We start from the raw sequence: 105,655 nt of genomic DNA, 5'->3' as shown, positions 1-105,655 counted from the left end.
CCCGCTGTCGAACCCCAGTCGGGGGTTCTCATCCCCCTTGTCCGGGGGACATAAAAGAAAAAAGCCCGTACTTTCGTACAGGCTCTCATCTTGAATAATGGCGGTGAGGGGGGGATTCGAACCCCCGATACGTTGCCGTATACACACTTTCCAGGCGTGCTCCTTCAGCCACTCGGACACCTCACCACATTGTATTGTCACCCGCCATACAGGAGGGCAACGGGGCGCTACTATAGGGAGTTGCGCTGAAGCGGTCAAGCAGATTTTCAACCGAGAGAATTGTTCGCTTAAGGTGTGAGCAACGGCATGGATTAGCGGTGGAAATGCCGGGATTTGCAGGGATAAAAATGCCGGATGGCACTCACGCTTATCCGGCCTGTGAAACGGAGCGGGTTTGATAATCGGGAAGGGGGAAACACGTAGGCCTGATAAGGCGAAGCCGCCATCAGGCACTGGCTCCGCTGCCGATGTGTGCACCGGGGGATATAAAAGAAAAAAGCCCGTACTTTCGTACAGGCTCTCATCTTGAATAATGGCGGTGAGAGGGGGATTGACTCGTTCTGCTCGCCCTGCGGGCAGCCCACTCGCTGCGCTCGTGGTCTGTCCAGCGGGCTGTCGCCCGCTGTCGACCCCCGGTCGAGGGTTCTCATCCCCCCTGGCGCGGAGGTACATGCGAAAAAAGCCCGCATTTTCACGCGAGCTCTTCTTCGAATAATGGCGGTGAGGGGGGGATTGACTCGCTCTGCTCGCCCTGCGGGCAGCCCACTCGCTGCGCTCATGGTCTGTCCAGCGGGCTGTCGAACCCGGTCGGGGGTGCTCATCCCCCCTGGCGCGGAGGTACATGCGAAAAAAAAGCCCGCATTTTCACGCGAGCTCTTCTTCGAATAATGGCGGTGAGAGGGGATTGACTCGCTCTGCTCGCCCTGCGGGCAGCCCACTCGCTGCGCTCATGGTCTGTCCAGCGGGCTGTCGCCCGCTGTCGAACCCCGGTCGGGGGTTCTCATCCCCCCTGACGCGGAAGTACATGCGAAAAAAAAGCCCGCATTTTCACGCGAGCTCTTCTTCGAATAATGGCGGTGAGGGGGGGATTCGAACCCCCGATACGTTGCCGTATACACACTTTCCAGGCGTGCTCCTTCAGCCACTCGGACACCTCACCACATTGTTGCCCCGATGTCGTCGGGACGGGCGCTAATGTAGGGAAAACCCGTAACCGCGTCAATCTTCTTTTGCAATAAATTAGTGCGTTTAGACAAACTTCAAACAACCTGCTTCTTAAACGTTCTGAAAACGCTTTTTTTCTCGCCTTAGTACTTTACCCACGCGCTGGAGAGGATATTTGTTATGCTTATCAGCCGCATAAAAATGCTTCAACAACAACAGAGACCGGAGTGCCGATGGAGATCCTCTTTTATCACCCCTCATTTGATAGCGCTTTTTGGGTGAATGCCCTGCGCGACGCGCTGCCGGATGCCAACATCCGCGTCTGGACACCGGGCGATAGCGCTCCCGCCGATTACGCGCTGGTGTGGCATCCGCCCGTGGAGATGCTTGAAGGCCGCAAATTGAAGGCTGTGTTTGCCCTCGGTGCAGGTGTCGATGCGATCCTCGGTCAACTCAAGGCCCATCCGCAGATGCTCGACGCCTCGGTGCCACTGTTTCGCCTTGAAGACACCGGCATGGCGCAGCAGATGCAGGAGTATGCCGTCAGCCAGGTGCTGCACTGGTTCCGCCGTTTCGATGATTACCAGGCGCTAAAAGGCGAGGCGAAGTGGCAACCGCTCGCGGAGTATGCGCATAAAGATTTCACCGTTGGCATTCTTGGCGCTGGCGTGCTGGGCGCAAAAGTCGCTGCAGCGCTCCTTCAATGGGGATTCCCGCTGCGCTGCTGGAGCCGCAGCCGAAAAGATCTGCCGGGCATCACCAGTTTTGCCGGCGTGCAAGAGCTTGGAGAGTTCCTGCAGGGTACGCGGGTGTTGATCAACCTGCTTCCCAACACGCCGGAGACCGCAGGCATCATCGATCGCTCCCTGCTGGCGCAGCTGGAGGAGGGGAGCTACCTGCTGAATCTCGCACGCGGCGTGCATCTCGTGGAAGCGGATCTGTTGCAGGCTCTTGAGAGTGGCAAAGTTAAGGGCGCAATGCTCGATGTCTTCCGCGAAGAGCCGTTGCCCGCCGGGCACCCGCTGTGGGCGCACCCGCGCGTCGCCATTACGCCGCATATTGCCGCCGTGACCCGTCCGCATGAGGCGATCGCGTATATTCGCCACACTATTTGCCAGCTTGAGCGGGGTGAAGCGGTGAGCGGTCGCGTTGACCGGGCGAGAGGATATTGAGTAAGCCCGGCCGCGCCGGGTTTTCATTAAACTGCATAACAATAGCTGCTATTCTTGCGCAATTGACTACAGGAGTGAGCCATGTACCCCGTTGACCTGCATATGCACACCGTCGCCAGCACCCACGCTTACAGCACGCTGCATGACTATATTGCCGAGGCGAAACGCAAAGGCGTTAAGCTCTTCGCTATTACCGATCATGGCCCGGACATGGCCGATGCCCCTCACCACTGGCACTTTATCAATATGCGTATCTGGCCGCGGCTGGTCGACGGCATCGGTATTCTGCGCGGTATAGAAGCGAATATAAAAAACCGCGCGGGTGAGATCGACTGCACCGGGCCGATGCTCGACGCGCTCGATCTGATTGTTGCCGGTTTCCATGAGCCGGTCTTCCCGCCGCAGGATAAAGCGAGCCATACCGAGGCGATGATCGCCACCATTGCCAGCGGCAACGTGCATATTATTAGCCACCCTGGTAACCCTAAATTTGAGATTGATATCCCGGCGGTGGCCGCCGCCGCCGCGAAGTATGATGTGGCGCTGGAGATTAACAACTCCTCCTTTATTCACTCGCGCAAGGGTAGTGAGGTGAACTGCCGCGCCATTGCCGCTGCCGTGCGCGACGCGGGAGGCTGGGTGGCGCTCGGCTCCGACTCGCACACCGCCTTTACGCTGGGTGACTTTGCAGAGTGCCGCAAAGTGCTGGATGAGGTCGGCTTCCCGGAAGAGCGCATCCTGAACGTATCACCGCGCCGCATGCTGAGTTTCCTTGAGTCACGCGGCATGGCGCCGATTGATGAATTTGCTGAACTTTAATACTGACTGGAACAACTGAATGAACGAATTTTCTATCCTCTGCCGCGTGTTGGGCTCGCTCTTTTACCGCCAGCCGCAGGATCCGCTGTTGGTGCCGCTCTACACGATGATCCGCGAAGGAAAGCTGGCAGAGAGCTGGCCGCTTGAGCAGGATGCGCTGCTGGAGCGGCTGCAAAAAAGCTGCGATGCCCAGACGCTGTCCGCCGATTACAATGCGCTGTTTGTCGGCGAAGAGTGTCGCGTCTCGCCGCTGCGCAGCGCCTGGGTTGAAGGGGCGAGCGAAGCGGAGGTGCGCGAGTTTCTCTCCAGCCGCGGCATGCCGCTGAGCGCCGCGCCTGCCGATCATATTGGTACGCTGCTGCTGGCAGCCTCATGGCTTGAAGATCAGTCAGCGGAAGATGAGAGCGAAGCGCTGGAAACCCTCTTCGCAGAGTACCTGCTGCCGTGGTGCGGGACGTTCTTTGGCAAAGTGGAAGCCCACTCGACTACACCTTTCTGGCGCACGCTAGCCGAACTTTCCCGTGACGCGATTGCCGCCATGTGGGAGGAGTTGCAGGAAGAGAGAGAGAGCGAAGAGTGATCTAAATCACAAATAATTTGCAACGATGATTTCGTTGTTTAAATTTATGTGGTGAATGTCACTTTGCAGCGGCGCGCATCTGCTATGATGCGCGCCATGAACAGACTCTTCGCACTTGCATTGACGACAGGTATCCTCTCCGGCCTCTGGGGCTGGGTTGCCGTCTCCTCAGGGCTTTTAAGCTGGGCCGGTTTTCTCGGCTGTACGGCCTATTTTGCCTGTCCGCAGGGCGGGCTGAAGGGGCTGGCGATCGCTGCCTGCACGGTAATGAGCGGCGTCATCTGGGCGCTGGTGATTATGTATGGCAGTGCGCTGGCTCCCCATCTTGAGATGGTGGGCTACCTGATGACCGGCGTGGTGGCTGTTCTCATGTGCCTGCAGGCCAAAAACGTGCTGCTCTCCTTTGTTCCCGGCACCTTTATCGGCGCCTGCGCCACCTTTGCCGGGCAGGGCGACTGGAGAGTCGTTGCCCCTTCGCTGGCGCTGGGTCTGCTGTTTGGCTATGCCATGAAAAATAGCGGCCTGTGGCTCGCTTCGCGGCGTAGTTTATCCCGCGCGGCGGCAGCGAAAAAAGCGTAATCCGGCGCTCGTTTTCCCTCTCTTGCAGACAATATTTCCAGCCGGTTGGCTTGCGGCTCCACCATTTCCGTTGCGCCAGGATACACTTAGTGCATGTTCTCGGTATTGCGCCGACAAGGGAGCCATAATGGAATCACGTATGCAGGTTATTCAGGGGGATATTACGACCCTTGAGGTGGATGTTATTGTTAATGCCGCCAACGCGTCTTTACTCGGCGGCGGCGGTGTTGATGGCGCGATCCATCGCGCAGCCGGTCCGGCACTGCTTGAGGCGTGCAAACAGGTTCGCCAGCAGCAGGGCGAATGCCCGCCGGGCCATGCGGTAATCACCGCCGCGGGTAACCTCAACGCTAAAGCGGTGATCCATGCGGTCGGGCCGGTCTGGCGCGGCGGAAATGATAACGAAGCCCATCTGCTTGAAGATGCCTATCGCAACAGCCTGAAACTGGCGGATGCCAACGGCTACGCCTCTATTGCATTTCCTGCTATCAGTACCGGCGTCTATGGTTACCCGAAAGCGGCCGCGGCAGAGATCGCCATTAACACCGTTTCGGATTATCTAACCCGCTATTCTCTGTTACGGCAGATATACTTTGTCTGCTATGACGATGAAACTCTGCGACTCTATCAACGCTTACTCACCCAACACGGTGCCGACCCTGCACACTGATTCCCGGCTTGGGCGCGCCGTCGCACCCGTTTGTGAAGCGCACCCCGGTCTTTGCGGTCTGCATATTCTCGATGACAGTATGGACGCTTTTGTCGCCCGCTACCGATTAGCGGAGCTGGCAGAGCGCACGCTCGATGTGCAGTACTACATCTGGGAAGATGACACCTCCGGCCGCTTGTTGATGCTGGCGCTGCTTGCCGCTGCCGATCGCGGCGTGAAGGTGCGTCTGCTACTGGATGACAATAACACCCTCGGCATGGATGGCGTGCTGCGCCAGCTCGATAACCATCCCAATATCGAGGTGCGGCTCTTTAACCCTTTCTCTTTTCGCTCCCTGCGTGCGCTCGGCTACTTAACGGATTTCGCGCGCCTCAACCGGCGGATGCACAATAAAAGTTTCACCGTCGATGGCGTGGTGACACTGGTTGGCGGGCGCAATATCGGCGATGCCTATTTTGGTATTGGCGAAGAGCCGCTGTTTACCGATCTTGATGTGATGGCGGTCGGCACGGTGGTGAAAGAGGTTGAGCGGGATTTTCTCCGCTACTGGAACTCGGCGTCGGTCTCATCGCTGCGCAGCGTGCTCTCCCTGTCGCCGGAGGAGATTGCCGAGCGCATTCGCCTGCCGGAGAGCTGGCGGGAAGATATCACCGCGGTGCGCTACCAAGAGAGACTCGCTTCTACCCATTTCGCCGCACACCTTGAAAACGGCACGCTACCGCTGTTATGGGCGAAAACGCGTCTGTTGAGCGACGACCCGCGTAAAGGGGAGGGCAAAGCGCGTGAGCATACATTACTGCCACAGCGGCTACTGAATGTGATGGGTAAACCGGACCGGCAGATCGACATTATCTCGGCCTACTTTGTGCCGGGGCGCGCGGGCGTTGCCCTGCTGTTACAGCTGGCGCGTAAAGGGGTGAAGATCGCTATTCTGACCAACTCCCTTGCCGCCAATGATGTCACGGTGGTGCATGCAGGCTATGCGCGCTGGCGCAAAAAGCTGCTGCGCCACGGCATTGAGCTCTATGAACTGAAACCGACGCGCGGAGAAGCCCCCATTCACCCGGTGCATGACCGCGGTTTAACCGGTAACTCTGGCTCCAGCCTGCATGCGAAAACCTTCAGTATCGATGGTGAAAAAGTCTTTATCGGCTCGTTTAATTTCGACCCGCGTTCCGCGGTGCTGAATACCGAGATGGGTTTTGTCATCGACAGTGAAACACTGGCAAAACAGATCCATCACCGTTTTCTGCGCAGCCAGAGAGATATCACCTGGCAACTACGCCTCGATCGATTTGGTCGTATCAACTGGATTGAGCAGCAGGATGGCGAGGAGATTGTGCTGAAAAAGGAGCCGCAAACGCGCCTGTGGCAGCGCATCCTTGTGCGTCTGGTCTACTGGTTGCCGGTGGAGTGGCTGCTCTGAGGAGAGAGCAGCCGTGTGGTTTACCCTGCCTGCACCGGTGATTTCGCCGCTTTCTCCTGCGGTTTGCCGGAGAAGAGGAAACGCAGCAGCGGAATACGCAGGTGGATCTCATAGAGCACGATGGCGATGCCAATCACAAACACCAGCCCGGTGAAAAAGCCCACTACGTTCGACTGAATATGCGGCGTGATCCACGCGCCGAACAGCAGCGTCAGCGGGTGGTGCACCAGGTAGATAAAGAGCGAGGCATTAACAAAGTAGCTGACGCGCGCGGACTGGAAATTAAGCAGCCGGTGGCCAAGCGAAAAGACCACATTCACCATCCAGAAGCCCATCAGCATGGTAATCACAGCCTCGGTTTCATACATCCACCCTTCGCCGCTGCCGTAGCGCTGATTGAGCAGGTAAGCGATAAAGGCCAGCGCTGAACCCACCATGCACCAGGGCGAGGGTGTGACAAAGAGGCTTTTCAGGCGCGGGCTGATAAAAGTTAGTGCGCCAAGCAGGAAGAAGGGGATATAAAAGAGCGTCTGCATAACGGTGAAATTAAACAGCGCGTCGCGCAATATTTCCGGATAGAAGAGGAAAACGCCGCGGCGAAATGCCGCCCAGGCGAGGCCCAATAGCAGGAACCAGATCGAAAGCTTGCCGAGAGAAATGTCGTTGAGCAGGCGATCGGCGTTGTTTTTGATCGCGCGGAATAACCACAAGCTGATCGTCGTTAATATAACCAGCACTAACAGGAACCATAAATGGGAGATCAATTCCCATGACAGCGTATTAAATTTGTCATAAGTGGAGAGGGTGTGCCAGTTAGCGGTGTTCTCCTTAACATGTTGCAACATAATAAATTGCGGCAACGTCAGCAGCGGAATAGCCGTCAACATGGGAATGCCTACGCGTTCGACGCGCACTTTCCACCAGCGTTTCAGCGGATAACGCAGGTAGAGCATATAGGAGAAGTAACCCGAAATGACGAAAAAGACCTGCATGCGAAAGGCGTGAATGAAGTCGTTAAACAGCGTCAGCCACCATGAGGGGTAGGCGCTGTTCACATGCCACATATGGCTCGAGTAAATGAGGGAAATGTGGAACGGGATCCCAAGCAGCATTAACCACGCGCGGATGGAATCAAGGAAATATTCACGTTGTGCGGGGGATTTAGACATATATCTCCGTGCATTCTCAGACTTTTCGTCTTATCCATAAGACAAATAATGATTACATTCCAAACCAACCCTACACTATGTCAGATAACCTGTCTCCAGGATAAGACTGCAAAAGGAAATGGGTGGCCGGATGCATTTGTTTAATCAATGAACGGTACCTGAGAACAAAGCAGGGATTCGGTTGTCGGATTGCCAGAGTTTCCATTAAAATGGATCGGATCGATTTAAGCACACAAAGGGGGAAGTGCTTAGTTATTATGAAACCTAAATTACGAATGATGAAAATGCATTGGGTAGGGGCAGCAGTACTGTTGTCACTTTATACGTCATCAGGCTGGGCCTTTTCTATCGACGATGTCGCAAAACAGGCGCAATCCCTGGCTGGCAAGAGCTATGAAGCACCCAAAAGCAATCTGCCCTCACTGTTCCGCGACATGAAGTATGCGGACTATCAACAAATTCAGTTCAACCATGATAAAGCTTACTGGAACAAGACCAACACACCGTTCAAGCTTGAGTTCTATCATCAGGGGATGTACTTCGACACGCCGGTCACTATCAATGAAGTCACCGCGACCGCCGTGCACCAGATTAAGTACAGCCCGGACTACTTCAACTTCGGCAACATTCAGCACGACAAAGATACCGTTAAGGATCTCGGCTTTGCCGGTTTCAAAGTGCTTTACCCCATCAATAGCAAAGATAAAAACGACGAAATCGTCAGCATGCTGGGCGCGAGCTACTTCCGCGTGATTGGCGCAGGCCAGGTCTATGGTCTCTCCGCGCGCGGGCTGGCGATCGATACGGCGCTGCCCTCCGGCGAAGAGTTCCCGCGCTTTAAAGAGTTCTGGATCGAGCGTCCGAAGCCGACCGACAAGCGTCTGACCATCTACGCGCTGCTCGACTCCCCACGTGCTACCGGCGCCTACCGTTTTGTCATTATTCCGGGCCGCGACAGCGTGGTTGATGTGCAGTCCAAAGTCTACCTGCGTGACAAAGTGGGCAAACTGGGCGTTGCGCCGCTGACCAGTATGTTCCTGTTTGGCCCGTCCCAGCCCTCTCCGGCGGTCAACTACCGTCCTGAGCTGCATGACTCTAACGGTCTGTCGATGCTGGCTGGCAACGGCGAGTGGATCTGGCGTCCGCTGAACAACCCGAAACACCTGGCCGTCAGCAGCTACGCGATGGAAAACCCGCAGGGCTTCGGTCTGCTGCAGCGTGGCCGTGAGTTCTCCCGTTTCGAAGATATCGATGACCGCTACGACCAGCGCCCGAGCGCGTGGGTTACGCCGAAAGGCGAGTGGGGCAAAGGGAAAGTCGAGCTGGTAGAGATCCCGACCAACGACGAAACCAACGATAACATCGTTGCCTACTGGACGCCGGATCAGCTGCCGGAGCCGGGCAAAGAGATGAACTTCAAGTACACCATCACCTTTAGCCGTGACGAAGATAAGCTGCACGCGCCGGATAATGCCTGGGTTATGCAGACGCGTCGCTCTACGGGCGATGTGAAGCAGTCCAACCTTATCCGCCAGCCGGACGGTACTATCGCCTTCGTGATCGACTTCACCGGCCAGGATATGAAAAAACTGCCGCAGGATACGCCGGTAACGGCGCAGGCGAGCATTGGCGATAACGGTGAGATCGTTGAAAACGCCGTTCGCTATAATCCAGTGACCCAAGGTTGGCGTTTGACGCTGCGCGTGAAGGTCAAAGATCCGAAGAAAACCACGGATATGCGCGCGGCGCTGGTCAACGCCGATCAGCCCCTGAGTGAAACCTGGAGCTATCAGCTACCTGCCAATGAATAAGATAACTGAGTATATCGACGCGCTGCCGCTCCCTGCGGAGCAGAAAGCAGCGCTGCCGACGGATTCGATTCGCGGCGTGCATGAAGCGCTGGACGCGGAGCACAAGGACTGGAAGCGTGAAGATGACACGCCGCTGGGTTCGGTGACCGCGCGGCTGGAAAACAGCTGGCCGGAGTCGCTGGCACAAGGGCAACTGATCAAGGATGACGAAGGACGCGCGCAGCTGCAGGCCATGCCGAAAGCGAAACGCTCCTCCATGTTCCCGGATCCCTGGCGCACCAACCCCCTTGGTCGTTTCTGGGATCGCCTGCGCGGCCGTGAGGTTCTGCCGCGCTATATGGCGCGCCTGACCAAAGAGGAGCAGGTGCAGGAAGAGAAGTGGCGTACGGTCGGATCGATTCGTCGCTACATCTTGCTGCTGCTGACGCTGGCGCAGACCGTCGTGGCGACCTGGTACATGAAAACCATCCTGCCTTACCAGGGCTGGGCGCTGATCAACCCTGTCGATATGGCGGGCCAGGATCTGTGGGTCTCCTTTATGCAGCTGCTGCCTTATGTGTTGCAGACCGGGATCCTGATCCTCTTCGCTGTCCTCTTCTGCTGGGTCTCGGCCGGCTTCTGGACGGCGTTGATGGGCTTCCTGCAGCTGCTGATCGGGCGTGATAAATACAGTATTTCCGCCTCGACGGTGGGCGATGAACCGCTTAACCCGGAGCATCGTACCGCGCTGATCATGCCTATCTGTAACGAAGACGTCGATCGCGTCTTCGCTGGCCTGCGCGCTACCTGGGAGTCGGTGAAAGCTACCGGCCAGGAGAAGCACTTCGACGTCTACATCCTGAGCGATAGCTACAATCCGGATATCTGCGTCGCAGAGCAAAAAGCCTGGATGGAGCTGATTGCGGAAGTGCAGGGGGAAGGGCAGATCTTCTACCGCCGCCGCCGCCGTCGCGTTAAACGCAAAAGCGGTAACATCGATGACTTCTGCCGTCGCTGGGGCAGCCAGTACAGCTACATGGTGGTGCTGGATGCGGACTCAGTGATGACCGGTGATTGCCTGACCGGGCTGGTTCGCCTGATGGAAGCCAATCCGAACGCCGGCATTATCCAGTCTTCACCGCGCGCGTCCGGTATGGATACGCTCTATGCGCGCTGCCAGCAGTTTGCTACCCGTGTATATGGGCCGCTCTTTACTGCTGGTCTGCACTTCTGGCAGCTGGGGGAGTCCCACTACTGGGGGCATAACGCGATTATCCGCGTGCAGCCCTTTATCGAGCACTGCGCGCTGGCACCGCTGCCGGGTGAAGGCTCGTTTGCAGGCTCCATTCTCTCCCATGACTTTGTCGAAGCTGCGCTGATGCGCCGCGCCGGCTGGGGCGTGTGGATTGCCTACGATCTGCCAGGCTCTTATGAAGAGCTGCCGCCGAACCTGCTTGATGAGCTGAAACGCGACCGCCGCTGGTGTCACGGGAACCTGATGAACTTCCGTCTGTTCCTGGTAAAAGGGATGCACCCGGTTCACCGTGCAGTGTTCCTGACCGGCGTGATGTCCTATCTCTCGGCGCCGCTGTGGTTTATGTTCCTTGCGCTCTCGACGGCACTGCAGGTGGTGCATGCGCTGACCGAGCCGCAGTACTTCCTGCAGCCGCGCCAGCTCTTCCCGGTCTGGCCGCAGTGGCGTCCGGAACTGGCTATCGCGCTCTTTGCCTCGACCATGGTGCTGCTCTTCCTGCCGAAGCTGCTGAGTATCATCCTTGTCTGGTGCAAAGGGCCGAAAGAGTATGGTGGTTTCTTCCGCGTCACGCTGTCGCTGCTGCTGGAAGTGCTCTTCTCCGTGCTGCTGGCGCCGGTACGTATGCTGTTCCATACGGTGTTCGTGGTCAGCGCGTTCCTCGGCTGGGAAGTGGTGTGGAACTCGCCGCAGCGTGATGATGACTCCACGCCGTGGGGTGAAGCCTTTATGCGTCACGGCTCGCAGCTGCTGCTGGGTCTGGTCTGGGCCGTGGGGATGGCGTGGCTGGATCTGCGCTTCCTCTTCTGGCTGGCACCGATCGTCTTCTCGCTGATCCTCTCGCCGTTTGTGTCGGTGATCTCGAGCCGCTCAACGGTCGGGCTGCGTACCAAACGCTGGAAGCTGTTCCTGATCCCGGAAGAGTACTCTCCGCCGCAGGTGCTGGTTGATACCGATCGCTATCTGGAGCTGAACCGCTCCCGCTCGCTGGAAGATGGGTTTATGCACGCCGTGTTTAACCCCTCCTTCAACGCGCTGGCGACGGCGATGGCGACCGCGCGTCACCGCGCCAGCCATGTGCTGGAGATTGCCCGCGACCGTCATGTTGAGCAGGCGCTGAATGAAACGCCTGAGAAACTCAACCGCGATCGTCGTCTGGTGCTGTTAAGTGACCCGGTTACGCTCTCACGTCTGCACTATCGCGTCTGGGAGTCACCTGAGCGCTATTTGTCCTGGGTGAAGCATTACGAAACGTTGTCGCTTAATCCACTGGCGCTGAAGGCAAAATAAGCCATCATTAAGAAAATACCGGCATTAGCCGGTATTTTTTTATCTGCTTAATCAGAAGGGGGAACGCGGTGAGAGTGATGCTGGTGCTGGTCATGGTGTGCGTGTTAAGCGGCTGCGGCAGCATTGTCAGCCGGACGATCCCAGGCCAGGGCCATGGGAATCAGTACTATCCCGGCGTGCAGTGGGACGTACGTGACTCCTCATGGCGCTTCCTGACCGTGCTGGATCTGCCGCTGTCGCTGGTGTTTGACACCCTGCTGCTGCCGATAGACGCCCAGCATGGCCCCTACGAGTAATTAACGCTCGTCCCACTCATCTGCCGCCGCGTGACCCTCTTCGGTGTCCAGCGGCGGCTCGAGCTGAAATTCGCCCTCATCCCACTCGTGCAGGGTGTTCTCTTCTAACCACTCCTGACGGATCTCAATCTCGTCAAAGTCGCCATCAAAGACGCTCTGTGCTGCTTCGCCGCTGTACATCGGCAGGCATTCGCCCGGCTGCTCTTCGTCGGCAAAAAATTCTGCCTGCCAGACGATATCGCCATCCTGCAGCACATACTTCTGGACATTGAACTGTTGCACATTGAGGTCATCTTCATCGACATCGGGGTTATTAGCGATAAACGCTTCGCGCGCCGCGTCAATGGCTTCGGCCAGGGTTGTGTAATAGTTCAGTTCAGAATCAGCCATGTAAAACGCTCCTTGATAACGGTTCAGGTCATGCAGAAATCTATAGTCGCTGGTGATGCCAGCGTCAAACTTCCGCCTCACTTTTATCGCGTTGCTCCTCTGCCATGCTCGCTGCCACAGCGGCGTTATGACGCTGCAAATGTTCCGGTGTTTTACAGGGCGGCTGCTTCATCACAAAGGCCGTACGGCGTGAGGAGAAGTGCAGATCGTCCGCAAAGAAGTTGCCTCTCATCCTGCCAAGCTCCTCCCGGCGATACTCATCAAGCGGTCGTCCATCGCGCATCTCCTCCTGCGCGCGCGCTTTTGCCTTGAGCGTATCGGGCAGGGCGGCAGGCGCAATAAGCGCACTGATTTGGCTTACTACCGTCTCAAGAAACGCCTCGCGTGAGACATCGAGTACCGAGTCGACAAGACCGAGTGCCGCCGCCTGCCTGGCGCTGACTGGCAGGCAATTCTCACTCAGTGCCACCGCCGCCTCAGCATCCGCGCGCCACGGTAGCGTTAAGGTCCAGAACTCCGACCCGTGCAACCCCATGGTTTTGTAATGCGGATTAATCACTACGCCCGCCCGCATAAAGACCCGATCGGCCGCCAGCATCAGCATCGCGCCGCCCGCGCCGGCATTGGCATTGACCGCGCTTACCACCAGCTTGCCACGACAGGTGAGGATCGCTTCGGCAAAGTCATCGATCGCATTGATCGACGCCCACCCCTCTTCGGCAGGGTTTTCGGCCACATGAATGGAATTAAGCTCAATACCGTTTGACCAGAAATCATCCCCACCGGCCAGCACAATGGCGTCCACGTTGCGTTCGGCTGCGGCACGTGTAAAGAGCGTGGTGAGGCGCTGCGAGTCGTGGACGGTAAACGCGCCGTTGAGCAGCGGGAAATGCAGAATGGCGACACGCCCGCGTATCTCAAGCCGCGGCTTGTTAGAGTGCTGCGCATCGAGCAGCGGTAGTGAGGAGCGTGCCGCAAGTTCGTCGCGCAGGGCGACGGCGGCGGGTAGTTTAACCTGCGCAGTGGCATGATTGTCACTACGGCGCAGGTGACCTACCCACAGCGCGCCATCCAGTGTTGCCACACAGAGCGCATCGCCGTCGCGGGCGAAAATCTCCCCCGCACGCCCGCGCTGGCTGGCGACTTCAGCCTCTGCCAGCCAGGCATTAAACACCCGCACCGGCACGCCAGCCAGCTGTGCCGGTGCGCCGGGCAGGCTGTCGCTGGCGCGGATTTTGCGCAGCAGCAGGTCGGTAGGGTCGCACTGCCAGTCGAGTATGCGCGCGCTCATCGGGAGTGCGGCTCTCTCCCGGCCCCGCGTCGTGGCGCGGGCATAATCAAGCGGGTCGCCATGCTGCTGGCCGCGCTGCAACCTGGCGATCAGTTCCCGTAAGCAGGCAACGGCAGCATCGGTAACCTGATGGCGATAAATCTGGCTTTTCGCCATCGGCGGGAGGGGGAAGGTACGGGTCGCCCAGATGTCGCCCGCATCCATCACCGCATTGGCTTCCAGCAGGGTCACCCCCCATTCGTGCCACCCTTCGAGGATCGCCCAGTCAAGGGAGCTGGGCCCGCGGTCGCCGACAATGCCGGGGTGCAGAATAAAACATCGGTAGTCTTGCCAGACGCGTTCGGGGATCGCCCGTTTCAGAAACGGGGCGATGATAATATCAGGCCGGCTCGCCTCAAGCCGCTGTTCAAGCGCCTCATCACCGGTAAACACCTCTACGGTGACCTGATGGCCGGCATCGACGAGTTCGACAAAAAAACGTTGTGACAGGCCATTAAAGGCGCTGCAAAGCAGAAGTATATGCATGGCGTTCCATCCTGGAAAAGAGGTTGTTCCGCAAGGAGATTACTCACCACTATTCTTTTTCACGGCAGGGGATAAAACAAGCAGAGCGGTGGCGAGAATGGCTGGCAACTTCTCACACCGAAGTGAAAATTCTTAATTTGACCCGGTCTGTCGACCTTCTCACGCGAAGCAGGCTCCGCGTGAGAAGCGAGGCGGATTACGATTTTTTCTGCGCGCTATCGTAGACCTTCTCTCCGGCGAACCATGTCTCGGCAATCTTCCAGTTACGGATATCCTGCGGCACCGGATCGTTGATTTTGCCATCGACTATGGCGAAATCAGCCCACTTACCGACAGTAATCGAGCCAATCTCTTTATCCCAGCCGCTGATTTTTGCCGGCGCCATGGTGTAGGCATACAGCGCTTCGTCGAAGGTGAGGGCGTTTTCGCCATACCACACTTTGCCATCTTTAAGGCGTAACACGGCATCGCCAAGCTGCGTCATCGGGTTCTCTTTTGCCGTCGGCCAGTCGCTACCGAACACCAGGTGCCCACCCGCGGTCAGCAGCGATTGCCAGGCGTAACCGCGCTTCAGGCGCTCGTTACCCAGACGCGTCTCAAGGAAGTTAGGCGCGATGGCATGGTCAGGCTGCATCGACGGCACAATACCGTTCTGCGCAAACTTCTCGATGTTGGCGTACTTTGTCAGCTCAATATGTTCGATACGGTTAATTTTATCCCTGCCCTGCGGGCTGTTGCGATACGCCTCCAGCGCCATGGTCACGGCGTTATCGCCAATGGCGTGAACGGCAACCGGGAAGCCATATTGATGGGAGCGCTGCACCATCTCATTCATCTTCTCCTGGGTGTAGAGCGGGGTGCCGAAGTAGTGATCGTGACGATCGGAGTAGTGCTCATGCAGGGCGGCGGTGTGGTTCATCAGGGTGCCATCCATAAAATATTTATGGTAGCCATAGCGGAACTGCGGCCCTTTACCGATCGCTTTCTCTTTGTCGGCGGCAAAAGCATTCATCTCTTTTTGCTTATCGGCCTGCGTTTTCCACGCCTCTTCACCGCTGTTTTTCTCACCGGTATCAACCATGTAGCCGTACCAGATGCGCATCGGGAAGCCGCCTTTTTTCAGCATATCGGTATAGATGTCGCCCGAGTTGGTCCACATATCATGGGCACCGGTGACCCCAAGGCTGTTGAAGTGCGCCATCACTTTGCGCAACCCCTCGGCCTTATCCCCCTGGGCGGCAATCACTTTTGGTGAGCGGTTGTAGATATCAAGGGCGTTCTCCAGCAGGATGCCGGTCGCTTTACCGTTTTTATCGCGCTGGATGGTTCCGCCGACCGGGTCGGGTGTCTTATCGGTGATCTCCAGCTCTGCCAGCGCTTTACTGTTCAGCCACATGGTGTGGTAGTCGACGTCAACCAGCGCGACCGGGTTATCAGGCGCGACTTTGTCGAGGTCGGCCGCAGTGGGTAGCGTTTTTTCCTCGGTTAAAGTGGCGTCCCAGCGGCCGCCGAAGATCCAACTGCCTTTCGGCTGCGCATCCACTTTTTCCTTGATCATCTTCAGCCACGTCTGTTTGTTACTGACGCCAAAGAGATCGACGCCGTTGATCAGGTCGATCCCGGCAATCAGGTGCGTGTGGGCGTCAATCAACCCCGGGATCACCGTTTTACCCTTGGCATCGATCACTTTCGTCTTATCGCTTTGCAGCAGCTTAATATAGTGCGGGCTGCCCACCGCGATAAACTTGCCATCCTTAATCGCCAGCGCCTGAGCGCGCGGTTTGGCGGCATCGGAGGTGCGGATATCTGCATTCATAACAATGATATCGGCAGGCGTCGGCCGGTCATTGGGATCGTTAGGCACATCTTTTGCCGCCGTAGCGTTAAGTGAGGTGCTAATTAATGCCGATAACAGACTCACTTTGATAATTTTCTGTAGCGTACCCGTAGGCTTAAATAAACCCATATGGCGTTCTCCATTTAAAAGGCGGGGATAATAACGTTCACGGCGATAATAAGCAGAAGCGAATAACGATACAAATGGGCTGCCGGGAAAATAACGGCGAAAATGGGGCGTTGTGGCAATAATAAAACTTTCCTCCCTGCGCAAAGTTCCATTTATGCAACAGGTGACATTTATGCAAAGGTAAATCATGAGTTCTTTCTTAAACTGTTATTTGTTTGCTTATCAGTTGAAGCTTAATAAATGCGTTTTATTGACAATAAATAACGTCTTTTGACGTTATTTGGCTATGTCCTTTTCATTTTGTAATTATCTTTATTACCATGTAACAGTGCCTCTGGAATAGTCTGGCAGAGCGGGTTAAAAATGACCCACATCAATGTGTTGCAATAATAAAGTCCTTAAACCTGTTGTTGCAGGATGCGTAGCGGACGCCAGGCGTCAGGCTCAGCGCAATAATGAAAAGAAGTAAGGACGTAAAAGCATGAAAAAAACCGATCTGGTTATTGAAAATAAAGCACTCTGCGCATTTGTCGCCGCTGCAGAAACAGGAAGTTTTGTGCAGGCGGGGCAACGAATGAATCGCTCGAAATCAACAATTAGCCGCTGGATAAAAGAGCTGGAGGGTATTCTCGGCTATACCCTATTTCACACACGCGGCAATGGATCGGTGGTCAAAATTAACAGCAACGGCAAACGACTGCTGCCGAAAGCAAAATCAATGGTGAACAGCTGGCAGCGGCTGGAGGCTTTTTCCTTATCGTTACAAACACGCCGTGAACCGGAAATAGTCCGGCTGGCCTTTAATGAACTTATCCCGGCAGAGGTGGTGGCCGATATTTTGCTTAGCGTGAAGGTGGCTTACCCGCAGGTACAGCTCAACGTTATCCATACCGATGTATATGACACCGAAGCGAATTTACGCGCTAAGCGCGTCGACTATGTGCTGGGGCTGCATTTACCGGTTATGCCTTGCGGGTTGCAGGGCTGTGTAGTGGGCGATCTGCAAACCATGCTTATTGCTCATCCGCAGCACTGGCTGGCGCAGCAGAGCCAAATTGATGCCTTTCAACTGGATGGCGAGACGCTGATTTATCCCGCCTTTCCGGATGAAAACAATGACCATCGCTATCCGCTGCACGCCCCGGCAGAGGCGATGCTGGTGACGGATTACACATTAAGCGTGATGCTGGCGAAAAAGGGGCTCGGTATTGCCTGCGTACCGGATCATATTGCGCGGCCTGAGCTGTTGGCGAAGCGGGTAGTCGCACTTGATGTCAACAATGATGAATTTAATAACCTGCACTCGCTGATGTTATTCTGGCGCGAAAACGAGGATGACGCCGCGCTTCGTTCGCTGATTGTGAGCAATTTAAAAGAGTGGTTTGGTTATCGCTAAGCGTGCAGGGGCTACTCTGCCGTCAGGCAGATGATTCTGCACGAAAGCGCATTCTGCTTATGAGATTTGCCTGACGTTTATGCAAAAAAACGGAAATGTAACGTCAACGTTATATTTTATGGCGCAGCAGTTTATAATCACCGCGTGCAAAAGTTGCACCTATTCTGAGTAGAGTGTACCGCACGCGTCGTTAGCGCAGTATTTATCTAAAAGATGGAGAGAAGGTGTCAGTGATGATGATTTCGCGCGCAGGAGCATGGCTGTGAAAGGGATCGCAAAATCTTTGCGCGGGGCTGCGCTCATACCCTGCTGCTTACTCCCTGGCTGCGCCTTGCCGCCCGCTATCCCTGTGCTTGGCGCCTCATTTCCCGCCTGGTTCTTCTGTTTTCTCGCCGCGGCGCTGCTACTCATTCCGTGCCATTTGCTTATTGTGCGTAAAGGCTGGCAGGCGCGTTTTTCGCCGCTGGTTATAAGCTATCTGGCTCTGCTGTTTCTCTTTGCCGCGCTTTTCTGGTTCCTGTTTTTTTAGATATGAAGGCCTATGACTGATTCCAGCTCAACGTTGTTACGGAAAAAGTGGCCGTTGCTGCTCATCGTGATTGGCGCTATCGTGGCGCTGATTGCGGTGATCTGGCATCTGCAGACTTCTCCGCAAACCAACGATGCCTATGTTTACACCGATACGATTGACGTCGTCCCGGAAGTGACTGGCCGCATCGTCGAGATGCCCGTGCGCGACAACCAGCGGGTGAAAAAAGGCGATCTGCTGTTCCGTATCGATCCGCGCCCTTACCAGGCGATGCTGGCGGATGCGAAATCCCGGCTGGCGGCGCTCGACGCGCAAATCACCCTGACCGGGCGCACCATTAAAGCGCAGGAGTATAACGCGCAGTCTGTTGCCGCCGCGGTGGCGCGCTCGCAGGCGCTGGTCGATCAGACTCGCTCGACGCGCAGCCGCCTGGAGCCGCTGGTACCGCAAGGGTTTGCTTCGCAGGAGGAGCTGGATCAGGCGCGCACGGCGGAGAAAGCCGCCCGCTCCGAGCTGGCCGCGATCCAACTTCAGGCCAGCCAGGCCGCTTCAGCCGTGCTCGGCGTCGACGCGATGGTGGCTCAGCGGGAAGGGGTGCTGGCGCAGATTGCGCTGGCGGAGCTGCATCTGGAGTTTACGGAGGTGCGCGCGCCCTTTAACGGTGTGGTAGTGGCGCTGAAAACCACGGTTGGCCAGTACGCCTCGGCATTAAAACCGGTCTTTACGCTGATGGATGACGACCGCTGGTATGTGGTGGCCAATTTCCGCGAAACCGATCTGCAGGGCATCCGCGCCGGCACTCCGGCTGAGATCACCGTGATGACCGACCACAGCCAGCGCTTTAGCGGTCGGGTCGAGTCGATCGGATTTGGCGTGCTGCCGGAGGGCGGAACGGTGATTGGCGGCTTACCGATCGTGCCGAAAAGTATTAACTGGGTGCATGTTTCGCAGCGCTTCCCGGTGAAAATCGCCGTTGAGCACCCCGATCCGGCGCTGTTCCGTATGGGTGCCTCCGCAAGCGTTACCCTCAAGCCGCAGTGAGCATGGCGATGGAGAGCGCCTGGAGCTATCTGCAAAAAGAGCTGCGCGCCACGCCGGGGCGGGGGAATTACACTCTGCGCATGACAATCAGCTGCGCGATCCTGATTGCGCTGTTTATGAGCCTGCAGATCCCCTTTCTGGCGATAGCCCTGATTGTGGTCTTCTATGTCAGCCAGCCCAACGTGGTGATGGTCTCTCTGGTCAGCGTCGCTTTTTTCCTGGTGGTGACGCTGGTGCTGGGCGGCGTGCTGCTGATTATCAAGTGGACCTATGACTATCCGCTGGTGCGTCTTGTCGCCTCGGTGCTGCTCTTCTCCCTCGCCGTCTATCTGATGCGCATTATGGGCAAGCTGGGGCTGGCCTTTTTTGTCGTGGCGCTGGCGGTGATCTATGCGCAAACTTTTCCCTCGATGACCGGGCAGAGCGAGATCCTCGTGCGCCTGCTGCTGTGGCTGTGGGTGGCCATCAACAGCGCCATCGTGGTGACACTGTTGGTTAATGCCTGTTTCGCGCAGGCTTTTCCCGGCTGGCAGTTCAAAAGCGCGCTCGCCGCGATGCTGCGCCAGACAGCGGCCTGCCTGACGCAAACCGATGCTGACGCCCTCGAAAAGAACCGCCCCACCTTCAGCACCATTGCCCGCCAGGTTGCGCAGCTGCACACGCTCTTTAAGCTGGCGCGGCTCTCCAGCACGGCGATAGCTGAGAAGCAGCAGAAGTGGCAGAGTGTGATGGCGTTTACGCTGCGCAGCTATCAACTCATTGCGCTGCTACAACCCGGTGGCCCCGATGTGGCGCGACGACCACTTGCCGATGCGCTGCTCGCGCTGGCACAGCAGGTGGAGCAGGGCAAACTGCCGCCTGTGCAGCCGGTCTCCGTGTCCATCGAGCGTGAGCAGGGTGTGGTTGTGCGCGAGATCGCTGCGCTGCTGGCCTCGCTTCAGCGCGGAGAAACCGTTGCCCTACCGCCCGGCGAGGGAGAGAGGAGTGCATTAATGCCGCCGGATGCCTGGAGTAACCCGGCCTATCTGCACTTCACCCTGAAAACCGTGCTGGTCACGCTGCTCTGCTACGTCTTTTATACCGCGACGGACTGGCAGGGTATTCACACCATTATGCTGAGCTGCGTGATTGTGGCGCAGCCCGGGCTCGGCGCGACGATGCAGAAGATCGCGCTGCGTATTGGCGGCGCGCTGCTGGCGACCCTGCTGGCGCTGCTGCTGATTCTCTTTATTCAACCCTGGACGGAGTCGCTGGTCGGCCTGCTGGCGATGGCGCTGCCGGTAATGGCGCTGGCCGCCTGGCTGGCGGGTGGGTCAGAGCGCATTGCCTATGCCGGTATTCAGCTGGGTTTTACCTTTGCGCTGGCCTTTTTAAGCTGGTTTGGCCCGCTGACCAACTTAACCGAGCTTCGCGATCGGGTGATTGGCATTCTGCTCGGCGTGCTGGTCTCGTCGCTTGTCCATCTCTATTTATGGCCGGACAGCGAAGCGCCGCAACTTAAAGCCAGTCTCGCGCGCCTCTACCGGCGCATTGCCGGGCTGCTGCGGGCAAAAGATCGGGATTCCAGCATCCCGGCGCTCTTTGCCAGCCTGACCGAGAGTGATGCACTGCTCAACCGCGTTGCCGCCGAGCCGCTCAACACCTGGGCGCATCCCCATGCAGAAGCGAAAAGCTGGCCGCGCGGCGAGACGTTTGCCAGCGCGCAGGAGCTTGTGCGCCTGAGTGAAGGTTATCGGTTGTATGCTGCGGTGGACGATCCCTTTTTGCCCCGCTGCGCCGAGTATATTGAGGCCTACGCTACGGCTATCGACCAGGCGCAGCCGAAACCGACCCTGGTGGCACTTCGCGCCGATGCGGCAAACCCCTACGGCCCGCCGCTGATGCAGGCGCTCACCAGCCTGCCGGCATGGCCGTCCCCCTTTTCACTGAGTTCGCGACAGGCAGAGTAAAGTATGCGCGCAAAAATGATCTCTTCGCGTTTTCGCTGCAGTACGCTGGCCGCATTTGGCCTGCTGCTGTTATCCGGCTGCGCCCTGGTGCAGGACGATCCGGGGCAGGTGACGATCGTCAACCCGCAGAAGGCGCAGCTGGCGCAGGCGATCCACCTGGTGAACAGCGGCTGGCCCGCGGCGCGCTGGTGGGAAAACTATCACGATCGCCAGCTTTCGATGCTCGTCAATCGCGCGTTGCAAAACTCGCCCACCATGCAGGCTGCGCGGCTGCGTGTCGGCCAGTCGCAGTCAACGGTGGCGCTGGCGCAGTCGGCAATGGGCGTACAGGCAGGCGCCGTTGCCGCGCAAAACTACATGCGCGTGTCGGACAGGGAAGCGAAAGCGACCTGGCCCTACGCCTACTCGCTGCCTGTTGATAAACAGGGCCCGTGGTACACGCTGAATACGGTGGGGGTTGGCGCGTCGCTCAATATCGATCTCTGGGGATCGGATCGCGCGCGCGTGGCGGCCGCGATTGGCGAGCAGAATGCGAGGCTTGCCGAAACTGCGGCGATTGAGCTGGATATCGCCAGCAGCGTCGCTCAGCTCTACTTTGCCATGCAGGCGACCTTTGCGCGCATCGCGCTGCTCAATGAGCAGCAGGAGATTGCCCGCTTCTCCGAGCAGGCGCACCAGCAGCGTGCGGCGCGCGGGCTGGAGGATAGCGTCGATCTGGCCGGGGCGCAGGCTGAACGGCTGGCCGCGCAGCAACAGCTGGTGGAGGCGAACGGCGCGTTAACCCGCTACCGCGAGACCCTGCGGGCGCTGATGGGTGCCGACGCGCAGAGCATGCCCGTGATTCATCCGGTGGCGCTGCCGCAACTTCAGCAAACGCTGCCCGCCTCGCTCTCATTCGAACTGCTGGCACGCCGCCCCGATCTCCAGGCGCTGCGCGGGTACGTTACCGCCACCATGAGCCAGGTGGACTCAGCGAAGGCGGCGTTTTACCCGCACTTCGATATCAAGGCTTTCTGGGGTTACAACGCCTTTGATGTCGGCGATCTCTTCCGCTACTCCTTCCAGCAGCTCAATATTTTGCCTGCGCTCACGTTGCCGCTGTTTGACGGCGGGCGGTTAAATGCACACCTGAAGTCAGTGCGTACCGCCAGCAATATTCTGATCAAACAGTACAACCAGGCGGTGCTCGATGCGGTGCGTGATGTGGCGATCACCTCCAGCCAGCTTAACGATCTCAACCAGATGGTGGCGATGCAGCAGGAGAAAGTGCGCGCGGCGATGACGGCAACCAATAGCGCTGCCGCCCATTACCAGCGCGGCCTGCTGAGCCGCTTCAGGGCGCAGGAGGCGCGCCGCCTGGCGCTGGCGCAACAGCTTCTGCTGCTGGATATGCAGGCGCAGCAGCTCAGTACTGATATCACGCTGATAAAAGCGCTGGGCGGCGGTTACCGCAATGAAAACGAAAAGCGTGAAGAGAAGCAGTAAGAGAGGCCGCTCCGCCCGTGGTTTACAGGCGGAGCGGGGCAGTTAGTAGCGGGAGGGCACCCCTTCCGGGCGGGTTTTAAAGCGGCGGTGCAGCCACATATATTGCTCGGGCGCCATCATAATGCAGCGCTCCACCACTTTGTTCATCCACGCGGCGGTGGTTTCAGCATCGTCCAGCGGCGGTGAGCACTCCGGCTCAAGCATAATCAGCTCATACCCTTTACCGCCGGGTTTGCGGCGCGGCACAAAGGGCACCACGCAGGCTTGCGACATGCGCGCCAGCATCCAGGTGCCGGAGGTGGAGGCAGCCTGCTCGACGGCAAAGAAGGGAACAAAGACGCTGGCGCGCGGGCCGTAGTCATGATCCGGCGCGTACCAGACCACTTCACCCGCTTTCAGTGCGCGGATCATCCCCTTGAGATCTTTACGGTCAATCATGCTCTTATTGGAGCGCATGCGTCCCCAGGTTTGCAGCAGATCGATAACCGGGTTGTCGTTCGGACGGTAGACGCCGATGCCCGGCTCATTAAGACCAAACATCCGCGCGCCAATCTCCAGCGTCAGGAAGTGTACGCCAATCAGCAGAATGCCGCGGCCCTGTGCCTGTACGTTACGGACATGTTCGAAATGGGAGACATCCATCCAGCGGCGCATGCGGCGATCGGACCAGAACCAGGCCATGCCGGTTTCAATCAGCCCCATGCCGACGGATTCAAAATTCTTCGCCACCATTTTCTGCCGCTCCTCCTCGCTCATCTGCGGGAAGCAGAGCGTCAGGTTGCGGTGCGCAATGTGCGCGCGGCGCTTCATCAGGCGCTGTGCAAGGTGGCCGAGCGCGCAGCCTAAGCGGTAAAGGAGCGGGTAGGGGAGTTGAACCACTAACCACAGCACGCCGATGCCAAACCAGGTTGCCCAATAGCGTGGGTGCAGCAGCGATGCCGAAAATTTGGGTAAATGCGTCATGACTGTCCTGTGTATAGCTACAATGGCCTGTATTCTCGCATTTTTTTTGTCATTCGCAAAAACAAGGTCGTGCAGCCGCGTTCCATAAGCGCAACGCGCATTACAGTGTGAAATGAATGGGTGGAAATGTAGCGCAAAATGTGGGGATGTAAATTAACACTATTTGCTTTATGATGCCGCCCGTTTTTCACTCTCCACTCTGCAGGATACGTACACCATGCCAGTGTTACACAACCGCATCTCCAATGATGAACTCAAAGCCCGCATGCTCGCCGAAACCGAGCCGCGCGTCACCGTCTCGTTTTACAAATACTTCTCGATCGTTAACCCGCAGGCGACGCGCGATGCGCTCTACCAGACCCTGTCGCAGCTGAGCGTGTTTGGGCGCATCTACCTCGCCCATGAAGGGATCAACGCGCAGATCAGCGTGCCGCAAAGCAAATTCGAGGCGTTTCGCGAAGCGCTCTATACCTTTGATCCGGCTCTTGATGGGCTGCGCCTGAATATCGCCATTGATGATGATGGTAAATCCTTCTGGGTGCTGCGCATGAAGGTGCGTGACCGCATTGTGGCAGACGGCATCGAGGATGAGAGTTTTGATGCCAGCAACGTCGGGGATTACCTGAAAGCGGCGGAAGTGAACGCCATGCTTGACGATCCCGACGCGGTGTTTATCGATATGCGCAACCACTATGAATATGAAGTGGGCCACTTCGATGGCGCGATGGAGATCCCGGCCGACACCTTCCGCGAGCAGCTGCCAAAAGCGGTCGAGATGATGCAGGAACACAAAGATAAAAAGATTGTGATGTACTGCACTGGCGGGATTCGCTGCGAGAAAGCGAGCGCCTGGATGAAACATAACGGCTTCAACAAAGTGTGGCATATCGAAGGCGGCATTATCGAGTATGCCCGCCGCGCCCGCGAGCAGGGGCTGCCGGTGCGCTTTATCGGCAAAAACTTTGTCTTCGACGAGCGTATGGGCGAGCGTATCTCTGACGATGTCATTGCGCACTGTCACCAGTGCGGCACGCCGTGCGATGCCCACACCAACTGCCTGAACGATGGCTGTCACCTGCTGTTTATTCAATGCCCGAGTTGTGCCGAGAAGTTCGACGGCTGCTGTAGTGAATTGTGCAAAGAGGAGCGCGCCCTGCCGGAAGAGGAGCAGCGTAAACGCCGCGCCGGGCGGGAGAATGGCAATAAGATCTTTAATAAATCGCGTGGTCGCCTGAACACCAAACTGGGTATTCCTGACCCGGAATAAAAAGAAGGAGAGGGGAAACCCTCTCCTTTTTCATGCCTGCTTACTTCTGACGCACACCTTCAACCGAAATAATCAGCTCAACATCCTGCGATGCCGGACCGAGGTCGGTGGTGATGTTAAAGTCTTTCAGCTTGATCTTGCCGGAGGCTTCAAAGCCTGCGCGCACGCCGCCCCACGGGTCATTGCCCTGGCCCAGCAGCTTCGCTTCCAGCTCAACCGGCTTGGTCACGCCGTTCAAGGTCAGGTTGCCGGTAATATCCAGCTCATCGCCATCCTTTTTCACCGAGGTCGAGGTGAAGGTCGCTTTCGGGAACTTCGCTACGTTGAGGAACTCTGCGCTGCGCAGGTGTTTGTCACGCTCAGCATGGTTGGTGTCAACACTGTTGGTATTGATGGTGACATTCACTTTGTCAGCCGCCGGATTGGCTTCATCAAAGGTAAAGCTACCGTCGAAGTCCTTAAACGTACCGTATAACCAGCTGTAACCGAGGTGCTGGATACGGAAGTTAACGAAGGCGTGCTGGCCCTCTTTATCGATCTTGTAGTCTGCCGCAACGGCAGAACCGGTGGTGAACAGCAGCGAGGCGAGAGCGAGTCCCGGCAGGATCTTCTTCATACTTATGCTCCAGAGTCAGGTGACGATTTTCCCAGCATCCGCTTGAGAGTGGCGTCTTTATCAATGAAATGGTGTTTAAAGGCAGCAAGGCCGTGCAGCACGGAGAGAACCACTACGCTCCAGGCCAGCCACAGGTGGATCGTTCCGGCGAGGTCCGCCTGCGAACCGGCATCGGCAAGTGTGGCAGGGATCTCAAACAGGCCAAAGACGTTAATCGGTTTACCATCGGCGGTGGAGATCAGATAGCCGCTAAAGACGATGCCAAACAGCAGCAGGTAGAGAACGATATGGGCAACAACCGCGGCGATGCGCGTGGCGGTGGAGTAGCTTTTCAAAGGGGGTGGCGGCGGGGAGATAAAACGCCACAGCAGGCGGATAACCAGCCCAAACATCAGCAGAATGCCGATGCTTTTATGGATCTCGGGTGCCTGATGATACCAGCCATCGTAATAGCTGAGCGTGACCATCCATAACCCTAAGGCGAACATGCCATACACCACTATGGCGACCAGCCAGTGAAGCGTTACGGAAATAAAACCGTAGCGCGCCGGAGAGTTGCGAAATTGCATAACGGGTCATCACTGTTAACCAAAAGTTAATTTAAAATGGCGTCAGTGAGAAAATATTGCAACTCAAAAATAACGAATTGGATTGTTATTTTTTTTATAACATAATTTTTGAATAAGTTTACCGGTTTATATTCAGGCTATTAGAAGGTTGAAACGTTTAAGGCAGGTTCAGCAGGGGGTTAGGCGGGCTGTCATCAGAGTGAAGCATTCAAAAATATTGTCTGTAAAAGGCGGGTCAGGCGCTGGGTGTCAGCTTTTGTAAGCATTTTAGTGCCGCTAACTTTACGCTGAATTAATTGAAAACCCACCCCTGAGAATATATGCCACCACATTTTCACGCAGGTGATTACTTTATTCTGCGCAAAGAGATGCGGCCCCGAAATAGGGCCGCCATCAACTTAACCTGTAAAGCGGGCAAGGGAGAAGGGCTGTAAATTGAACTCCAGCGTTTTCTGCTGGGCAAACGCAGTGGCGATCTCGCCCAGCACCGGGGCAAATTTAAAGCCGTGACCGCTCAGGCCGGTGATCACCAGCGTGTTCGGCTCGCCTGGCAGGGTATCGATAATAAAATCTTCATCGGGCGAGTTGTCATAGGTGCAGGATGCGCCATACAGGCAGCCGCCGATGCCCGGCAGATGCTGGCGTAAAAAGGAGAAGCACTCCGAGCCGTCGCCTGCTTCTGCGCCAAACGGCGTGCGCTCGTCGGCCGCATTAATCACTTGGCCGCCGTTATGGCGACCAATCTTTAACTCATTCTCGACTGCCGGGAAGCCGTAGTAGTGCTCGCCATTTGGCATCTCGCCGGTAAAGGCCGGGAAGTTGTTTTTCACGCTGTAACGGCCATCCGCCTGGAACCAGGCAAACACTTTGCGTACCGGTTGAACCGGCAGGTCCGGCAGCAGCGTCTTCGCCCAGGTCCCGGCGCTTACCAGCGCTTTTTTGCCGGAGAAACTCCCTTCCGGGGTATCAATAGTGACGCCATCAGAATGATGGTGCAGTGCGGTGACCGGGCAGTTGAAGAGCTGCGCGCAGCCCGCCTGTTCAGCCAGCTGGATCCAACTTTTGATCGCCAGTTCGCTGTGCAGCACGCCGGAGTCGGCTTCGTAGAGAGCGATGTAATCATCCGGAACGCGGATTTCCGGCCAGCGCGCCATCAGCGAGGCGGCATCAAGCTTTTCCAGCGTCAGCTTCCACTGCGCGGCGCTGTCGGCGACGTTGGCGAGGAACGGGGAGGTGGCCGGGCCAAAATTGACTACGCCGGTGCGCTCGAACACCGCTTCGCCGGTGAGCGTGTTCAGCTCATCCCATAACTGCTGGGCGCGCAGCACCAGCGGAACATATTTCTCACCCTCGCCATAAGCGTGGCGGATCAGGCGCGTATTGCCGTGATGGCTGCCTTCATTGTGCGGCGGCATATGCGCATCGGTCATCAGCACCTTCAGCCCGGCGCGCGTGGCGTAGTAGCCCGCAGCTGCGCCAACGGATCCGCTGCCAATAATAATCAGGTCGTATGTCATGGTTCTCTCCAGGCAAATGCGTGTTCAGGAGGGTAAATAACCTGGGGGGCTTATACAAGGGCAGAAAAAAGAAAGGCACCGCGAGGGTGCCTGGGAGTGAGTATACGCAGCGGATGTTAATGCCTTTTATACTCGTCTTTTTCGTAATCGCCTGATTCAATCTTGGCAATACCCGCTTCCAGAATCGAAATAAACTGGCGGGCAACATCGGTTGTTAACCATAACGTCTGACCGATTTCAGTCCCTTCCTGAGCGGCTCTGTTCGGGGTCTGGTAGTGCAACCGGAGCATCAGTGCGTCATAGCTGTCTACGGTGCTGATGTCCCATCCGACCAGTGGATGGGTCTGGATGACTTCATTATTCTTTACCATCATAACCCCCTGTTTGGCGTGTTTTAATTAGACAACGACGTTCGAGGTTCAATGCGTGTTTTAATTTGAAGCCTTTTCAGTATATCAACAACCCGACCCCGTGATCGAAAAAATAAACACTCTGCAACATCTTTTTTGTAGTCATAGATTTTTCTTAAGAGAGTGGCGAAAAGATAAACAACTCATTTTGCTGAGAAAATCCGATGTTACGGTTTTGCTTAAAATTGAAGTAAAAAAAGCCGGGGCGACCCGGCAATAACTTCAACTTCAGAGGGAAATTAATCGGTGATAAACCAATCGTCAGCGCTTTCCCAGGTCTCTTGCAGAATTTCGCTAACGCGGTCTTTATCTTCTTTCGCGCCGCCAAGGACGGAGAGATTATTTGCCGCCGCATAACGGACAGAAATTTTATTTTCGCGATCGGGATAGTGGTCATTCAGACGGCGGGATAACTCACCTGCCAGCGCGTCGATAGCGCCTGCGGGTAAAGATGTGGTTCTGGCAATCGTCACTTCAATGCGCATAACAGCCCCCTGTGTAAGATACTGTATGTTTATACAGTTAATCAAAACACATTACAACAGGGAGCGTAAGAATTTTTAGCGCTTCACCTGCCAGCGCACGGTTTCACCGGCGAGGAACGGCACCAGCGTATCGTCCGCCAGCGCGATCGACTCCGGCACCACGCACTCTTCACGCACCAGTTCAATGAACGCCTCATTCACCGGCAGGCCATAGAAGCGCGGCCCGTTAAGGGAGCAGAAGGCTTCGAAGTGCTGCAGGGCATTCATCTCTTCAAACACCGTGGCGTAACTTGCCAGTGCCGTTGGCGCATTAAAACAGCCTGCACAGCCGCAGCTCGCCTCTTTGCGATGGCGGGCGTGCGGGGCGGAATCGGTGCCGAGGAAGACGCGATCGAACCCGCTGGCGACCAGTTCGCGCAGCGCCTGCTGGTGGATATTACGCTTGAGGATCGGTAAACAGTAGAGGTGTGGACGTACGCCGCCCACCAGCATATGGTTGCGGTTAAAGAGCAAATGCTGCGGGGTGATGGTCGCGGCCAGCCGCTCGTTGCCGTCGCGCACATAGTCAGCGGCATCTTTAGTGGTGATGTGCTCAAACACCACTTTCAGCTCTGGCAGGCGCTTACGCAGCGGCTCCATCACCGTTTCAATAAAGCGCGCTTCACGATCGAAAATATCGATTTCGGCGTGGGTCACTTCGCCATGCACCAGCAGCGGCATGCCGAGCTTCTCCATGCGTTCAAGCACCGGCATGATGGCATCAATGCTGGTGACGCCGTGGCTGGAGTTGGTGGTAGCGTTTGCCGGGTAGAGCTTCGCCGCGGTAAAGACCTTTTCCGCAAAGCCGCGTTCGATCTCGTCGGGAGCGAGGCTGTCAGTCAGGTAACAGGTCATCAGTGGTTCGAAATGGTGACCGGCAGGCACCGCGTCAAGGATGCGCTGGCGATAGGCGATAGCGGCCTCAACGGTGGTCACAGGCGGAGCCAGGTTCGGCATCACAATGGCGCGGGCGTAGGTTTCGCTGGTCCATGGCACCACGGTTTTCAACATATCGCCGTCGCGCAGATGGAGGTGCCAGTCGTCAGGACGGCGGATTTTCAAAACCTGAGGTTGTGTCATTGGAGGGCTCCGGCTAAGTGAGAGAGGGCTGTTTTTGCCGGAGACCAAGCATAAGGGGAAACGTTTTCGTTTGCATCCTTTTCCTGAAAAAAAGGGCGCCAGGCGCCCAATGAATCAGTCGGTGAGGGGGATGACAATCTCGCCCGGCTTCACTTCGATGCCTTTGGCATATTTCTTCGCCAGCGCTTCGCCTTTGGTACTGTCTTCTTTCAGCACGTAGGCCGGGCGCTGGTTAAAGTAGTTGCGCAGAGACTGGTTGAGGTAGGGCATCACGGTTTGCAGCACGGTCTGCATCTTTTCCGGCGTTACCGTCGCGTCCACCACCTCCATCTCGTGCAGGTAAATTGCTCCCTGATCCTTATCAAAGGTTGGCAGCGCTTTCAGCTTCAGCTTGATAACCGCTTTTTGATTGCCGAACAGTGAGGTCATATCCAGATTAGCGTCGCCCGTTAAGGTGATTTTATTCGGCTCTTCACGACCAATTGCGCTGGCGAGATTGCTGAGAACAATATGCGCATCAGCTACGCCCGGCACGCCAATATCTTTGGCGAAGTTATTCCGTTTCTCCAGGGCCTGGTTAATCTCCTGCTCGCTGATTGTGTATTGGGTCAGCTGATTGCAGCCCACCAGCACGCCGCTCAGCATAAATGCCGCGGCCAAAATCATCTTCTTCATGAATTCCTCAACGTGGTCCTGATGCCTCGATCGAGGTGTAGCATGCGCGACGCCCGGCGCAAAGGCCAGCAGAAAATACTTAAAGGCGGGGCGGAAGCCGGACGCTTCCGCCATGAACGGCTTAGATAGCCATGGAGGAGAGAAGGTTAACCTGGGTCTGTTTCGCCATGTTGTCGCGGTAGTCTGCGACGCGGGTTGGCCACGTGATGCCGCTGACAATCGTCAGGTTACGCAGCAGCGGGAAGAGATGAATATCATCTTCCGACAGCTCGCCGTTGACGGCGTTCGGCTGCACGATGAGCTTCTCCAGCGCGCGCAGATCGTCGCTGATATTCTTCACCAGCCCGGCAGAGTGGGCGAGATGATCGGCAAAGTCGCCAATCGCCGCCTCTTTTTTGGTGGTGAACCAGTTGCGTGCCTGTGGAGTGGAAAACTCGTCAAACGGGGCCTGTGCGAAGCGCGGGATTAGCAGCTTATTAACGTAGCCATTTACCTTACGCAGCCACTCCTCGATCTTCGGATTGCGTGAGCCGGTCAGCAGGGGTTGACCGTCGAGCTTATCGACGTAGTGAACAATATCGAGGCTTTCGGGCAGGTAGCGGCTGTCATCTTTTTGCAGGATCGGCGCCATCTTCTGACCAATCATTCTGGTCGGCGTCGCTTCGTCATCGCTTTGCAGGACATGGAGTTCAACAGGGAGATTCTTAAGGCCGAAAATCATGCGGGCTTTTACACAGAAAGGGCAGTGATCGTAAATGTAGAGTTTCACGTTTCTCCTCCATACGGGTTTATCCATCACTACCAGTATGGAAGAGAGGCAGAGGCGGCGCAAATCAGGCGCCGGGTTCGAGCATCGGCGGCTGAACGCGGCGGGGGGCAAACTGCCACAGCAAGGCAAGGGAGGTAATAAGCCCAATCACCCCGAGCATCATCCACGGCAGCTCCGGCTGGCGAAAGGCTTTCCCGGCGTCAAACAGCCAGCCGCCGCCGGCATAGCCAAGCGCGCCGCCAAAAGCCAGACCTAAACGGCTAAAGCCCATATAGCTGCCGCGCGCCCGTGCATCAGCCAGCTGCGCGCTCAGGGTTTCCCGTGCCGGTTCGGCGATAATTGAGCCGATATAGAAGGTGCAGATAAGTGTAAAAAGCTGTTGCAGTGAGCCAACCATGCCCATCGGAAAGAGGCTGAAGGACATCACCAGCAGGCCAAACATCAGGCGCTGTTCAAGGCGAAAGCGCTTTTCGCTCCAGCGGGCAATCGGGTAGAGCAGGGTCAGCGACAGGCAGGCCTCAATGGCGTACATCCATTTTACCGGTGTCGGCGAGCCGGCAACGTCGTTGACCATAATCGGCAGCATCAACATCACCTGCACCGCCAGCATGTAGTAGCCGCTGAGGGTTAACACATAGGTGACGAACTTTTTGTCACGCAGCACGCGCGCTAAGCCTTCACGCACCGGCGTCTTCACCGTTGAGAGCTTCCACGCAGGCAGCAGCCAGGCGTTAAAGCCGGCGCAGAGGATAAACATCAGCGCCCCGGCGGCGCACACCAGACGGAAATCATATTGCAGCAGCCAGCTGCCGAGCAGCGCGCCGATAACGGCCCCGGCGCTATCCTGCATCATCAGCAGCGAGAAGAAGCGACCGCGCTGGCGTGGGCGCACCAGCTTGACCACCAGCGCCGAACGCGGCGGGTCAAACAGCGTGCCGCCAAGCCCTGAAAGGATACAGGAGAGCCACAGCACCCACGGCTCGTGCGCCATCCCCATCGCCGCAAACCCTGCGGCGCGCATCAGCATGCCGGTGACAATCAGCGGTTTTGCGCCAAATCGGTCGGCGATCGCGCCGCCAAACATGCCTAGCCCCTGCTGAATAAACTGACGCAGGCCGAGCGCGATCCCGACCATCAGCGCGGCCCAGCCAAGTTGATCAACGAAACGAATGGAAATCAGGGGGAAGACAACAAAAAAACCGAGCACCACCAAAAAATTATCGACCAGCAGGAAATATTTACCCAGGCTCCTTGCCTGCGAGATGCGCGCCATTTCCCCTCCGGGAAATTAGAAAAAGGTGACGCTTCTATTCTGCGGCTTCGGCAACCGTTTTCACACATTCACAGCGACAATATTTTTTTATCAAGGCGGGCGTTTGATTGAGACTTTTCATCGAAAAGGGGGCGCGGCGCAGAAAATGCCATGTTGCTGTTTTCACAGAGTCGCAGAGCAAAGGTATAGTAAAGAGAAGGGGTAAAAAAAGCCGCGAAACGAAGGAGTGGTAAACATGTTTGGCTATCGCAGTAATGTGCCGAAAGTACGCTTGGTAACAGACAGATTAGTGGTGCGCCTGGTTCACGAGCGCGATGCGTGGCGGCTTGCGGATTATTACGCGGAAAATCGCCAGTTTTTAAAACCCTGGGAGCCCGTTCGCGACGAAAGCCACTGTTACCCTTCCGGCTGGCAGGCGCGTCTGGGAATGATCAATGAGTTCCATAAACAAGGCTCCGCCTTTTACTTCGCCCTGCTCGATCCCGAAGAGAAAGAGATTGTAGGCGTTGCCAACTTTTCCAACGTGGTGCGCGGCTCGTTTCACGCCTGTTATCTTGGTTACTCCATCGGCCAGAAGTGGCAGGGGCAGGGCTTGATGTTTGAAGCCCTCACCTCCGCCATTCGCTATATGCAGCGCACGCAACATATGCACCGCATAATGGCCAACTATATGCCGCACAATAAACGCAGCGGTGACTTACTGGCGCGGCTCGGGTTTGAAAAAGAGGGCTATGCCAAATCCTATTTATTGATTGACGGGCAGTGGCGCGACCACGTCCTTACCGCATTAACCGCCCAGGAGTGGACTCCGGGACGCTAAGGAGCAGAGATGAAGTATCAACTCACCGCCACTGAGGCGCGGGTGATAGGCTGTTTGCTGGAGAAGCAGGTCACCACGCCGGAGCAGTATCCGCTGTCCATCAACGGCGTGGTGACAGCCTGTAATCAGAAAACCAATCGCGAGCCGGTGATGAATTTGAGCGAGCTGGAGGTCCAGCAGGTGCTTGATGAACTGGTGAAGCGCCACTACCTGCGCACCGTCAGCGGTTTCGGTAACCGGGTGACCAAATATGAGCAGCGCTTCTGCAACTCTGAATTTGGCGATCTGAAGTTAAGCCCGGCAGAGGTGGCGCTTATCGCCACGCTGTTGCTGCGCGGGCCGCAAACGCCGGGCGAATTGCGTGGGCGCGCGGAGCGGATGCATCGTTTTGCCGATATGGCCGAGGTGGAAAACGCCCTTGAGCAGTTGGCCAGCCGCGACGATGGTCCGTATGTTGTGCGCCTGCCGCGCGAGCCGGGCAAGCGTGAAAGCCGGTATATGCACCTCTTCAGTGGCGATATGCAGACGATGATCAATGTGGTTGAAGCCGTCGCGCCGACGGAGCAGAGCCTTGAGGCGCGCGTGGAGGCGCTGGAGAATGAGGTGGCGGAACTGAAGCAGCGTCTCGATTCGCTGCTGGCACATTTAGGGGAGTAAACGTGACGACATTACGGATTGGTGTAGTAGGGCTGGGCGGGATCGCGCAGAAAGCGTGGTTACCGGTGCTGGGGGCGGCAACGGAGTGGATGCTGGCGGCGGCCTGGTCACCGACGCGGGAGAAAGCCCTTCGCGTGTGTGAAACCTGGCGCATCCCCTGTGCGGATTCGCTGGCGTCGCTGGCGGCGCAGTGCGATGCGGTGTTTGTTCACACCTCAACTGCCTCGCACTATGCGGTGGTGAGCGAACTGCTCAACCTTGGCGTGCATGTCTGCGTCGATAAGCCGCTGGCGGAAAACCTGAAAGATGCCGAGCGCTTAGTCGATCTTGCGGCGCGCAAAAAGCTGACGCTGATGGTCGGTTTTAACCGCCGCTTCTCGCCCCTTTACCGCGAGTTGAAACAGCAGATGGCGCAGGCGGCTTCGCTGCGCATGGATAAACACCGTGCCGACAGTGTCGGGCCGCACGACCTGCGCTTTACGCTGCTTGATGACTATCTCCATGTGGTCGACACCGCGCTATGGCTGGCGGGCGGCCGTGCGCAGATCCAGAGCGGCACGCTGCAAACCACCGACGACGGCGCAATGCTCTATGCCGAGCACCACTTCAGTGCCGACAATTTGCAGGTAACCACCAGTATGCACCGGCGGGCGGGCAGCCAGCGTGAGTGGGTGCAGGCGGTGACCGACGGTGGTCTGGTGGACATTACCGATATGCGCGAGTGGCGCGAAGAGCGCGGGCAGGGCGTGATAGCACGGCCGATCCCCGGCTGGCAGAGCGTGCTGGAGCAGCGCGGCTTTGCCGGCTGCGCGCGCCACTTTATCACCTGTGTGCAAAATCAGACGGTTCCGGAAACGGCAGGTGAGCAGGCAATCCTCGCGCAGCGCGTGGTGGAGAAGCTCTGGCGCGAGGCAATGAGTGAATAAGGCGGCGCTACGCGGGCGATAGTAATTCGCTTTTTTCCCTGTAGACTAAGCGCTTCGCTGTATCCCAACGCCTGCATTGCAGGCGTTGTGTCTTATGGAAACCAGAATGAACCTACTCAAATCGCTGGCGGCAGTCAGCTCCATGACGATGTTTTCCCGCGTGCTGGGCTTTGCGCGCGACGCCATTGTGGCACGAGTGTTTGGCGCAGGGATGGCGACGGACGCCTTCTTTGTCGCGTTTAAACTGCCCAATCTGTTACGGCGTATTTTTGCCGAGGGCGCGTTTTCCCAGGCCTTTGTGCCGATCCTCGCCGAGTACAAAAGCAAACAGGGCGAAGATGCCACCCGCGTCTTTGTCGCCTACGTTTCAGGCTTGCTGACCCTTGCGCTGGCGATAGTTACCGTTGCCGGTATGCTGGCCGCACCGTGGGTGATCCTCGTTACCGCGCCGGGGTTTGCCGATACGGCGGATAAATTCAACCTCACCTCGCAGCTGCTGCGCATTACTTTTCCCTATATTCTGCTGATCTCGCTGGCGTCACTGGCGGGGGCGATCCTCAACACCTGGAACCGCTTTTCGGTGCCGGCCTTCGCGCCCACCTTTCTCAATATCAGCATGATTGGTTTTGCGCTCTTTGCCGCGCCTTACTTCCATCCACCGGTGCTGGCGCTGGCCTGGGCGGTGACCGTGGGTGGCGTGTTGCAGCTGGTCTATCAACTGCCGCATCTGAAGAAGATCGGCATGCTGGTGCTGCCGCGCATCAACCTGCGCGATGCGGGCGCGATGCGGGTGGTAAAACAGATGGGGCCAGCGATCCTCGGCGTCTCCGTTAGCCAGATCTCGCTTATCATCAACACCATTTTCGCCTCGTTTCTCGTCTCCGGCTCCGTGTCGTGGATGTATTACGCTGACCGCTTAATGGAGTTCCCCTCCGGCGTGTTGGGGGTGGCGCTCGGGACTATTCTGCTGCCGTCGCTGTCGAAAAGTTTCTCCAGCGGTAATCAGGAGGAGTATTGCCGGTTGATGGACTGGGGCCTGCGCCTCTGTTTCCTGCTGGCACTGCCAAGTGCTGTGGCGCTGGGGATTCTTGCTAAACCGTTGACCGTTTCGCTGTTCCAGTACGGCAAATTCACCGCCTTTGATGCGGCTATGACGCAGCGTGCGCTGATCGCTTACTCGGTTGGCCTGATGGGCTTGATTGTGGTGAAGGTGCTGGCGCCGGGCTTCTATTCTCGCCAGGACATTAAAACGCCGGTCAAAATTGCCATTGTGACGCTGCTGATGACTCAGGTGATGAACCTGGCCTTTATTGGCCCGCTGAAGCACGCCGGGCTGTCGCTGTCGATTGGCCTGGCGGCCTGTCTGAATGCCAGCCTGCTCTACTGGCAACTGCGCAAGCAGAAGATCTTCACCCCGGAGCCGGGCTGGAGCCATTTCCTGCTGCGTCTGGTGATTGCCGTCGTGGTGATGGCCGCCGCGCTGGTGGGGATGCTCTATGTGATGCCGGACTGGGCGACCGGAACAATGCCGTACCGCTTGCTGCGCCTGATGGTGGTGGTCGGGGTCGGTGTGGTGGCTTACTTCGCTACCCTTGCACTGCTCGGGTTTAAGGTGAAAGCGTTCGCGCGCCGGACGGTATAAAAAAGCAACGCAAAAAGCCAGGGGAGACCCTGGCCTGTTTACGACGGCGTGCTCACACGGTCGTCGAACTAAATCGCGATCTTCTTACCGCCGCGATGCGCGGATGAGGCATAGCCATTCGCACCGTAGAGGCTGGGTTCCTGATGCGGTTTCAGGACTTCCAGCGCCTGCTGGTTGCGCGCAATTTGCCCCTCCAGTAACCAGCCGTTGTGCTGGTTGAGGTCGCGTAAATGCTGCGTTTTCTGCGTGATGATCTGCCAGCGATTAGCAACATCGCCGTGGGCGTTTTGTTGCGTTTTCTGTTCGGCACGACGCTGCTGCTCAAGGTAGTCCAGCGTCGCGAGCAAGGAGCTTTTCTCCTCCGTAATGCGCTGTAGCGCGCTGCCATTGATATGGCCAACGGAAAGCTGTTTTTGCTCAGTATCCATCACGTCTTTCAGAGCGCTCAGGATAACTGTCATTTGATCAAGAATATCTGACAGTCGATTCATAGGGTTATTTACTCTGTAAGTAACTCTTCGCTTCGTTAATCAGGGCATCGGCAATTTTGCCGGTGTCCATTTTCAGTTCACCATTACGAATCGCGGTTTTCAGTTTTTCAACGCGTTCCATATTGATATCGTTAGCGCCCGCCTGCATCAGCTTGGTTTGCGAACCGCTGAGCGTGACGTTGGTGCTGTTTGCCGTCGCGGCAGTTTCCTGGCGCGCTTTCTGCGTCTGGGTTTCGTTAGTCTCACGCTGTTGAACGGTGTTAACCGGCTTCACAGAAGAGGTACGATCGATGCTCATAGTGTTTCCTCATTGAGGTTCGCGGCGTTTCGGGCCAGATTTCTTCAGTCTTACTAACTTATCGGCAGATAGCATTAGTTCTTTAAGCAATTTATAGGTTAATAAGAATATTCCCATCAGAATTAACCGTACCGCTGACTATCTGCCCTGAAGCCATGCGCACACGCGCACTCTGCGCCACTGCCGCATTGTTCATCGCCTGACCTTCGCTGTTGACACTAAAACCCTCTCCTGACGCCACGACCTGTACGCGCTGACCGGCTTTAATTCGCCAGGCCTGACGTACCATCGAAAGTTGAATCGCCTGTCCCGGCGCCAGATCGCGCAGACTCACCGCGTCCTGAGCCATGTTGATGTCGAGCATGGTTCTCGGCGGCAGTTGGTCAAGCCGGCCACGTTGTAACGCCACGCTGCCGGGCTGCAATGTCGCGCCGCGCGCAACAGGCTGCACCGCCACAACATAGTTGCCGGTCGCCTGGACTTCGACCTGCACAAAGCGTTTCGTCCCCGCGCAGTTCGCCATCACATTCATATTGCCCCACAGCTTTGCGCCGCCCACCACGCTGAGGGTGGGCTGGTCACACGTCGGTAACTGACCCTGCGGGGTGCGAATATTGACCACCACCTCATCGCTAAAGCCAGCAAGACGCTGGGCGAAAAGCGACGTCAGCTGCGCCTGCAGATCTGCTGCCTGAGAAAAGGGGCTTAATAACAATAAGATTGCGGCTACACCGCCTTTCAACGTGTTCATCGCAAAATGGGCCTGTTGAATCAGATGGGGAGATATTAACCGCTTTGCAAATCTATCAACGCAAAAAATAGCGACGCATTTTGCCCTTATTCCAACGATAAGTTTGCAAGGGGGGATTTAAGCTGTTGGCTAAATAATTGTCATCAGTGAGGGAGCCATGCTCGATAAACTTGATGCCGCACTGCGCTTTCAACAGGAAGCGCTGAACCTGAGCGCCCAGCGCCAGGAGATTCTGGCAGCAAATATTGCTAACGCCGACACCCCAGGGTTTCAGGCGCGCGATATCGATTTTTCCAGTGAATTAAAAAAAGTGATGGAGCGCGGTCGGGCTGAAGGCAGCGGTGTATCGCTGGCGCTCACCTCTTCGCGCCACATTCCGGCGCAGGCGATGACCGGTCCGTCTACCGATCTGCTTTACCGTATTCCCGATCAACCATCGTTGGATGGCAACACCGTCGATATGGATCGTGAACGTACCCAGTTCGCTGACAACAGCGTCAAATACCAGACCGGCTTGACCGTGCTGGGTGGGCAGATCAAAAGCATGATGAGTGTTCTGCAACAGGGGAACTAATTAAATGGCATTACTGAATATCTTTGATGTCGCAGGCTCCGCGCTGACCGCCCAGTCCAAACGTATGAACGTCGCCGCCAGTAACCTGGCGAACGCCGACAGCGTAACCGGACCCGATGGTCAGCCGTATCGCGCTAAACAGGTTGTCTTTCAGGTCGACGCAGCACCGGGCCAGGCAACGGGCGGCGTAAAAGTGGCGGATGTGATTGAAAGCCAGGCGCCGGACAAACTGGTGTATGAACCCGGTAACCCGCTGGCAGATGCAAGCGGCTACGTAAAAATGCCTAACGTTGATGTCGTGGGCGAAATGGTCAACAGCATGTCCGCGTCGCGCAGCTACCAGGCGAACGTTGAAGTGCTGAATACCGTGAAGAGCATGATGCTCAAAACGCTCACTCTCGGTCAGTAAAGGGGCCCCGTATGTCTATCAGCGTGAATATTAACGACCCGATTAACAACGGCGTCTCGACGACCAGTAAAACGTCCGGTACGTCGACCACCGGCACCAACAGCGCATCTGACCTTCAGGGCAGCTTTTTGACGCTGCTGGTGGCGCAGTTAAAGAACCAGGATCCCACCAACCCGTTGCAGAACAACGAGCTGACCACGCAACTGGCGCAGATCAGCACCGTAAGCGGGATTGAGAAACTGAATACCACCCTCGGCTCCATCTCCGGACAGCTGGATAACAATCAGTCGCTGCAGGCGAGCACGCTGATTGGTCACGGCGTCATGATCCCGGGACAGACCGTGCTGGTGGGCAAAGGCACCTCCACGCCGTTTGGCGTAGAACTGACGCAGACTGCCGACAAAGTGACCGCCATCGTGAGCGATAAGAGCGGTGCGCCGGTGCGGACGATTGATCTCGGCGGTCTGAAAGCTGGCGTCCACACCTTCAGTTGGGACGGCAAAATGACAGATGGCAGCGTAGCACCGGATGGTTCATATACGGTCTCTATCGCGGCCAGCTCAGGCGCAACTCAGCTGGTTGCACAACCGCTGCAGTTTGCGCTGGTACAGGGTGTGACCCGCGGCGACAAGGGAAGCACACTGGATTTAGGTACTTATGGAAGTACCACACTCGACGAAGTACGACAGATTATTTAAAGCCTTCATACTTATCAGGAGTAAGTCATGGCCTTTTCACAAGCGGTCAGCGGCCTGAATGCTGCGGCCACCAACCTCGATGTCATTGGTAACAACATTGCCAACTCCGCCACCTATGGCTTTAAATCCGGATCTGCGTCCTTCGCCGATATGTTTGCCGGTTCTAAAGTGGGTCTGGGCGTTAAAGTGGCAGGCATTACCCAGGACTTCGCTGACGGCACCACCACCAACACCGGTCGTGGCCTCGACGTCGCGCTGAGCGGCAACGGTTTCTTCCGTGTGACCGACAGCAACGGTTCTGTTTACTACAGCCGTAACGGTCAGTTCAAACTCGACGAAAACCGCAACCTGGTCAACATGCAGGGTATGCAGGTGACCGGTTTCCCGGTAGCCGGCACACCGCCTGCGGTGCAGAGCGGCGCGAACCCGACGGCAATCACCATCCCGAACACCCTGATGGCGGCGAAAGCCACCACCACGGCGGCGATGCAGATGAACCTGAACTCAACGGACGCCACCCCGACCGTTAGCCCGTTCGATCCGACGAACTCAGACTCCTACAACAAAAAAGGCACCGTCACCACCTATGACAGCCTGGGTAACTCCCACGCCATTGACGTTTACTACGTTAAAAACAGCGCCAACAAATGGGATGTCTACACCCAGGACTCCAGCGTAGCGGGTTCAACTTACCAGAAAGCCGCGCAGATGACCTTTACCAGCAATGGTACGCTCTCGGCGGTTAACAACTACACCGAAGTGCAGCCAGCGACCAATCCGCGCACCTGGAACCTGTCGGCGACTGCTAACGCTCAGCCGCAGATCAACATCGGCCTGGCCAGTCTGAACGGCTCCGCCGCCAGCACCTTTAGCCTGAGCTTCCTGAACTCAATGCAGCAGAACACCGGCACCAGCGGTGTGGTCGCTATCAACCAGAACGGCTACGCGCCGGGTTCTCTGGTGAGCTATGCCATCAACGATGACGGCACCGTTGTCGGTAGCTACTCCAACGAACAGACTCAGCTGCTGGGTCAGATCGTGCTGGCGAACTTCGCCAACAACGAAGGCCTGCAGTCTCAGGGTGACAACGTCTGGTCCGCTACCAACTCCTCCGGTGTTGCGCTGCTCGGCACCGCCGGCACCGGTAACTTTGGCAAGCTGACTAACGGCGCGCTGGAAGCGTCAAACGTGGATCTGAGTAAAGAACTGGTCAACATGATCGTCGCGCAGCGTAACTATCAGTCGAACGCGCAGACCATCAAAACCCAGGATCAGATCCTTAACACGCTGGTTAACCTGCGTTAATCGACTGACGGGACGGCTTAATGGATCACGCAATATATACCGCGATGGGCGCAGCCAGCCAGACGCTGAATCAGCAGGCTGTCACCGCCAGCAACCTCGCGAACGCTTCCACACCAGGCTTTCGTGCCCAGTTCAACGCGCTGCGCGCGGTGCCGGTAGAAGGGCTTTCCCTGCCTACCCGTACGCTGGTGGTGGCTTCCACGCCCGGCGCCGATATGACGCCGGGTCAACTGGACTACACCTCACGCCCGCTTGACGTGGCGTTGCAGCAGGATGGTTGGCTGGCAGTGCAAACGGCGGACGGCTCGGAAGGGTACACCCGTAACGGCAATATCCAGGTGAGCCCGACCGGTCAGTTGACGATTCAGGGCCATCCAGTGATTGGCGAAGGCGGTCCGATCGCCGTACCGGAAGGGGCGCAGGTCACTATCGCCGCTGACGGGACGATTTCGGCGCTCAACCCCGGCGACGCGGCGAATACCATCGCGCCTGTCGGCAAGCTGAAGCTGGTTAAAGCCGAAGCGCGCGAAGTCGTGCGCGGTGATGACGGTCTTTTCCGTCTGAGCCAGAGCGCACAGGCGACCCGTGGCGCAACGTTGCAGCCTGACCCCTCCATTCGCGTGCAGTCTGGCGTACTGGAAGGCAGTAACGTGAAACCGGTCGAATCGATGACCGACATGATCGCCAGCGCGCGCCGTTTCGAAATGCAGATGAAGATCATCAGCAGCGTCGATGAAAACGAGCAGCGTGCCAACCAATTGCTGTCAATGAGCTAATAAACAGGACTACATATGATCAGTTCATTATGGATCGCAAAAACCGGCCTCGATGCCCAACAAACCAATATGGATGTCATCGCCAACAACCTGGCGAACGTCAGCACCAATGGTTTTAAGCGTCAGCGTGCGGTATTTGAAGATTTGATGTACCAGACGATCCGCCAGCCAGGCGCGCAATCTTCTGAACAGACGACGCTGCCTTCCGGTCTGCAGATCGGGACCGGTGTACGTCCGGTCGCTACCGAGCGACTGCACAGCCAGGGCAACCTCTCTCAGACCAACAACAGTAAAGATGTCGCCATTAAAGGCCAGGGCTTCTTTGAAGTTCTGCTGCCGGACGGCACCTCTGCTTACACCCGCGACGGCTCTTTCCAGGTGGATCAGAATGGCCAGCTGGTAACCGCGGGCGGTTTCCAGGTTCAACCGGCTATCACCATCCCGGCGAACAGCCTCGGCATCACCATCGGTCGCGATGGCGTGGTGAGCGTGACGCAGCAGGGCGCGGCAGCGCCGGTGCAGGTTGGTCAGTTAAACCTCACCACCTTTATGAACGACACCGGTCTGGAGAGCATTGGTGAGAACCTCTATACCGAAACGCAGTCCTCTGGCGCGCCAAACGGCACCACGCCTGGCCTGAACGGTGCAGGTTTGCTCTACCAGGGATTTGTGGAAACTTCAAACGTAAACGTCGCCGAAGAGCTGGTGAATATGATCCAGGTTCAGCGCGCATACGAAATTAACAGTAAAGCAGTATCGACCACCGATCAGATGCTGCAAAAACTGACGCAACTCTAAGGCGTTATCCGGTGCGGTAACCGCCGCACCGGAACCCTGATCTCGAAGATGAATGCAATGCAAAAATACGCCGTCCGCAGCTACCCGATAATGGCTTTAGTGGCATTAACCCTGACCGGGTGTGCCTGGGTTCCTTCTACACCGCTGGTGCAGGGGGCAACGACAGCTCAACCGATGCCCGGCCCCGTTCCGGTCGTCAATGGTTCGATCTACCAGACCGCGCAGCCAATTAACTACGGCTATCAGCCGCTGTTTGAAGATCGTCGTCCGCGCAACATTGGCGATACGCTGACTATCGTACTGCAGGAGAACGTGAGCGCCAGTAAGAGCTCGTCGGCCAACGCCAGTCGTGATGGTAAAGCCAGTTTTGGCGTAGACACCACACCGCGTTATCTCGAAGGTCTGTTTGGCAACGCTCGTGCCGATCTGGGTGCATCCGGCAGCAACTCCTTCGGGGGCAAAGGCGGCGCCAACGCCAGTAACACCTTTAGCGGCACACTGACTGTGACCGTCGATCAGGTGCTGATCAATGGCAATTTACATGTTGTGGGTGAAAAACAGATCGCCATCAACCAGGGCACTGAGTTCATCCGCTTCTCTGGTGTCGTGAACCCACGCACCATCAGCGGCAGCAACAGCGTTCCCTCCACCCAGGTGGCGGACGCGCGCATCGAGTACGTCGGCAACGGCTACATCAACGAAGCGCAGAATATGGGCTGGCTGCAGCGTTTCTTCCTTAACTTATCGCCGATGTAACCGGGGTGACCTATGTTTAAATATCTGACTGGTATCGTGTTAGTGCTGGCGGCGAGCTTCGCCCAGGCTGACCGTATCCGGGATCTCACCAGTGTACAGGGCGTACGTGAAAACTCCTTAATTGGCTACGGTCTGGTGGTTGGCCTGGATGGTACGGGCGACCAGACCACCCAGACGCCGTTTACCACCCAGACGCTGAATAACATGCTGTCGCAGATGGGCATTACCGTCCCACAGGGCACCAACATGCAGCTGAAAAACGTCGCTGCCGTAATGGTAACGGCGCAGCTCCCGCCCTTTGGCCGTCAGGGGCAGACCATCGACGTGGTGGTCTCCTCTATGGGTAACGCCAAAAGCCTGCGTGGCGGTACGCTGCTGATGACCCCGCTCAAGGGTGTCGACAGCCAGGTCTATGCGCTGGCGCAGGGCAACATTCTTGTTGGCGGCGCGGGCGCGTCAGCCGGCGGCAGCAGCGTGCAGGTGAACCAGCTTAACGGTGGCCGCATCAGCGGCGGCGCGGTGATTGAACGTGAGTTGCCAAGCCAGTTTGGTGCCAGCAACACCATCAACCTGCAGCTGAATCAGGAAGACTTCACCATGGCGCAGCAGATTGCGGACACCATCAACCGCGGACGCGGTTATGGCAGCGCCACCGCGCTTGATGGCCGTACCGTTCAGGTTCGCGTCTCCTCCGGCGGCAGCTCTCAGGTTCGTGCACTGGCGGATATCCAGAATATGGAGGTCGGCACCACGCAGCAGGACGCAAAAGTTATTGTTAACTCACGCACCGGCTCGGTGGTGATGAACCGCGAAGTGTCGCTGGATAGCTGCGCCATTGCGCAGGGTAACCTCTCGGTCACCGTCAACCAGCAGAACAACGTCAGCCAGCCGAATACGCCATTTGGCGGCGGTCAGACCGTGGTGACACCGCAAACGCAGATTGACCTGCGCCAGAGCGGCGGCTCGCTGCAGAGCGTACGCTCCAGCGCCAACCTCAACAGCGTGGTGCGTGCGCTTAACGCCCTGGGCGCCTCGCCAATGGAGCTGATGTCAATTCTGCAGGCGATGCAGAGCGCCGGTTGCCTGCGTGCGAAATTGGAGATCATCTAATGTTGACTGACAGCCGAATGTTGACCAGCGCGGCATGGGACGCGCAATCGCTGAATGAACTGAAGTCGAAAGCCGGACAGGATCCGGCTGCCAACCTGCGCCCGGTGGCGCGTCAGGTGGAGGGGATGTTCGTGCAGATGATGCTGAAAAGTATGCGCGAAGCGTTGCCAAAAGACGGGATTTTCAGCAGTGATTCAACGCGGCTGTATACCAGCATGTATGACCAGCAGATCGCCCAGCAGATGACCGCCGGCAAAGGCCTCGGTCTCGCCGATATGATGGTGAAACAGATGACCGGCGATCGCGCGCCGGTCGATCCGGCAGATCAGATGCAGCAGGTGCCGATGAAGTTTCCGCTGGAGACCGTCAATACCTATCAAAACCAGGCACTGACGCAGCTGGTGCGCAAAGCGATACCCAAAGTCCCGGAAGCATCTGAAGTTGCCGAAGCGGGCAGTGGGCAGGCGCTCTCCGGTGACAGCAAAGACTTCCTTGCCCAGCTTTCGCTCCCGGCGCGGCTGGCAAGCCAGCAGAGCGGTGTGCCGCACCACCTGATCCTGGCGCAGGCTGCGCTGGAGTCCGGCTGGGGCCAGCGGCAGATCCCGCGTGAGAATGGCGAGCCGAGCTACAACATTTTTGGTGTTAAAGCGACCGCAAGCTGGAAAGGGCCGACCACTGAAATCACCACCACCGAATATGAAAACGGCGAGGCGGTGAAGATCAAAGCCAAGTTCCGTGTTTATAGCTCCTACCTTGAAGCGCTCTCCGACTATGTCGGCATGTTGACGCGCAACAAACGCTACGCGGCGGTAACAACCGCGGCCACGGCGGAGCAGGGCGCGCAGGCGCTGCAGAGCGCAGGTTACGCAACCGATCCGCACTATGCCCGTAAGCTGACCTCGATGATCCAGCAGCTTAAATCGATGGGTGAAAAAGTGAGCAAGGCTTACAGCACAGATACACAAAATCTGTTCTAAAACGCCTCAAGTTTCACCCTGGGTTGCCGATAATCTTCAACAGGACTCATGTCTGAAAGTGTATAAGGAACCTCCATGTCCAGTTTGATTAACAGCGCAATGAGCGGGCTTAGCGCAGCCCAGGCCGCGCTCAATACCGCCAGTAATAACATTGCGAGTTATAACGTCGCGGGCTATACCCGTCAGACGACGGTGTTAACCAGTTCGAACAGCACGCTGACCGGTAGCGGCTACGTGGGCAATGGTGTCACCGTGACTGGCGTTCAGCGTGAGTATGACGCCTTTATTACCAACCAGCTGCGCGCGGCGCAAAACCAGAACAGCGGGTTAACCACGCGTTATGAGCAGATGTCAAAAATTGACGATGTGCTGTCGGATACCACCAACTCCCTGTCGAGCAGCCTGCAGAGCTTCTTCTCCAGCATGCAGACGCTGGTGAGTAACGCCTCCGATCCGTCGTCGCGCCAGGCGCTGCTCGGCAAAGCTGACGGTCTGGTAAACCAGTTTAAAGTGGCCGATCAGTATCTGCGTGACCAGGATAAACAGGTCAACTTATCTATCGCCACCAGCGTTGACCAGATCAACAACTACGCGAAGCAGATCGCCAACCTGAACCAGCAGATCTCTAAACTGACTGCGGTAGGCGCTGGCTCGTCGCCAAACGACCTGCTCGATCAGCGCGATCAGCTGGTCAGCGAATTGAACAAAGTCGTGGGTGTAGAAGTCAGCACCCAGGATGGCAGCTATAACGTCAGCATGGGTAACGGCATTACCCTGGTGCAGGGTAAAGAGGCGCGCCAACTGGCGGCGGTGCCTTCCAGCGCCGATCCGGCACGTACCACGCTGGCGTATGTCGATAAGGTGGCCGGCAATGTAGAGATCCCGGAAAAGCAGGTGACTACCGGTACGCTCGGCGGTCTGCTCTCATTCCGTACGCAGGATCTGGACCAGGCCCGTAATACGCTGGGCCAGCTGGCGCTCTCTTTCGCTGACTCCTTTAACCAGCAGCATGTTAAAGGCTTTGATGCGAATGGCGACCAGGGTGAAAAATTCTTCAATATTGGTCAGCCTTCCACCACGTCGAACAGCAAAAACAGCGGCGATGCCACGCTGAGCGCGGCGGTAAGCAACAGCTCTGCGGTGCAGGCGACTGACTATAAAGTTGCGTTTGATGGCACCCAGTGGAACGTCACGCGTCTCTCCAATAACACCACCATCGCGGTAACCCCGGATGCGACAGACGGTACGCTCAATTTTGATGGTCTGAAAGTCTCCATCAATAACGGCTCTACCGGCGCGAAAAAGGATGACAGCTTCACCATCCGTCCGGTGAGCAACGCGATTGTGAATATGAGCGTGGCGGTGACCGATGAGTCAAAAATCGCCATGGCGGGCGCGACCGGTAACGGTGCAAGCGACAACCGCAACGGTCAGGATCTGTTAAAGCTGCAGAGTGCGAAAGTGGTCGGCGGCAACAAAACCTTTAACGATGCCTATGCCACGCTGGTGAGTGATGTCGGGAATAAAACCTCGACGCTGAAAACCAGCAGCGCGACGCAGACTAACGTTGTGACCCAGTTGAGTAACCAGCAGCAATCTATCTCCGGGGTTAACCTCGATGAAGAGTACGGCAACCTGCAGCGTTTTCAGCAATATTACCTGGCTAACGCCCAAGTGCTGCAGACCGCAAGCACGTTGTTTGATGCCCTGCTGGCCATTCGTTAAGTAAGAGGTGAGTCATGCGTATTAGCACGCAAATGATGTACGAACAAAATATGCGCGGCGTAACCAATGCTCAGGGCAAATGGTTAGGGTACGGCGAGCAGATGACAACCGGTCAGCGCGTTAACCGCCCGTCTGATGATCCGATCGCCGCCTCGCAGGCGGTGGTCATCTCCCAGGCGCAGGCGCAAAATGCGCAGTACGCCACGGCGCGCACCTTCGCGACACAAAAAGTCTCTCTTGAAGAGAGCGTGCTGCAGCAGGTGACGACTGCCATCACTGGCGCGCAGAGCAGCATCGTGAAGGCGGGCAACGGCTCGCTGAGTGACGATGACCGCGCCTCTGTTGCCGCCGAGCTGCAGGGCTTTCGCGATCAGTTATTGAACCTTGCGAACAGCACCGACGGTAACGGACGCTATATTTTTGCCGGTTACCGCACCGAAAGTAAGCCGTACGATGCCAATGGCACATACAGCGGCGGTAATGATGCGATCACCCAGCAGGTTGATGCTGCACGTTCGATGGTGATTGCCCATACCGGTGACCAGGTGTTTAACTCCGTTACCAGTAATGCGACCAAAGAGCCTGTCGATCCGGCAACCGGCGTTGCGCCTGCACCTGAGACAGATCTGTTCAAGATGCTGGATACGGCAATTGCTGCGCTGAAGACACCGGTCGCAGGTGACGAGACGGCGAAAGCCGCAGCGCAGGCGGTGGTGGATAAGACCAGCCGTGGTCTGGGCAACTCCCTTAACAACGTGCTGAGCGTGCGCGCTGAACTGGGTACCCAGCTCAATGAGTTGGGCACGCTGGACTCCCTTGGCGACGATCGTGAGCTGTCGTTGAAGCAGCAGAAGAGTGACCTGATCGATGTTGACTGGAACTCGGTGATCTCCTCTTACACCATGCAACAAGCGGCGCTGCAGGCTTCTTATAAAGCCTTCACCGATATGCAGGGCATGTCGCTGTTCCAGATGAATCGTTAATAACCTTTTCACTTTGGGCATATTCGGAAACTGGGATATGTCTGCTATGCCCGCTCTGTCTCTCCAGAGCGGGCCTTTTTTTATCTAAGCGCTCTGCTTAGCCTGCTCAAGCTTGCGGGCATCGAAGAGACGGATCAGTAGCGCGATAAGCCCCGCAACGCTTGCCAGGACGACCACGCCCTGCCATGAGGCGATGGCATAGAGCTTACTTCCCAGCGCGGAACCCAGCGCCATACCGATAAACACCCCCGTAAAGAGCAGCGCATTGAGTCGGCCCCGCGCCTGCGGCTCCAGGCTATAAACCAGATTTTGATGGGCGACGAGGCTTGATTGCAGACCCAGATCAAACCCGACCGCGGAGAGGGCAATCAGCGCCAGCTGGCCATGGGGCGGCAGGGCAGGCAGCAGGAACATCAGCGCGAAAGAGACCGTTACCAGCCCGGCACCGAGCTGGGTTACGCGTTCTGCGCCTACTTTATCCGCCAGCCCACCCGCCAGCGGCGCGGCTAACGCGCCTGCGGCACCGGCAATACCAAATGTCCCGGCAACGGCGCTGCCTAACTGATAGTGCTCAAGCAGCATCAGCGCCAGCGTCGACCAGAAGGCGCTGAAAGCGATAGACAGAAAGCCCTGCGCCATTGCCGCGCGGCGCAGCGTCGGGTAGCGCTGCCAGAGGTGCGCCATCGAGCGCATCAGCGCCGGATAGCTCAGCGTGGAGTGGGTGGCGAAACGCGGCAATACCGACCACATTAAGAGCCCTATCAGGGCGATGCTGACTGCCGCGAGCTGGTACATCACACGCCAGCCAAACGCCGCGCCGACAAAGCCGCTAACCGTACGCGAAAGTAAAATCCCCAGCAGCAGACCGGTCATCACCGTGCCGACCATTTTTCCCTGTTTTCCCTCAGGGGCGAGGATCGCCGCTGCCGGCACAATGTCCTGCGCCATGGTTGCCGCCATGCCAATCAACAGGCTGACAATAAGCAGTGACGGCAGATGGCTGGTCAGGCTACAGGCCAGTAGTAATACCGCCAGGGCTGCGCTTTTCACCACAATTAAGCGACGGCGATCGTGACGGTCGCCCAGCGGTAACAGAAAGAGGATGCCCAGCGCGTAACCGGCCTGGGTGAGTGTCGGTACCAGGCCCATACCGTTGATGGTCAGATGCAGATCGCTACCCATTAACGGCAGCAGTGGCTGCGAGTAGTAGATAGCCGCGACACTGAAGCCCGCGCCGAGTGCCAGCGCAAAAAAGATGCCGTTTGCCATACGGGCAGAGAGCGAGTGATGGTTCATAGGGTGTCCCCGAAAAGATAAAGCGGTGGATGCGTAGTCAGGCTACGGTGTGGGGCCATTTTTACTCACAGCGATGTGGCGCGGTAGCCAGCGCAGTGGTAAAACGGTTATACGTGAAACGTATAGGCATGAAGATTATGAGGCGACAAGAGCGTATAGACCGGGTGGACTTAATGCGAACCTTCATCCGCATTGTTGAAGCAGGCTCACTGTCGGCGGCGGCCCGCCAGCTGGAGACTACGCAGGCGACCGTCAGCCGCCGATTGCAGTCGCTGGAGACGCTACTCGGGGTAAAGCTGCTGTTGCGTACCACCCATGCAATGAAGCTCACCGATGACGGCGAGCGCTGTTACCAGCATGCCAAACGGGTGGCGGACGCCTGGGTGGCGCTGGAGGATGATCTCAGCCAGTCCGACGACGAGCCGGTCGGTATGCTGCGGGTACGCGCACCGCATGCCTTTGGTCAGCAGCAGCTGCTGGTGCCGCTGACGCAGTTTCTCGACCGTCATCCGCAGCTGACGGTGGAGTGGATGCTGAATGATAAAACCGTCGACTTTCTCAGCGCCAATATCGATTGCGCTATCCGCGTCGGGGCCGAGGTCGATCCGGCTACTGTATCGGTACTTCTGGCAGAGGTGCCGCGCAGCCTTGTGGCGTCGCCGGCGCTACTGGAACGCTTCCCTGCTATCGAGACGCCGCAACAGTTGAGCCACTTACCGTGGGTCGCGCTGAGTACCTTCTACCAGCACCAAATTGCGCTTTACGCACAGGACGATGACCGTGCCGTGCAGGTGGCTATCTCTCCGCGCTTATTTACCGACAGCCTTTACGCGGCGCGCAATACGGCACTCGCCGGGCTGGGAGTGACGTTAATTTCCAGCTGGGCAGTGGAAGAGGATCTGCGTAGCGGCAAGCTGGTGACGCTGCTGCCGCAGTGGCAGGCGGCACCGTTACCGGTTCATCTTGTCTATCCGTGGGCGCGCTACTATCCGGCGCGGCTGCGTAAATTTTTGCAGCTGATGCGGGAAGTGATGCCAGGGCTGAGCGGGATGCGCCAGCCCGAAATGGGGGCATAAAAAAAGCCGACCCGGAGGTCGGCTTTTCGCAGCGTGTACCTTACTCGACTGCCGGCGGTTTGGTTGCCGGTGCGGTGGCGGTATGCGTGGCGCTGTGACCGCCCGCAGAACCTTTACCGTCGAAGTTGAACGCCGGGCGAACCCAGTCGCTGTGGCGCGGCGCTTCCTGCACATACGCAGGAGCAGGCGCTTTGGTCATCGGTGCGGTTGCATGGCTGTGAACGGCCACCGGCGTCCCGGCTTTCACCGGCGCAGGCGCTGCTTCAGGTTTCACCTCCGCAGGGGCTGCTTCCGTTTTTACCGGAGCCGGGGCTTCAGTTTGCACTGGCGCATCCACTTTCGCCGGAGCAACCTCTTCAACAACCGGAGCTGGCGCAGGCTCTTCCTGCACCGGCTCTGCCTCTTCAGCAATCTGCTGCGCGACAGGACGATCTTCCTCAGCAATCAGCTGCGGCTGCTCGTCTACCGGGGCAGAAATCGCTTCCGGATGCGTTGTCTCAACGTCAACCGGAGCAGGCTCAGCCACCGCTTCCTGCGGTTCAACCACTGCCGGCTGCTCGCTGACAGGTGCGGTTTCAACCGGAGCCTGCGGCTCGACAACGTCAGCCTGTGCGGCGGTGACCAGTTGCGCTTCCGCTACGGCTGGTGCCACTTCCTGCTCAGGTGCATGCTGCTGCTCAGTTTCCAGCGCGGTGTTGTGCTGGATCTCCTGCTGCTCTTCCTGCGCACGCGGCACCGGATAGCGAACCCACACTTTACCGGAAGCCATCTCCGGTGAGGCGCAGGCAATGGTCAGCGGCATCGCGGACTGTACCGGGTAGCGCTCGTCACGGTAGCGGCGGCGGCGCTGACCGCTGACGCGCAGGTGACGAGGGGAGCGGCGTGAGCGGCGCGGCATGGTGTTTTCGCGCGCTTCACCGTTTTCTTCCTGCTCCTGGACCGGGGCGGCTTCAGCCACCGCTGGCAAATCAAGTTTAGCGACCTGGGTATGCTGCTGCTCCGGCGCGGTCTCAACGACGGTTTCGTCGACAACCGCTTCAGCACGGTTATCATCGATGCGCACTTTCTGGTTCAGCTGGCGCTGTTTGCGGCGCGGCATCACCTGAACACGCTCTTCCTGTTCCGCTTCCTGAGCCGGCAGCTCTTCGCGATTCAGCTCTTTAACTTCCTGCTGCGCCTGACGCTTGTCATCGCCGCGGCGACGGTTGCGTTCACGGCGTGACGGCTGCTGCTCGTCGCGGCTTTTCGCTTTCTCCGACTCGTCGACGACGGTGTTCTGGCGTGGTTCGCGATTTTCCGCGTTCTGCTGCGGTTTTTCGCGACGGTTGCGGCGGTTATCTTCGCGACCTTCACGGCTCTCACGACCCTCGCGGTTATCACGATTGTCGCGATTGTCACGCCCTTCACGCGCCTCGTTGCCTTCGCTACGGGAGTCACGGCGATCGTTACGGTCGCGGCGGTTGTTTTGACGCGGTTTGCGGCGCTCTTGCGTACGCTCTGGTTTCGCCTCTTTCTTCTCTTCCTTCACTTCAACCGGCGCAGGCGCTTCTTCGCCAGCAAACAGGTTTTTCAGGGCAGAGACGATGCGGCCAAACAGACCTGGTGTTGCGGCTGAGGCGGCGGCAGACTTTGCCTGCGCTGCGGGTGCAGGCTCCTGGGCTTGCGGCACAGGCGGCACGTCCGGCATAACGAAGGTGGCGAGAGCAGGCTGCTCAGGCAGTTTACGCTCGGCATACTCCTCTTCGGACGGCAGCGCCATCTCCTCTTCATGCAGCTTCGGCAGCATGTAGCTGAGGGTCGAGGTCTCTTCGCCTTTACGGACGCGCAGCACCGAGTAGTGTGGCGTTTCCATCTGATCGTTCGGCACGATGACGCAACGCACGCCGCCCTGACGGGCTTCAATCGCGCTGACAGCGGCACGTTTTTCGTTCAGCAGGTAAGAGGCGACAGGCACGGGCACAATCGCGTGCACTTCCTGGGTGTTCTCTTTCAGTGCCTCTTCTTCAATCAGACGCAGAATGGAGAGCGACAGGGACTCGTTATCACGGATGGTACCCGTACCGCTACAGCGCGGGCAGACGTGATGGCTCGATTCACCCAGCGACGGGCTCAAACGCTGGCGGGACATCTCCAGCAGGCCGAAGCGGGAGATATGGCTAATCTGAATACGTGCACGATCCTGGCGCACCGCTTCACGCAGACGGTTTTCAACCGCACGCTGGTGGCGAACCGGAGTCATATCGATAAAGTCGATAACGATCAGGCCGCCGAGGTCGCGCAGACGCAGCTGACGGGCAATCTCATCTGCCGCTTCGAGGTTGGTGTTGAACGCCGTCTCTTCAATGTCGCCGCCACGGGTTGCGCGCGCGGAGTTGATGTCGATGGCGGTCAGCGCTTCGGTGCTGTCGATAACAATCGAGCCGCCGGACGGCAGACGCACTTCACGCTGGAAGGCGGACTCAATTTGCGACTCAATCTGATAGTGGCTGAACAGCGGGATTTCACCGGTGTAGAGCTTAATTTTGCTGCTGAAATCCGGACGGCCCAGTGCGGCGATATGCTGGCGAGCCAGCTCCAGCACTTTCGGGTTATCAATCAGGATTTCGCCAATGTCCTGGCGCAGGTAGTCGCGGAAAGCGCGAACGATAACGTTGCTCTCCTGATGAATCAGGAAGGGAGCCGGGCGGCTCTCTGCGGCTTTCTGGATCGCTTCCCAGTGTTTCAGGCGGAAGCTAAGATCCCACTGCAGCGCTTCGGCAGATTTGCCGACGCCCGCGGTACGCACGATAAGGCCCATGCCGTCCGGCAGTTCGAGGCTCGACAGCGCCTCTTTCAGCTCGGTGCGATCGTCGCCTTCGATACGGCGAGAGATGCCGCCCGCGCGCGGGTTGTTTGGCATCAGGACGAGGTAGCTACCGGCGAGGCTGATAAACGTTGTCAGCGCCGCGCCTTTGTTGCCGCGCTCTTCTTTGTCGATCTGGACGATAACTTCTTGGCCTTCACGCAGCACATCTTTGATGTTCGGACGGCCATGCGCGTTGTAGTTGGCGGGGAAGTATTCGCGAGCGATCTCTTTGAGGGGGAGGAAACCGTGACGTTCAGCGCCGTAGTCAACGAAGGCAGCTTCAAGGCTCGGTTCAATGCGGGTGATTTTACCTTTGTAGATATTGGCTTTTTTCTGTTCATGCCCGGGGCTTTCGATATCCAGGTCGTACAGACGTTGCCCATCAACAAGTGCGACACGCAACTCTTCTTGCTGAGTTGCGTTAATTAACATTCTTTTCATCGTAACTTACTCATTATTCTTACATTGACGACTAAGCTGCGGGCAAGATTTTGCCTTTCCGGGGAGAACCGATGGCCTCGAGTCTATTCCGCGTCGCCAACCTCACGGTTGTCGCTCGCTTAAGAGGCGCAGTGTGTCGGTTGCCTGCATTTCCTGTGGAAAATACAGCGCAATTATCAGGGGAACAGTCTGGGAAAAACTCTCCAGAGAAAATTCCATCTACCGGTAAGGACTGCAACCCGCAGCCCGCTAACTGCCTGAAAGCTCAATACGTCTTACGCCATTGCTGCGTGTATGATCGGACAGGCAAAACTGGTCATTCCGCTCATTTACTTGTTTTAGCAAAATTCAACACGGAAAACGGCAACATTATTCCCTGCGAACCCTGTTATAGCAAGCTGACTTTTACCATTTATCACCCGGTTACTCACAGTTTCTTCACCTTTGCGCGGCGATTGGTTTAATAACCACCGAATCAACGGCCTGAAACGCTGTTTACCGAATGTAATAGTCAATATAAGCATATAAAAATGAGTGGCGCTATCCGGCGTGGATATTTAGAATCGCCTCCCATGAAAACTGAGACATTAGCCGTAAAATTTGTTGCTATCACCGCAGACGAAGCGGGGCAGCGCATTGATAACTTTTTGCGTACGCAGCTGAAGGGCGTACCGAAGAGCATGATCTACCGTATTTTGCGTAAAGGCGAAGTACGGGTGAACAAAAAGCGCGTAAAACCAGAATATAAACTGGAAGATGGCGATGAAATTCGTATCCCGCCGGTGCGCGTGACCGAAAAAGAAGAGGAGGCGGTTTCCCCGCATCTGCAGAAGGTCGCCCAGCTCAACGACGTCATCCTCTACGAAGATGATCATATTCTGGTGCTGAATAAACCCTCGGGCACGGCGGTACATGGCGGTAGCGGCCTCAGTTTTGGCGTGATCGAAGGGCTGCGTGCGTTGCGCCCGGAAGCACGCTTCCTCGAACTGGTGCATCGCCTCGATCGTGATACCTCCGGCGTGCTGCTGGTGGCGAAAAAACGCTCGGCGTTGCGCTCGCTCCACGAGCAGCTGCGCGGTAAAGAGATGCAGAAAGATTACCTGGCGCTGGTGCGTGGTCAGTGGCAATCCCATGTGAAAACCGTACAGGCACCGCTGCTGAAAAATATTCTACAGAGCGGCGAGCGCATCGTGCGGGTTAACAGCGAGGGCAAGCCGTCGGAAACACGCTTCAAGGTGGAGGAGCGCTACGCTTTTGCCACGCTGGTGCGTTGCAGCCCGGTCACGGGGCGTACGCATCAGATCCGCGTGCATACTCAGCATGCGGGGCATCCGATCGCCTTTGACGATCGCTACGGCGACCGCGAGTTTGATAAACAACTTGCTTCAACCGGCCTGTCACGCCTCTTCCTGCACGCGGCGGCGCTGAAGTTTACCCACCCGGCAACCGGCGAGACGCTGCGCATCGAAGCGCCGCTCGACAATGCCCTTAAGCACTGCCTGACGACGCTGCGTAACGCAAAATAACCTCTCTCCCCTCCGTCGCGGAGGGGATCGCTTACGGCTTCAGCCATCTGTCCAGCCACGGAAAGACCTCATCCTGCTGCTGTTGATAAAAGACATGGCCCAGCTCAGGCCAGCTTTTGGTCACCAGTTTTTCATCGGCATGCTGTGAGGCCCAGACGCGGTGCACTTTCTTAAAGGCCTCTTCTACCGCTTGCGGCGGGAAGAGCTTATCTTTGCCGCCGCTGAAGATGAGCATCGGCTTTGGTGCGGCGAGACTGGCGATATCGGGAATATCCATCAATGCCGGCATACCAGGGTGCAACATATAAAAGGCCGACTGCCCGCGCAGCACATTATTACCAGGCTGCATCAGGCCACTGTAAGTGCCAAACCATGAAATCACCGCTGTTGCAGCCACCTTATCGTTAAGGGCGGCCAGTTGCCAGGCGCGGAACCCGCCCATTGAGAAGCCCAGCACGCCGACACGTTTGCTGTCGACCCCCGCATGCGCGGCGATAAAATCGACGGTGCGCATATCTTCATACGCCACTTCACCGGCAAGGGAACGGCCCAGATTGAAGTAGTTGCTGGCCAGCGCCTGCTGCTGCTCATAGACCATCGGTCCGCGATCGCCCCAGCCGGGGCTGTCGATGGCGATAACTGCATATCCGCGCTGCGCCAGCTCATCGCCAATAAATTTCCCGCTGAAGAACTTATCCGCCCAGGCCTGCGCACTGGCGAGCTTTTTGACGTCATTCCACGGTCGGATTAATTTCTCTTTGCCGATGTCGAATTTTGAACCGTGATCGTGCAGCAGCACTACCGCCGGATGGGGGCCGGGCGTTTTCGGCATCAGCAGCAGGGCCGAAATGCGGTTGTCGTCGGTGATGTTAAGCGCCAGCTTTTCGGCGGTGTAGCTGCCGCGATCCTCTTTATTTATGGTTTCAGGGGCGAATATTTTTGTGGCATCGGGTGTGAGCAGGGCGGCACGGAAGCGTTGGCGGCTCTCTGTTTGCCACTGAGTAAAATCGGCGTAATGCCCGGAGAGCCAGGAGTCAGGGTAGAGCATTTGCGCTTTCAGCGCGGGCCAGCTTGCCGGGAGATTGCCTTCGACAACCCCCTCGGTTTGCCACGTCTCTTGCGCGCTGGCAGCAGCAGAAATCAATAACGCGGCAGCCAGCGCCACTTTGCACGACATCCTCATTATTACCCCTCAAATTAAAACGACGTTTTAATATTGACGGTGACTCTACAGGGTGCGTGCTCAACAATCTGTGATCGCTTAAGCATTAGCTTAACAACGGGTTGCGCTCCTCACGGCGCAGCATCTGGCACAGCGCAATGAGCGGCAGGCCAACCAGCGTATTGGGGTCGCGCCCTTCAAGGCGTTCAAACAGCGCAATGCCCAGCCCTTCGCTTTTAAAACTGCCGGCACAATTAAGCGGGCGCTCTTTGCGCACGTAGTCGTCAATCTCCTGCTCATTTAAATGGCGGAAATGGACGTCAAAGGGTTCGCACTCTGTTTGCAGATGCCCGGTCGCCGAATTATAGAGCGCCAGGCCCGTATAGAACGTGACAATATTTCCGCTCGCTTTCAGCAATTGCTGGCGTGCATTCTCTTCCGTATGCGGTTTGCCGTTAATTTCGCCATTCAGTACGCACACCTGATCGGAGCCAATTATCAGGTGATGTGGATATTTCTCTGCCAGTGACTGCGCTTTTTGCTGAGCAAGGCGCAGCACGAGGTGGCGCGGTGTTTCACCGGGATGCGGCGTTTCGTCGGTTTGCGGCGCTGCGCACTCGAAGGGAAGGCCGAGTTTTTCCAGCAGGGCGCGTCGATAGGGTGAAGTTGAGGCAAGAATAAGAGGAGACATATTTTTTTCCACCAAATATGGCTTAACGATGAGAGGCAAATTAAACTGTAGGCCGCAATGTGTGCGAATAATTGGCAAAAGGCAACCGCAGGCTGCCTTTTTCTTTGACTCTATGACGTTACAAAGTTAATATGCGCGCCCTATGCAAAAGGTAAAATTACCCCTGACTCTTGATCCGGTTCGTACCGCTCAAAAACGCCTTGATTATGAGGGTGTCTACACTCTCGATCAGGTCGAGCGCGTCGCCGATTCTGTTGTCAGCGTAGAAAGTGATGTGGAGTGCTCCATGTCGTTTGCTATCGATAACCAGCGTCTGGCGGTGTTAACCGGCGATGCGAAGGTTACGGTAGCGCTCGAGTGCCAGCGCTGCGGGAAACCGTTCACCCATCATGTCTACACAACGTATTGTTTTAGTCCTGTGCGTTCAGACGAACAGGCTGAAGCACTCCCGGAAGCGTATGAGCCGATTGAGGTTAACGAATTCGGCGAAATCGATCTGCGGGCGTTGGTTGAGGATGAAATCATCCTCGCCTTGCCTGTAGTTCCGGTGCATGATTCTGAACACTGTGAAGTGTCCGAGGCGGACATGGTCTTTGGGGAGTTGCCTGATGAAGCGCAAAAACCCAATCCATTTGCCGTATTAGCCAGCTTAAAGCGTAAGTAATTGAGGAGTAAGGTCCATGGCCGTACAACAGAATAAACCAACCCGTTCCAAACGTGGCATGCGTCGTTCCCATGACGCGCTGACCGCAGTCACCAGCCTGTCTGTAGACAAAACTTCTGGTGAGACCCACCTGCGTCACCACATGACCGCTGACGGTTTCTACCGCGGTCGCAAGGTTATCACTAAGTAATCACGCGTAAGCGTGATGAAGCTTAGTGAGGCTTTCCCCGCTCAGGCGGGGATAAACCGAACCAGGCTCTGACGATACCTTGACACGTCTAACCCTGGCGTTAGATGTCATGGGGGGCGATTTTGGCCCCTCCGTGACAGTGCCTGCAGCTTTGCAGGCACTGAATTCTAATTCGCAACTCACTCTCCTGTTAGTCGGCGATCCCGACGCAATCACGCCATTACTTGCCAAAGCTGATTTCGAGCAGCGCTCTCGCCTGCTTGTTGTTCCTGCACAGTCAGTTATTGCCAGTGATGCGCGCGCGGCGCAGGCGATCCGAAACAGCCGCGGTACGTCAATGCGTATCGCGCTGGAGCTGGTGAAAGAGGGGCGCGCGCAGGCCTGCGTCAGCGCCGGTAACACCGGGGCGCTAATGGGGCTGGCGAAATTATTGCTTAAACCCATCGATGGTATTGAGCGCCCGGCGCTGGTGACAGTACTGCCGCATCAGCAAAAGGGCAGAACTGTGGTGCTCGATCTGGGTGCCAATGTCGATTGCGACAGCACGATGCTGGCACAATTCGCCGTCATGGGGGCCGTTATGGCAGAGGAGATCCTTGAGATCGCCAACCCGCGGGTTGCTCTGCTCAATATCGGTGAAGAAGAGAGCAAAGGGCATGACAATATTCGCGAAGCAGCCGCGTTGTTACGCGAAGCGTCCTCCATCAACTACATTGGTTACCTGGAAGCGAACGAATTATTAACCGGCAAGACGGATGTGCTGGTGTGTGACGGTTTCACCGGAAACGTCACGCTAAAAACCATGGAGGGGGTTGTCAGAATGTTTCTTTCGCTGCTGAAATCGCAGGGCGAGGGGAAAAAAAGGGCGTGGTGGCTCATCTTACTCAAACGTTGGTTACAAAAAAGTCTGATAAGTCGATTCAGCCACCTCAACCCCGACCAGTATAATGGTGCCTGTCTGTTAGGATTGCGCGGCACAGTGATCAAAAGTCACGGCGCAGCCAATCAGCGCGCGTTTTGCGTTGCGATTGAACAGGCAGTGCAGGCGGTGCAGCGGCAAGTCCCACAACGGATTGCCGCTCGCCTGGAATCTGTGTACATCGCGTCGGCTTCGTCTGCACTGGGCGACGAAAGCTGAAACGTATGTATATTATCCAAGAGTGACTGAGCGCACATGTATACAAAGATTATTGGTACCGGCAGCTATCTGCCAGAACAGGTTCGAACAAACGCCGATTTAGAAAAAATGGTCGATACCTCCGACGAGTGGATTGTCACGCGCACGGGTATTCGTGAGCGTCGTATCGCTGCGGCAAACGAGACTGTATCGACTATGGGCTTTGAGGCCGCTAAACGCGCGCTTGAGATGGCCGGCATCGATAACGATCAGATTGGCTTAATCATTGTCGCAACTACCTCCGCGACCCACGCTTTTCCAAGCGCTGCCTGCCAGATCCAGAACATGCTGGAAATTAAAGGCTGCCCGGCGTTTGACGTTGCCGCTGCTTGCGCAGGCTTTACCTATGCCCTGAGCATTGCCGATCAGTACATTAAATCCGGCGCGGTAAAATATGCGCTGGTGATCGGCTCCGATGCGCTGGCGCGCACGCTCGATCCGGAAGACCGCGGCACGATTATCCTCTTTGGTGACGCCGCGGGTGCTGCTGTACTGGGCGCATCCGAAGAGCCGGGTATCATCTCCACGCATATGCATGCTGACGGAAGCTATGGCGAACTGCTGACGCTGCCGAATCTCGATCGCGTAAACCCAGAAAATCCAACCTATTTAACGATGGCGGGTAACGAAGTCTTCAAAGTTGCCGTCACCGAACTGGCGCATATTGTTGACGAAACACTGGCTGCCAACAACCTTGAGCGCAGCGAGCTGGACTGGCTGGTACCGCACCAGGCGAACCTGCGCATTATCAGCGCGACGGCGAAGAAACTTGGCATGTCGATGGATAATGTGGTGGTTACACTGGATCGTCACGGCAACACCTCTGCCGCGTCCGTGCCTTGTGCTCTGGATGAAGCGGTGCGCGACGGGCGCATCAAAGCTGGTCAGCTGATCCTGCTTGAAGCCTTTGGCGGCGGGTTCACCTGGGGCTCTGCGCTGGTACGTTTCTGAGTATAAGGACTAAAAAATGACGCAATTCGCATTTGTGTTTCCGGGTCAGGGTTCCCAGGCTGTCGGCATGCTGGCCGATATGGCTGCAACCTGGCCGGTTATCGAAGAGACCTTCCAGGAAGCTTCAGCGGTGCTGGGCTACGATCTCTGGGCGCTGGTACAGCAAGGCCCGTCTGAAGAACTGAACAAAACCTGGCAGACACAGCCGGCGCTATTAACGGCTTCCGTTGCGCTGTGGCGCGTATGGCAGCAGCAGGGCGGTAAAGCACCTGCGCTGATGGCAGGGCATAGCCTTGGCGAATACTCTGCGCTGGTCTGCGCGGGCGTAATTTCATTTGCTGACGCGGTTCGTCTGGTCGAACTGCGCGGTAAATTTATGCAGGATGCCGTTCCGGCGGGTACCGGTGCGATGTCGGCGATTATCGGTCTTGATGACGCTGCAATTGCAGAAGCGTGTGAAGCCTCTGCCGAAGGGCAGGTGGTATCACCAGTTAACTATAACTCGCCGGGTCAGGTAGTGATTGCGGGTCATAAAGAAGCCGTTGAACGTGCAGGAGCTGCCTGTAAAGCCGCTGGTGCAAAACGTGCGCTGCCGCTGCCAGTAAGCGTGCCTTCCCACTGCGCGTTAATGAAACCTGCGGCAGAGAAACTGGCTGCTGAGCTTAGCAACATCACATTTAATGCGCCGCAGATCCCGGTCGTGAATAACGTCGACGTGGCGTGTGAAACCACACCGGAAGCGATTCGCGATGCGTTGATACGTCAGCTCTACAGTCCGGTTCAGTGGACGAAAAGCGTTGAGTTTATGGCGGCGCAGGGCATTGAGCACCTGTATGAAGTGGGCCCGGGTAAAGTCCTCACCGGCCTGACTAAACGTATTGTTGATACCCTGACAGCCTCGGCGCTGAATGAGCCGGCGGCCATGTCAGAGGCACTTGCGCAATAAAAGAGGAAGACCATGAGTTTTGAAGGAAAAATCGCGCTGGTTACCGGTGCAAGCCGCGGTATTGGCCGCGCAATCGCCGAAAGCCTCGTTGCCCGCGGCGCGAAGGTGATCGGTACTGCGACCAGCGAAAGCGGCGCGCAGGCCATCAGCGATTATCTGGGTGCGAATGGCAAAGGTCTGCAGTTAAATGTGACCGACCCTGCATCCATCGAATCTGTGCTGGAAAACATTCGCGCTGAGTTTGGCGAGGTCGATATTCTGGTAAATAACGCCGGGATTACTCGTGACAATCTGCTGATGCGCATGAAAGATGATGAGTGGAACGATATTATCGAGACCAACCTTTCATCTGTTTTCCGCCTGTCAAAAGCGGTAATGCGAGCTATGATGAAAAAGCGTCATGGGCGTATTATCACTATCGGTTCTGTGGTTGGTACCATGGGAAATGCCGGTCAGGCCAACTACGCTGCGGCGAAAGCGGGTCTTATCGGTTTTAGTAAATCGCTGGCGCGTGAAGTTGCGTCCCGCGGTATTACGGTAAACGTTGTTGCTCCGGGTTTTATTGAAACGGACATGACGCGTGCGCTATCTGACGATCAGCGTGCGGGTATCCTGGCGCAAGTGCCTGCAGGCCGTCTCGGCGGTGCGCAGGAAATCGCCAGCGCGGTTGCATTTTTAGCCTCTGACGAGGCAGGTTACATCACTGGTGAAACCCTGCACGTCAATGGCGGAATGTATATGGTTTAACCACGATGAAATTTATTTGCGTTATTGGGGTGAAAAGCCTCAAAATAGCGTAAAATCGTGGTACGAACTGCCGGGATTTAGTTGCAAATTTTTCAACATTTTATACACTACGAAAACCATCGCGAAAGCGAGTTTTGATAGGAAATTTAAGAGTATGAGCACTATCGAAGAACGCGTTAAGAAGATTATCGGCGAACAGCTGGGCGTTAAGCAGGAAGAAGTTACCAACAATGCTTCCTTCGTTGAGGACCTGGGCGCTGATTCTCTTGACACCGTTGAGCTGGTAATGGCTCTGGAAGAAGAGTTTGATACTGAGATTCCGGACGAAGAAGCTGAGAAGATCACTACCGTTCAGGCTGCCATTGATTACATCAACGGTCACCAGGCGTAAGTGAACATCTCCAGGCGGTCATTCGACCGCCTGAGTTTTATCTAAGCAATCCCACGAATCTCTTTTTTTATCCCTCCCTGGAGGACAAACGTGTCTAAGCGTCGTGTAGTTGTGACCGGACTTGGCATGTTGTCTCCTGTCGGCAATACCGTAGAGTCCACTTGGAAAGCTCTCCTTGCCGGTCAGAGTGGCATCAGCCTGATCGACCATTTCGATACTAGCGCCTATGCAACCAAATTTGCTGGCTTAGTAAAGGATTTTAATTGTGAAGAGTTCATCTCGCGCAAAGAACAGCGCAAAATGGACGACTTTATTCAATATGGAATTGTCGCTGGTATTCAGGCCATGCAGGATTCCGGCCTGGAAGTAACAGAAGAAAACGCCTCGCGTATTGGCGCAGCGATTGGTTCTGGCATTGGTGGTCTCGGCCTGATCGAAGAAAACCACAGCTCCCTCGTCAAGGGTGGGCCGCGTAAAATCAGCCCGTTCTTCGTTCCATCGACCATTGTGAATATGGTGGCTGGCCATTTGACCATTATGTTTGGTCTGCAAGGCCCCAGCATTTCAATTGCGACTGCCTGTACCTCTGGCGTGCACAACATTGGCCATGCGGCGCGTATCATTGCCTATGGCGATGCCGATGCGATGCTGGCGGGTGGCGCGGAAAAAGCGAGTACGCCGCTCGGCGTCGGTGGCTTTGGCGCAGCGCGCGCGCTCTCCACGCGTAACGATAATCCGCAGGCCGCAAGCCGTCCGTGGGATAAAGACCGTGATGGTTTTGTTCTTGGCGATGGTGCAGGCATTATCATGCTGGAAGAGTACGAACACGCGAAGAAGCGCGGTGCGAAAATTTATGCAGAAATCGTCGGTTTCGGCATGAGCAGCGATGCTTACCACATGACTTCTCCGCCGGAAAACGGCGCGGGTGCGGCGAAAGCGATGATTCATGCGCTTCGCGACGCAGGCGTTGAGCCGTCTCAGATTGGCTACGTGAACGCACACGGCACCTCCACTCCTGCCGGCGATAAAGCTGAAGCGCAGGCAGTGAAATCGGTATTCGGTGACGCGGCTTACAACGTGATGGTCAGCTCGACCAAATCGATGACCGGCCACCTGCTCGGTGCTGCGGGTGCGGTAGAATCCATCTACTCTATCCTTGCACTGCGCGATCAGGCTGTACCGCCAACCATCAACCTGGATAACCCGGATGAAGGTTGCGACCTCGATTTTGTACCGCACGAGGCGCGTCAGGTCAGCGGTCTGGAGTACACCCTGTGTAACTCCTTCGGCTTTGGTGGTACCAACGGCTCGCTGATCTTCAAAAAAGTGTGATCAACCTGCCGTATAAAGGCCCGCTTGCGGGCCTTTTCTGTTCTGATATCTCCCCCTTGTCCTCGGCTTTTCATCCTGCCAAACTGTCACACCATGCATACAAGGAGTCGCTATGTTCTTGATTAATGGCACAGAGCAGACCTCGCTTGCGGCCAATGACCGTGCGACGCAGTTTGGCGACGGGTGTTTTACCACCGCGCGCATTATCGACGGGCAGATCCAGTTTGCTGACGCTCACCAGCAGCGTCTGCGGCAGGGGTGTGAGCGCTTAGCGATCCCTTTTACCGAGTGGTCTGCGCTTGCGCATGAGATGGCTGCGTTGGCGAAAGAGCATGATGAAGGCGTCATTAAAGCGGTGATCACGCGCGGCGCGGGCGGGCGGGGCTACAGCCCGGCTAACGCCTCTTCGCCGACACGTATTGTCTCATTTGCACCCAGGCCCGCGCACTATGCGCGCTGGCAGCAGGAGGGGGTCTCTCTTGCGCTCAGTGAGATCCGTCTGGGCCGCAATCCTGCGCTTGCCGGTATCAAACACCTTAACCGTCTGGAACAGGTGCTCATTCGCCTCGGGCTTGAACAAACCGATGCCGATGATGCGCTGGTGCTCGACAGCGACGGCTGGATCACTGAGTGCAGTGCGGGAAATCTCTTCTGGCGACAGGGTAAAACAGTGTTCACGCCCAGGCTCGATCAGGCGGGTGTTGATGGTGTAATGCGGCAATATTGCCTGCGGCAGCTGGCATCTTCTGCGTTTGACATTGTCGAAGTGAACGCCGGGCCTGATGCGCTGGCGCTGGCAGACGAAGCCATTATTTGTAACGCGCTGATGCCGGTTGTGCCGGTTCGCCAGTGGGCGGAAAGGCAGTGGCAGGCGCGCGAGTTATACCATTTTTTAGCCCCTCTTTGTGAGCGCATAAATCCATTATGAAAAAACTTTTTGGCGTTGTACTCATTCTGCTCGCGGTACTGGTTATTGCCGCAGGCGCCGGTGCCTGGAAAGTGCGGCAGCTGGCCGACAGCAAAATATTGATCAAAGACGAAACCATCTTTACCTTGCCGGCAGGTACCGGGCGCACGACGCTTGGTGAGCTGCTCTATCGCGAAAAGGTGATTAATCGTCCGCGCGTGTTCCAGTGGTTACTGCGCCTGGAGCCCGATCTTTCCCATTTTAAAGCCGGAACTTACCGCTTCACACCCAATATGACCGTGCGCGAGATGATGCAGCTGCTGGAGAGCGGCAAAGAGGCGCAGTTCCCGCTACGTTTCGTTGAGGGGATGCGTTTAAGCGACTACCTGAAACAGCTGCGCGACGCGCCATACATCAAACACACGCTGAAAGATGATGACTACGCCACCGTAGCGCAGGCGATAAAAATGGCGCATCCGGAGTGGGTCGAAGGGTGGTTCTGGCCTGATACATGGATGTACACCGCTAATACCTCCGACGTTGCGCTGCTAAAACGCGCGCATCAAAAAATGGTGCAGGCCGTTGCCCGTGCCTGGGAAGGGCGTGCCGAAGGTCTGCCCTATAAAGATGAAAATCAGCTGGTGACCATGGCCTCTATTATTGAGAAAGAGACCGCCGTCGCCGGTGAGCGCGACCGGGTCGCCTCGGTGTTTATTAACCGGTTACGCATCGGGATGCGCCTGCAGACCGATCCGACGGTAATCTACGGGATGGGGGCGCGATATAGTGGTAAGCTGTCGCGCGCCGATCTGGAGGCACCGACCGATTACAATACCTATGTGATTAACGGTCTGCCGCCGGGGCCGATTGCCACGCCGGGTGAAGCCTCCCTGAAGGCCGCGGCGCATCCGGCCAAAACGCCTTATCTCTATTTTGTCGCCGACGGCAAAGGCGGGCATACGTTTAACACCAATCTCGCCAGTCATAACCGATCGGTGCAGGAGTACCTGAAAGTACTTAAGGAAAAAAATGGGCAGTAAATACATCGTCATTGAAGGGCTGGAAGGCGCGGGTAAAACGACCGCGCGGGATATCATTGTCGACACGCTGAAGACGCTTGGCGTCGGCGACATGGTCTTCACCCGCGAGCCGGGCGGCACGTTGCTGGCAGAAAAACTGCGCAGCCTGGTGCTGGATATCCGCTCCGTCGGTGACGAAGCGATCACTGATAAAGCCGAAGTACTGATGTTTTACGCCGCCCGCGTCCAACTGGTGGAGACGGTCATCAAACCTGCGCTGGCGCGCGGAAGCTGGGTGATTGGCGATCGTCACGATCTCTCCACCCAGGCCTACCAGGGCGGGGGACGCGGCATTGATCAAAGCCTGCTGGCCACGCTGCGCGATGCGGTGCTTGGCGATTTCCGCCCCGATTTAACAATCTATCTTGATGTAACGCCGGAAGTGGGCCTTAAGCGCGCGCGCGCGCGCGGCGAGCTTGACCGCATCGAGCAGGAGTCACTCGATTTCTTCAACCGTACGCGCGCCCGCTACCTTGAGCTGGCAGAACAGGATCCGCGTATTCGCACCATCGACGCCACCCGCTCGCTGGAAGAGGTTGTGGCAGATATTCGCCGCACTGTTACTGCATGGGTGGAGGAGCAGGGCGCATGAAATGGTATCCGTGGCTACGGCCGGACTTTGAACAACTGGTCGCCAGTTATCAGAGCGGGCGCGGGCACCACGCGTTACTGATCCACGCCCTCGAAGGGATGGGCGAGGATGCGCTGATCTACGCCATCAACCGCCTGCTGCTCTGCCAGAGGCCGCAAGGAAATAAAAGCTGTGGTCATTGCCGCGGCTGCGAATTGATGCAGGCGGGTACGCACCCCGATTATTACGTACTTGCGCCGGAGAAGGGGAAATCGACGCTGGGCATCGATGCGGTGCGCGAAGTGAACGAAAAGCTCTATGAGCACGCCCGGCTTGGCGGCGCAAAAGTCGTCTGCCTGCCGGATGCCACGCAGCTCAGCGACGCTGCCGCCAATGCATTGCTCAAAACGCTTGAAGAGCCGCCCGCGCAGACTTGGTTTTTTCTTGCCTGTCGCGAGCCTGTGCGGCTACTGCCCACCCTGCGCAGCCGCTGCCGTATGCACCACTTAGCGCCACCCGCAGAACATTACGCCTGCACATGGCTTTCGCGAGAAGTGACAACGTCACAAGAAGCGATCCTCACCGCGCTGCGCTTGTCGGCCGGCTCGCCGGGTGCCGCTCAGACATTGCTACAGGATGATAAGTGGAGACAGCGCCAGGCGCTGTGTGACGCAGCAAATACAGCGCTCTCCAGTAACGACTGGCTGGCGATGCTGCCCACCCTCAATCATGACAATGGCCCCGAACGCCTGCAGTGGCTTGCTTCGTTGATTCTCGACGCGCTGAAACTGCAGCAAGGCGCAACGCTCATCACCAACGTCGATGCTCAGGCGCTGGTGCAGGGTTTCGCCCGCCAGTGGCGCAGCGACACGCTGCATGCGCTTTTGCATGCGCTATTCACCTGTCGTGAGCAGCTATTAAGCGTCGTTGGGGTCAATCGCGAACTGCTGCTGACCGATTTATTGTTAAATGTGGAGCGTTACCTCCAGTCGGGCGTGACGCTTCCTGTATCCCATCTATAAGAGAGACATTATGTTTTTAGTCGACTCGCACTGCCATCTTGATGGCCTTAACTATGAAACGCTGCATAAAGATGTGGATGATGTGCTGGCGAAAGCCGCCGCGCGGGATGTGAAGTTCTGCCTCGCGGTCGCCACGACGCTGCCCGGATATCGGTCCATGCGGGCATTAGTTGGCGAGCGTGAGAATGTGGTCTTCTCCTGCGGCGTACATCCGCTCAATCAGGATGAACCATACGAGGTGGAAACCCTGCGCCAGCTGGCCGCGGAAGAGGGTGTCGTGGCCATGGGGGAAACCGGCCTCGACTACTTCTATACCCCGGAAACCAAACCGCGCCAGCAGGACTCCTTTCGCAACCATATCCGCATTGGGCGCGAACTGAATAAACCGGTGATTGTGCATACGCGTGACGCGCGCGCCGATACGCTGGCGATTTTACAAGAAGAGAAAGTGCAGGATTGCGGTGGCGTACTACACTGCTTTACCGAGGATCGTGAAACGGCGGGTAAGCTGCTGGATATGGGCTTCTATATCTCTTTCTCTGGCATCGTCACGTTCCGCAACGCCGAGCAGCTACGCGACGCCGCGCGCTATGTGCCACTCGATCGCCTGCTGGTAGAGACCGATTCACCTTATCTGGCTCCGGTGCCGCACCGCGGAAAAGAAAACCAGCCCGCCATGACGCGCGATGTTGCCGAGTATATGGCGGTGCTGAAGGGGGTCTCCATTGAAGAGCTTGCACAGCAGACGACGCAAAATTTTGCCCGGCTGTTCCATATCGCCCCGTCTCGTCTGCGCTCAGCCTGAAAAGCAGCTTATTTTAGTACTCGTAATTAATAACCGATAAGAGTAAAGTTCACCGCCATAAAATGGGCGGTGACGGTTACAATTTGACCTAAACAGAGCGGCAAATGTAAGGCAATGTGAGTTTTATTGTCGGCGCTGGCTGAAACGTGATAGCGGTCAAACAAACCTGAAACGATTTATTTTACTCTGTGTAATAAATAAAGGGCGCTTAGATGCCCTTCCCACGGCGCGGTTCTCCCCCCGTGCCAATGCGCGAAAGCGTAGAAAAAAGCACTAATACTCAGGAGCACTCTCAATTATGTTTAAGAATGCATTTGCTAACCTGCAGAAGGTCGGTAAATCGCTGATGCTGCCAGTATCCGTACTGCCTATCGCAGGTATCCTGCTGGGCGTCGGTTCTGCAAACTTCAGCTGGCTGCCAGAAGTGGTTTCCCATGTTATGGCCGAAGCGGGCGGTTCCGTTTTCGCCAACATGCCGCTGATCTTCGCGATCGGTGTGGCCCTTGGCTTCACCAATAACGACGGCGTTTCAGCGCTTGCCGCCGTTGTCGCTTACGGCATTATGGTTAAAACCATGGCGGTGGTTGCGCCGCTGGTTCTGCATTTACCTGCTGAAGAGATCGCGGCGAAACACCTGGCAGACACCGGTGTGCTCGGCGGGATCATCTCTGGTGCGATTGCAGCGTATATGTTTAACCGCTTCTACCGTATCAAGCTGCCTGAGTATCTGGGCTTCTTCGCGGGTAAACGCTTTGTGCCGATCATCTCTGGTCTGGCGGCAATCTTCACCGGCGTGATCCTCTCCTTCATTTGGCCGCCGATTGGTACTGCTATCCAGACCTTCTCTCAGTGGGCTGCTTACCAGAACCCGGTTGTTGCGTTCGGTATCTATGGCTTCATCGAGCGCTGCCTGGTGCCGTTTGGTCTGCACCATATCTGGAACGTACCTTTCCAGATGCAGATTGGTGAATTCACCAACGCCGCAGGTCAGGTGTTCCACGGCGATATCCCGCGCTACATGGCAGGCGACCCGACCGCAGGTAAACTCTCCGGTGGCTTCCTGTTCAAAATGTACGGTCTGCCGGCTGCCGCGATTGCTATCTGGCACTCTGCGAAACCGGAAAACCGCGCGAAAGTGGGCGGTATCATGATCTCCGCCGCGCTGACCTCGTTCCTGACCGGTATCACCGAGCCGATCGAGTTCTCCTTCATGTTCGTGGCGCCGATTCTGTACATTATCCACGCGGTTCTGGCAGGCCTGGCCTTCCCGATCTGTATCCTGCTGGGTATGCGTGACGGTACGTCCTTCTCTCACGGTCTGATCGACTTCATCGTGCTGAGCGGCAACAGCAGCAAGCTGTGGCTCTTCCCGGTCATCGGTATCTGCTATGCGGTGGTTTACTACACCGTCTTCCGCGTGCTGATTAAAGCGCTGGATCTGAAGACCCCGGGTCGTGAAGAGACTACCGAAGAGAGCAAAGCTGGCGCGACCAGCGAAATGGCTCCGGCTCTGGTCTCCGCGTTTGGTGGCAAAGAGAACATCACCAACCTTGATGCGTGTATCACGCGTCTGCGTGTCAGCGTTGCTGACGTAGCGAAAGTGGATCAGGCAGGCCTGAAGAAACTGGGCGCTGCGGGTGTGGTTGTTGCCGGTTCCGGCGTTCAGGCGATTTTCGGTACCAAATCCGATAACCTGAAAACCGAGATGGATGAGTACATCCGCAACAGCTAAGCCATTGTCTGGGGAGACTGAGGGAGCCTGATGGCTCCCTTTTTTATTGCCTGCATTTGCATTTGTCGGCCGGATAAGCGTAAGCGCCATCCGTTTTGCCGGATGGCGGCGTTAACTGATCTGGCCTACGGTCGGCCCATAAAAAAAGGAGCCCGCAGGCTCCTTCTGTTTTTTGGTGCGAAATCAGAAGCGATAATTGGCGCTTACTGAGAAGTTACGCGGCTCGCCGAACACATAGGAGCGGCTGTCGACGTTGGTGTCATATTTCTTATCGAAGAGGTTATCAATGTTCGCCTGCACCGAGAGCTGTTTCGTGACCTGATAACGGGCAAACAGATCGACCAGCGCATAGCTGCCCTGCTCAGAGCGGACATTACCGTTGGCGGTGCTGACATTTGCCCAGGTGCTGTTCTGCCAGTTAACGCCGCCGCCTACGGTGAGCGCCTGCAGCATCGGCAGGCGATAGCTGGTGAAGGCTTTCACCGACGTACGTGGTAAGTTCGGGTTCACCGCATTGCCATCTTTATCATCTGCGACGTAGCGCGTGGCGCCGAAAGTCATCTGCCAGTTGTCCGTCAGCGCGCCGTTAACTTCCAGCTCAACGCCTCGACTCACCGCGCCATCAACCGCTTCATAAGCGCTTTCGCCGCTGGTGCCCGGCACCACGCCACCGGTGGTTTGCCCCAGGTTATCCTGCTCGATACGGAACACGGCGAGCGAAGCGGTTAAACGGCTGTTCATCCAGTCAGATTTCACACCCAGTTCGTAGTTTTTCCCTGTTACCGGCGAGAGATATTTCCCCTGCGCGTCACGGTACTCTTGTGGTTTAAAGATGGAGGTGTAGCTGGCATAGGTTGACCAGGTATCGTTGATGTCGAAGATCAGGCCCGCATAGGGCGAGAGGTTGTTCTTCTCCAGATCCTGCGTCAGCGTCTCAAGCTTATATTTGGTATAACGCGCGCCCGCAATCAGATGCAACGGATCGGCAAGAGAGATGCGCGTCGCCAGGTAGGCTGACTGCTGGCGGATGGTATCTTCCTGCGCCAGGCTTAGCGGTGCCCACTGGGTTTCCGGGTAGTTGCCGTTGAAGTTACTGTAGTTACCGAGTGACGTATCGAGGATATTCTCCCACGAGCTGAAGTAACGGTTATTTTGCTTACTCAGATTACCGCCGACCATCAGCTCATGCTGGCGGCCAAACAGCTCATACGATCCGTTAGCAAAGGTATCCAGCGCGTCGACTTTGCGCATGCCGGTGTTATACCCGGTGCCGCCAACATAGGGGTAGGAAGCGCCGTAGGGGCTGACCATCAGGCCCGTTGTTTTATCGACCGTACCGTCGACATAGAGCGCTTTACTGTCGAGTTGCGTCTCGGTATGGGTGCCGTTGACCGTCAGCAGCCAGTCGTTACTGAGGCTCTGTTTCAGCGTCGCGAAAGTACGTTTAGAGACTTTATTGTTGTAGGCCCAATCCGGCGCGGTGCTGTCACTGCGGCTCGGGTGCGTTTTCGTGCCATCGGTATACCAGCGCGGCAAGCCGCCCCACGTTGGGCTGTCAACGTCGGTCTCCTGATAGTCATAACCGACGGAGAAGGCGGTCGAGGCAGTCAAATCGACATCCAGCACGCCGTAGAAGAACTTCTTCTCCTGGCTGTAGCGGTCCAGCCAGCTGTCATTATGCTGGTAACCGGCCACCGCACGGCCACGGATCCTGCCATCTTCCGTCAGCGGGGTGGAGACATCCGCCACGTAACGCTGTTTATTCCAGCTGCCATACTCTGCCGAGACATTTGAGGTAAATTCGCGGCTGTCGGCGTGCTTGCGCACCATATTCACGGAAGCGGATGGGTTGCCCGCCCCGGTCATTAGCCCGGTTGCGCCGCGCACCACTTCAATGCGCTCATACATGGCGGTGTCGGAGAGCGCATCGCCCAGGTTCCAGCGGGTTTCAAAAATGGTCGGGATGCCATCGACCATGTAGTTATCAATCAGGAACCCACGCGAGTAGTAGGTGCTGCGATCGGAGTCTGCCGCGCTCTCGAACACGCCGGTGGTGTTTTTCAGCACGTCGCCCAGCGTTTGCAGTTGCTGATCCTTCATTCGCTGTTGAGTGGTGATGCTGATTGACTGAGGAATGTCGCGCTGTACCAGCGTCATTTTGGTGCCTGCCGCGGTGGTCTGCGTATTGTAATCCTGTTCGGTCAGGGCACGGGTGTCAGCAGCGCTGCTGCCTTCAACCACCACAGTCTCTTCGTTACCGGCGGCAAAACCGCTGGTCGGGGTGAGCGCAAAAGCAATAGCAACAGCCAGCAGGGAAGGGGCGACCGTACAGGCGCGAGCGCCGTAGCGATCATTCTGCGGGAAAGACATGATGAACCCTTAATGGTGTGTGAGCAAAACCCGCAGCCAATACGTTGTCGGCAGCGGGAAGAAAAAGCGTTAGCGCGAAGCGCGCATGGAAATGCAAATGCGAAATATACGCATTCACTACTCTGGTGTAAACAGATGTAATTATCGATTATGAAATGCGATTTCATCTGCTTCGGGCGGCGTCTGTGCCTGCCACAATCAGGCCGGGCGTAAAAGGGGAAAGAAAAACAGCGTTATAGTTGAAAGAACAAGAGAATCTCGATCATACTCTAGGGCACATAATTGACGACGACAGCGGCATGGCCCGCATTCAGAAAAGGAAAACGTCATGGCCGAAGAGACCATTTTCAGCAAAATCATTCGTCGCGAAATTCCGGCGGACATCGTTTACCAGGATGAACTGGTTACCGCCTTCCGCGATATCTCTCCGCAAGCGCCGACACATGTGCTGATCGTGCCGAACCTGCTTATCCCAACCGTTAATGATGTGACTCAGGCCCATGAGCAGGCGCTGGGGCGCATGATGACGGTCGCCGCGAAAATTGCCCGTGATGAGGGGATTGCCGAAGATGGCTATCGCCTGATCATGAACTGCAATCGTCACGGCGGGCAGGAGGTTTACCATATTCATATGCACCTGCTGGGCGGGCGCGTGCTGGGGCCGATGCTGGCTCATAAAGGTCTTTAAGATGAGCGTCGCGCGTGTTGCGTTACTGCTGACGGCGTTAGCGCTTGTCGGTTGCGGCTCCCGGCCCGCAATTCCGGTCGCCAGCGATCAAACGCTGGTGATGGAGTCCAGCATCCTCGCCGCAGGCATTATCGCGCAGCCGCCGACCATGAGCCGGGAGGCGCTTCAGCCCTCCGCCTCCTCAAAGATCTATAACGAACGCCAGCAGCCCGTCACGCTGCACTATCGCTTTTACTGGTATGACGCCAGAGGTCTGGAGATGCATCCGCTGGAAGCGCCGCGTAGCGTAACGGTTCCTGGTAATGCCACCATGACTCTCTATGGCAGCGCTAACTATCTCGGCGCGCACAGCGTCAGACTCTATCTCTATCTCTAAGAGGTGACACTTGATTAAGACCATTGGACGCTACGCGTTACTGACCACCCTTGCCATGCTGCTTGCAGGCTGTATTACCGACCAGCAACCGGCTCCGGTTGAGCAGGCTGGCGGCGGCGCGACGCAACCGGCGCAACCTCAACAGCCACAGCAGCCGGTTCCGGGAGTACCTTCCGTGCCAACGCTGCCGCAGCAACCTGGCCCGATTGAACATCCGGATCAGAACGGCCAGCCAACGCCGCGCGAACGCCATTACGACTGGAACGGCGCGGTACAGCCGATGGTGGGCAAAATGTTGCAGGCCAGCGGGGTGAATGCCGGCAGCGTTCTGCTGGTGGATAGCGTAAACAACCGCACCAACGGCTCGATTAACACCGGCGAAGCAACGGAAGTGGTGCGTAACGCGCTGGCGAATAACGGTAAATTCACGCTGATTACCGCCCAGCAGCTGGCGGTTGCCAAGCAGCAGCTCGGCCTGTCGCCGCAGGACAGCCTTGGCACGCGCAGCAAAGCGATCGGCATTGCGCGCAACGTCGGGGCGCAATATGTGCTCTACTCCAGCGCAACCGGTAATGCCAATGCGCCTTCGCTGCAAATGCAGTTAATGCTGGTGCAGACCGGCGAGATTATCTGGTCAGGTAAAGGTGCCGTTCAGCAGCAGTAATCTGACGCGTGACGCCATCCTGTCACGCTATTTTCCGCACTACGCTCCCGTCGCCAGCCAGCATGTTGGGCTGAGCGGCGGGAGCTGTCTGATCAGCGACGGGCAGCAAACGCTGGTGCTTCGCCAGCAGCATGATGCCGCCTCATCACCCTTTCTGCGCCAGTATCGTCTGTTGCGCCATCTTCCCGCTACGGTTGCGCCACAGCCCCTTTTTTTCGCGGCTGGCTGGATGGCGATCGCCTATATCCCCGGCACGATTGATACCGCGCTGCCGCAGGCCGACGCGCTGGCGAGATTGCTGTATGATCTGCACCGGCAGAGATGCTTCGGCTGGCGCATAACGCTGTTACCGCTGCTGGAGCGGGACTGGCAGTGCAGCGCGCCCGCACGACGTACGCCCTTCTGGCTGCGGCAGCTAAAAAGGCTGCGGCGTCAAGGTGAACCACTGCCGCTGCGCCTTGCGCCGCTGCATATGGATGTCCATGCCGGGAATATTGTGCATGGCGATACGGGGTTGCGGCTCATCGACTGGGAGTATGCCGGTGACGGCGATGTCGCGCTGGAACTGGCCGGTATCTGGTGTGAAAACGAGGCGCAGCGTGCTGATATTACCGCGCACTATGCAAAGCAGGGGAGTATCGATCCGCCCCTGCTCTGGCGGCAGGTCAGGCGCTGGCGGCCATGGGTGTTAATGCTAATGGTCGGCTGGTATGAACGCCGCTGGCTGCAAACCGGCGATCAACAATTTATTATGCTGGCGAATGAAATATGGCGTCAGCTTCAGTCTGAAGGATAAGAGAGGTGAGTGTGGGTCCAGTGATGTTGGATGTGGAAGGGTACGAACTGGATGCGGAGGAGCGCGAGATCCTGGCGCATCCGCTGGTTGGCGGCTTGATCCTCTTTACCCGGAATTACCACGATCCCGAGCAGCTGCGCGAGCTGGTGCGCCAAATTCGCGCCGCTTCCCGCCATCGGCTGGTGGTGGCGGTCGATCAGGAAGGCGGGCGCGTGCAGCGTTTTCGCGACGGCTTTACCCGCCTGCCGGCGGCGCAATCTTTCGCTGCACTGCTCGGTATGGAGGAGGGCGGCCGGCTGGCGCAGGAGGCGGGCTGGCTGATGGCGAGCGAAATGATCGCCATGGATATTGATATCAGCTTCGCGCCGGTACTTGATGTTGGGCACATCAGCGCGGCTATCGGCGAGCGTTCATACCATGCAGATGTGCAGAAAGCATTAACGCTGGCCACCCGTGTGATTGACGGCATGCACAGCGCCGGCATGAAAAGCACCGGTAAACACTTCCCGGGTCACGGCGCAGTCACCGCCGATTCGCACAAAGAGACGCCGTTCGACTCGCGCCCGCTGGCGGAGATCCGCGCAAAAGATATGTCTGTGTTTAAGACGCTGATTGAGCAGCAGAAGCTGGATGCGATTATGCCAGCGCACGTCATCTACACCGATGCCGATCCGCGCCCGGCCAGCGGCTCACCCTGGTGGCTGAAAACCGTGCTGCGTGGCGAGCTGGGTTACGATGGCGTGATCTTCTCGGACGATCTCTCGATGGAGGGCGCGGCGATTATGGGCAGCTACGCTGAACGCGGGCAGGCATCGCTGGATGCCGGTTGCGATATGATCCTGGTCTGTAATAATCGTAAAGGTGCCGTTGAGGTACTGGATAACCTGTCACCGATCAATGCAGAGCGTGTTACACATTTGTATCATAAAGGTTCATTTTCTCGTCAGGAGTTGATGAGTTCGGCGCGCTGGAAAGCGGCTCACAGCGAGCTGGAACAGCTGCACGAACGCTGGCAGGCGCATAAAGCTGCGCATTAACCCTGCGGACAAACCGTCGAAGTGGTGAGGATACCATGATTATCTATTTACACGGTTTTGACTCGAACAGCCCCGGCAACCATGAAAAGGTGCTGCAACTGCAGTTTATCGATCCCGATGTCCGGCTCATTAGCTACAGTACGCGGCATCCGAAACATGATATGCAGCATCTGCTGAAAGAGGTGGATAAGATGCTGCAGCTCAATATCGATGAGCGTCCGCTGATCTGCGGTGTAGGGCTGGGCGGTTACTGGGCGGAGCGCATTGGTTTCCTCTGCGATATCCGCCAGGTGATCTTCAATCCCAATCTCTTTCCTTACGAAAATATGGAAGGAAAAATTGATCGGCCGGAAGAGTACCGGGATATCGCCACCAAGTGCGTGACCAACTTTCGTGAAAAGAACCGCGACCGCTGCCTTGTGATCCTCTCCCGCCAGGATGAGGCGCTCGACAGCCAGCGTACAGCCGGTGAACTCCATCCCTACTATGAGATTGTCTGGGACGAAGAGCAGACCCATAAATTCAAAAACATCTCACCGCATCTGCAACGCATTAAGGCATTCAAAACCCTCGGTTAATCACCTCTTTGCGGCAGGTAAGCACCTGCCGCGTCACCTTTTTTCCGCCTCTTTACCGCTTCATTTGCGCCAGCACGTCTACACTTGCTCATCTTTGCGGCAGCAAAACTTGATGCACATCAATTTTGGTATGACCATTGAACCGTTCGTGATATTCTCGTGGTCACTGCTCGGTTACCAGCTCGTAAACCATTGTTAATTAAGGGCTATTTTCATAACTTTTAGTTAACAATTGGTTAATATTTTAGGGGGTCACTTTGACTACACCATTGAAAAAAATCGTGATTGTAGGCGGTGGTGCTGGCGGACTTGAGCTGGCAACGCAGTTAGGCAAGAAGCTGGGGCGCGGTAAAAAAGCGAAAATCACCCTGGTTGATCGCAATCACAGCCATTTATGGAAGCCCCTGCTGCATGAAGTGGCGACCGGCTCCCTTGATGAAGGCGTTGATGCCCTCAGCTACCTGGCGCACGCGCGTAATCACCATTTCCAGTTCCAGCTCGGTTCCGTTATCGACATTAACCGCGAAAGTAAAACGCTGACGCTGGCAGAACTGCGCGATGAGAAGGGCGATCTGCTGGTGCCAGAGCGCAAGCTGGCCTACGACACGCTGGTGATGGCGCTGGGCAGCACCTCGAACGACTTCAACACCCCGGGCGTAAAAGAGCACTGTATCTTCCTCGACAACCCGCATCAGGCGCGTCGTTTCCACCAGGAGATGCTCAATCTGTTCCTGAAATACTCCGCAAACCTCGGCGCAAACGGCAAAGTGAATATCGCTATTGTCGGCGGTGGGGCGACGGGCGTGGAGCTTTCGGCTGAACTGCACAACGCGGTCAAACAGCTCCACAGCTACGGTTACAAAGGGCTGACCAATGAAGCGTTGAACGTGACGCTGGTGGAAGCGGGTGAGCGCATTCTGCCTGCGCTGCCGCCGCGTATTTCGGGTGCTGCCCACAACGAGCTGACCAAAATGGGCGTGCGCGTGCTTACCCAGACAATGGTCACCAGCGCTGATGAGGGCGGTCTGCATACCAAAGAGGGTGAGTATATTCAGGCCGATCTGATGGTGTGGGCCGCAGGCATCAAAGCGCCGGACTTTATGAAAGAGATTGGCGGCCTTGAGACCAACCGCATCAACCAGTTAGTGGTGGAGCAGACGCTGCAAACCACGCGTGACCCGGATATCTATGCGATCGGCGACTGCGCCTCCTGCGCGCGTCCTGAAGGCGGTTTTGTGCCGCCGCGCGCTCAGGCTGCGCACCAGATGGCAAGCCTGGCGCTGCATAACATCCTCGCACAGATTAAAGGCAAGCCACTGAAGGATTACGTCTATAAAGATCACGGCTCGCTGGTGTCGCTCTCCAACTTCTCCACGGTCGGTAGCCTGATGGGTAACCTGATGCGCGGCTCGATGATGGTCGAAGGGCGTATTGCCCGCTTCGTCTACATCTCGCTCTATCGTATGCACCAGGTTGCGCTACACGGATACTTCAAAACCGGGTTGATGATGTTAGTTGGCAGTATCAACCGCGTGATCCGCCCGCGTCTTAAGCTCCACTGATCCTTCTGCTGCTCTCCGCCTTTTGGCGCGAGAGCAGCATATCCCTCTGCCTGATGTGCCTTTATTGCTCAGACAACTCTGAATAACTGCGCTTTCACCTGTCGAACCCCTATTTTTGCGTGATTTCTGATTGGCTGCCCTCTTGCACCATTGCAAAATTGTTACCAATAGCCAACCAGGGAGAGAATCCTGTGAATAAATCAATGTTAGCGGGTATCGGTATTGGCGTGGCCGCTGCACTGGGCGTTGCCGCAGTCGCCAGCCTCAATGTTTTTGATCGCGGGCCGCAATATGCGCAGGTGGTATCGGCCACGCCGATCAAGGAGACAGTGAAAACGCCGCGAGAGGCGTGTCGTAATGTCACGGTAACGCATCGTCGTCCGGTGCAGGATGAGAACCGTATTACCGGCTCCGTGCTGGGCGCGGTAGCGGGCGGCGTGCTTGGCCATCAGTTTGGCGGCGGGCGCGGGCGTGATGTGGCGACCGTGGTCGGCGCGTTAGGTGGCGGCTATGCCGGCAACCAGATTCAGGGCGGGATGCAGGAGAGGGACACCTACACGACCACCCAGCAACGCTGCAGCACGGTGTATGACAAATCGGAAAAAATGCTCGGTTATGACGTGACCTATAAAATCGGCGATCAGCAGGGGAAAATCCGCATGGATAAAGATCCTGGTACGCAGATCCCGTTGGATAGCAACGGTCAGCTGATCCTGAATAACAAAGCATAAAAAAGCAGTACTCTGCATATTGGCTCCTCATCGCTCAGGCTGAGGAGCCTTTTTTTGCCACAAAAAAGCCTCGCATAACGCGAGGCTTTTTCGTTGTTAAATAAAGTCTTGTTGGCGAACAACCAGCAATCCGGTAATGAGGACAGAGACAAATGCAAACAGTACGGAGCCACCCAGCAAGACCCACAGACCAAATAACAATGTAATTACTATTAACACTTTGATGAATGGTAATAGCAAAATCATTTCCATTTTCCTTCTGCATGTGATTAGTCAGTAAAAGACCCTTTATCCTCATATAAAAGCGATCGATATTATGCGTAGAGTGAGAGCAAGGGAAATAGTGACGCCTGTAATAACATACTTATTGTTTTATATTGCCGCCGACAATGATTAGCGAGGCAATAATCACAATTAAGCATAGCAAAGACGGGGAAATGGCTGATAGTTTTTACCTATTGTTGAATTACGTAATCACTATCACAGAAGGGGATGAGACGGCATGCCGTCTCATTTTTTTATGACGCTTTGATTAGATCTGGCCACAGGCGCAGGGTGGTGCGGGTAATTTGCAGTAACTTCTCAACGCAGGCACCTTCACGGGCGCTGATGGACATGCCCTGCAAAATGCAGCCGAGGAATTGCGCGAGGGCGGCGATATCAACGCCCGCCGGAATCTCGCCTTTCGCCTGACGCTGCGCGAGGAAGTGCTGCAATGTCTCCTCCTGACGGGCATGACGCGTTTTAATCGTCTTCGCAATCTCCTGCGACGACGCGGCAAGCGTTGCGGAGGTGTTAATCATAAAACAGCCTGCGGGCGTATCGGTGCTGGTAAAGCACCTGGCGACGGCGGAGAAATAGTCCAGCAGCGCCTCTTCTACGGGCTTCTCTTCGCACTCCAGCAACGCTTCATGCTGCCTGGCGAACCGGGCGATATAGCGATCGAGGACCGCGCGAAACAGCCCCTCTTTATTGGTGAACTCTGCGTAGAGCGTCGGTGCTTTCGCCCCGGTCGCTTCTACCAGATCGGAGAGTGATGTGGCTTCATAGCCATGCTGCCAGAACAGCGTCATGGCTTTATCGAGCGCCGCTTCCCTGTCGAACACTTTTGGTCGGCCACGGCTTTTTTTCGTACAACTGCTGACTTCACTGGTCATAGAGCCGCTTCTTTGTTGGTTTGTTGAATACCCATTATAAAAATAATCCTGGTGAATGACCAGCCGCAAAACCGCACATATTAATAAATCATATGTTTATGAAAATTAAGCACTAATTAAATTAATTAATGACCATTATAAAAAATTGTTGACGGGTGATATTGATCACACTTATGATTTACCTATCGATCGTTAACTAAATGCTAACGACCTCCGTTCATCTGCATCAGGAAAACCATTATGAAAACCATCACTACGCTGTTTACCGCCGCTGTTTTAAGCACGCTCTCATTTGCCAGCTTTGCCGCTGTTGAGGTGCAGTCTGCCCCGGCAGGTCAGCAGGAGCTGACCGCTATTGGCGTGACTGGCAGCACCAACCTCGCATCCGTAGAGAAAAAAGTGGCTGAGAAAGCCGAACAACTGGGCGCCTCCTCTTACCGCATTACCTCCGTGACCGGCTCCGATCGCCTGCACGGCACCGCAGTGCTCTACAAATAAGTTCACCACCCTCGAATTTTGCCACTGCCATAAAAAAGGCCCTGCACACCGTGCAGGGCCTTTTTGTCTGGGCGGGCGTTACATCGCCTGCACACTCTGTTGCAGATGTTGAGTGACATCTACCGGCATTCCCGAGCGCAGCTCAATGGCCTGCGCCATCACCGCCGCATCGCTTTGGGCATCGGCCTGAAACGCCTTCATCGCCGCGTTGAGCGGGATCGGCAGCGTTTTCGGATCGTCATCGATCGATTCGGAGAGCGGCTGATGCACCTCCACCAGCCGCGTGCCGTCTGGCTCGATCGAGGCTTTGATCGGCGTATTGATGATATTGACCGGCGTACCGGGGCTGACCGCAGCAAACAGCGCGGCAATGTCGCTATCGCGCAGGCGAATACACCCGGAGCTGACGCGCATACCGATACCAAAATCGGCGTTGGTGCCGTGCAGCAGGTAGACGCCGCCGAAAGCGGCCAGCCGAATCGCATGATGACCCATCGGGTTATCCGGCCCGGCTGGCATCACCGGCGGTAAATCAATCCCGCGCGCTTTGTAGCGGGCGCGGATATTGGCAGTCGGCGTCCAGGTCGGGTTGGCCCGTTTATCGGAAACCGTGGTGACCATCGTCGGCGTCAGCGTATCGCCGCCCAGTTGGCCAATGCCGATCGGGTAGATAGAGACCTCATTTTTTCCGGGAGGGTAGTAGTAAAGACGCAGCTCGGCGAGGTTGATCACAATCCCTCTGCGCGGCACATCCGGCAGCAGCGTTTGCAGCGGGATGGTGACGACGCTGCCCGCGCGCGGGACAAAGGGGTCGATACCGGGGTTGGCCTGTAACAGCGCAAGGAAACCCACGCCATACTTTTTGGCGATCGCCTCCAGCGAACCGCCATCGTTCTCAACAATATGGAAACGGTTTTCGCCCACCAGCTTGCTGCCCGCAGGCGGCAGCGGCCAGGTATTGGCGCGGGCGGACAGGGCGAAGATAAGCGTAGCGGCGACGGCGAACAGCGTCATCCAGTGAGCGAAGCGCGACATTTTGGGCATGATCATAATCCATGTAAATCATAAGGTTATATCTATAAGACTACTCAATAGGATTATGCTCACCGGGTTCGTCGGGAAACCCTGGTTATTGCAAAGTATTTGTAAATATTACAAAAAGGCACACGAATGCCGGAAAAAAGCATCCGAACCGTAGGCCGGATAAGGCGGTACGTCGCCATCTGGCATAAAGCGGGCAGGGGATTAACATTGGTGACCGGAAAAATGCCTGATGGCGCTGCGCTTATCAGGCCTACGAAAGAATGCATCCCGTAGGCCGGATAAGGCGGTACGCCGCCATCCGGCATAAAGCGGGCAGGGGATTGACATTGGTGACCGGAAAAATGCCTGATGGCGCTGCGCTTATCAGGCCTACGAAAGAGTGCATCCCGTAGACCGGATAAGGCACCGCCGCCATCGGCAAAAAAGTGGACAGGGGAGTAACGTTGGAATCCCGAATGATGCCTGATGGCGCTGCGCTTATCAGGCCTACGAAAGAATGCACTCCGTAGACCGGATAAGGCACCGCCGCCATCGGGCAAAAGCGGGCAGAGGCGTCAAACCGCCGTCAGGCGACGGCGTTCTCCGCCAGCTGCTGCATAAAGTTGCGCACCCACTCCATGCGCGTTTTCCGCTCGCTCAGCTCCTGGAAAAACTTCAGCCGCGTCGGGCCATCAAGGCGGAAATGCTGCGGCTGCTTCTGCAACAACCCAATCAACCACGCCGGGTTAACGTGATTCTTCTCATTAAACTCGATCAGGCCGCCTTTATCATTCCCCTCCAGCTTGCGGATCCCCAGCTTCTGCGCCTGCTGGCGCAACATGGCGATATCAAGCAGATTGCGCGCGGCATCCGGCAGCAGGCCAAAGCGGTCAATCAGCTCCACTTTGATCTCCTCCAGCGCATTCTCATCTTTCGCGCTGGCGATGCGCTTATAGAACGACAGTCGCGTATTAACATCAGGAATGAAATCATCCGGCAGCAGGGCAGGCATGCGCAGCTCCACCTCGGTTTGCTGGCTGGTGAGATCCTCCAGCGACGGCTCGCGACCCGCTTTCAGGGCGTCAACGGCATTCTCCAGCAGCTCCATATAGAGCGAGAAACCGATGGTCTCCATCTGCCCGCTCTGATCCTCGCCGAGCAGTTCGCCGGCGCCGCGGATCTCCAGATCGTGGGTCGCCAGCGCAAAGCCAGCGCCCAGATCCTCCAGTGAAGCAATCGCCTCAAGGCGTTTTTGCGCATCGGTGGTCATCGCCTTCGGATGCGGTGTCAGCAGCCAGGCGTAAGCCTGGTGGTGCGAACGCCCAACGCGACCGCGCAGCTGGTGTAGCTGCGCCAGGCCAAAGTGGTCTGCGCGCTCGATGATGATCGTGTTAGCGGTCGGAATATCGATCCCGGTTTCGATAATGGTGGTGCAGACCAGGACGTTAAAGCGCTGATGGTGGAAATCATTCATCACCCGCTCAAGCTCGCGCTCGCGCATCTGTCCGTGACCGATGGCGATACGCGCTTCCGGCACCAGCTCCGCCAGCCGGTCGGCCGCTTTCTGAATGTTCTCCACATCGTTGTAAAGGTAGTAAACCTGGCCGCCACGCAGCACTTCACGCAGGATCGCCTCGCGCACCACCAGGTTGTCATACTCGCGAACAAAGGTTTTCACCGCCAGACGGCGCGCGGGAGGCGTCGCAATAATCGACAGATCGCGCATGCCGCTCATCGCCATATTCAGCGTGCGCGGGATCGGTGTGGCAGTCAGCGTCAGGATATCAACATCGGCGCGCATCGCTTTAATGCGCTCCTTATGACGAACACCGAAACGGTGCTCCTCATCGACGATCAGCAGCCCCAAATCTTTCAGTTTCACATCGCTTTGCAGCAATTTATGTGTGCCGATGAGAATGTCGATCTTTCCGTCGGCGGCCTGCTCAAGGATCTGCGTCTGCTCTTTGGCGCTGCGAAAACGCGACAGCATCTCGATGCGTACCGGCCAGTTGGCAAAGCGGTCGCGGAAATTATCGAAATGCTGCTGGGCAAGCAGGGTGGTTGGCACCAGCACCGCCACTTGCTTATTGTTCTCAATGGCGAGGAAGGCGGCGCGCATCGCCACTTCGGTTTTACCGAAGCCGACATCGCCGCACACCAGCCGATCCATCGCCAGTGGCTGGCACATATCGCTCAGCACAGCATTGATGGCCTGGGCCTGATCCGGGGTGGTTTCGAAGGGGAAACCGTCGCAAAAGAGCTGATATTGTTCACGATCGTGCTTGAAGGCGAAGCCCGATTTTGCCGCGCGCTGGGCGTAGATATCCAGCAACTCTGCCGCCACGTCCCGCACCTTCTCCGCCGCTTTTTGCCGCGCGCGCGTCCAGGCATCGCTGCCCAGTTTATGCAGCGGCGCACTCTCCTCCGCGCCGCCCGCATAGCGGCTGATGAGATGGAGCGATGAAACCGGAACGTAGAGTTTGGCGTCATTGGCATAGGTCAGCATCAGGTACTCTGCGGTGATGCCGCCCGCCTCCAGCGTCGTCATCCCGGCATAGCGTCCGACGCCGTGCTCAAAGTGCACCACCGGCTGGCCATCATGCAGCTCTGCCAGGTTGCGGATAAGCGTATCCGGGTTGATGGTGCGGCGCGTATCCTGGCGGCGGCGCGCAACGCGCTCGCCGAGCAGATCGCCTTCGCAAATCAGCGCCCGGTTACGCAGCGTATCAATAAACCCGCGCTCGGCAGCGCCGATCATCAACCATGCACCCGGCGCGCTGGCATCATCCAGACGCAGAGCGCGTTTTGGCGCAACTTTGATGCGCGCCAGCAGTTCGAGCAGCGCCTCGCGGCGGCCCTCACTCTCCACGGAGAAGACCACCGGGCCGCTGAAGGACTCAAGGAATTTACGCAGATTATCCAGCGGCGACTTCTGCTGCGCCTGCACCGAAAGATCCGGCAAGTTCTGGTAACCGAGGTTTATCTGGCCCGCTTTATCCGCCACCTGCCCGGTTTTAAGCTGAATGCGCGGCCATTTCTTCAGCTCGCTGAACAGCAGATCAACCCGCAGCCACAGCGCGTCGGGTGGCAGGAGCGGGCGCATTGGATCAACGCCGCGGTTCTCATAGCGCGCCTGCGCATCCTGCTGAAAACGCTCGGCGCTGGTTTCCAGATCGCCGGTGCTGACCAGCAGCGTGTTTGCCGGGAAGTAGCTGAAGAGCGGTGGCAGCGGCTCGCTGAAAAAGAGCGGCTGCCAGTATTCGATCCCGGCAGGCAGGGTGCCTTTGCTCACCTGCTGATAGATATGCTCCGCGTCGCGCTTTACCTCAAACTTATCGCGCCACTGGCTGCGGAAAAGCTCAATGGCGGTCTTATCGGTTGGAAACTCATGGGCCGGAAGCAGGTTAATCGCCTCCACCTCTTCAAGCGTGCGCTGGGTATCGGCATCAAACAGGCGCAGGCTGTCGATCTCATCATCGAAAAAGTCAAGGCGGTAAGGCTGACTGCTGCCCATCGGGAAGAGGTCGAGCAGCGCGCCGCGTGTCGCATATTCACCATGCTCCATCACCTGATCGACATGGCGATAACCGGCGCTATCAAGCTGCGTACGCAGCTGATCGCGCGACAGGCGCTGACCCTTTTTCATCACCAGCGCGTGACCGTGCAGGTAGCTGTGCGGGCAGACACGCTGCATCAGCGTATTGACTGAAACTATCAGCACACCGCGCTGCATCGCTGGCAGCTGGTAAAGGGTGGAGAGACGGGAGGAGACAATCTCCTGGTGCGGCGAAAAGCTGTCGTAGGGAAGTGTTTCCCAGTCCGCGAGGTTCATCACCAGGCGATCGGTAAACTGGCTGATCTCATCATGTAAACGCAGCGCGTTTTGCATATCCGGGGCGATAAGCACAACCGGACCGGCGTGTCGTTCAATGATTTCTGCCACTTCGGTGGCGCAGGCCGCGCCGGTAAGCTCGCCAAACTGGCGCTGGTCACCCGCTTTTGACGGCAGGGAATAACGGTATTGTTCAGGCATGGGGATATGAAGATCTCATTATGGATATACCCCCGTTATGGGGGCATATCCTTGATACGCAATACGAGGATTATGTGTGATTACGTGAGTTTAGCCAAGAAATCGCCCTGTCAGCGTGCCGTAAGGGCTGAAAGGTGCTTTGTTGGCGGGGTGAAAAAGAGATCGCCAAACAGCGTGGAGGAGAGTTTGCGCACCATCAGCCCGACCAGCGTACAGATCAGCAGTACCGCCGCCGGATAGACAATCAGCACCACCAGTTCCACTGCGGGCGGCCAGAGACCGGCGTTAAGCGGTTTGATCAGCGCCAGGCTAAAGCCCTCGACCAGAATTCGGTGCGTGGTGTAGATCGCCAGCGTATTGGAGCCGACGACATTGAGCAGGCTCTTCTCGCTCGGCGGGAAGCGCTTCTCCATCTCCTGGAAAAGACGCATGATGCCGACAATCGACAGCAGGCAGAGCGGCAGCGGCATATTAAACATCCACAGCCCAAACGCTACCACCACGGCGACGGCAAAGAGCAGGGCGTAGCGGCGCAGAGAAACGGTTTTGACCCACTCCATCACCTGCGTACCGTACCAGGCGCCGAGGCTGTAGAAGATCATATTCCGCACGACGCTGTTCATCCCCCACCACGGCAGCGGCAGGTAGTTAATCGCCAGGCTTGCCAAAATCATCAGTGCCAGCATCGGCACTTTCCAGCGGCTGAGCAGTTTACACAGCGTGAAGTAGACCACTAATGCGTAGAGGTACCAGAGGCTGGTGGTGGCGGTCAGCATGCCGTGTATAAAACCTTGCCAGCTGTCGGCGTAAGCGGCGTTAGACGAGTTGCTAAGATCGCGCTCCGGTGCCAGCCAGTCGTTAAGATGGCTCAGGCCCACCCACTGCAGCACGCCCCACAGCGCCAGCACATAGACAATGCTCCAGATGCGTTTATCAACAGCATCTTTCCACGGCACATCATCGATATAGCGGCGGATCAGAAAGCCGGAGATAAAAAAGAAGACCGGCATACGGAACGGCGCGAGATAGAGGTTGAAGTAGATCCAGCACTTGGAGAGCGTTTGCGACCAGGGATGCTGGAAGACCGAGAGATGTGGATAAAAAGTTATAACCGAGTGGTAAATCACCACCAGGCAAATGCAAAGTCCTTTTATTTGGTTTATCCATAATGTTTTCTGTTTCATTCGTTTTGTGCCTGTTATTGCCATAATCCCGGCAACAGATACTGGCCATGCAAACGCTGAATGTAACGGGAAAGAGTCTGGATATATTCATTTTCGGAATAAGTGGATGTTGAAAGATTAGCAGCTTGCTAATTTAGGCACCTCTGTATGGGCTATGGCGAGAGTAGCAATTTGATTTTGCGAATTTTTTTGTCATAAATCCGATGAATTCTTACGGTATCACGCATTTACGCTCTCACCTTTCGCTTATATACTCCTGACTCTGCTCACAGCAACCAGACGGATTTCATGTATCAGCCTGTCACTCTCTTCATAGGTCTACGCTACATGCGTGGACGCGCAGCGGACCGCTTTGGCCGCTTTGTCTCCTGGCTGTCAACCATTGGCATCACCCTGGGCGTTATGGCGCTGGTGACGGTGTTATCAGTGATGAACGGCTTCGAACGCGAACTGCAAAATAACATCCTCGGGCTGATGCCTCAGGCTACGCTGACCACCCAGAAAGGCTCGCTCAACCCGCAGCAGTTTCCGGCCAGCAGCGTCAAACTGCAGGGAGTGTCGCGCATTGCCCCCCTGACCACTGGCGATGTGGTGCTGCAGAGCGCGCGCAGCGTGGCGGTTGGCGTGATGCTGGGTATCGATCCGGCGCAGAAAGATCCGCTGACGCCGTTCCTGGTCAACGTGCAGCAAAACCAGCTGCAGGCGGGCAAATACAACATTATTCTCGGCGAGCAGTTGGCCAGCCAACTGGGCGTTAACCGCGGCGACCAAATTCGCGTGATGGTGCCCTCTGCCAGCCAGTTCACGCCGATGGGGCGTCTGCCGAGCCAGCGCCTCTTCACGGTGGCTGGCACCTTCGCCGCTAACAGCGAAGTGGACGAGTACCAGATGCTGGTCAATATCGACGACGCGTCGCGCCTGATGCGCTACCCGGCGGGCAATATCACCGGCTGGCGCTTGTGGCTCAATGAGCCGCTGAAAGTCGATGTTCTCAGCCAGCAAACGCTGCCGGAAGGCACCCAGTGGCATGACTGGCGCGATCGCAAAGGCGAACTCTTCCAGGCCGTGCGCATGGAGAAGAATATGATGGGTCTCCTGCTGAGCCTGATCGTTGCCGTCGCCGCCTTTAACATCATCACCTCGCTTGGCCTGATGGTGATGGAGAAGCAGGGCGAGGTCGCCATTCTGCAAACCCAGGGCTTAACGCCGCGTCAGATCATGGCGGTATTTATGGTGCAGGGGGCCAGTGCCGGGATTATCGGCGCGCTGCTCGGTGCCGGGCTGGGCGCGCTGCTGGCCAGCCAGTTAAACAATTTGATGCCGATTATCGGCGCGCTGCTCGACGGCGCGGCGCTACCGGTGGCGATCGATCCACTGCAGGTCGTTGGCATTGCGCTGGTGGCGATGGCCATTGCGCTACTTTCCACGCTTTACCCTTCCTGGCGCGCTGCCGCCACTCAACCCGCTGAGGCTTTACGTTATGAATAAGATCCTGTTGCAATGCGACAACCTGTGCAAACGCTATCAGGAAGGCAGCGTGCAGACCGATGTGCTGCACAATGTCAGCTTCAGCATGGCGGAAGGGGAGCTGATGGCAATTGTCGGCAGCTCCGGCTCGGGTAAAAGTACACTTCTGCATCTGCTTGGCGGGCTGGATACACCCACCTCCGGCGACGTCATCTTTGGCGATCGCCCGATGAGCAAACTCTCCTCATCGGCGAAGGCCGAACTGCGCAACCGCGAGCTGGGATTTATCTACCAGTTCCACCATCTGCTGCCGGACTTTACCGCGCTGGAAAACGTGGCGATGCCGCTGCTGATCGGCAAGAAAAAGCCGGCCGAGATCGACACCCGCGCCCGCGAGATGCTGCGCGCCGTCGGCCTTGAGCACCGCGCCAGCCATCGCCCGTCTGAACTCTCCGGCGGCGAGCGTCAGCGCGTTGCCATTGCCCGCGCGCTGGTTAATAACCCGCGTCTGGTGCTGGCGGATGAGCCGACCGGCAACCTTGATGCCCGCAACGCCGACAGCATCTTTGAACTGCTCGGCGAGCTGAACCGCGCCCAAGGCACCGCCTTCCTGGTGGTAACCCACGATCTGCAACTGGCGAAGCGCATGAACCGCCAGCTGGAGATGCGCGACGGCCATCTTAAAACCGACCTGACCCTGATGGGGGCTGAGTAATGGCATCCCCGCTGTCATTATTAATCGGCCTGCGCTTTAGCCGCGGGCGTCGCCGTAGCGGCATGGTGTCGCTAATCTCTGTTATCTCCACCGTCGGCATTGCGCTCGGCGTAGCGGTGCTGATTGTCGGCCTTAGCGCAATGAACGGCTTCGAACGTGAGCTGAACAACCGCATTCTGGCGGTGGTACCGCACGGCGAAATCGAGCCGGTCAATCAGCCGTGGAACGGCTGGGAGACGGTGCTGGGCAAAGTGCAAAAAGTGCAGGGTATCGCCGCCGCCGCGCCTTACATCAACTTTACCGGGCTGGTAGAGAGCGGGGCGAACCTGCGCGCCATTCAGGTTAAAGGCGTTAATCCTGCGCAGGAGATGCAGCTCAGCGCGCTGCCGAAGTTTGTGCAGGGCGATGCATGGAAAGGCTTTAGCGCGGGTTCCCAGCAGATCATCCTCGGCAAAGGGGTGGCCGACGCGCTGAAAGTGAAACAGGGCGATTGGGTCTCGATCATGATCCCCAACTCCGACGATGCGCATAAATTGTTGCAGCCGAAACGCGTGCGTCTGCATGTCACTGGTATTCTGCAACTGAGCGGCCAGCTCGATCACAACTACGCGATGATCCCGCTGGCGGATGCGCAGCACTATCTTGATATGGGCAGCAGCGTCACCGGTATCGCCATTAAAGTGAACGACGTGTTCAACGCCCAAAAGCTGGTGCATGACGCGGGTGAAGTGACCAACAGCTATGTCTATATCAAAAGCTGGATCGGCAAATATGGCTACATGTACCGCGATATCCAGATGATCCGCGCCATTATGTATCTGGCGATGGTGCTGGTGATTGGCGTCGCCTGCTTCAATATCGTTTCGACGCTGGTGATGGCGGTGAAAGATAAGAGCGGCGATATCGCCGTGCTGCGCACCCTCGGTGCGAAAGATGGCTTGATCCGGGCGATTTTCGTCTGGTACGGTCTGCTGGCGGGGCTGTTTGGCAGCCTCTGCGGTGCGGTGATTGGCGTCATTGTTTCGTTACAGTTGACACCGATTATCAACGGTATTGAGAAGCTGATCGGCCATCAGTTCCTGTCGGGGGATATCTACTTTATCGACTTCCTGCCGTCAGAACTGCATCCGCTGGATGTGGTGTACGTGCTGGTGACGGCGTTGCTGTTGAGCCTGCTGGCGAGCTGGTATCCGGCGCGTCGCGCAAGCAACATCGATCCGGCAAGGGTGCTGAGCGGGCAGTAATCCCACGGGTAACGGCGCCACAACGAAGGAGTGGCAATGCACTACGGGTTTGATATTGGCGGCAGTAAAATCGCGCTCGGCCTCTTTGACGCCGGGCGGCGGTTACAGTGGGAAACGCGTATTGCCACGCCCCATGAAAGCTACGACGCCTTTCTACAGGCTATCGCCGCGCTGGTGGCGGAAGCTGACCGCCGTAGCGGCGTGAAGGGCAGCGTTGGCATCGGTATTCCGGGAGTGCCGGAAACCGCCGATGGCTCGCTCTACGCCGCCAATCTGCCCGCCGCCAGCGGGCAGGCGCTGCGCCGCGATCTCAGTAATCTGCTCGATCGCGAGGTGCGTATCGACAACGATGCCAACTGTTTTACTCTTTCAGAGGCCTGGGATGAGGCGTTTCGCCGCTATCCGCTGGTGATGGGGCTGATCCTCGGCACCGGCGTCGGCGGTGGGCTGGTGTTTAACGGTAAGCCGATCCCCGGTCGGCGCTTTATCACCGGCGAATTTGGTCATATCCGTCTGCCTGTCGATGCACTCTCCCTGATGGGTTTTGATTTCCCGCTTCTGCGCTGCGGCTGCGGCAACCTCGGCTGTATTGAGAACTATCTCTCCGGCCGCGGTTTTGCGTGGCTCTACCAACACTTCTATCATCAGACATTGACAGCGCCGGAAATTATCGCGCGTTGGGAGCAGGGCGAGGCAAACGCGCGGGCGCACGTTGAGCGCTATGTCGATTTGCTGGCGGTCTGCCTGGGGAATATTTTGACGATGATCGACCCGGATCTGCTGGTGATTGGCGGCGGATTATCCAACTTCAGCGCGTTGACGCAGCTGCTGCCGTCGCGCATCGCGCCGCACCTTTTACCGGCCGGCGACGTTCCCCGTATCGAACGCGCGCGCCACGGCGACGCGGGCGGTATGCGCGGCGCGGCCTTCCTTCACCTTGCAGACCACTCCTGAGAGGATGCCCATGCAATCGCGACGTTCACATCGTCTCAGCCGTTTTCGCCGCAACAAGCGCCGCCTGCGCGAGCGCTTGCGCCAGCGAATCTTTTTCCGCGACATAATGGTGCATGACGTAATGGAAAAACCGAGAGTAGTTGTCTTAACCGGGGCGGGGATCTCCGCTGAATCCGGTATTCGAACCTTCCGCGCTGCGGACGGGCTATGGGAAGAGCATCATGTGGAAGATGTGGCGACGCCGGAAGGTTTCGCCCGTAATCCGCAGCTGGTGCAGCGCTTCTACAACGACCGCCGCCGCCAGCTACAGCAGCCGGAGATCGCGCCGAACGCCGCGCATCTGGCGCTGGCGAAGCTGGAAGAGGCGCTCGGCGACCGCTTTTTGCTGATCACGCAAAATATCGACAACCTGCACGAGCGCGCCGGTAATCGGCACATTATCCATATGCATGGCGAGCTGCTGAAGGTGCGCTGTTCGCAGAGCGGTCAGGTGCTGGAATGGCGCGGCGATGTCAGCGAAGAGGATAAGTGCCACTGCTGCCAGTTCCCCGCGCCGCTGCGCCCGCACGTGGTGTGGTTTGGTGAAATGCCGCTCGGCATGGATGAGATCTACAGCGCGCTGGCGATGGCGGATCTCTTTATCGCCATTGGCACCTCCGGGCATGTCTATCCCGCCGCCGGGTTTGTCCATGAGGCGAAGCTGCACGGTGCGCATACCGTTGAGCTCAACCTCGAACCGAGCCAGGTGGGGAGCGAGTTTGAAGAGAAGCAGTATGGCCTGGCAAGCGAGGTGGTTCCCGCCTATGTCGACAAGCTGCTGAAAGGCTTATAAGCGCCTCGCCCGGTCGCGCATGGTTGACCGGGCGACTATGTTGTAATAATGTAAAAATTCTTATGAATTCGCTCGTTACGGAGCAAATCTTCTAATCTGCGCTACGCTTTGCCAATACGACACTGCAGAGATTAGCGCCCAGGCTGCGCGGAGTTTTTTACGCACTCCGGCGAGCGCAGCAGGCGAACCGCTGCCCTCATGCTCTGACTTATTTACCCGGCCATCGCTTAAAGGATAACGAGGGACAGCCACGATGAATCTCAACCACGACGCCCAACTGCAGACTTTGCGCGATGCGCTGCAACAACGCCTCGATCACCTGTTACCCGCCGGTGCGCAACAGGATCAGATCTACAGCGCCATGCGCGAAGGAACCCTGGTGGCGGGCAAGCGTGTCCGCCCGCTGCTGCTGATGCTGGCCGCGCACGATCTTGGCTGCGATGCTGACCAGCGCGGGCTGCTCGATCTGGCCTGTGCCGTTGAAATGGTACACGCCGCTTCGCTAATGCTGGACGATATCCCCTGTATGGATAACGCCGCGCTGCGCCGTGGGCGACCCACTATTCATCGGCAGTATGGTGAAAATGTCGCCATTCTGGCGGCCGTTGCGCTCCTGAGCCGCGCTTTTGGCGTGGTGGCAGAGGCGCAGGGTCTCTCGGCCGCCTGCAAAGCGGCGGCGGTGGCGGAGCTCTCGACCGCTGTTGGGCTTCAGGGGCTGGTTCAGGGGCAGTTTCTCGATCTGCATGAGGGTGACAAAGCGCGCAGTGCGGAAGCCATCCAGCTGACCAATGAGTTAAAAACCAGCCGTTTATTTGATGCCACGCTACAAATGGCGGCGATTGCCGCCGAGGCTTCGCCGCAGGTGTGTGAGCGGTTGCGCTGTTTTGCCCTCGACCTCGGCCAGGCATTCCAGTTGATGGACGATCTTACCGACGGGCTGAACGGTACCGGCAAAGATATCAATAAAGATGACGGCAAATCGACGCTGGTGGCGATGCTGGGTGCGGAGGTCGTGCATCAGCGTCTGAGCGAACATTTGCGTAGCGCCGATGAACACCTTGCCAGCGCCTGCCCGCGCGGCGTCTCGACGCGCCGCTTTATGCGCGCCTGGTTCGATAAACAGATGACGCTGTTTGGCGAAAGCCGGGCCACGACGCTGCCGGGGTGCTAGCTGATGAAGGATCTGGCAAAACGTAAAAACGATCACCTGGATATCGTCCTCAATAGCCCGCACAGCGCCATGAAACGTACCACCGGCTTCGAGAAGTGGCGTTTTGAACACTGCGCGATGCCGGAGCTGCATCTGGATGAGATCGATCTTGGCTGCACGCTGTTTGGCAAAACCCTGCGCGCGCCGCTGTTGATCAGTTCCATGACCGGCGGCGCCAGCCGTGCGGCAACGATCAACCGCCACCTGGCGCAGGCGGCACAGCAGCTCGGTCTGGCGATGGGGGTCGGCTCACAGCGCGTGGCGCTGGAGAGCAAAGAGAATTCTGGCTTAACCCGTGAGCTGCGCCAACTGGCGCCGGATATCGCGCTGCTCTCGAACCTCGGTGCGGCGCAAATTGCCGGGCCTGATGGCGTGGATTACGCGCGCCGCGCGGTGGAGATGATTGACGCTGATGCGCTGATTATTCACCTCAATCCGCTGCAGGAAGCGCTGCAAAGCGGTGGCGATCGCGACTGGCGCGGCGTGCTGACGGCGATTGAGAAAGCCGTGGCGGCACTTCCTGTCCCGGTGGTGGTGAAAGAGGTGGGCGCTGGCTTATCCGTCAACGTCGCGCGCCAGTTGCGCGATGCTGGTGTGGCGATGCTCGATGTCGCCGGAGCAGGCGGCACCAGCTGGGCGGCGGTGGAGGGCGAGCGCGCCGCGCAGGCGCATCATCGCGCCGTGGCGATGGCCTTTGCCAACTGGGGCATTCCGACCGCGCAGGCGCTGACCGACCTGCAACAGGCGATGCCGGCGATGCCGCTTATCGCCTCCGGCGGGATTGCTAACGGTATTGACGCGGCGAAAGCGCTGCGGCTGGGAGCCTCGCTGGTGGGCCAGGCTGCGGCCGTGCTCGGCAGCGCTACCGTCTCATGTGAAACCGTCGTCGCCCACTTCCAGGTGGTGATCGATCAGCTTCGTGTCGCCTGTTTCTGTACCGGCAGCGCTAACCTGGAGGCGCTACGCCAGGCGACGCTGGTGCGTGAAGCATGAGCCACTTTGCGGTGATCTCACCGCCGCTCTACAGCCATATGCGCGCCCTGGAAGCGCTGGCACAGGCGCTTGTCGCGCGCGGCCACCGTATCACCTTTGTTAATCAGGCCGGGGCGCAGCAGTTACTGCACGATCCGCGCATCGGCTTTTACGCGGTTGGCGAAACGAGCCATCCGCCCGCCCGCCTGCAACGCACTTTACGGCTGATGGCCCACCCTGCAGGGCCGGGCATCATTCGCCTGATTAACGATCTGGCGAGCACCACCGATATGCTCTGCCACGCGCTGCCTGCGGCGCTGACGGAGCTTGGCGTCGATGGGGTGATTGTCGATCAGATGGAGCCTGCCGGTGGGCTGGCAGCAGAGTCGCTGGGCTTGCCCTTTGTCTCCGTCGCCTGCGCGCTGCCGGTTAACCGGGATGAAACCATCCCGCTGCCGGTGATGCCGTTTCGCTACGCGCCCGGCGAGCAGCGCAAAAAGCTCTACCGCGCCAGCACCCAGGTCTATGACAATGTGATGTCGCGCCAGAACGCCGTCATTTCCCGGCATGCGCGACGCTTTGGGCTCCCGGCGCGTAACGCGATGCATGCGTGCCTCTCGCCGCTGGCGCAGGTCAGCCAGACGCTGGCCTGCTTCGATTTTCCGCGCCAGCTGCCCGCCTGGTTTCATGCGGTCGGGCCGCTGCGTCAGCCGCAGGAGGTTACGCCTCATCACCCGGCCGGGGCAGAACGCCCGCTGATTTTTGCCTCCCTCGGCACCTTACAGGGGCACCGTTACCGGCTGTTTCGCACCATTGCCCGCGCCTGCCGGCGCATGAATGTCCGTTTATTGATCGCCCACTGTGGCGGGCTGAACGCGCGCCAGGTGGCGAAGCTGATCGCCCGCGGGGCGGAAGTGACCGACTTTGCCGATCAGACGGCGGTGATGCGCGACGCCGATGTGGTGGTCACTCACGGCGGCATGAATACGGTAATGGACGCCATCAATAGCACCACGCCGATCCTGGTGATCCCGCTGGCCTTCGATCAGCCCGGCGTCGCGGCGCGTGTGGAGTACCATCAGATTGGTCGCCGGGTTTCACGCTTTGCCAGCAGTGCGCGGGTGGAGAAAAACCTGCGCGCGCTGCTGGCCGATAAGCGCTACGCTGCACGGCTTGCCGCCATGCAACAACCGTTGCAGGAGGCGGGCGGCGCACCGCGCGCGGCGCAGATTGTTGAGCAGGCGCTGACGACCGGGCAGCCGGTCATGGCGGGTGCGCAATGAGCCAGCGCTGGGATCTGATCCTCGTCGGCGGTGGGCTGGCGAATGGTCTTATCGCCTGGCGTCTGCATCATGCCCGGCCCGATCTGCGCCTGCTTATCGTTGAAGCGGGCGCGCAGCCGGGGGGCAACCACACCTGGTCTTTTCATCAGGCGGATCTGACGGCTGCGCAGCACCGCTGGATCGCCCCGCTGGTCAGCCACCGCTGGCCGGGCTACGAAGTGCGTTTTCCGGCGCGCCAGCGCACGCTGGAGGGGGGCTATCTCAGCATCAGTTCAGAGCACTTCGCGCAGAAAATTACCAATACCCTCGGCTCGGCGCTGTTAACCGATACGCCGGTGGCGAGCCTGACGCCGCAGAGCGTGACGCTTGAGAGCGGCGAGACGCTGCACGCCGGGGCGGTGATCGACGGGCGCGGCTATCTGCCGGATGCCAGTCTGACGCCTGGCTTCCAGTCTTTCCTCGGCCAGCACTGGCAGCTTGCAGAGCCGCACCACCTTCAGCAGCCGATTTTGATGGATGCCACCGTCAGCCAGGCAGAGGGATACCGTTTTGTCTACACCTTGCCGCTCTCAGCGCGCGAGGTGCTGATCGAAGATACCCACTATATTGACCGGCCCACCCTCAGCGGTGACCAGGCGCGTCAGCACATTGCGGATTACGCGCGCCAGCAGGGGTGGACGCTGACAACACTGCTGCGAGAAGAGCAGGGTAACTTACCCATCACGCTGGATGGCGATATCCGCGCCTTCTGGCAGTCGCGTGCGGGGCAGCCCTGTAGCGGCCTGCGCGCCGGGCTGTTCCACGCCACCACCGGCTACTCTCTGCCGCATGCGGTGGCGCTGGCGGATCTTATCGCTGAGCAGCCCGTGCCGGATGGCGAAAAGCTCTTTACCCTGATAAAGCACTACGCTGAGCGCGTCTGGCGTCAGCAGCGCTTCTACCGCATGCTGAACCGCATGCTGTTTCTGGCGGGCGATGCCAGTGCGCGCTGGCAGGTGATGCAGCGTTTTTATGGCCTGAACCCGGCGCTGATTGCCCGCTTCTATGCCGACAGACTCACCTTTTTTGATAAAGCGCGGATCCTGACAGGAAAACCGCCGGTACCGGTGGGCGAAGCCATGCGCGCCGTACTTAAACACACACCTGGACTACGAGCCTTCAATCATGAATAAAACCATCGTCATCGGGGCCGGATTCGGCGGGCTGGCATTAGCCATTCGCCTGCAGGCGGCGGGCGTGCCGACCGTGCTGCTGGAGCAGCGCGACAAACCTGGCGGGCGCGCCTATGTCTATCAGGATCGGGGCTTTACCTTTGACGCCGGGCCAACGGTGATTACCGATCCCAGCGCCATTGAAGAACTCTTTACGCTTGCCGGTAAAAAGATGGCGGATTATGTGGATCTGCTGCCGGTGACGCCGTTCTATCGCCTCTGCTGGGAGCAGGGGAAGGTGTTTGATTACGATAACGATCAGGCCCGGCTCGAAGCACAAATCCGCCGCTTTAACGAGCGCGACGTCGAGGGTTACCGCCGTTTTCTCGACTACTCAAAAGCGGTGTTTAAAGAGGGCTATCTGAAGCTCGGCACCGTCCCGTTCTTATCCTTCCGCGACATGTTGCGCGCCGGCCCGCAGCTGATGCGTCTGCAGGCGTGGCGCAGCGTCTACAGCATGGTCTCTAAATTTATTGAAGATGAGCACCTGCGGCAGGCGTTCTCCTTCCACTCGCTGCTGGTGGGCGGTAACCCCTTTGCCACCTCGTCAATCTATACGCTGATCCACGCCCTCGAGCGGGAGTGGGGCGTCTGGTTTGCCCGCGGCGGCACCGGCGCGTTAGTGCAGGGGCTGGTGAAGCTGTTCGAAGATCTCGGCGGCACGCTGGAGCTTAATGCCGAAGTGAGCAAGCTGGAGGCGGCCGGTAAACGCATTACCGGCGTCGAGTTAAAAGATGGCCGTCGTATTGCGGCCGCTGCCGTTGCGTCGAATGCCGATGTGGTGCACACCTACGAGAAGCTGCTCGGCCACCATCCGACCGGGGCAAAGCGCGCCGCCTCACTGAAGCGCAAACGCATGAGCAACTCGCTGTTTGTGCTCTACTTTGGTTTAAATCATCACCACGATCAGCTGGCGCACCATACCGTCTGCTTTGGGCCACGCTATAAGGAGCTGATTGAGGAGATCTTCCACGGTGAAGTGCTGGCGGAGGACTTTTCACTCTACCTGCACGCCCCCTGCGTTACTGATCCCTCGCTGGCACCGCCCGGCTGCGGCAGTTACTACGTCCTCGCCCCGGTGCCGCATCTTGGCACGGCGAAGATCGACTGGGCCGTTGAAGGGCCGCGCCTGCGCGATCGTATCTTTGCCTATCTCGAGCAGCACTATATGCCCGGCCTGCGCGAGCAGCTGGTGACCGAGCGCATGTTTACCCCGGTCGACTTCCGCGATCAGCTTGGCGCGCACCTCGGATCGGCCTTCTCCGTGGAGCCGATCCTGCGCCAGAGCGCCTGGTTCCGCCCCCATAACCGCGATAGCGAGATCGACAACCTCTATCTCGTCGGCGCAGGGACTCACCCCGGCGCGGGCATTCCCGGCGTGATCGGTTCGGCGAAAGCGACGGCGGGGCTGATGGTCGAGGCGCTTAGCGGATGAATGATGCGTTAATGAGCCATGCGACGGAAACGATCACCGTCGGCTCGAAAAGTTTTGCGACTGCCTCAAAGCTGTTTGATCCGGCGACAAGGCGCAGCGCGCTGATGCTCTACGCCTGGTGCCGCTACTGCGATGATGTGATTGATGAGCAGGAGCTCGGCTTTCGCACCGACGTGCCACAGCAGGAGAGCGCGCTGGCGCGCCTTGCGATGCTGCGCCTGGAGACGCAGCGCGCCTTCGACGGCGAGACGATGGGCGAACCGGCCTTTGCCGCTTTTCAGGAGGTGGTTAAGCAGCATGGGATGCCTGCCCACCTGGCTTTTGAGCATCTGGAGGGCTTCGCGATGGATGTGCGCGAAACCCACTATCAGACCTTTGACGACACGCTGCGCTACTGTTATCACGTGGCGGGGGTAGTCGGTCTGATGATGGCGTGGATCATGGGCGTGCGCGACAATTCGGTGCTCGATCGCGCCTGCGATTTAGGGCTGGCGTTCCAGTTAACCAATATCGCCCGCGACATTGTTGAAGACGCGGAAAATGGGCGCTGTTATCTGCCTGCGCAGTGGCTGGCGGAGGAGGGGATGTCGGCCAGTGAGATCGCCGCCCCGGCGAAACGGCAACATATTGCGCGGCTGGCGCGAAGGCTGGTGATGGCCGCTGAACCCTATTACGCATCGGCGAAAGCGGGGCTGCGCGGTCTGCCGCTGCGCTCGGCGTGGGCGATTGCCGCCGCGCACGGCGTCTACCGGCAGATTGGCATCAAGGTGATGGCCGCCGGACCGGCGGCATGGGATCGCCGCCAGGGCACCAGCAAAGCCGAGAAGTTCGGCTTACTGGCGAAAGGCGCGGGTATGGCGCTTACTTCCCGTCTGTCGCGGCCTGCGCCGCGTCCTGCTCACCTGTGGCAGCGCCCTCGCGCGCGCTGATCTTCTCCTCATGCTCCGCCCGTTTGCGCTGGCGCAGGGTTCGTTGCAGATCCTCAACCGGCGGGGCATAAAGAAAACCAAACGAGACGCAGTCGGCTTTGCCGCGCACCGCGTGGTGCAGGCGGTGCGCCATATAGAGACGTTTCAGGTAGCCGCGGCGCGGCACGTAGCGAAACGGCCAGCGCTGATGCACCAGCCCGTCATGCACCATGAAGTAGAGCGCGCCATAGAGCGTCATGCCTGCGCCAATCCACTGCAACGGCCAGAAACCGGCGGTGCCAAGGGCGATCAGCACAATAGCCAGCAGGGCAAAGACCACGGCGTAGAGGTCGTTGACTTCAAACGCGCCGGTTCGCGGCTCATGGTGCGAGCGGTGCCAGCCCCATCCCCAGCCGTGCATGACATATTTATGCGCAAGTGTGGCGATAATCTCCATCGCCGCGACGGTGGCAAGCGTGATCAGCGTGTTCCATAAGACGAGCATCGGTATCCCTTATTAACCGGACATCCATTGACTCTAGTGCAGTCGCGCGGATACACAACGACAGCGGCGGGTTTTTTATCGTCGCCGGTGCGAAAAGTGCTGCACCGGCCAACGACAGGCGGTCTTAGCGACCGGCTTTCAGCTTCTGGTAATACTCCTCATACAGCGCGCTGGCGCTGCCGACATCATTTTGCCACTCGCCCTTACTCATGGTTTCCGCATCCGGGTAGAGGGATTTGTCGTTAGCCACTTCCGGCTTCAGCAGCTTACGCGCGGCGAGGTTTGGCGTCGGGTAACCGATGGTTTCCGCCACCTGTTTAGCGATCTCCGGGCGCAGCAGGAAGTTAATCAGCTTCAGCGCGCCGTCGACATTTTTCGCGTTCGCCGGGATCGCCAGGCTGTCCATCCAGAAGATGCCGCCCTCTTTAGGCCACACCACCTCCAGCGGCGTGCCCGCTTCGCGCGCGACGAACGCGGAGCCATTCCACACCATCCCGAGATTCACTTCCCCCTCCATATAGGGGTTCGCCGGGTTATCGGAGTTGAAGGCGGCAACGTTCGGCATCAGTTTTTGCAGCTCTTTATAGGCCGCTTCAATCTCTTTCGGGTCAGTGGTGTTACCGGAGTAGCCAAGCTTGCGCAGCGCCATCTGGAACACTTCGCGCGCGTCATCCGTCAGCAGCAGGCTGCTTTTGTACTCCGGTTTCCACAGATCGGCCCAACTGGTGACGCTTTTCGCATCCATCGCCTCGCTATTGACGCCAATCGCCGTTGCGCCCCAGATGTAGGGGATCGAGTAGTCGTTGCTCGGGTCAAAAGGCTTGTTGAGCATCTGCGGATCGAGGTTGTGGAAATGGGTCAGCTTGCTCTTATCGATCTTCTGAATCATCCCCTCTTTACGCATTTTGTCGACAAAGTAGGTGGAGGGCACCACCAGGTCGTAGGCGCCCTCTTTATAGGTTTTCAGCTTGGCGTACATCGTCTCATTCGACTCGTAAGTCGAGTAGATCACTTTGATGCCGGTCTCTTTAGTGAACTGCTCCAGCAGGCCTGGCGGCACGTACTCGGTCCAGTTATAGAAGTAGAGCGTTTTGTTATCGTCCGCGTGCGCGGCGCTGATACCGAAGGCGAGCGCGCCTGCGGCGAGCAGGTGGCGTGACCATTTTTTCATGAAGATGTCCTCTTGGCTTTCGTCGTATCGCGAGCAATCAGCTGGCTGGCGATCACCAGCACCAGCGACAGCACTAACAGGATCGTGGCCAGCGCGTTCACTTCCGGCGATACGCCCACTTTGACCATCGAATAAATTTTCAGGGGCAGAATCTCATACCCCGGCCCGGTAACAAACGAGGAGACCACCACATCGTCCATCGACAGGGTAAAGCTGAGCAGCCAGCCCGCCGCCACGGCAGGCAGCGCCAGCGGCAGGATAATCTTGCGCAAAATGGTGAATTCGCTGGCACCGAGATCTTTCGCCGCTTCCAGCATGCGCACATCAAACCCCTTCAGGCGTGAGAAGACCGTTACCACCACAAAGGGGAGGCAGAAGGTGATGTGCGAGAAGAGCAGCGACATAAAGCCAAGCTGCACGCCAAGCAGCATAAACAGCACCAGCAGGGAGATCGCCATCACGATATCCGGCGACATCATCACCACAAACAGCATGCCGCTGACAAACGGCTTGCCGCGAAAGCGATAGCGGTAAAGTGCTACCGCCGTCAGCGCGCCGATCAGGGTGGCGAAGGTAGCAGATAACACCGCCATGGTCAGCGAGTGCTGCGCCGCCTGCAACAGGCTGTCGTTATTCATCAGCAGGCCGTACCACTTGGTGGAGAAGCCCTGCCAGTTGATGCCAAAGCGCGAACTGTTAAAGGAGTTAACGATCAGAATGATGATCGGAATATAGAGGTAAGCGTAAATGGCGGCCATAAAACCGCCTCTGAAGAGACGACCGATCATTCCAGCTCCACCTTTTTGTTAAGCAGACGCGCGGCGCGCCAGTAAACCAGCAGCATCAGCCCCATCACCAGCGTCAGGGTGATACTGGTCGCGGAGCCGAACGGCCAGTCGCGAATATTGAGGAACTGGCTTTTGATGACATTGCCAATCAGCAGGTTTTTCGCCCCGCCCATCAGATCCGAGACGTAGAACAGCCCCATCGCCGGCAGCATCACCAGCAGGCAGCCGGCGATAACGCCCGGCATGGTCAGCGGAATGATAATGCGCAGAAAGGTTTGCAGCTTGCTGGCACCGAGATCTTTCGCCGCTTCCAGCAGCGGTTTGTCGAGCTTCTCAATGCTGGAGTAGAGCGGCATCACCATAAAGGGCAGCAGAATATAGACGAGGCCAATAATCACCGCTCCCGGCGTGAACATGATGCGCACTGGCGTCTCGATCACCCCCAGCCAGAGCAGGAACTCGTTGAGATAGCCTTTAGTGCTGAGGAAGATCTTCAGCCCGTAGATGCGGATCAGCGAGTTGGTCCAGAAGGGGACGATCAGCAAAAAGAGCAGCAGCGGACGCACGTTCGCCGGCAGCTTTGCCAGAAACCAGGCAAACGGGTAGCCGAGCAGCAGGCAGGCGAGGGTGGCCATCAGCGCCATATTCAGCGAATGCAGCAGCACATCGAAGTAGAGCGGATCGAGCAGCCGCGCGTAGTTATCCAGCGTGAAGACCAGCTTGACGAAGTTGGCGTCATCGCGGGTTAAGAAGCTGGTGGCGATGATCATCAGGTTCGGCAGGAAGACAAACAGCACCAGCCAGCCGACGATGGTCGCGATCACCGCTTTCTGGACTTTACTTGTGCTCTTCATCAGCCAGCACGACCTCCCAGCTCTCGACCCAGTTGATGGCCATCTTCTGATCCAGCGAGTGGTCGAAGTCGGGATCGTCTTCGTTGAAGAACTCGCTGACCATCACCATCTTGCCGTTTTCCAGCTCAACCATCGACTCCAGCGTCATGCCTTTATAGTTTCGCTCGCGCACGTAGCCAATCAGCCCTTCGACCTCGGCGATGTCATTGATCTCTTCGACGCGCAGATCTTCCGGGCGCAACAGCACATTGAGTTGCTGACCACTCTCTACCGGGAAGTTGACGTAAATATTGCACTCGCGGCCTTCCACGCTGGCGCGCACACGCTTCTCGTCGAGACGCTCAATTACCTTAGCGTTAAAAATATTGATTTCGCCGATAAAGCTGGCGACAAAGAGGTTTTTCGGCTCTTCGTAGATCTCGCGTGGCGTGCCGTCCTGCTCAATGCGCCCGTCGCGCATCACCACGATGCGATCGGACATGGTCAGGGCTTCTTCCTGATCGTGAGTCACAAAGACGAAGGTGATACCAAGTTTACGCTGCAGCGCTTTTAGCTCGTTCTGCATCTGCTTGCGCAGCTTGTAATCGAGCGCGGAGAGGGACTCATCCAGCAGCAGTAAACGCGGTTTATTGACCACCGCACGGGCGATGGCGACGCGCTGCTGCTGACCGCCGGAGAGCTGGTGCGGTTTGCGCTGGGCGAACTCATCAAGCTGCACCATACGCAGCGCCTCGGTAACGCGCGGGGCGATTTCGGCTGGCGGCGTCTTTTGCATCCGCAGGCCAAACGCCACGTTTTCAAACACGGTCATGTGCGGAAAGAGGGCGTAACTTTGAAAAACGGTATTAACGTGGCGATGTTCCGCCGGAACGTGGGTAATATCCTGGTTATCCAGCTGGATATGGCCGACATCGACGCTCTCAAGGCCGGCAATCAGGCGCAGCACTGTGGTTTTACCGCAGCCGGAAGGGCCGAGCAGCGTAAGAAATTCGCCGTTATTAATGGTGAGATTGAAATCGGAGATTACCGTTTTACCATCAAAGCTTTTGCGAATACCGGCCAGCTCAACCAGCGGTGAACGCGAACGCGATTGTGTATTCAATTTTTGACTCTGTCCCGTGTTTGCGCATCAGAGGGCGTATCAGATGCGGGGTTTGTGATGAACCACCTTCAGGGTTGTGCACGATTTAAGGGCAGGCATTCTACGGCAAAGCGGTTAAATCGCCAATCGTTGATGGCTTTTCGCCGCTCAATCAGTCACTTTCTCAACTACGTTTAATACAACAACCTTTAAAATATTCTCGTTTACCGGGTAAAAGTGACCTGACGCAATATTTGTCTTTTCACGCTTACTGATAATGTTGTGACATTTTGTTAGGGGGCTTTATGGATAAATTACTAGAGCGCTTTTTGCAGTACGTAACGCTGGATACGCAATCGAAGCCCGGCGTGCGGCAGGTGCCAAGCACGGATAGTCAATGGAAGCTCCTGCATCTACTGCAAGACCAGCTTACTGAGATGGGGCTGGTGGACGTGACCTTAAGCGATAAGGGCACGCTGATGGCGAAACTGCCATCCAACGTCGACAAGCCGGTTCCGGCGATTGGTTTTATCTCCCACGTCGACACCTCGCCCGATTTCAGCGGCAAAAACGTTAACCCACAAATCCTTGAAAACTACCGTGGCGGTGATATTGCGCTGGGTGTGGGCGATGAGATCCTCTCGCCGGTGATGTTCCCGGTGCTGCATCAGCTGCTTGGCCATACACTTATCACTACCGACGGTAAAACCCTGCTCGGCGCGGATGACAAAGCGGGCGTGGCGGAGATCATGACCGCGCTGTCGGTGCTGAAGATGAACAACACGCCCCACGGCGATATCTGCGTGGCCTTTACCCCCGATGAAGAGGTGGGCAAAGGGGCGAAATATTTTGATGTCGAAGCCTTTGGCGCGAAGTGGGCCTACACCATGGATGGCAGCGGCATCGGTGAACTGGAGTTCGAGAACTTCAACGCCGCGTCGGTAACGGTGAAAATCGTGGGGAATAACGTTCACCCCGGCACGGCAAAAGGGGTGATGGTCAATGCCATGACGCTCGCCAGCAAAATTCATGCGCGTATACCGGAGGAGGAGAGTCCGGAGCAGACCGAAGGGTATGAGGGGTTTTACCATCTCACCAGCATTAAAGGCACGGTGGATCGCGCCGAAATGCACTACATCATCCGCGATTTCGAGCGCGCATCGTTTGAAGCGCGTAAACGCAAGATGATGGAGATCGCCAAAGAAGTGGGCAAAGGGCTGCACCCGGATTGCTATATCGAACTGGTGATTGAAGACAGTTATTACAACATGCGCGAGAAGGTGGCAGAGTTCCCGCACATTATCGAGATCGCCCAGCAGGCGATGCGCGATTGCGATATCGAACCGCAGATGAAGCCGATCCGCGGCGGCACCGATGGCGCACAACTCTCCTTTATGGGGCTGCCCTGTCCGAATATCTTTACCGGCGGCTATAACTACCACGGCAAACATGAGTTCGCCACCCTGAACGGCATGGAAAAGGCGGTGCAGGTGATTGTGCGCATCGCGGAGTTAACCGCCGCAAGGGAGACAACGCAGGGTTGATTCCGGGCACGGTGCACATTGCCGGATGGCGGCGTAAACGCCTTATCCGGCCTACGGGTTCGTGCAGTTTGTAGGCCTGATAAGCGCAGCGCCATCAGGCATGATGCCGGGCACGGTACACATTGCCGGATGGCGGCGTACCGCCTTATCCGGCCTACTGTTAGCGCGCTTTTCTGGGTTTTGTAGGCCTGATAAGCGCAGCGCTATCAGGCATGATGCCGGGCACGGTACACATTGCCGGGTGGCGGCGTAAACGCCTTATCCGGCCTACGGGTTCGTGCGGTTTTGTAGGCCTGATAAGCGCAGCGCCATCAGGCAACAGGGATTACGAATGGAAAAGGAGTTTCCAGATGTCTGACTATCGTCGTCATTATGTGCCCGGCGGCACATGGTTTTTCACCGTCAACCTGCGCGACAGGCGCAGCGATCTTCTTACCCGCCATATTGATACGCTGCGCCATGCAACTCGCATGGTGAAACGCCGCCAGCCTTTTCATATTAACGCCTGGGTTATCCTGCCGGAACATATGCACTGCATCTGGACGTTACCCGAAAACGATGATGATTTTTCCGGGCGCTGGCGCGAGCTTAAAAAAGCCTTCAGTAAGTCGCTCAGGCAGAAAGAGATCTGGCAGCCACGCTTTTGGGAGCACACCATCCGCGATGAGCGGGATTATCGTCATCATATAGATTATGTGTATATCAACCCGGTTAAACATGGGTGGGTGAAATGTACCGCGCAGTGGCCCTTTTCCACCTTTCATCGCGATGTTCGCGCCGGAGTGTATCCGAAGGATTGGGCGGGGGAGATCGCCGATATGGATGCCGGGGAAAGGCGGTAATGCATTGCCGGATGGCGGCGTACCGCCTTATCCGGCCTACGGGTTCGTGCGGTTTGTAGGCCTGATAAGCGTAGCGCCATCAGGCATTATGTCGGGCACGGTGCACATTGCCGGATGGCGGCGTACCGCCTTATCCGGCCTACGGGTTCGTGCGGTTTTGTGGGCCTGATAAGCGCAGCGCCATCAGGCATTATGTCGGGCACGGTGCACATTGCCGGATGGCGGCGTACCGCCTTATCCGGCCTACGGGTTC

General features: G+C 57.3%; 100 protein-coding genes, 2 tRNA genes and 1 other RNA gene. 69 read left to right on the top strand and 34 right to left on the bottom strand.

Features of this window, described 5'->3' with window-relative positions:
- Positions 1–98 precede the first annotated feature (98 nt).
- From PU683_RS16230 to PU683_RS16220, 3 genes are all read right to left on the bottom strand, one after another.
- Positions 99–186: transfer RNA gene (locus PU683_RS16230), tRNA-Ser, on the bottom strand.
- A 702-nt stretch (positions 187–888) separates the two neighbouring features.
- Positions 889–1,024, bottom strand: a non-coding RNA gene (locus PU683_RS16225) — RtT sRNA.
- Positions 1,025–1,071: 47 nt separating this feature from the next.
- Positions 1,072–1,159 (bottom strand) — tRNA-Ser (locus tag PU683_RS16220).
- A 238-nt stretch (positions 1,160–1,397) separates the two neighbouring features.
- On the opposite strand from PU683_RS16220, the gene ghrA reads away from it, so the two are divergent.
- From ghrA to PU683_RS16190, 6 genes are all read left to right on the top strand, one after another.
- On the top strand, positions 1,398–2,336 hold the full coding sequence (gene ghrA, locus PU683_RS16215) for a glyoxylate/hydroxypyruvate reductase GhrA (protein ID WP_277173257.1): 939 nt from the start codon (positions 1,398–1,400) through the stop codon (positions 2,334–2,336).
- A gap of 81 nt (positions 2,337–2,417) precedes the next feature.
- Complete coding sequence (locus PU683_RS16210) at positions 2,418–3,155, top strand: phosphatase (protein ID WP_277173255.1); 738 nt, start codon at positions 2,418–2,420, stop codon at positions 3,153–3,155.
- Between the two features lie 19 nt (positions 3,156–3,174).
- Positions 3,175–3,735 carry a TorD/DmsD family molecular chaperone gene (locus tag PU683_RS16205; RefSeq protein ID WP_277173253.1) on the top strand — a complete coding sequence of 187 codons (561 nt, stop codon included), beginning with the start codon at positions 3,175–3,177 and terminating at the stop codon, positions 3,733–3,735.
- 87 nt (positions 3,736–3,822) lie between these two features.
- A complete protein-coding gene (locus tag PU683_RS16200) occupies positions 3,823–4,314 on the top strand; it encodes a DUF1097 domain-containing protein (protein ID WP_277174314.1) in 492 nt (163 codons plus the stop codon).
- Positions 4,315–4,441: 127 nt separating this feature from the next.
- Entirely contained in the window at positions 4,442–4,984 is a 543-nt protein-coding gene (ymdB, locus tag PU683_RS16195; protein ID WP_277173251.1) for an O-acetyl-ADP-ribose deacetylase, read from the top strand.
- Entirely contained in the window at positions 4,917–6,410 is a 1,494-nt protein-coding gene (locus PU683_RS16190) for a phospholipase D family protein (protein ID WP_431190946.1), read from the top strand. The genes ymdB and PU683_RS16190 overlap by 68 nt, the downstream gene beginning before the upstream one ends.
- Before the next feature lie 20 nt (positions 6,411–6,430).
- Here PU683_RS16190 and mdoC read toward each other — a convergent pair whose 3' ends face one another.
- A complete protein-coding gene (gene mdoC, locus PU683_RS16185; RefSeq protein ID WP_277173249.1) occupies positions 6,431–7,579 on the bottom strand; it encodes a glucans biosynthesis protein MdoC in 1,149 nt (382 codons plus the stop codon).
- Positions 7,580–7,854: 275 nt separating this feature from the next.
- Between mdoC and mdoG the strand changes: the two genes are divergently transcribed.
- The 3 genes from mdoG (at position 7,855) to PU683_RS16170 (ending at position 12,207) form a co-directional block, all read left to right on the top strand.
- The gene (gene mdoG / locus PU683_RS16180) at positions 7,855–9,390 is read left to right on the top strand and encodes a glucans biosynthesis protein MdoG (protein ID WP_277173247.1); all 1,536 of its coding nucleotides are present in this window, start codon (positions 7,855–7,857) and stop codon (positions 9,388–9,390) included.
- The gene (gene mdoH / locus PU683_RS16175) at positions 9,383–11,911 is read left to right on the top strand and encodes a glucans biosynthesis glucosyltransferase MdoH (RefSeq protein WP_277173245.1); all 2,529 of its coding nucleotides are present in this window, start codon (positions 9,383–9,385) and stop codon (positions 11,909–11,911) included. Before mdoG ends, mdoH begins: the two co-directional genes overlap by 8 nt.
- Before the next feature lie 77 nt (positions 11,912–11,988).
- Entirely contained in the window at positions 11,989–12,207 is a 219-nt protein-coding gene (locus PU683_RS16170) for a YceK/YidQ family lipoprotein (protein ID WP_431190963.1), read from the top strand.
- Here the strand turns inward: PU683_RS16170 and PU683_RS16165 are convergent, their stop codons facing one another.
- From PU683_RS16165 to PU683_RS16155, 3 genes are all read right to left on the bottom strand, one after another.
- On the bottom strand, positions 12,208–12,582 hold the full coding sequence (locus PU683_RS16165; protein ID WP_277174312.1) for a MysB family protein: 375 nt from the start codon (positions 12,580–12,582) through the stop codon (positions 12,208–12,210).
- 79 nt (positions 12,583–12,661) lie between these two features.
- Positions 12,662–14,413, bottom strand: a complete 1,752-nt coding sequence (locus PU683_RS16160; protein ID WP_277173241.1) for an enoyl-CoA hydratase-related protein — start codon at positions 14,411–14,413, stop codon at positions 12,662–12,664.
- Between the two features lie 196 nt (positions 14,414–14,609).
- Positions 14,610–16,379: an amidohydrolase gene (locus PU683_RS16155; protein WP_277173239.1), complete on the bottom strand. Its 1,770-nt coding sequence runs from the start codon at positions 16,377–16,379 to the stop codon at positions 14,610–14,612.
- Between the two features lie 481 nt (positions 16,380–16,860).
- Here PU683_RS16155 and PU683_RS16150 point away from each other — a divergent pair, with 481 nt between their 5' ends.
- The 5 genes from PU683_RS16150 to PU683_RS16130 all read left to right on the top strand — a co-directional run bounded on the left by PU683_RS16150 (position 16,861) and on the right by PU683_RS16130 (position 22,779).
- Positions 16,861–17,775 (top strand): LysR family transcriptional regulator, encoded by a 915-nt coding sequence (locus PU683_RS16150; protein WP_277173237.1) that lies wholly within the window; start codon positions 16,861–16,863, stop codon positions 17,773–17,775.
- Positions 17,776–18,031: 256 nt separating this feature from the next.
- Positions 18,032–18,304 (top strand): YtcA family lipoprotein, encoded by a 273-nt coding sequence (locus PU683_RS16145; RefSeq protein WP_277173235.1) that lies wholly within the window; start codon positions 18,032–18,034, stop codon positions 18,302–18,304.
- A 12-nt stretch (positions 18,305–18,316) separates the two neighbouring features.
- Positions 18,317–19,345, top strand: a complete 1,029-nt coding sequence (gene mdtN, locus PU683_RS16140; RefSeq protein WP_277173233.1) for a multidrug transporter subunit MdtN — start codon at positions 18,317–18,319, stop codon at positions 19,343–19,345.
- Between the two features lie 8 nt (positions 19,346–19,353).
- Positions 19,354–21,294 (top strand): FUSC family protein, encoded by a 1,941-nt coding sequence (locus PU683_RS16135; RefSeq protein ID WP_277174311.1) that lies wholly within the window; start codon positions 19,354–19,356, stop codon positions 21,292–21,294.
- A 3-nt stretch (positions 21,295–21,297) separates the two neighbouring features.
- Complete coding sequence (locus PU683_RS16130; RefSeq protein WP_431190945.1) at positions 21,298–22,779, top strand: MdtP family multidrug efflux transporter outer membrane subunit; 1,482 nt, start codon at positions 21,298–21,300, stop codon at positions 22,777–22,779.
- Positions 22,780–22,821: 42 nt separating this feature from the next.
- Here PU683_RS16130 and PU683_RS16125 read toward each other — a convergent pair whose 3' ends face one another.
- Entirely contained in the window at positions 22,822–23,742 is a 921-nt protein-coding gene (locus PU683_RS16125) for a Kdo(2)-lipid IV(A) acyltransferase (RefSeq protein WP_277173231.1), read from the bottom strand.
- A gap of 217 nt (positions 23,743–23,959) precedes the next feature.
- Here PU683_RS16125 and trhO point away from each other — a divergent pair, with 217 nt between their 5' ends.
- The gene (trhO, locus tag PU683_RS16120; protein WP_277173229.1) at positions 23,960–25,009 is read left to right on the top strand and encodes an oxygen-dependent tRNA uridine(34) hydroxylase TrhO; all 1,050 of its coding nucleotides are present in this window, start codon (positions 23,960–23,962) and stop codon (positions 25,007–25,009) included.
- 40 nt (positions 25,010–25,049) lie between these two features.
- Here the strand turns inward: trhO and PU683_RS16115 are convergent, their stop codons facing one another.
- The 9 genes from PU683_RS16115 to mdtH form a co-directional block, all read right to left on the bottom strand.
- On the bottom strand, positions 25,050–25,625 hold the full coding sequence (locus PU683_RS16115; RefSeq protein ID WP_023481320.1) for a YceI family protein: 576 nt from the start codon (positions 25,623–25,625) through the stop codon (positions 25,050–25,052).
- 2 nt (positions 25,626–25,627) lie between these two features.
- Positions 25,628–26,194, bottom strand: coding sequence for a cytochrome b (locus tag PU683_RS16110; RefSeq protein WP_054803145.1), 567 nt, complete (start codon positions 26,192–26,194; stop codon positions 25,628–25,630).
- A gap of 398 nt (positions 26,195–26,592) precedes the next feature.
- Positions 26,593–27,711, bottom strand: coding sequence for an N-methyl-L-tryptophan oxidase (gene solA, locus PU683_RS16105; protein WP_277173227.1), 1,119 nt, complete (start codon positions 27,709–27,711; stop codon positions 26,593–26,595).
- A gap of 116 nt (positions 27,712–27,827) precedes the next feature.
- A complete protein-coding gene (bssS, locus tag PU683_RS16100; RefSeq protein ID WP_023481711.1) occupies positions 27,828–28,082 on the bottom strand; it encodes a biofilm formation regulator BssS in 255 nt (84 codons plus the stop codon).
- Positions 28,083–28,360: 278 nt separating this feature from the next.
- Positions 28,361–28,606: a DNA damage-inducible protein I gene (dinI, locus tag PU683_RS16095; protein WP_023481401.1), complete on the bottom strand. Its 246-nt coding sequence runs from the start codon at positions 28,604–28,606 to the stop codon at positions 28,361–28,363.
- Between the two features lie 75 nt (positions 28,607–28,681).
- On the bottom strand, positions 28,682–29,725 hold the full coding sequence (pyrC, locus tag PU683_RS16090) for a dihydroorotase (RefSeq protein ID WP_277173225.1): 1,044 nt from the start codon (positions 29,723–29,725) through the stop codon (positions 28,682–28,684).
- 114 nt (positions 29,726–29,839) lie between these two features.
- Complete coding sequence (locus tag PU683_RS16085; RefSeq protein WP_277173222.1) at positions 29,840–30,400, bottom strand: lipoprotein; 561 nt, start codon at positions 30,398–30,400, stop codon at positions 29,840–29,842.
- Between the two features lie 121 nt (positions 30,401–30,521).
- On the bottom strand, positions 30,522–31,169 hold the full coding sequence (gene grxB, locus PU683_RS16080) for a glutaredoxin 2 (RefSeq protein ID WP_277173220.1): 648 nt from the start codon (positions 31,167–31,169) through the stop codon (positions 30,522–30,524).
- 64 nt (positions 31,170–31,233) lie between these two features.
- Entirely contained in the window at positions 31,234–32,442 is a 1,209-nt protein-coding gene (gene mdtH / locus PU683_RS16075; RefSeq protein WP_277173218.1) for a multidrug efflux MFS transporter MdtH, read from the bottom strand.
- A gap of 235 nt (positions 32,443–32,677) precedes the next feature.
- On the opposite strand from mdtH, the gene rimJ reads away from it, so the two are divergent.
- The 4 genes from rimJ (at position 32,678) to murJ (ending at position 36,487) form a co-directional block, all read left to right on the top strand.
- Complete coding sequence (rimJ, locus tag PU683_RS16070; protein WP_076769679.1) at positions 32,678–33,262, top strand: ribosomal protein S5-alanine N-acetyltransferase; 585 nt, start codon at positions 32,678–32,680, stop codon at positions 33,260–33,262.
- Positions 33,263–33,271: 9 nt separating this feature from the next.
- Positions 33,272–33,919 carry a YceH family protein gene (locus PU683_RS16065; protein ID WP_277173215.1) on the top strand — a complete coding sequence of 216 codons (648 nt, stop codon included), beginning with the start codon at positions 33,272–33,274 and terminating at the stop codon, positions 33,917–33,919.
- Positions 33,920–33,921: 2 nt separating this feature from the next.
- Positions 33,922–34,845: a Gfo/Idh/MocA family protein gene (locus tag PU683_RS16060; protein ID WP_277173213.1), complete on the top strand. Its 924-nt coding sequence runs from the start codon at positions 33,922–33,924 to the stop codon at positions 34,843–34,845.
- Between the two features lie 106 nt (positions 34,846–34,951).
- Positions 34,952–36,487 (top strand): murein biosynthesis integral membrane protein MurJ, encoded by a 1,536-nt coding sequence (murJ, locus tag PU683_RS16055; protein WP_277173211.1) that lies wholly within the window; start codon positions 34,952–34,954, stop codon positions 36,485–36,487.
- 68 nt (positions 36,488–36,555) lie between these two features.
- Here murJ and flgN read toward each other — a convergent pair whose 3' ends face one another.
- From flgN to flgA, 3 genes are all read right to left on the bottom strand, one after another.
- The gene (gene flgN / locus PU683_RS16050) at positions 36,556–36,978 is read right to left on the bottom strand and encodes a flagella biosynthesis chaperone FlgN (protein ID WP_277173209.1); all 423 of its coding nucleotides are present in this window, start codon (positions 36,976–36,978) and stop codon (positions 36,556–36,558) included.
- A 4-nt stretch (positions 36,979–36,982) separates the two neighbouring features.
- On the bottom strand, positions 36,983–37,276 hold the full coding sequence (gene flgM, locus PU683_RS16045) for a flagellar biosynthesis anti-sigma factor FlgM (protein WP_277173207.1): 294 nt from the start codon (positions 37,274–37,276) through the stop codon (positions 36,983–36,985).
- Positions 37,277–37,367: 91 nt separating this feature from the next.
- Entirely contained in the window at positions 37,368–38,027 is a 660-nt protein-coding gene (flgA, locus tag PU683_RS16040; protein WP_277173204.1) for a flagellar basal body P-ring formation chaperone FlgA, read from the bottom strand.
- Between the two features lie 157 nt (positions 38,028–38,184).
- Here flgA and flgB point away from each other — a divergent pair, with 157 nt between their 5' ends.
- The 11 genes from flgB (at position 38,185) to flgL (ending at position 48,138) form a co-directional block, all read left to right on the top strand.
- Positions 38,185–38,601, top strand: coding sequence for a flagellar basal body rod protein FlgB (gene flgB, locus PU683_RS16035; RefSeq protein ID WP_277173202.1), 417 nt, complete (start codon positions 38,185–38,187; stop codon positions 38,599–38,601).
- A gap of 4 nt (positions 38,602–38,605) precedes the next feature.
- Entirely contained in the window at positions 38,606–39,010 is a 405-nt protein-coding gene (flgC, locus tag PU683_RS16030) for a flagellar basal body rod protein FlgC (protein WP_023481372.1), read from the top strand.
- Between the two features lie 11 nt (positions 39,011–39,021).
- Positions 39,022–39,708, top strand: a complete 687-nt coding sequence (flgD, locus tag PU683_RS16025) for a flagellar hook assembly protein FlgD (protein ID WP_277173200.1) — start codon at positions 39,022–39,024, stop codon at positions 39,706–39,708.
- A 27-nt stretch (positions 39,709–39,735) separates the two neighbouring features.
- Positions 39,736–41,013, top strand: coding sequence for a flagellar hook protein FlgE (gene flgE, locus PU683_RS16020; RefSeq protein WP_277173198.1), 1,278 nt, complete (start codon positions 39,736–39,738; stop codon positions 41,011–41,013).
- Between the two features lie 20 nt (positions 41,014–41,033).
- Entirely contained in the window at positions 41,034–41,789 is a 756-nt protein-coding gene (locus PU683_RS16015) for a flagellar basal body rod protein FlgF (RefSeq protein WP_277173196.1), read from the top strand.
- Between the two features lie 15 nt (positions 41,790–41,804).
- Positions 41,805–42,587, top strand: a complete 783-nt coding sequence (flgG, locus tag PU683_RS16010; RefSeq protein ID WP_023481502.1) for a flagellar basal-body rod protein FlgG — start codon at positions 41,805–41,807, stop codon at positions 42,585–42,587.
- Between the two features lie 57 nt (positions 42,588–42,644).
- Positions 42,645–43,343, top strand: coding sequence for a flagellar basal body L-ring protein FlgH (locus tag PU683_RS16005; RefSeq protein WP_187802098.1), 699 nt, complete (start codon positions 42,645–42,647; stop codon positions 43,341–43,343).
- 12 nt (positions 43,344–43,355) lie between these two features.
- Positions 43,356–44,453, top strand: coding sequence for a flagellar basal body P-ring protein FlgI (locus PU683_RS16000; protein ID WP_277173194.1), 1,098 nt, complete (start codon positions 43,356–43,358; stop codon positions 44,451–44,453).
- Positions 44,453–45,430 carry a flagellar assembly peptidoglycan hydrolase FlgJ gene (gene flgJ / locus PU683_RS15995; protein WP_277173192.1) on the top strand — a complete coding sequence of 326 codons (978 nt, stop codon included), beginning with the start codon at positions 44,453–44,455 and terminating at the stop codon, positions 45,428–45,430. Before PU683_RS16000 ends, flgJ begins: the two co-directional genes overlap by 1 nt.
- 75 nt (positions 45,431–45,505) lie before the next feature.
- The gene (flgK, locus tag PU683_RS15990; RefSeq protein WP_277173190.1) at positions 45,506–47,155 is read left to right on the top strand and encodes a flagellar hook-associated protein FlgK; all 1,650 of its coding nucleotides are present in this window, start codon (positions 45,506–45,508) and stop codon (positions 47,153–47,155) included.
- 14 nt (positions 47,156–47,169) lie between these two features.
- Positions 47,170–48,138 carry a flagellar hook-associated protein FlgL gene (gene flgL, locus PU683_RS15985; RefSeq protein WP_277173188.1) on the top strand — a complete coding sequence of 323 codons (969 nt, stop codon included), beginning with the start codon at positions 47,170–47,172 and terminating at the stop codon, positions 48,136–48,138.
- An 84-nt stretch (positions 48,139–48,222) separates the two neighbouring features.
- On the opposite strand, the gene PU683_RS15980 is transcribed toward flgL, so the two are convergent.
- Complete coding sequence (locus tag PU683_RS15980) at positions 48,223–49,434, bottom strand: MFS transporter (RefSeq protein ID WP_277173186.1); 1,212 nt, start codon at positions 49,432–49,434, stop codon at positions 48,223–48,225.
- Between the two features lie 29 nt (positions 49,435–49,463).
- On the opposite strand from PU683_RS15980, the gene PU683_RS15975 reads away from it, so the two are divergent.
- Complete coding sequence (locus tag PU683_RS15975) at positions 49,464–50,510, top strand: LysR family transcriptional regulator (protein ID WP_277173184.1); 1,047 nt, start codon at positions 49,464–49,466, stop codon at positions 50,508–50,510.
- A 40-nt stretch (positions 50,511–50,550) separates the two neighbouring features.
- On the opposite strand, the gene rne is transcribed toward PU683_RS15975, so the two are convergent.
- Positions 50,551–53,796 carry a ribonuclease E gene (rne, locus tag PU683_RS15970; RefSeq protein ID WP_277173182.1) on the bottom strand — a complete coding sequence of 1,082 codons (3,246 nt, stop codon included), beginning with the start codon at positions 53,794–53,796 and terminating at the stop codon, positions 50,551–50,553.
- Positions 53,797–53,867: 71 nt separating this feature from the next.
- Here rne and PU683_RS15965 point away from each other — a divergent pair, with 71 nt between their 5' ends.
- Together PU683_RS15965 and rluC are read left to right on the top strand one after the other, a co-directional pair.
- Positions 53,868–54,260 carry a hypothetical protein gene (locus tag PU683_RS15965; RefSeq protein WP_277173180.1) on the top strand — a complete coding sequence of 131 codons (393 nt, stop codon included), beginning with the start codon at positions 53,868–53,870 and terminating at the stop codon, positions 54,258–54,260.
- A 108-nt stretch (positions 54,261–54,368) separates the two neighbouring features.
- Positions 54,369–55,322, top strand: coding sequence for a 23S rRNA pseudouridine(955/2504/2580) synthase RluC (gene rluC, locus PU683_RS15960; protein WP_277173178.1), 954 nt, complete (start codon positions 54,369–54,371; stop codon positions 55,320–55,322).
- A gap of 31 nt (positions 55,323–55,353) precedes the next feature.
- Here rluC and PU683_RS15955 read toward each other — a convergent pair whose 3' ends face one another.
- Together PU683_RS15955 and PU683_RS15950 are read right to left on the bottom strand one after the other, a co-directional pair.
- Entirely contained in the window at positions 55,354–56,499 is a 1,146-nt protein-coding gene (locus tag PU683_RS15955; RefSeq protein WP_431190944.1) for a dienelactone hydrolase family protein, read from the bottom strand.
- A 91-nt stretch (positions 56,500–56,590) separates the two neighbouring features.
- Positions 56,591–57,175 carry a Maf family protein gene (locus PU683_RS15950; protein ID WP_277173174.1) on the bottom strand — a complete coding sequence of 195 codons (585 nt, stop codon included), beginning with the start codon at positions 57,173–57,175 and terminating at the stop codon, positions 56,591–56,593.
- A gap of 142 nt (positions 57,176–57,317) precedes the next feature.
- Between PU683_RS15950 and yceD the strand changes: the two genes are divergently transcribed.
- The 14 genes from yceD to ptsG all read left to right on the top strand — a co-directional run bounded on the left by yceD (position 57,318) and on the right by ptsG (position 69,689).
- A complete protein-coding gene (gene yceD / locus PU683_RS15945; protein WP_277173172.1) occupies positions 57,318–57,839 on the top strand; it encodes a 23S rRNA accumulation protein YceD in 522 nt (173 codons plus the stop codon).
- Positions 57,840–57,855: 16 nt separating this feature from the next.
- Positions 57,856–58,029, top strand: coding sequence for a 50S ribosomal protein L32 (gene rpmF, locus PU683_RS15940; RefSeq protein ID WP_006819481.1), 174 nt, complete (start codon positions 57,856–57,858; stop codon positions 58,027–58,029).
- Positions 58,030–58,108: 79 nt separating this feature from the next.
- The gene (plsX, locus tag PU683_RS15935) at positions 58,109–59,167 is read left to right on the top strand and encodes a phosphate acyltransferase PlsX (RefSeq protein WP_277173169.1); all 1,059 of its coding nucleotides are present in this window, start codon (positions 58,109–58,111) and stop codon (positions 59,165–59,167) included.
- A gap of 36 nt (positions 59,168–59,203) precedes the next feature.
- Positions 59,204–60,157, top strand: a complete 954-nt coding sequence (locus PU683_RS15930) for a beta-ketoacyl-ACP synthase III (RefSeq protein ID WP_277173167.1) — start codon at positions 59,204–59,206, stop codon at positions 60,155–60,157.
- A 16-nt stretch (positions 60,158–60,173) separates the two neighbouring features.
- On the top strand, positions 60,174–61,103 hold the full coding sequence (fabD, locus tag PU683_RS15925) for an ACP S-malonyltransferase (RefSeq protein WP_277173165.1): 930 nt from the start codon (positions 60,174–60,176) through the stop codon (positions 61,101–61,103).
- A gap of 12 nt (positions 61,104–61,115) precedes the next feature.
- Positions 61,116–61,850, top strand: a complete 735-nt coding sequence (gene fabG, locus PU683_RS15920) for a 3-oxoacyl-ACP reductase FabG (RefSeq protein ID WP_277173163.1) — start codon at positions 61,116–61,118, stop codon at positions 61,848–61,850.
- Between the two features lie 154 nt (positions 61,851–62,004).
- A complete protein-coding gene (gene acpP / locus PU683_RS15915; RefSeq protein ID WP_000103754.1) occupies positions 62,005–62,241 on the top strand; it encodes an acyl carrier protein in 237 nt (78 codons plus the stop codon).
- 90 nt (positions 62,242–62,331) lie between these two features.
- Positions 62,332–63,573, top strand: a complete 1,242-nt coding sequence (gene fabF, locus PU683_RS15910; RefSeq protein WP_277173161.1) for a beta-ketoacyl-ACP synthase II — start codon at positions 62,332–62,334, stop codon at positions 63,571–63,573.
- A 112-nt stretch (positions 63,574–63,685) separates the two neighbouring features.
- A complete protein-coding gene (gene pabC / locus PU683_RS15905) occupies positions 63,686–64,501 on the top strand; it encodes an aminodeoxychorismate lyase (protein WP_277173159.1) in 816 nt (271 codons plus the stop codon).
- The gene (gene yceG / locus PU683_RS15900) at positions 64,498–65,520 is read left to right on the top strand and encodes a cell division protein YceG (RefSeq protein ID WP_277173157.1); all 1,023 of its coding nucleotides are present in this window, start codon (positions 64,498–64,500) and stop codon (positions 65,518–65,520) included. Before pabC ends, yceG begins: the two co-directional genes overlap by 4 nt.
- Complete coding sequence (tmk, locus tag PU683_RS15895; RefSeq protein ID WP_277173155.1) at positions 65,510–66,151, top strand: dTMP kinase; 642 nt, start codon at positions 65,510–65,512, stop codon at positions 66,149–66,151. Before yceG ends, tmk begins: the two co-directional genes overlap by 11 nt.
- Positions 66,148–67,152 (top strand): DNA polymerase III subunit delta', encoded by a 1,005-nt coding sequence (gene holB / locus PU683_RS15890; RefSeq protein WP_277173153.1) that lies wholly within the window; start codon positions 66,148–66,150, stop codon positions 67,150–67,152. Before tmk ends, holB begins: the two co-directional genes overlap by 4 nt.
- A 10-nt stretch (positions 67,153–67,162) precedes the next feature.
- Complete coding sequence (locus tag PU683_RS15885) at positions 67,163–67,957, top strand: metal-dependent hydrolase (RefSeq protein ID WP_277173151.1); 795 nt, start codon at positions 67,163–67,165, stop codon at positions 67,955–67,957.
- A gap of 298 nt (positions 67,958–68,255) precedes the next feature.
- Positions 68,256–69,689: a PTS glucose transporter subunit IIBC gene (ptsG, locus tag PU683_RS15880; protein ID WP_277173149.1), complete on the top strand. Its 1,434-nt coding sequence runs from the start codon at positions 68,256–68,258 to the stop codon at positions 69,687–69,689.
- A gap of 183 nt (positions 69,690–69,872) precedes the next feature.
- Here ptsG and fhuE read toward each other — a convergent pair whose 3' ends face one another.
- Complete coding sequence (gene fhuE, locus PU683_RS15875) at positions 69,873–72,059, bottom strand: ferric-rhodotorulic acid/ferric-coprogen receptor FhuE (RefSeq protein WP_277173147.1); 2,187 nt, start codon at positions 72,057–72,059, stop codon at positions 69,873–69,875.
- A 328-nt stretch (positions 72,060–72,387) separates the two neighbouring features.
- Between fhuE and hinT the strand changes: the two genes are divergently transcribed.
- The 8 genes from hinT (at position 72,388) to PU683_RS15835 (ending at position 78,491) form a co-directional block, all read left to right on the top strand.
- Positions 72,388–72,747: a purine nucleoside phosphoramidase gene (gene hinT, locus PU683_RS15870; protein ID WP_023481409.1), complete on the top strand. Its 360-nt coding sequence runs from the start codon at positions 72,388–72,390 to the stop codon at positions 72,745–72,747.
- A 1-nt stretch (position 72,748) separates the two neighbouring features.
- Positions 72,749–73,123 (top strand): YcfL family putative periplasmic lipoprotein, encoded by a 375-nt coding sequence (locus tag PU683_RS15865; RefSeq protein WP_023481573.1) that lies wholly within the window; start codon positions 72,749–72,751, stop codon positions 73,121–73,123.
- 10 nt (positions 73,124–73,133) lie between these two features.
- Positions 73,134–73,787 (top strand): penicillin-binding protein activator LpoB, encoded by a 654-nt coding sequence (gene lpoB / locus PU683_RS15860; RefSeq protein WP_277173144.1) that lies wholly within the window; start codon positions 73,134–73,136, stop codon positions 73,785–73,787.
- The gene (thiK, locus tag PU683_RS15855; RefSeq protein WP_277173142.1) at positions 73,768–74,583 is read left to right on the top strand and encodes a thiamine kinase; all 816 of its coding nucleotides are present in this window, start codon (positions 73,768–73,770) and stop codon (positions 74,581–74,583) included. The genes lpoB and thiK overlap by 20 nt, the downstream gene beginning before the upstream one ends.
- A gap of 11 nt (positions 74,584–74,594) precedes the next feature.
- Complete coding sequence (nagZ, locus tag PU683_RS15850; RefSeq protein WP_277174309.1) at positions 74,595–75,620, top strand: beta-N-acetylhexosaminidase; 1,026 nt, start codon at positions 74,595–74,597, stop codon at positions 75,618–75,620.
- A gap of 35 nt (positions 75,621–75,655) precedes the next feature.
- Entirely contained in the window at positions 75,656–76,198 is a 543-nt protein-coding gene (ycfP, locus tag PU683_RS15845) for an alpha/beta hydrolase YcfP (protein WP_277173140.1), read from the top strand.
- A gap of 257 nt (positions 76,199–76,455) precedes the next feature.
- On the top strand, positions 76,456–77,760 hold the full coding sequence (locus PU683_RS15840) for an NAD(P)/FAD-dependent oxidoreductase (RefSeq protein ID WP_277173138.1): 1,305 nt from the start codon (positions 76,456–76,458) through the stop codon (positions 77,758–77,760).
- A 191-nt stretch (positions 77,761–77,951) separates the two neighbouring features.
- A complete protein-coding gene (locus tag PU683_RS15835) occupies positions 77,952–78,491 on the top strand; it encodes a glycine zipper 2TM domain-containing protein (RefSeq protein WP_277173135.1) in 540 nt (179 codons plus the stop codon).
- A 518-nt stretch (positions 78,492–79,009) separates the two neighbouring features.
- Here PU683_RS15835 and PU683_RS15830 read toward each other — a convergent pair.
- Complete coding sequence (locus PU683_RS15830; protein ID WP_277173133.1) at positions 79,010–79,648, bottom strand: TetR/AcrR family transcriptional regulator; 639 nt, start codon at positions 79,646–79,648, stop codon at positions 79,010–79,012.
- A 240-nt stretch (positions 79,649–79,888) separates the two neighbouring features.
- Here PU683_RS15830 and bhsA point away from each other — a divergent pair, with 240 nt between their 5' ends.
- Complete coding sequence (gene bhsA / locus PU683_RS15825) at positions 79,889–80,146, top strand: multiple stress resistance protein BhsA (RefSeq protein ID WP_277173131.1); 258 nt, start codon at positions 79,889–79,891, stop codon at positions 80,144–80,146.
- A 78-nt stretch (positions 80,147–80,224) separates the two neighbouring features.
- Here bhsA and ldtC read toward each other — a convergent pair whose 3' ends face one another.
- The 3 genes from ldtC to PU683_RS15810 all read right to left on the bottom strand — a co-directional run bounded on the left by ldtC (position 80,225) and on the right by PU683_RS15810 (position 86,386).
- Positions 80,225–81,190 carry a L,D-transpeptidase LdtC gene (ldtC, locus tag PU683_RS15820; protein ID WP_277173129.1) on the bottom strand — a complete coding sequence of 322 codons (966 nt, stop codon included), beginning with the start codon at positions 81,188–81,190 and terminating at the stop codon, positions 80,225–80,227.
- Between the two features lie 565 nt (positions 81,191–81,755).
- The gene (mfd, locus tag PU683_RS15815; RefSeq protein WP_277173127.1) at positions 81,756–85,202 is read right to left on the bottom strand and encodes a transcription-repair coupling factor; all 3,447 of its coding nucleotides are present in this window, start codon (positions 85,200–85,202) and stop codon (positions 81,756–81,758) included.
- 110 nt (positions 85,203–85,312) lie between these two features.
- Positions 85,313–86,386, bottom strand: a complete 1,074-nt coding sequence (locus PU683_RS15810; protein ID WP_277173125.1) for an acyltransferase family protein — start codon at positions 86,384–86,386, stop codon at positions 85,313–85,315.
- A 288-nt stretch (positions 86,387–86,674) separates the two neighbouring features.
- On the opposite strand from PU683_RS15810, the gene lolC reads away from it, so the two are divergent.
- From lolC to crtB, 11 genes are all read left to right on the top strand, one after another.
- The gene (lolC, locus tag PU683_RS15805) at positions 86,675–87,874 is read left to right on the top strand and encodes a lipoprotein-releasing ABC transporter permease subunit LolC (protein WP_277173123.1); all 1,200 of its coding nucleotides are present in this window, start codon (positions 86,675–86,677) and stop codon (positions 87,872–87,874) included.
- Entirely contained in the window at positions 87,867–88,568 is a 702-nt protein-coding gene (gene lolD / locus PU683_RS15800; RefSeq protein ID WP_277173121.1) for a lipoprotein-releasing ABC transporter ATP-binding protein LolD, read from the top strand. The genes lolC and lolD overlap by 8 nt, the downstream gene beginning before the upstream one ends.
- Complete coding sequence (gene lolE, locus PU683_RS15795; RefSeq protein WP_277173119.1) at positions 88,568–89,812, top strand: lipoprotein-releasing ABC transporter permease subunit LolE; 1,245 nt, start codon at positions 88,568–88,570, stop codon at positions 89,810–89,812. Before lolD ends, lolE begins: the two co-directional genes overlap by 1 nt.
- Positions 89,813–89,848: 36 nt before the next feature.
- A complete protein-coding gene (gene nagK, locus PU683_RS15790) occupies positions 89,849–90,766 on the top strand; it encodes an N-acetylglucosamine kinase (RefSeq protein WP_277173117.1) in 918 nt (305 codons plus the stop codon).
- 10 nt (positions 90,767–90,776) lie between these two features.
- Positions 90,777–91,598 carry a Sir2 family NAD+-dependent deacetylase gene (cobB, locus tag PU683_RS15785; protein WP_277173115.1) on the top strand — a complete coding sequence of 274 codons (822 nt, stop codon included), beginning with the start codon at positions 90,777–90,779 and terminating at the stop codon, positions 91,596–91,598.
- 253 nt (positions 91,599–91,851) lie between these two features.
- Positions 91,852–92,769, top strand: a complete 918-nt coding sequence (locus PU683_RS15780) for a polyprenyl synthetase family protein (RefSeq protein ID WP_277173113.1) — start codon at positions 91,852–91,854, stop codon at positions 92,767–92,769.
- Between the two features lie 3 nt (positions 92,770–92,772).
- Positions 92,773–93,801: a type 2 isopentenyl-diphosphate Delta-isomerase gene (fni, locus tag PU683_RS15775; protein ID WP_277173112.1), complete on the top strand. Its 1,029-nt coding sequence runs from the start codon at positions 92,773–92,775 to the stop codon at positions 93,799–93,801.
- Entirely contained in the window at positions 93,798–95,063 is a 1,266-nt protein-coding gene (locus PU683_RS15770; RefSeq protein WP_277173110.1) for a glycosyltransferase, read from the top strand. Before fni ends, PU683_RS15770 begins: the two co-directional genes overlap by 4 nt.
- Positions 95,060–96,235: a lycopene beta-cyclase CrtY gene (crtY, locus tag PU683_RS15765; RefSeq protein WP_277173108.1), complete on the top strand. Its 1,176-nt coding sequence runs from the start codon at positions 95,060–95,062 to the stop codon at positions 96,233–96,235. The genes PU683_RS15770 and crtY overlap by 4 nt, the downstream gene beginning before the upstream one ends.
- The gene (locus PU683_RS15760; RefSeq protein WP_277173106.1) at positions 96,228–97,709 is read left to right on the top strand and encodes a phytoene desaturase; all 1,482 of its coding nucleotides are present in this window, start codon (positions 96,228–96,230) and stop codon (positions 97,707–97,709) included. Before crtY ends, PU683_RS15760 begins: the two co-directional genes overlap by 8 nt.
- The gene (gene crtB, locus PU683_RS15755) at positions 97,706–98,638 is read left to right on the top strand and encodes a 15-cis-phytoene synthase CrtB (protein ID WP_277173104.1); all 933 of its coding nucleotides are present in this window, start codon (positions 97,706–97,708) and stop codon (positions 98,636–98,638) included. Before PU683_RS15760 ends, crtB begins: the two co-directional genes overlap by 4 nt.
- Here the strand turns inward: crtB and PU683_RS15750 are convergent.
- The 5 genes from PU683_RS15750 to potA form a co-directional block, all read right to left on the bottom strand.
- Complete coding sequence (locus tag PU683_RS15750) at positions 98,571–99,122, bottom strand: sterol desaturase family protein (RefSeq protein WP_277173102.1); 552 nt, start codon at positions 99,120–99,122, stop codon at positions 98,571–98,573. The two genes, crtB and PU683_RS15750, sit on opposite strands and share 68 nt — an antisense overlap.
- A gap of 124 nt (positions 99,123–99,246) precedes the next feature.
- Positions 99,247–100,293: a spermidine/putrescine ABC transporter substrate-binding protein PotD gene (gene potD, locus PU683_RS15745; protein ID WP_277173100.1), complete on the bottom strand. Its 1,047-nt coding sequence runs from the start codon at positions 100,291–100,293 to the stop codon at positions 99,247–99,249.
- Positions 100,290–101,081: a spermidine/putrescine ABC transporter permease PotC gene (gene potC, locus PU683_RS15740; RefSeq protein ID WP_277173098.1), complete on the bottom strand. Its 792-nt coding sequence runs from the start codon at positions 101,079–101,081 to the stop codon at positions 100,290–100,292. The genes potD and potC overlap by 4 nt, the downstream gene beginning before the upstream one ends.
- A complete protein-coding gene (potB, locus tag PU683_RS15735; protein WP_277173096.1) occupies positions 101,078–101,935 on the bottom strand; it encodes a spermidine/putrescine ABC transporter permease PotB in 858 nt (285 codons plus the stop codon). The genes potC and potB overlap by 4 nt, the downstream gene beginning before the upstream one ends.
- Entirely contained in the window at positions 101,919–103,037 is a 1,119-nt protein-coding gene (gene potA / locus PU683_RS15730; RefSeq protein ID WP_277173094.1) for a spermidine/putrescine ABC transporter ATP-binding protein PotA, read from the bottom strand. The genes potB and potA overlap by 17 nt, the downstream gene beginning before the upstream one ends.
- 284 nt (positions 103,038–103,321) lie before the next feature.
- Between potA and pepT the strand changes: the two genes are divergently transcribed.
- Together pepT and PU683_RS15720 are read left to right on the top strand one after the other, a co-directional pair.
- Positions 103,322–104,560 (top strand): peptidase T, encoded by a 1,239-nt coding sequence (gene pepT / locus PU683_RS15725; protein WP_277173093.1) that lies wholly within the window; start codon positions 103,322–103,324, stop codon positions 104,558–104,560.
- A 350-nt stretch (positions 104,561–104,910) separates the two neighbouring features.
- Positions 104,911–105,402, top strand: a complete 492-nt coding sequence (locus PU683_RS15720) for an REP-associated tyrosine transposase (protein ID WP_277173091.1) — start codon at positions 104,911–104,913, stop codon at positions 105,400–105,402.
- The last annotated feature ends 253 nt before the right edge of the window (positions 105,403–105,655 follow it).

Origin of the sequence: Candidatus Kosakonia sp. 282A-S69, assembly GCF_029433855.1 — a bacterium.
GTDB lineage: Bacteria > Pseudomonadota > Gammaproteobacteria > Enterobacterales > Enterobacteriaceae > Kosakonia > Kosakonia cowanii_A.
This window is presented reverse-complemented; position numbering and strand designations above follow the sequence as displayed.

Bases quoted from the DNA above. Each gene is read 5' to 3' on its own strand.
- PU683_RS16160 (WP_277173241.1), bottom strand. From the start codon at position 14,413: ATGCATATACTTCTGCTTTGCAGCGCCTTTAATGGCCTGTCACAACGT.
- PU683_RS16130 (WP_431190945.1), top strand. From the start codon at position 21,298: ATGCGCGCAAAAATGATCTCTTCGCGTTTTCGCTGCAGTACGCTGGCC.
- PU683_RS15930 (WP_277173167.1), top strand. From the start codon at position 59,204: ATGTATACAAAGATTATTGGTACCGGCAGCTATCTGCCAGAACAGGTT.
- PU683_RS15980 (WP_277173186.1), bottom strand. From the start codon at position 49,434: ATGAACCATCACTCGCTCTCTGCCCGTATGGCAAACGGCATCTTTTTT.
- ycfP (WP_277173140.1), top strand. From the start codon at position 75,656: ATGATTATCTATTTACACGGTTTTGACTCGAACAGCCCCGGCAACCAT.
- hinT (WP_023481409.1), top strand. From the start codon at position 72,388: ATGGCCGAAGAGACCATTTTCAGCAAAATCATTCGTCGCGAAATTCCG.
- mdtH (WP_277173218.1), bottom strand. From the start codon at position 32,442: ATGGCGCGCATCTCGCAGGCAAGGAGCCTGGGTAAATATTTCCTGCTG.
- pyrC (WP_277173225.1), bottom strand. From the start codon at position 29,725: ATGACACAACCTCAGGTTTTGAAAATCCGCCGTCCTGACGACTGGCAC.
- rne (WP_277173182.1), bottom strand. From the start codon at position 53,796: ATGAAAAGAATGTTAATTAACGCAACTCAGCAAGAAGAGTTGCGTGTC.
- PU683_RS15750 (WP_277173102.1), bottom strand. From the start codon at position 99,122: ATGCTCGTCTTATGGAACACGCTGATCACGCTTGCCACCGTCGCGGCG.
- flgD (WP_277173200.1), top strand. From the start codon at position 39,022: ATGTCTATCAGCGTGAATATTAACGACCCGATTAACAACGGCGTCTCG.
- PU683_RS15720 (WP_277173091.1), top strand. From the start codon at position 104,911: ATGTCTGACTATCGTCGTCATTATGTGCCCGGCGGCACATGGTTTTTC.
- mdoC (WP_277173249.1), bottom strand. From the start codon at position 7,579: ATGTCTAAATCCCCCGCACAACGTGAATATTTCCTTGATTCCATCCGC.
- ldtC (WP_277173129.1), bottom strand. From the start codon at position 81,190: ATGCCCAAAATGTCGCGCTTCGCTCACTGGATGACGCTGTTCGCCGTC.
- bhsA (WP_277173131.1), top strand. From the start codon at position 79,889: ATGAAAACCATCACTACGCTGTTTACCGCCGCTGTTTTAAGCACGCTC.
- PU683_RS16085 (WP_277173222.1), bottom strand. From the start codon at position 30,400: ATGAAGAAGATGATTTTGGCCGCGGCATTTATGCTGAGCGGCGTGCTG.
- PU683_RS15760 (WP_277173106.1), top strand. From the start codon at position 96,228: ATGAATAAAACCATCGTCATCGGGGCCGGATTCGGCGGGCTGGCATTA.
- PU683_RS15865 (WP_023481573.1), top strand. From the start codon at position 72,749: ATGAGCGTCGCGCGTGTTGCGTTACTGCTGACGGCGTTAGCGCTTGTC.
- PU683_RS15830 (WP_277173133.1), bottom strand. From the start codon at position 79,648: ATGACCAGTGAAGTCAGCAGTTGTACGAAAAAAAGCCGTGGCCGACCA.
- cobB (WP_277173115.1), top strand. From the start codon at position 90,777: ATGCAATCGCGACGTTCACATCGTCTCAGCCGTTTTCGCCGCAACAAG.
- flgL (WP_277173188.1), top strand. From the start codon at position 47,170: ATGCGTATTAGCACGCAAATGATGTACGAACAAAATATGCGCGGCGTA.
- rpmF (WP_006819481.1), top strand. From the start codon at position 57,856: ATGGCCGTACAACAGAATAAACCAACCCGTTCCAAACGTGGCATGCGT.
- PU683_RS15780 (WP_277173113.1), top strand. From the start codon at position 91,852: ATGAATCTCAACCACGACGCCCAACTGCAGACTTTGCGCGATGCGCTG.
- PU683_RS16065 (WP_277173215.1), top strand. From the start codon at position 33,272: ATGAAGTATCAACTCACCGCCACTGAGGCGCGGGTGATAGGCTGTTTG.
- ghrA (WP_277173257.1), top strand. From the start codon at position 1,398: ATGGAGATCCTCTTTTATCACCCCTCATTTGATAGCGCTTTTTGGGTG.
- flgG (WP_023481502.1), top strand. From the start codon at position 41,805: ATGATCAGTTCATTATGGATCGCAAAAACCGGCCTCGATGCCCAACAA.
- lolD (WP_277173121.1), top strand. From the start codon at position 87,867: ATGAATAAGATCCTGTTGCAATGCGACAACCTGTGCAAACGCTATCAG.
- PU683_RS15955 (WP_431190944.1), bottom strand. From the start codon at position 56,499: ATGTCGTGCAAAGTGGCGCTGGCTGCCGCGTTATTGATTTCTGCTGCT.
- mdoG (WP_277173247.1), top strand. From the start codon at position 7,855: ATGATGAAAATGCATTGGGTAGGGGCAGCAGTACTGTTGTCACTTTAT.
- flgJ (WP_277173192.1), top strand. From the start codon at position 44,453: ATGTTGACTGACAGCCGAATGTTGACCAGCGCGGCATGGGACGCGCAA.
- PU683_RS16155 (WP_277173239.1), bottom strand. From the start codon at position 16,379: ATGGGTTTATTTAAGCCTACGGGTACGCTACAGAAAATTATCAAAGTG.
- PU683_RS16125 (WP_277173231.1), bottom strand. From the start codon at position 23,742: ATGACGCATTTACCCAAATTTTCGGCATCGCTGCTGCACCCACGCTAT.
- acpP (WP_000103754.1), top strand. From the start codon at position 62,005: ATGAGCACTATCGAAGAACGCGTTAAGAAGATTATCGGCGAACAGCTG.
- PU683_RS16205 (WP_277173253.1), top strand. From the start codon at position 3,175: ATGAACGAATTTTCTATCCTCTGCCGCGTGTTGGGCTCGCTCTTTTAC.
- crtB (WP_277173104.1), top strand. From the start codon at position 97,706: ATGAATGATGCGTTAATGAGCCATGCGACGGAAACGATCACCGTCGGC.
- flgC (WP_023481372.1), top strand. From the start codon at position 38,606: ATGGCATTACTGAATATCTTTGATGTCGCAGGCTCCGCGCTGACCGCC.
- nagK (WP_277173117.1), top strand. From the start codon at position 89,849: ATGCACTACGGGTTTGATATTGGCGGCAGTAAAATCGCGCTCGGCCTC.
- PU683_RS15950 (WP_277173174.1), bottom strand. From the start codon at position 57,175: ATGTCTCCTCTTATTCTTGCCTCAACTTCACCCTATCGACGCGCCCTG.
- pepT (WP_277173093.1), top strand. From the start codon at position 103,322: ATGGATAAATTACTAGAGCGCTTTTTGCAGTACGTAACGCTGGATACG.
- fni (WP_277173112.1), top strand. From the start codon at position 92,773: ATGAAGGATCTGGCAAAACGTAAAAACGATCACCTGGATATCGTCCTC.
- flgK (WP_277173190.1), top strand. From the start codon at position 45,506: ATGTCCAGTTTGATTAACAGCGCAATGAGCGGGCTTAGCGCAGCCCAG.
- PU683_RS16015 (WP_277173196.1), top strand. From the start codon at position 41,034: ATGGATCACGCAATATATACCGCGATGGGCGCAGCCAGCCAGACGCTG.
- bssS (WP_023481711.1), bottom strand. From the start codon at position 28,082: ATGGTAAAGAATAATGAAGTCATCCAGACCCATCCACTGGTCGGATGG.
- flgM (WP_277173207.1), bottom strand. From the start codon at position 37,276: ATGAGCATCGATCGTACCTCTTCTGTGAAGCCGGTTAACACCGTTCAA.
- flgE (WP_277173198.1), top strand. From the start codon at position 39,736: ATGGCCTTTTCACAAGCGGTCAGCGGCCTGAATGCTGCGGCCACCAAC.
- rluC (WP_277173178.1), top strand. From the start codon at position 54,369: ATGAAAACTGAGACATTAGCCGTAAAATTTGTTGCTATCACCGCAGAC.
- mdoH (WP_277173245.1), top strand. From the start codon at position 9,383: ATGAATAAGATAACTGAGTATATCGACGCGCTGCCGCTCCCTGCGGAG.
- flgA (WP_277173204.1), bottom strand. From the start codon at position 38,027: ATGAACACGTTGAAAGGCGGTGTAGCCGCAATCTTATTGTTATTAAGC.
- trhO (WP_277173229.1), top strand. From the start codon at position 23,960: ATGCCAGTGTTACACAACCGCATCTCCAATGATGAACTCAAAGCCCGC.
- PU683_RS15810 (WP_277173125.1), bottom strand. From the start codon at position 86,386: ATGAAACAGAAAACATTATGGATAAACCAAATAAAAGGACTTTGCATT.
- dinI (WP_023481401.1), bottom strand. From the start codon at position 28,606: ATGCGCATTGAAGTGACGATTGCCAGAACCACATCTTTACCCGCAGGC.
- PU683_RS16200 (WP_277174314.1), top strand. From the start codon at position 3,823: ATGCGCGCCATGAACAGACTCTTCGCACTTGCATTGACGACAGGTATC.
- murJ (WP_277173211.1), top strand. From the start codon at position 34,952: ATGAACCTACTCAAATCGCTGGCGGCAGTCAGCTCCATGACGATGTTT.
- PU683_RS16000 (WP_277173194.1), top strand. From the start codon at position 43,356: ATGTTTAAATATCTGACTGGTATCGTGTTAGTGCTGGCGGCGAGCTTC.
- mfd (WP_277173127.1), bottom strand. From the start codon at position 85,202: ATGCCTGAACAATACCGTTATTCCCTGCCGTCAAAAGCGGGTGACCAG.
- lolE (WP_277173119.1), top strand. From the start codon at position 88,568: ATGGCATCCCCGCTGTCATTATTAATCGGCCTGCGCTTTAGCCGCGGG.
- potC (WP_277173098.1), bottom strand. From the start codon at position 101,081: ATGATCGGTCGTCTCTTCAGAGGCGGTTTTATGGCCGCCATTTACGCT.
- potD (WP_277173100.1), bottom strand. From the start codon at position 100,293: ATGAAAAAATGGTCACGCCACCTGCTCGCCGCAGGCGCGCTCGCCTTC.
- PU683_RS16110 (WP_054803145.1), bottom strand. From the start codon at position 26,194: ATGCAATTTCGCAACTCTCCGGCGCGCTACGGTTTTATTTCCGTAACG.
- pabC (WP_277173159.1), top strand. From the start codon at position 63,686: ATGTTCTTGATTAATGGCACAGAGCAGACCTCGCTTGCGGCCAATGAC.
- PU683_RS16210 (WP_277173255.1), top strand. From the start codon at position 2,418: ATGTACCCCGTTGACCTGCATATGCACACCGTCGCCAGCACCCACGCT.
- PU683_RS15965 (WP_277173180.1), top strand. From the start codon at position 53,868: ATGGCCTCGAGTCTATTCCGCGTCGCCAACCTCACGGTTGTCGCTCGC.
- tmk (WP_277173155.1), top strand. From the start codon at position 65,510: ATGGGCAGTAAATACATCGTCATTGAAGGGCTGGAAGGCGCGGGTAAA.
- PU683_RS16005 (WP_187802098.1), top strand. From the start codon at position 42,645: ATGCAAAAATACGCCGTCCGCAGCTACCCGATAATGGCTTTAGTGGCA.
- PU683_RS16170 (WP_431190963.1), top strand. From the start codon at position 11,989: ATGCTGGTGCTGGTCATGGTGTGCGTGTTAAGCGGCTGCGGCAGCATT.
- PU683_RS15770 (WP_277173110.1), top strand. From the start codon at position 93,798: ATGAGCCACTTTGCGGTGATCTCACCGCCGCTCTACAGCCATATGCGC.
- PU683_RS16150 (WP_277173237.1), top strand. From the start codon at position 16,861: ATGAAAAAAACCGATCTGGTTATTGAAAATAAAGCACTCTGCGCATTT.
- solA (WP_277173227.1), bottom strand. From the start codon at position 27,711: ATGACATACGACCTGATTATTATTGGCAGCGGATCCGTTGGCGCAGCT.
- crtY (WP_277173108.1), top strand. From the start codon at position 95,060: ATGAGCCAGCGCTGGGATCTGATCCTCGTCGGCGGTGGGCTGGCGAAT.
- PU683_RS16145 (WP_277173235.1), top strand. From the start codon at position 18,032: ATGGCTGTGAAAGGGATCGCAAAATCTTTGCGCGGGGCTGCGCTCATA.
- yceD (WP_277173172.1), top strand. From the start codon at position 57,318: ATGCAAAAGGTAAAATTACCCCTGACTCTTGATCCGGTTCGTACCGCT.
- PU683_RS15975 (WP_277173184.1), top strand. From the start codon at position 49,464: ATGCGTAGTCAGGCTACGGTGTGGGGCCATTTTTACTCACAGCGATGT.
- PU683_RS16135 (WP_277174311.1), top strand. From the start codon at position 19,354: ATGGAGAGCGCCTGGAGCTATCTGCAAAAAGAGCTGCGCGCCACGCCG.
- PU683_RS16115 (WP_023481320.1), bottom strand. From the start codon at position 25,625: ATGAAGAAGATCCTGCCGGGACTCGCTCTCGCCTCGCTGCTGTTCACC.
- lolC (WP_277173123.1), top strand. From the start codon at position 86,675: ATGTATCAGCCTGTCACTCTCTTCATAGGTCTACGCTACATGCGTGGA.
- rimJ (WP_076769679.1), top strand. From the start codon at position 32,678: ATGTTTGGCTATCGCAGTAATGTGCCGAAAGTACGCTTGGTAACAGAC.
- ptsG (WP_277173149.1), top strand. From the start codon at position 68,256: ATGTTTAAGAATGCATTTGCTAACCTGCAGAAGGTCGGTAAATCGCTG.
- fabG (WP_277173163.1), top strand. From the start codon at position 61,116: ATGAGTTTTGAAGGAAAAATCGCGCTGGTTACCGGTGCAAGCCGCGGT.
- holB (WP_277173153.1), top strand. From the start codon at position 66,148: ATGAAATGGTATCCGTGGCTACGGCCGGACTTTGAACAACTGGTCGCC.
- yceG (WP_277173157.1), top strand. From the start codon at position 64,498: ATGAAAAAACTTTTTGGCGTTGTACTCATTCTGCTCGCGGTACTGGTT.
- flgB (WP_277173202.1), top strand. From the start codon at position 38,185: ATGCTCGATAAACTTGATGCCGCACTGCGCTTTCAACAGGAAGCGCTG.
- PU683_RS15885 (WP_277173151.1), top strand. From the start codon at position 67,163: ATGTTTTTAGTCGACTCGCACTGCCATCTTGATGGCCTTAACTATGAA.
- PU683_RS16190 (WP_431190946.1), top strand. From the start codon at position 4,917: ATGACGATGAAACTCTGCGACTCTATCAACGCTTACTCACCCAACACG.
- flgN (WP_277173209.1), bottom strand. From the start codon at position 36,978: ATGAATCGACTGTCAGATATTCTTGATCAAATGACAGTTATCCTGAGC.
- fhuE (WP_277173147.1), bottom strand. From the start codon at position 72,059: ATGTCTTTCCCGCAGAATGATCGCTACGGCGCTCGCGCCTGTACGGTC.
- fabD (WP_277173165.1), top strand. From the start codon at position 60,174: ATGACGCAATTCGCATTTGTGTTTCCGGGTCAGGGTTCCCAGGCTGTC.
- mdtN (WP_277173233.1), top strand. From the start codon at position 18,317: ATGACTGATTCCAGCTCAACGTTGTTACGGAAAAAGTGGCCGTTGCTG.
- ymdB (WP_277173251.1), top strand. From the start codon at position 4,442: ATGGAATCACGTATGCAGGTTATTCAGGGGGATATTACGACCCTTGAG.
- potB (WP_277173096.1), bottom strand. From the start codon at position 101,935: ATGAAGAGCACAAGTAAAGTCCAGAAAGCGGTGATCGCGACCATCGTC.